Source organism: Methylobacterium litchii, from assembly GCF_038442315.1.
In the GTDB taxonomy this organism is placed as follows: Bacteria; Pseudomonadota; Alphaproteobacteria; order Rhizobiales; family Beijerinckiaceae; genus Methylobacterium; species Methylobacterium litchii.
The window spans coordinates 170,039-252,643 of sequence record NZ_JBBXMY010000008.1; the positions used below are offsets into that span (position 1 = coordinate 170,039).

At 69.5% G+C, this 82,605-nt stretch carries 76 protein-coding genes, 3 tRNA genes and 2 pseudogenes (1 of these 81 running past the window's edge); 45 read left to right on the plus strand and 36 right to left on the minus strand.

What is annotated here, in order from left to right; translation table 11 throughout:
• The 3 genes from AAHF99_RS16075 to AAHF99_RS16085 form a co-directional block, all read right to left on the minus strand.
• On the minus strand, positions 1-477 hold the start of the coding sequence (locus AAHF99_RS16075; RefSeq protein WP_342165467.1) for a chemotaxis protein CheB. 546 nt of this gene lie to the left of the window's left edge; the window shows 477 of its 1,023 coding nt (coding positions 1-477); its start codon is at positions 475-477; its stop codon lies beyond the left edge, outside the window.
• Positions 478-579: 102 nt separating this feature from the next.
• Entirely contained in the window at positions 580-1,317 is a 738-nt protein-coding gene (locus AAHF99_RS16080) for an HWE histidine kinase domain-containing protein (protein ID WP_342165468.1), read from the minus strand.
• Positions 1,314-2,048, minus strand: a complete 735-nt coding sequence (locus AAHF99_RS16085) for a Crp/Fnr family transcriptional regulator (RefSeq protein ID WP_342165469.1) — start codon at positions 2,046-2,048, stop codon at positions 1,314-1,316. The genes AAHF99_RS16080 and AAHF99_RS16085 overlap by 4 nt, the downstream gene beginning before the upstream one ends.
• Before the next feature lie 346 nt (positions 2,049-2,394).
• Between AAHF99_RS16085 and AAHF99_RS16090 the strand changes: the two genes are divergently transcribed.
• From AAHF99_RS16090 to AAHF99_RS16105, 4 genes are all read left to right on the plus strand, one after another.
• A complete protein-coding gene (locus AAHF99_RS16090) occupies positions 2,395-2,625 on the plus strand; it encodes a hypothetical protein (RefSeq protein ID WP_342165470.1) in 231 nt (76 codons plus the stop codon).
• 795 nt (positions 2,626-3,420) lie between these two features.
• A complete protein-coding gene (locus AAHF99_RS16095) occupies positions 3,421-4,905 on the plus strand; it encodes a methyl-accepting chemotaxis protein (protein ID WP_342165471.1) in 1,485 nt (494 codons plus the stop codon).
• Entirely contained in the window at positions 4,902-5,996 is a 1,095-nt protein-coding gene (locus AAHF99_RS16100; RefSeq protein ID WP_342165473.1) for an HD-GYP domain-containing protein, read from the plus strand. The genes AAHF99_RS16095 and AAHF99_RS16100 overlap by 4 nt, the downstream gene beginning before the upstream one ends.
• 148 nt (positions 5,997-6,144) lie before the next feature.
• Positions 6,145-6,396 (plus strand): hypothetical protein, encoded by a 252-nt coding sequence (locus AAHF99_RS16105; protein WP_342165474.1) that lies wholly within the window; start codon positions 6,145-6,147, stop codon positions 6,394-6,396.
• 690 nt (positions 6,397-7,086) lie between these two features.
• Here AAHF99_RS16105 and AAHF99_RS16110 read toward each other — a convergent pair.
• The 4 genes and pseudogenes from AAHF99_RS16110 to AAHF99_RS16120 all read right to left on the minus strand — a co-directional run bounded on the left by AAHF99_RS16110 (position 7,087) and on the right by AAHF99_RS16120 (position 10,058).
• Positions 7,087-8,931, minus strand: coding sequence for a tyrosine-type recombinase/integrase (locus AAHF99_RS16110; RefSeq protein WP_342165475.1), 1,845 nt, complete (start codon positions 8,929-8,931; stop codon positions 7,087-7,089).
• 12 nt (positions 8,932-8,943) lie between these two features.
• Positions 8,944-9,141 (minus strand): annotated as a pseudogene (locus AAHF99_RS27210) (DUF6538 domain-containing protein); the annotation flags it as partial.
• 79 nt (positions 9,142-9,220) lie between these two features.
• A tRNA-Gln gene (locus tag AAHF99_RS16115) sits at positions 9,221-9,295 on the minus strand.
• A gap of 49 nt (positions 9,296-9,344) precedes the next feature.
• Positions 9,345-10,058: an SDR family NAD(P)-dependent oxidoreductase gene (locus AAHF99_RS16120; RefSeq protein WP_342165477.1), complete on the minus strand. Its 714-nt coding sequence runs from the start codon at positions 10,056-10,058 to the stop codon at positions 9,345-9,347.
• Positions 10,059-10,133: 75 nt separating this feature from the next.
• Here AAHF99_RS16120 and AAHF99_RS16125 point away from each other — a divergent pair, with 75 nt between their 5' ends.
• Entirely contained in the window at positions 10,134-10,355 is a 222-nt protein-coding gene (locus AAHF99_RS16125) for a hypothetical protein (protein WP_342165478.1), read from the plus strand.
• A gap of 10 nt (positions 10,356-10,365) precedes the next feature.
• Here the strand turns inward: AAHF99_RS16125 and AAHF99_RS16130 are convergent, their stop codons facing one another.
• From AAHF99_RS16130 to AAHF99_RS16140, 3 genes are all read right to left on the minus strand, one after another.
• Positions 10,366-10,755 (minus strand): phage holin family protein, encoded by a 390-nt coding sequence (locus AAHF99_RS16130; RefSeq protein WP_342165479.1) that lies wholly within the window; start codon positions 10,753-10,755, stop codon positions 10,366-10,368.
• A gap of 91 nt (positions 10,756-10,846) precedes the next feature.
• Complete coding sequence (locus AAHF99_RS16135) at positions 10,847-11,650, minus strand: ABC transporter permease (protein WP_342165481.1); 804 nt, start codon at positions 11,648-11,650, stop codon at positions 10,847-10,849.
• Positions 11,651-11,769: 119 nt separating this feature from the next.
• A complete protein-coding gene (locus AAHF99_RS16140; RefSeq protein WP_342165482.1) occupies positions 11,770-11,904 on the minus strand; it encodes a hypothetical protein in 135 nt (44 codons plus the stop codon).
• Between the two features lie 396 nt (positions 11,905-12,300).
• On the opposite strand from AAHF99_RS16140, the gene AAHF99_RS16145 reads away from it, so the two are divergent.
• On the plus strand, positions 12,301-13,761 hold the full coding sequence (locus AAHF99_RS16145) for a methyl-accepting chemotaxis protein (RefSeq protein ID WP_342165561.1): 1,461 nt from the start codon (positions 12,301-12,303) through the stop codon (positions 13,759-13,761).
• A 6-nt stretch (positions 13,762-13,767) separates the two neighbouring features.
• Here the strand turns inward: AAHF99_RS16145 and thpR are convergent, their stop codons facing one another.
• Both thpR and AAHF99_RS16155 read right to left on the minus strand, forming a co-directional pair.
• A complete protein-coding gene (thpR, locus tag AAHF99_RS16150) occupies positions 13,768-14,307 on the minus strand; it encodes an RNA 2',3'-cyclic phosphodiesterase (protein ID WP_342165483.1) in 540 nt (179 codons plus the stop codon).
• On the minus strand, positions 14,307-14,933 hold the full coding sequence (locus tag AAHF99_RS16155) for an arylesterase (protein WP_342165484.1): 627 nt from the start codon (positions 14,931-14,933) through the stop codon (positions 14,307-14,309). The genes thpR and AAHF99_RS16155 overlap by 1 nt, the downstream gene beginning before the upstream one ends.
• A 144-nt stretch (positions 14,934-15,077) precedes the next feature.
• Here AAHF99_RS16155 and AAHF99_RS16160 point away from each other — a divergent pair, with 144 nt between their 5' ends.
• The 4 genes from AAHF99_RS16160 (at position 15,078) to AAHF99_RS16175 (ending at position 20,570) form a co-directional block, all read left to right on the plus strand.
• The gene (locus tag AAHF99_RS16160; protein ID WP_342165485.1) at positions 15,078-15,779 is read left to right on the plus strand and encodes an ABC transporter ATP-binding protein; all 702 of its coding nucleotides are present in this window, start codon (positions 15,078-15,080) and stop codon (positions 15,777-15,779) included.
• Between the two features lie 215 nt (positions 15,780-15,994).
• Positions 15,995-18,562, plus strand: a complete 2,568-nt coding sequence (locus tag AAHF99_RS16165; RefSeq protein WP_342165486.1) for an ABC transporter permease — start codon at positions 15,995-15,997, stop codon at positions 18,560-18,562.
• A 247-nt stretch (positions 18,563-18,809) separates the two neighbouring features.
• A complete protein-coding gene (locus tag AAHF99_RS16170) occupies positions 18,810-19,586 on the plus strand; it encodes a Bax inhibitor-1/YccA family protein (RefSeq protein ID WP_342165487.1) in 777 nt (258 codons plus the stop codon).
• Between the two features lie 93 nt (positions 19,587-19,679).
• Positions 19,680-20,570 carry a dihydrodipicolinate synthase family protein gene (locus AAHF99_RS16175; RefSeq protein ID WP_342165489.1) on the plus strand — a complete coding sequence of 297 codons (891 nt, stop codon included), beginning with the start codon at positions 19,680-19,682 and terminating at the stop codon, positions 20,568-20,570.
• On the opposite strand, the gene AAHF99_RS16180 is transcribed toward AAHF99_RS16175, so the two are convergent.
• A complete protein-coding gene (locus AAHF99_RS16180) occupies positions 20,533-20,907 on the minus strand; it encodes a DUF2794 domain-containing protein (RefSeq protein ID WP_342165490.1) in 375 nt (124 codons plus the stop codon). The two genes, AAHF99_RS16175 and AAHF99_RS16180, sit on opposite strands and share 38 nt — an antisense overlap.
• Positions 20,908-21,265: 358 nt before the next feature.
• Here AAHF99_RS16180 and bluB point away from each other — a divergent pair, with 358 nt between their 5' ends.
• From bluB to AAHF99_RS16200, 4 genes are all read left to right on the plus strand, one after another.
• Positions 21,266-21,910: a 5,6-dimethylbenzimidazole synthase gene (bluB, locus tag AAHF99_RS16185; RefSeq protein ID WP_342165491.1), complete on the plus strand. Its 645-nt coding sequence runs from the start codon at positions 21,266-21,268 to the stop codon at positions 21,908-21,910.
• 177 nt (positions 21,911-22,087) lie between these two features.
• Positions 22,088-22,585: a L,D-transpeptidase gene (locus AAHF99_RS16190; protein WP_342165492.1), complete on the plus strand. Its 498-nt coding sequence runs from the start codon at positions 22,088-22,090 to the stop codon at positions 22,583-22,585.
• A gap of 113 nt (positions 22,586-22,698) precedes the next feature.
• A complete protein-coding gene (locus AAHF99_RS16195) occupies positions 22,699-23,556 on the plus strand; it encodes a DMT family transporter (RefSeq protein ID WP_342165493.1) in 858 nt (285 codons plus the stop codon).
• 220 nt (positions 23,557-23,776) lie between these two features.
• Positions 23,777-24,205 (plus strand): DUF2442 domain-containing protein, encoded by a 429-nt coding sequence (locus tag AAHF99_RS16200; RefSeq protein ID WP_342165494.1) that lies wholly within the window; start codon positions 23,777-23,779, stop codon positions 24,203-24,205.
• 37 nt (positions 24,206-24,242) lie between these two features.
• Here the strand turns inward: AAHF99_RS16200 and AAHF99_RS16205 are convergent, their stop codons facing one another.
• Together AAHF99_RS16205 and AAHF99_RS16210 are read right to left on the minus strand one after the other, a co-directional pair.
• Complete coding sequence (locus tag AAHF99_RS16205) at positions 24,243-24,551, minus strand: cupin domain-containing protein (RefSeq protein ID WP_342165496.1); 309 nt, start codon at positions 24,549-24,551, stop codon at positions 24,243-24,245.
• A gap of 67 nt (positions 24,552-24,618) precedes the next feature.
• Positions 24,619-24,837, minus strand: coding sequence for a DUF1674 domain-containing protein (locus AAHF99_RS16210; protein ID WP_342165497.1), 219 nt, complete (start codon positions 24,835-24,837; stop codon positions 24,619-24,621).
• Between the two features lie 68 nt (positions 24,838-24,905).
• On the opposite strand from AAHF99_RS16210, the gene AAHF99_RS16215 reads away from it, so the two are divergent.
• The 6 genes from AAHF99_RS16215 to AAHF99_RS16240 all read left to right on the plus strand — a co-directional run bounded on the left by AAHF99_RS16215 (position 24,906) and on the right by AAHF99_RS16240 (position 30,536).
• On the plus strand, positions 24,906-26,249 hold the full coding sequence (locus tag AAHF99_RS16215) for an RsmB/NOP family class I SAM-dependent RNA methyltransferase (RefSeq protein WP_342165498.1): 1,344 nt from the start codon (positions 24,906-24,908) through the stop codon (positions 26,247-26,249).
• 119 nt (positions 26,250-26,368) lie between these two features.
• Entirely contained in the window at positions 26,369-28,396 is a 2,028-nt protein-coding gene (gene thrS, locus AAHF99_RS16220) for a threonine--tRNA ligase (protein ID WP_342165500.1), read from the plus strand.
• Between the two features lie 55 nt (positions 28,397-28,451).
• On the plus strand, positions 28,452-28,952 hold the full coding sequence (coaD, locus tag AAHF99_RS16225; RefSeq protein ID WP_243953237.1) for a pantetheine-phosphate adenylyltransferase: 501 nt from the start codon (positions 28,452-28,454) through the stop codon (positions 28,950-28,952).
• 33 nt (positions 28,953-28,985) lie between these two features.
• Positions 28,986-29,531 carry a peptidylprolyl isomerase gene (locus AAHF99_RS16230; protein ID WP_342165502.1) on the plus strand — a complete coding sequence of 182 codons (546 nt, stop codon included), beginning with the start codon at positions 28,986-28,988 and terminating at the stop codon, positions 29,529-29,531.
• Complete coding sequence (locus tag AAHF99_RS16235) at positions 29,528-30,028, plus strand: hypothetical protein (protein WP_342165503.1); 501 nt, start codon at positions 29,528-29,530, stop codon at positions 30,026-30,028. Before AAHF99_RS16230 ends, AAHF99_RS16235 begins: the two co-directional genes overlap by 4 nt.
• 46 nt (positions 30,029-30,074) lie before the next feature.
• A complete protein-coding gene (locus AAHF99_RS16240) occupies positions 30,075-30,536 on the plus strand; it encodes a peptidylprolyl isomerase (RefSeq protein WP_342165504.1) in 462 nt (153 codons plus the stop codon).
• A 42-nt stretch (positions 30,537-30,578) separates the two neighbouring features.
• Here the strand turns inward: AAHF99_RS16240 and mobA are convergent, their stop codons facing one another.
• Positions 30,579-31,184 carry a molybdenum cofactor guanylyltransferase MobA gene (mobA, locus tag AAHF99_RS16245; protein ID WP_342165506.1) on the minus strand — a complete coding sequence of 202 codons (606 nt, stop codon included), beginning with the start codon at positions 31,182-31,184 and terminating at the stop codon, positions 30,579-30,581.
• 7 nt (positions 31,185-31,191) lie between these two features.
• Complete coding sequence (apbC, locus tag AAHF99_RS16250) at positions 31,192-32,340, minus strand: iron-sulfur cluster carrier protein ApbC (RefSeq protein WP_342165507.1); 1,149 nt, start codon at positions 32,338-32,340, stop codon at positions 31,192-31,194.
• A 156-nt stretch (positions 32,341-32,496) separates the two neighbouring features.
• On the opposite strand from apbC, the gene AAHF99_RS16255 reads away from it, so the two are divergent.
• The 10 genes from AAHF99_RS16255 to AAHF99_RS16300 all read left to right on the plus strand — a co-directional run bounded on the left by AAHF99_RS16255 (position 32,497) and on the right by AAHF99_RS16300 (position 43,457).
• Positions 32,497-32,997 (plus strand): pyridoxamine 5'-phosphate oxidase family protein, encoded by a 501-nt coding sequence (locus tag AAHF99_RS16255; protein WP_342165508.1) that lies wholly within the window; start codon positions 32,497-32,499, stop codon positions 32,995-32,997.
• A 116-nt stretch (positions 32,998-33,113) separates the two neighbouring features.
• Positions 33,114-34,409 carry a nicotinate phosphoribosyltransferase gene (locus AAHF99_RS16260; protein ID WP_342165509.1) on the plus strand — a complete coding sequence of 432 codons (1,296 nt, stop codon included), beginning with the start codon at positions 33,114-33,116 and terminating at the stop codon, positions 34,407-34,409.
• A 66-nt stretch (positions 34,410-34,475) separates the two neighbouring features.
• On the plus strand, positions 34,476-35,933 hold the full coding sequence (locus tag AAHF99_RS16265) for an MmgE/PrpD family protein (RefSeq protein WP_342165511.1): 1,458 nt from the start codon (positions 34,476-34,478) through the stop codon (positions 35,931-35,933).
• A gap of 56 nt (positions 35,934-35,989) precedes the next feature.
• On the plus strand, positions 35,990-36,289 hold the full coding sequence (locus tag AAHF99_RS16270; protein ID WP_342165512.1) for a hypothetical protein: 300 nt from the start codon (positions 35,990-35,992) through the stop codon (positions 36,287-36,289).
• Positions 36,273-36,770, plus strand: a complete 498-nt coding sequence (locus tag AAHF99_RS16275; protein ID WP_342165514.1) for a hypothetical protein — start codon at positions 36,273-36,275, stop codon at positions 36,768-36,770. The genes AAHF99_RS16270 and AAHF99_RS16275 overlap by 17 nt, the downstream gene beginning before the upstream one ends.
• 112 nt (positions 36,771-36,882) lie before the next feature.
• Complete coding sequence (locus tag AAHF99_RS16280; protein WP_342165516.1) at positions 36,883-38,907, plus strand: AI-2E family transporter; 2,025 nt, start codon at positions 36,883-36,885, stop codon at positions 38,905-38,907.
• A gap of 68 nt (positions 38,908-38,975) precedes the next feature.
• Entirely contained in the window at positions 38,976-39,764 is a 789-nt protein-coding gene (gene hisN, locus AAHF99_RS16285; protein ID WP_342165517.1) for a histidinol-phosphatase, read from the plus strand.
• A 19-nt stretch (positions 39,765-39,783) separates the two neighbouring features.
• Entirely contained in the window at positions 39,784-40,884 is a 1,101-nt protein-coding gene (locus AAHF99_RS16290) for a hypothetical protein (protein ID WP_412759900.1), read from the plus strand.
• Between the two features lie 76 nt (positions 40,885-40,960).
• Complete coding sequence (locus AAHF99_RS16295; protein WP_342165518.1) at positions 40,961-42,412, plus strand: YcjX family GTP-binding protein; 1,452 nt, start codon at positions 40,961-40,963, stop codon at positions 42,410-42,412.
• A 19-nt stretch (positions 42,413-42,431) separates the two neighbouring features.
• Positions 42,432-43,457, plus strand: coding sequence for a YcjF family protein (locus AAHF99_RS16300; protein WP_342165519.1), 1,026 nt, complete (start codon positions 42,432-42,434; stop codon positions 43,455-43,457).
• 36 nt (positions 43,458-43,493) lie between these two features.
• Here AAHF99_RS16300 and AAHF99_RS16305 read toward each other — a convergent pair whose 3' ends face one another.
• Both AAHF99_RS16305 and AAHF99_RS16310 read right to left on the minus strand, forming a co-directional pair.
• A complete protein-coding gene (locus AAHF99_RS16305) occupies positions 43,494-43,898 on the minus strand; it encodes a PRC-barrel domain-containing protein (protein WP_342165521.1) in 405 nt (134 codons plus the stop codon).
• 132 nt (positions 43,899-44,030) lie between these two features.
• The gene (locus AAHF99_RS16310; RefSeq protein WP_342165523.1) at positions 44,031-44,987 is read right to left on the minus strand and encodes a hypothetical protein; all 957 of its coding nucleotides are present in this window, start codon (positions 44,985-44,987) and stop codon (positions 44,031-44,033) included.
• Between the two features lie 131 nt (positions 44,988-45,118).
• On the opposite strand from AAHF99_RS16310, the gene AAHF99_RS16315 reads away from it, so the two are divergent.
• The 4 genes from AAHF99_RS16315 to AAHF99_RS16330 all read left to right on the plus strand — a co-directional run bounded on the left by AAHF99_RS16315 (position 45,119) and on the right by AAHF99_RS16330 (position 48,985).
• Positions 45,119-45,682 (plus strand): nitroreductase family protein, encoded by a 564-nt coding sequence (locus AAHF99_RS16315; protein ID WP_342165524.1) that lies wholly within the window; start codon positions 45,119-45,121, stop codon positions 45,680-45,682.
• A 7-nt stretch (positions 45,683-45,689) separates the two neighbouring features.
• Positions 45,690-46,319: a flavin reductase family protein gene (locus AAHF99_RS16320; RefSeq protein WP_342165525.1), complete on the plus strand. Its 630-nt coding sequence runs from the start codon at positions 45,690-45,692 to the stop codon at positions 46,317-46,319.
• Between the two features lie 96 nt (positions 46,320-46,415).
• Positions 46,416-47,510, plus strand: coding sequence for a lytic transglycosylase domain-containing protein (locus tag AAHF99_RS16325; RefSeq protein WP_342165526.1), 1,095 nt, complete (start codon positions 46,416-46,418; stop codon positions 47,508-47,510).
• The gene (locus tag AAHF99_RS16330; protein WP_342165527.1) at positions 47,507-48,985 is read left to right on the plus strand and encodes a DUF2336 domain-containing protein; all 1,479 of its coding nucleotides are present in this window, start codon (positions 47,507-47,509) and stop codon (positions 48,983-48,985) included. The genes AAHF99_RS16325 and AAHF99_RS16330 overlap by 4 nt, the downstream gene beginning before the upstream one ends.
• A gap of 66 nt (positions 48,986-49,051) precedes the next feature.
• On the opposite strand, the gene AAHF99_RS16335 is transcribed toward AAHF99_RS16330, so the two are convergent.
• From AAHF99_RS16335 to AAHF99_RS16345, 3 genes are all read right to left on the minus strand, one after another.
• Positions 49,052-50,743, minus strand: coding sequence for a methyl-accepting chemotaxis protein (locus AAHF99_RS16335; RefSeq protein WP_342165528.1), 1,692 nt, complete (start codon positions 50,741-50,743; stop codon positions 49,052-49,054).
• A 134-nt stretch (positions 50,744-50,877) separates the two neighbouring features.
• Complete coding sequence (locus AAHF99_RS16340) at positions 50,878-52,746, minus strand: glycoside hydrolase family 15 protein (protein ID WP_342165530.1); 1,869 nt, start codon at positions 52,744-52,746, stop codon at positions 50,878-50,880.
• Positions 52,747-52,854: 108 nt separating this feature from the next.
• Positions 52,855-54,081, minus strand: a complete 1,227-nt coding sequence (locus tag AAHF99_RS16345) for an acyl-CoA dehydrogenase family protein (RefSeq protein ID WP_342165531.1) — start codon at positions 54,079-54,081, stop codon at positions 52,855-52,857.
• 137 nt (positions 54,082-54,218) lie between these two features.
• Here AAHF99_RS16345 and AAHF99_RS16350 point away from each other — a divergent pair, with 137 nt between their 5' ends.
• Positions 54,219-54,938 carry a response regulator gene (locus tag AAHF99_RS16350; protein ID WP_243952482.1) on the plus strand — a complete coding sequence of 240 codons (720 nt, stop codon included), beginning with the start codon at positions 54,219-54,221 and terminating at the stop codon, positions 54,936-54,938.
• Positions 54,935-56,335 carry an ATP-binding protein gene (locus AAHF99_RS16355; protein WP_342165533.1) on the plus strand — a complete coding sequence of 467 codons (1,401 nt, stop codon included), beginning with the start codon at positions 54,935-54,937 and terminating at the stop codon, positions 56,333-56,335. The genes AAHF99_RS16350 and AAHF99_RS16355 overlap by 4 nt, the downstream gene beginning before the upstream one ends.
• A 6-nt stretch (positions 56,336-56,341) precedes the next feature.
• Here AAHF99_RS16355 and AAHF99_RS16360 read toward each other — a convergent pair whose 3' ends face one another.
• From AAHF99_RS16360 to urtA, 6 genes are all read right to left on the minus strand, one after another.
• Positions 56,342-58,498, minus strand: coding sequence for a methyl-accepting chemotaxis protein (locus AAHF99_RS16360; protein WP_342165534.1), 2,157 nt, complete (start codon positions 58,496-58,498; stop codon positions 56,342-56,344).
• Positions 58,499-58,600: 102 nt separating this feature from the next.
• Positions 58,601-59,296: an urea ABC transporter ATP-binding subunit UrtE gene (gene urtE / locus AAHF99_RS16365; protein WP_243957054.1), complete on the minus strand. Its 696-nt coding sequence runs from the start codon at positions 59,294-59,296 to the stop codon at positions 58,601-58,603.
• Positions 59,297-59,298: 2 nt separating this feature from the next.
• Entirely contained in the window at positions 59,299-60,102 is an 804-nt protein-coding gene (gene urtD / locus AAHF99_RS16370) for an urea ABC transporter ATP-binding protein UrtD (protein ID WP_342165535.1), read from the minus strand.
• Entirely contained in the window at positions 60,099-61,253 is a 1,155-nt protein-coding gene (gene urtC / locus AAHF99_RS16375) for an urea ABC transporter permease subunit UrtC (RefSeq protein WP_342165565.1), read from the minus strand. Before urtC ends, urtD begins: the two co-directional genes overlap by 4 nt.
• Before the next feature lie 5 nt (positions 61,254-61,258).
• A complete protein-coding gene (gene urtB / locus AAHF99_RS16380; protein ID WP_342165536.1) occupies positions 61,259-62,833 on the minus strand; it encodes an urea ABC transporter permease subunit UrtB in 1,575 nt (524 codons plus the stop codon).
• Between the two features lie 68 nt (positions 62,834-62,901).
• Positions 62,902-64,197 carry an urea ABC transporter substrate-binding protein gene (urtA, locus tag AAHF99_RS16385; RefSeq protein WP_243957036.1) on the minus strand — a complete coding sequence of 432 codons (1,296 nt, stop codon included), beginning with the start codon at positions 64,195-64,197 and terminating at the stop codon, positions 62,902-62,904.
• A 170-nt stretch (positions 64,198-64,367) separates the two neighbouring features.
• On the opposite strand from urtA, the gene rocF reads away from it, so the two are divergent.
• The 4 genes from rocF to AAHF99_RS16405 all read left to right on the plus strand — a co-directional run bounded on the left by rocF (position 64,368) and on the right by AAHF99_RS16405 (position 66,613).
• Positions 64,368-65,330 (plus strand): arginase, encoded by a 963-nt coding sequence (gene rocF / locus AAHF99_RS16390; protein ID WP_342165537.1) that lies wholly within the window; start codon positions 64,368-64,370, stop codon positions 65,328-65,330.
• Between the two features lie 35 nt (positions 65,331-65,365).
• The gene (locus AAHF99_RS16395) at positions 65,366-66,184 is read left to right on the plus strand and encodes an urease accessory protein UreD (RefSeq protein ID WP_342165538.1); all 819 of its coding nucleotides are present in this window, start codon (positions 65,366-65,368) and stop codon (positions 66,182-66,184) included.
• A 104-nt stretch (positions 66,185-66,288) separates the two neighbouring features.
• A tRNA-Cys gene (locus AAHF99_RS16400) sits at positions 66,289-66,362 on the plus strand.
• Between the two features lie 175 nt (positions 66,363-66,537).
• Positions 66,538-66,613: transfer RNA gene (locus AAHF99_RS16405), tRNA-Asn, on the plus strand.
• A gap of 98 nt (positions 66,614-66,711) precedes the next feature.
• Here the strand turns inward: AAHF99_RS16405 and AAHF99_RS16410 are convergent.
• The 3 genes from AAHF99_RS16410 to AAHF99_RS16420 all read right to left on the minus strand — a co-directional run bounded on the left by AAHF99_RS16410 (position 66,712) and on the right by AAHF99_RS16420 (position 68,619).
• A complete protein-coding gene (locus tag AAHF99_RS16410; protein WP_342165539.1) occupies positions 66,712-66,975 on the minus strand; it encodes a hypothetical protein in 264 nt (87 codons plus the stop codon).
• A gap of 183 nt (positions 66,976-67,158) precedes the next feature.
• Positions 67,159-67,905, minus strand: coding sequence for an FkbM family methyltransferase (locus AAHF99_RS16415; RefSeq protein ID WP_342165540.1), 747 nt, complete (start codon positions 67,903-67,905; stop codon positions 67,159-67,161).
• 432 nt (positions 67,906-68,337) lie between these two features.
• Positions 68,338-68,619, minus strand: a complete 282-nt coding sequence (locus AAHF99_RS16420; RefSeq protein WP_342165541.1) for a hypothetical protein — start codon at positions 68,617-68,619, stop codon at positions 68,338-68,340.
• Between the two features lie 177 nt (positions 68,620-68,796).
• Here AAHF99_RS16420 and AAHF99_RS16425 point away from each other — a divergent pair, with 177 nt between their 5' ends.
• The 5 genes from AAHF99_RS16425 to dnaE all read left to right on the plus strand — a co-directional run bounded on the left by AAHF99_RS16425 (position 68,797) and on the right by dnaE (position 76,787).
• On the plus strand, positions 68,797-68,994 hold the full coding sequence (locus AAHF99_RS16425) for a hypothetical protein (RefSeq protein WP_342165543.1): 198 nt from the start codon (positions 68,797-68,799) through the stop codon (positions 68,992-68,994).
• 479 nt (positions 68,995-69,473) lie between these two features.
• Positions 69,474-70,799, plus strand: a complete 1,326-nt coding sequence (gene proS, locus AAHF99_RS16430; RefSeq protein WP_243957001.1) for a proline--tRNA ligase — start codon at positions 69,474-69,476, stop codon at positions 70,797-70,799.
• 84 nt (positions 70,800-70,883) lie between these two features.
• Positions 70,884-72,134: a lipoprotein-releasing ABC transporter permease subunit gene (locus tag AAHF99_RS16435; protein ID WP_342165566.1), complete on the plus strand. Its 1,251-nt coding sequence runs from the start codon at positions 70,884-70,886 to the stop codon at positions 72,132-72,134.
• Positions 72,135-72,144: 10 nt separating this feature from the next.
• Positions 72,145-72,858 carry an ABC transporter ATP-binding protein gene (locus tag AAHF99_RS16440; RefSeq protein WP_342165544.1) on the plus strand — a complete coding sequence of 238 codons (714 nt, stop codon included), beginning with the start codon at positions 72,145-72,147 and terminating at the stop codon, positions 72,856-72,858.
• A 425-nt stretch (positions 72,859-73,283) separates the two neighbouring features.
• On the plus strand, positions 73,284-76,787 hold the full coding sequence (gene dnaE / locus AAHF99_RS16445; protein ID WP_342165545.1) for a DNA polymerase III subunit alpha: 3,504 nt from the start codon (positions 73,284-73,286) through the stop codon (positions 76,785-76,787).
• Positions 76,788-76,919: 132 nt separating this feature from the next.
• Here dnaE and AAHF99_RS16450 read toward each other — a convergent pair whose 3' ends face one another.
• The 5 genes and pseudogenes from AAHF99_RS16450 to AAHF99_RS16470 form a co-directional block, all read right to left on the minus strand.
• Positions 76,920-80,006, minus strand: a complete 3,087-nt coding sequence (locus tag AAHF99_RS16450) for an efflux RND transporter permease subunit (protein WP_342165546.1) — start codon at positions 80,004-80,006, stop codon at positions 76,920-76,922.
• Between the two features lie 50 nt (positions 80,007-80,056).
• Positions 80,057-81,286 (minus strand): efflux RND transporter periplasmic adaptor subunit, encoded by a 1,230-nt coding sequence (locus AAHF99_RS16455; RefSeq protein ID WP_342165547.1) that lies wholly within the window; start codon positions 81,284-81,286, stop codon positions 80,057-80,059.
• Positions 81,283-81,921: a TetR/AcrR family transcriptional regulator gene (locus tag AAHF99_RS16460; protein ID WP_342165548.1), complete on the minus strand. Its 639-nt coding sequence runs from the start codon at positions 81,919-81,921 to the stop codon at positions 81,283-81,285. The genes AAHF99_RS16455 and AAHF99_RS16460 overlap by 4 nt, the downstream gene beginning before the upstream one ends.
• On the minus strand, positions 81,918-82,181 hold the full coding sequence (locus tag AAHF99_RS16465; protein ID WP_342165549.1) for a hypothetical protein: 264 nt from the start codon (positions 82,179-82,181) through the stop codon (positions 81,918-81,920). The genes AAHF99_RS16460 and AAHF99_RS16465 overlap by 4 nt, the downstream gene beginning before the upstream one ends.
• 308 nt (positions 82,182-82,489) lie before the next feature.
• A pseudogene (locus AAHF99_RS16470) lies at positions 82,490-82,605 on the minus strand (IS5/IS1182 family transposase); the annotation flags it as partial.

Sequence of the window (82,605 nt, forward strand, 5' to 3'; positions counted from 1 at the left end):
CATCTCGTCGGCGATCGCGTCCGCCGGATCCTGCACGAGTACCACGCCGCCGCAGCGCTTGATCGCCTCCAACCCGGCGGCACCGTCGTTGAGCAGACCGCTGAGCAACACGCCGATGACCCGTGGGCCGTAGGCCGTTGCGGCCGAGCGAAACAGCGGGTCAATCGACGGGCGGGCCATGTTCTCGCGAGGACCGCGGCCGAGCATCATCTGTCCGTCGCGGATGATCAGGTGGTGATCGGGCACGCCGAGATAGATGTTGCCGGGCGCGATCGCCATGCCGTCTTGCGCGGCGCAGACTGGTAGGTGCGCGGCGGCGGCCGTGACGGTCGCGAGCAAGCCCAGGCTACGAGCCGGGATATGCACGACGACGAAGACCGCCGCCGCCAAGTCCTTTGGCAGCGCACCGAGGATTGCTTTGAGCGGTGCGGTCGCCCCAGACGATCCGCCGATGACGATGATGTCGCGCTTCGTCATGGTCGATCTTCTCAGGCCTACGGATGTCGCGTCGGCCACGGTGCAGCCGGGCACCTATGCCACGGTGCTGCGATTGCATGGGCTGAATTCGCTGGGGTAGCTCTAGCGGCGTTCATTGTCCGCACCGCGTGCCGGCTGCGCGTCGACTACGCGACCGATCCAGTGCGTGAGCGGAAGGCACACGTTGCATTGCAGCCCGTCCGGCTCGTAGGTGAGGGTGACCTGTGCCCCAAGATTGTGGGGCAGCATCTCCTTCAGCACCGTCGTCCCGAAGCCCTGACGGCGCTCGATGGGCGGCTCGCCCGCTCCGGTCTCCTTCCACACGAGGCGGAGCGTCGGCGCGGCCTCACCCGACACGATCTCCCAGGATACGCTGACGTGCCCAGCCACCTCGCCGAGGATGCCGTGCTCGACCGCGTTGGTTGCGAGTTCGTATATGGCCAGGGCGAACACCTCCGCCGCCTTCGGCCGCAGCCTCACATCGGGACCGTCGAGGGCCGCCCGCTCGCCCTCCAGTACGAGGTACACGCCCAAGGCGTCCGAGATCAGCCGGCGTAGCTCAGCCTCGCCGAAGGCATCGGTGAGGAGGCGGGCGCGGACGATGGCGTCGAGACGACCCCCGAGATGGGCGTGATAGTCCTCGACATCGGCCGCGCTGTCGGCGGTACGGCGCATGATGGTGTGCAACATCGCCACGGTATCGCGCAGGGCGTGGCGCAGGCTATCCGGCATACCCTGTTCGTTGAGCAGCCGACGCAGGCGTGCATTGTCAGTCCGGAGCGCCGCAATCTCGTCCCCCAGGATAGCGATCTGATCGGTCCGTTCACCGGGGTCCGTCATCGGGCGTCTTCCCTCCGAGCCGTGTCCAGAGCATGCAGGTAAGTCGGGTTGAAGCTGGCGAGTTCGGCCAGGCCATCCGCATCGTGGATGGTCAGCCGGCGCTGGCGCAGGCTGATCAACCCCAGGCGGCGCAGCTCCTGCAGCATGCGGTTGATGTGCACCGGCGTCTGCCCGAGTGCGTCAGCCAGATCGCCTTGGTTCAACGGCATCGGGCAGTCCCGACCTTCGGCGAGGGCGACCGCAGTCTGGCGGGCGTGCAGTTCACACAAGAGGTGGGCCAGACGCTCTAGCCCCGAGCGCCGCCCGAGGCAGACGGCGACCTCGCGCTGGATCGAGCCGGCGATCATCGTCTCGAAGAAGAACGCCAGCTCCAGTGCCGGGCTGCGGGCCACCAACTCCTGGAAGACGGGCCCGGGGATGCTCGCGATGACCACCGGCGTTAGGGCGGTGATGGTGTGATCGCGCCGACGGAACAGGAAGACGTGCGGGTCGCAGCAATCGCCGGGCAGAAGCAGGGAGGTGATCTGTCGGCGTCCGTCGGGGAGGTAGCGGCAGCGACCGGCCCAACCGTGGAGGATGACGTACACAGTCCGCGGGTCGTCCCCCTCGACGGCGATATCGATGCGGGCGTTCACCTGCCGGGTTTGCCGCAGAGCGTCCGAGAGCTTGCCGAGGTCGGCCCCTGAGAGGGAGGCATAGAGCTGCAGCTTGCGGTGGAGGGCGCTGGACATCCGGCCTGCATCACGATGATGGGTCCCATCAAGCTAACGATTGCCGAAGCAGCGGCCTTAACAAACATTAGATTTACCGCGTAGTAGCGCTAGCCAACAACGCTTCAGCTTCGCGCGTCGTTGAGGATTTGGCGGAATGATTTCGCTGCGACGCTTCAATTGATACAGTTTAGAGAAGCGGCTTATCGCCCGTGCAACTAACGGACGTCGCAGCTGGAATGATCTGGCAGCGGCAACGCCCGCGCTGACCTAGAAGCCCCCGATCGGTCGGCGCGGGCACCAGACGGTGCGATAGCCTGCCTCCCCCGCAGGTCTGCTCGCTCGTCCTCGCCAGTGGGAGGACGCGATGGCCTACACGATCAAAATTCAACAGATCGGCAGAGGCGGGACCGCCAGCGGTGACGCTGTCCTGTACGAGGCCAAGACGGAGAGAGAAGCCATCGCCCTGGCTACCTACGAAGTGGACATAGGGCGTTCCGGCCCGCAGCGGGTCGCGACCGTGTCGACGGCCACGGGTCAGCTCGTCCTAGCCTATGTCGGACGCACGCGGGCGTTGGTCGGCGATGAGGGACGATGAGGCGACCGACTGGGGGCTAAACGATCAAGCCGCCACAACCCTTATCGGCACGATGCTGGTGATGCAGGTCGCGATCCTGGCATTCCTGTTATGCCTGTAAGGCAGCCTCGTGCCGCATGAAACGTGCCCTCCGCACACCAGAGCGGTGGCGGAGTGAAGTTGGTCCGGACGAAAGAGCTTACGGGGCCGGCCGGAAGAGCCGGAACTCGCGAACGATCAAGCGGCTCGGGCAGATCGCCTCGACAGCGATTATGTGGCCGCCTTCACACATTCCCAGCTACCCAAATCGAAGATGACTGGCATCCGCGCGCGACCTGAGACTGAGGGCTGGTAGGCCCTAGTCGCGAAATGCGCGGCGACTTCATCCCGAAACGCTGGTATCACCACAGCAATGTGCAGCATAATCCGTTGCCAATTAATCGAGAAAATTGATCTTTAGCATCGCCAGCCATTTCCTCGCCCCTCGTATCCTGAATGGCCGGCTCACTTCGTCGCAGTCGACAGAAAGCACGACCATTCTGACGCGGCCATTCGTCTAAGTCAGTGTATCTTTGATTGCATGCTAATTGATATATGCAAACTACGGTTTATTATTTCTATATTGCATTATATTTTGCAATTTATCTTTGATATATGTTAATCGATAGCGTTTCTTTATTTGATATATATTGTATTTTTGTCGTGTTGCCGACCTGGATGTTGTAAAAGTTCGGCAAGATTTACGCGCAACAATCCCCGGAAGACGTGGCCCGACGCACCCTATTGCGACGTACTCGATGGGCCGAGGGAGGCGATATGTTCGGCAAATCGACGACGCATGTGGACAGTACCCACACTCTGGCGGCCCTTGATCGTTCGCAAGCGATGATCGAATTCGCCCCGGACGGCACGATCTTGACCGCCAACGCCAACTTTCTCGTTGCGATGGGCTATGCCCTGGAGGAGGTGCGCGGGCGGCATCACGCGATGTTCGTCGACGCCACCGAACGCGATGGACACGAGTATCGAACTTTCTGGACCGATCTGCGTACCGGCACCTATCGATCCGCGGAGTTCCGTCGGCTCGCCAAAGGGGGGCGGGAGGTCTGGATCCAGGCCAGCTACAACCCGGTGCTCGACCGGCATGGTCGGGTGGTCAAGATCGTCAAGTTCGCCACGGACATCACCGCACAGAAAGCCCTCGCGCTCGACCTCAGCGGCCAAGTCGCCGCCCTGCATCGCTCGCAGGCGGTGATCGCATTCACCCCGGACGGCACGATCCTCGACGCCAACGCCAATTTCCTTGACGCGATGGGTTACCGGCTCGACGAGATCCGCGGGCAGCACCACGGCCTGTTCGTGGACGCCATGGAGCGAACGGGTGAAGCCTACCGCGCTTTCTGGGACAAGCTCGGACGCAGTGAGTTCGCCACGGGCGAGTTCCGGCGTATCGCCCGGGGCGGTCGAGAGGTCTGGATCCAGGCCACCTACAACCCGATCACGACCTCCGACGGGCGCGTGGTGAAGGTGGTGAAGTTTGCCACGGACATCACGGCGCTAGTCCAGGAGCGGCATCGACGGGCCGACGCACAGCGGGCAATCGGTGTCGATCTCGATGTGATCGGCGCTGAGGTCGAGGATGTGACCCGGCGGACGGCCGATGCCACCGGTACGATTGGGCGGGTGTCTAACGATATCCAAGCGGTGGCGGCCGGAGCGGAGGAACTCTCGGCCTCGGTGATGGAGATCAGCCAACAAGTCAGCCGCGCTGCCAGGATGGCGGGCGAGGCGGTCGAGCAGGCCTCTCACACCAGCGGGATCGTGGCCGGTTTGAGCGGACAGGCGGCGCAGATCGGCGATGTTGTCGCGTTGATCCAGGGCATCGCGAGCCAGACCAACCTGCTCGCCCTGAACGCGACGATCGAGGCGGCGCGTGCCGGAGCGGCGGGCAAAGGGTTCGCGGTCGTGGCGGCCGAGGTCAAAGCGCTGGCCGAACAGACCGGTAAGGCGACGGACCAAATCCGTGGGCAGATCGGCGCGACCCAGGCGGCGACGCGGGAGGCGGTGGACGCGATCGGCACGATCCAGGGCACGATCAGAGCGCTCGACGAGGTCTCGGGGGCGATCGCGGCGGCGGTGGAGGAACAGTCGGCGGTGACGCGGGAGATGTCGGGCAGCATGCATACGGCCGCCCAAGGGGCGGTGGGGATCGCCGCGGAGGTCGAGGCGATCGCGCGGGCTGGCGAGCGGGTCGATGCCACCACTCGGCAAGTGCGCGAGGTGGCTCGCGCCGTCGCATGAGTGAGCTTCTACTGATCACCGATGATCCTCGCCGCGGCGAGCGGTTGGCGCGTCAGCTCAGCGCCTTCCGTGCCTGCCGTGTGCACGACCTGTACGAGGGAACACCGGCAGTCGATGCCCCCTCGCTGATCATCAGCGACGTGAGCACGTTGACCTCGAACGCGCTCGTGCGGTTGCGGCGGATCCTGGGGCGGGTTCGCGGCACAGGGGTGCCGTACCTGTTCCTCACCCATGGCAACAGCGCCCGTGCTGCAGCACAAGCTCAGGCGCTCGGCGCGACCGGCACGCTCAGCGCTGCCCTCGCCACCCGGGCGCTCCTCGCGGCCCTGGAAGGGCTGCACCGTGGCGAGGATCCTTCCGCCCCGGCGGTGGAACGTCATGCCGGCGCGGCACGACGGTTTCTGGCCGACGTGTTCGTACCGGGGGGGGCGGTGACACCGGCGGCGATCGAGACGGGAACTGGTCTCATCAGTTGCGCCGTTCGAGATGCAGGCGTGTGGGCTTGGATCCAGGCCGTGCGCCGGTTCGACGACGCCACGCACCAACACTGCCTCTTGGTGGCCGGCCTGGCCGCCGCCCTAGGCGGTAGCCTCGGGCTGGCAGCCGCCGATCGCCACCGCCTGACCAGGGGGGCATTGCTGCACGACGTCGGTAAGATCGAGATCCCACCCGCGATCCTGAACAAGCCCGGCAAACTCGACGCGGAGGAAGCGACGCTGATGCGCACGCATGCCGCATTGGGGCATGCGATGCTAGGGAAGAGCGGGTTCGACGACGAGATCCTGGCGGTGGTTCGCTCCCACCACGAGATGCTTGATGGTTCGGGCTACCCGGACGGACTGATCGGCCGCGAGATCCCAGACCTCGTGCGTCTGGTAACGGTCTGCGACGTGTACGGTGCCCTGATCGAGCGGCGACCCTACCGGGCGCCGGTGCCGGCGGAAGACGCCTACCGAATTCTGCAGGGCATGACCGGTCGCCTCGACACCCATCTCGTAAGCGCGTTCAGACCCGTGACTGATGCGTTGCTGTCGACCACTATTCCCGGCCGCAACGTGGGAACTCACCGAGCACTCGATAGCGTTGAGTAGATCAATGTAAATTCATCCGATCACCCTCTAAATCGCATCGTATGTTACAAATTCTAGTGCCTCGACTAAGCTAGTCCGCAGCTAGTAGGGCTTCTCTGAGCTCCCCAATATGGTAGCCTCATTGATCCATGTGAGTGCGAAGGGCGGCGTGATGTTGCCGTTCAAATCCATGATTGAGAACCAAATTCTCGATGCACGCTCCCGTAGTCTTCTGATGCGGGTGTCCGAGGCCCTGGGGCTACCCCTTGAGGCGTTCTACAGCGACGCTCCTGGCGAGGCTGGTGAGCTGTTGACGCTGATGCGGCTGTGGTCTGCTATCGAAGATAAGCAGGCACGGCAGCGCATTTTGACGATCGCCAAACAGGAGTTCGAGCGGTCGGCAAGCACCTACAAAACATAAATGCCCTCGTCGGGTTGTGTTTTAAGTTTTACATATTTGTATACACAACACCATTTAATATTATAATTAACTATTATTCAAAAAGATGCTCCGTTCTGCCAGTACCATCCGGCTGAATTGGCTTCACCCGAACGGTTAAGTTTAAGCCTGGCAGTTCCATTCACCAAGCCCTACCGGAACTCGACGGTAATTAGCGCAGCGCGTCATGTCCAGAAAACGAACGTTTTTCTGACAGTCTTCGCCCATGCGCGATGGGGCCACCAAAGCGGCAGCAAACCTGTCAGTAAACCGTGTCAGTTATTTAAATGTCGGCAAAACGTATCCCTCCGAGGCGGGGGAGAGAATGTTATGGTGACCGGTATACAGCATCGCGCGATCGAAAGCAGACCAGCCGCTTCCGGCCAGACCCAGTCATTCCACCGCTCGATCGCAGTCCAGAGAGCGGACCTTCGAACGGATGCGTGAGCACGCGGTCGTTCAATTCCAACTGGAGTGGCGCGAGCGCGCGGCCAGCTGAACCAAGGAGTTTGGATGGAGGACCTGCCGGGCTGCAGTCACCCTTGAACGTGATTGCCGGCGCCCCGTTTTGCAGCCCCTGCACAGAGCGCATAACCTGTGCGCGTCGACGTTCGTTTAACCGTTGGCGAAAATAGGTTTATTGGTCGAAGGCTCGAGTCCTGCCGGGCCCACCTATCCACTAGAGATGGAGCGTCTGCGGGCTCTTGCGAAGGGCGGCCGCTCTTTTGCGGAGACCCACGGGAGCAGCTGTATCGGCTTTTGCGCTAGATGGTTTGTGACCGCTGGAACCTTTTTCAGTTCTTCTAGCATCAATGCCAGAGCTGTCGGATCGCAATAACGTTCGTCAGTTTCGCCGGCCCCCGCGTGTCCAAGGATATCGGCTCTGATTTCCGTGTGAACGCGGGCTTGCTTAAGATTGTTGCCAAGCGAATGTCTGAAGGAGTGGATAACCTTTTTACGTTCGGCTTCGTTTGAGATTGCTTTTCGAAGTCCGCTGCTAAATTCATCGTAGAGGCGATCGCCGAGCGGCGAGCTTGAATTTGGCGATTTTAGATCCGGAAACACGAGGCCGTATCCAAGTCCGCGAACAGCTTTGACATATTCTAAAAATCCGAGGCGAAGCACCTCTGGATGCAAAGCCACAAATCGAATAGATTGAACGTTTTTAAGACGACGCGTTTCGTTGAACCGAAAAGCAAGGTATGCAATCCCGCTTGCCTCCTCTACGTCGCCAACGTGAAGTCCCGCAATTTCCTCTCGTCGCGCCCCTGTATAATAGAGCAAAATAATTGCGAAGTACAAAGCACGATGGAATATCTGATCGCCGGCGGTAAACGGATCGCGCCACGAACGACAGCCTGTGAAGCAGGGCAATCGAAAGATTGCCGCAACGTCGTCATTGCTAAGAGATGGTCGCCGGTTACGTGCCCTGTCCCGCTTGCGGGCGCGAAGAAGCGCGAGATCGATGCTAGCATCAATCGCGAGGCCCTGGGCTTTGAGAAATGTCACAAGCTGTCCTAGAAAAGTCAGGTGACGGTTGATGGTATCCCCGACGATGCCTCGTTTGTTGGCTGGAAGCTTGGCGCCAATCTCACGCAGTTCGGCAGTGCTGCGTTCGGCATCACGAGGGCTCTTACCATACGACGGCGAGACGGAACGCAAAAGATCAACCAATTCGGCAAAATGGCTCTGCCGAAGATCATTCACACGGATGAGGCCGTTCTCGGCGAGTAGCTTTGCGAACAGGGCAAAAATCTGCCGCGCCTGATGCTGTGTTTTTGCGTCCCAGGTTTCGTCACGAGCGCGCCCGGCGATCATCGCCTCCCCAAACGCGATGATTGGATGCATTCCCTTCTGATGAGCCTCCTGGTCCGTCGTATCCAGCGCGAGGTCTGAGCTTGCTGACACGATTGCAACGCCTGTCGGCATTTCAGGGATGGCATCAGCGTTTGATTGCGAACGAGCTGTACTCGCGGTTGCCGTCGAGTCGGTGGCCCCCGGCGGCACCTGCGCTTCCCTCAGCAGGATCGCGTCGCGCAGTGTGACCTCTTCGATCCGAAGACCGTCGTAGCGGCGCTCAGTCGCAAAGGCCGCCGTGGACATACCGCGAAAGGCAATCTCCTGAGCTAAAGACAAGTTAGTCCTGGTCGGTGCGACCGCTTGGTTTGCGAGCAGTCCTTCCAGTCGAGCGCGAGGGATCAGGTGGCCGTTCTGGCGCACCATCGCGGCCAGCGTCGCCCGTGCTTCCTCAATGTCGAGGTCATTCAGCCCGTCGCGACGCATCTCATCAGCCAACGGAGAATCAATGGTGGCTGCCGCGCCGCGCGCCCCAAGGATACGCAGGATCCATCCCATACGCCGATCGGCACGCCGGCTCGCCTCAGGATCGAAGGCCGGTTCTGCACGTTCTGCCGCAGCAATCCGGTCGAGTTTTTCGAGGTGGGCCAATAGGCTTTCGCGAAAGATGCCGTCGAGCTGGCGCCGGCTCATGATGAGATCGGGTTCGGGCTCGCTCATGGCACGATGAAAAAGCTGATCGGAATGAGCCGTGAGTTGGCTCGCGAGGAAACGGGCCCTTGCCGGGTCACGCGTGCCCAAGCTTACCACGAGCTGCCTGGAACGGCAGAATCGGATCAGCGTCAGCGGGATCCGGCGGCGCCAGGAGTAGCTCCCACCGCGTCTGTAAGCATGAGCGATAGCCGGCACGGGGCACCTCGTGTGAGACACGCATGTGCAACACCGATGTGTGCCGACGCCTCCCGCCTCGGCGGGAAAGCGTTTTATAACAGCGACTTACGCGAAATTTTGGCTGGGGCGCCAGGATTCGAACCTGGGAATGGCGGTACCAAAAACCGCTGCCTTACCACTTGGCGACGCCCCAAGGACCGGCGATCCTCTAGACGGCCATTCCCGCTCTGGCAAGCCTTCTCTCAAGGCGGGACCAGCTGGCCGTCCCAAGCAAAGACTCTCCCGCTCTCGGCCGGCGTCAGACCGTCGAGGACGGCGAGAAGACGAGCCGCTGCGGCCTCCGGCGTCACCGTGTCGGGGCTGTCGGCATCGGGGCGGAACGGATGTGACAGCGCCGTGCGCACCGTGCCCGGATGCAGGCCTGCCACGATCGCCTCCGGGTGAGTGCGGGCCAATTCGATCGCGAGCGTGCGCAGGATCTGATTGAGCGCCGCCTTTGAGGCGCGGTAGCCGTACCAGCCACCCAGCCGGTTGTCGCCAATGGAGCCGACCCGCGCCGAGAGTGCCGCGAAGACGCTGCGGCCCGTGCGCGGCATCAGCGGCACAATGTGCTTGGCTACCAGGGCCGGACCGGTCGTGTTCACCGCGAAAAGTCGGGCCAGCGCTGCCGGGTCGAGGGCTTTCAGCGCCTTTTCCGGCGCGACGCCGGGGCCGTGCAGGAGGCCGGTCGCGACAAGGGTAAGACCCACTGGGCCGTTCTCGGCCACACGGCCCGCCGCCGCCTGGATGCTCTCCTCGTCGGTCACATCGATTAGGCCCGCAACCGCCCCGGCTCCGAGGTCCGCTCCCGATCGTGACAGGGCGAAAACCGGCGCATGGGCGCCGTTCGCAACGACCCGCTCGACCAGCGCACGGCCGATGCCGCCGGAGGCCCCTACGATGACAGCGCTCGTCATGCCGTCCTCTCCGGACGGCACATTAACCTTTCGTCAACCATCGTGGACCCAGGCTCCCTGTGGAGGTTCGAGAGCATGGTCAAACATCGGAACTTCGACGCGCTGAGCGAGGCGCAATTGGCCGTCGGGCGCATCGCGCCGCGGCGCGTTGCGGGGCTCGCCTGCTTCCGGCCCATGGAGGCTCGCCCCGTCGCGGAACTACTTGATGCGATCCAGCACGTCGCTGAGGCGGCGACTGGAGAGCGGAGCTTTCTCCACTTTGCGAAATCCCACGCCAAGGACGACCCGTCGCACTGATCCGGGCCGTTCATGCGGCTGGGCGGGGGCGCGCCGGAGATGAGGGGCGGTCCGTTTGACGCCACGTGCGCCAGGGTTCGAGGTTCGACAACGCCATCCGTCGTGCCCCGAGGCGCACAAGCACGAGGGCGACGCCGATGAAGGGCGACGCCACGATCAGAGCGGAGATCAACGGCGCGCCGCTCAAGGCGGCGATGATCTTCACCAGCGCGTCGAGCCCCAGGAAGAAGATCGCGATCGCGAGGATTGGGATCGTCCCGACGATCCCCGCCAGCCGGAGCCAGGTCCGCAGGGTCGCGTCGGTCTCGATGCGCGCAAGCCGAAGCAACTGACCGACATGGTCCGCGCTGTCGCGCAGGGCCGCGGCCAGGAGGTGCTGCAACGGGACGGTCTGACGCATCGGGGCCCTCGGCCGGCCCGACAGGATGCCGCCGGGCACGGCGCCAACGGCATCCGCGCCCAGTGGTTCCGCACGCGCCGAGGGGCGCGCCTCAACTCCGCTTGCTGACGACGTGCTTCAGGAGCAGCAGGCCCATCACCATGCAAGTGAGGGCGAACATGACCACGTAGAGATGATCGACCTGCAGGCCCGCTGAGGGATAATAGGCGGACCTCATCCATTCGGCGAGCTGAAGCGCTGGATTGTATTTCATCCAGTAATAGATCTTCTCGGGCAAGAAGCTCGGCATGAACATCACCCCACTGGCGACGTACATGAGGATATTGAAGAGCGCGTAGCCGACGAGCCACCCGGGGAAGAATCCCACGATTGCGACATTGACCACGCCGACACCGATGCCCAGCAGGATAGATGCGAGGTAGGCAAAGACTGCAATGGAACTGTTTACCGGGCGGGGGTCGGTGCCCAAGGCGGTCAATACGGCGACGATGACGAGAAGGCCGAGGAAGCCGGTGACGATCTCTACGAGCACGCGTGCCAGGATCAGATCGAACAGCTTCACCTGCGGGTAATAGGTGAGAGGCTTGTTGACCATCGTCGCCTTCATTACCTCGCGGGAGATGTACTGAAAGATCAGGACCGGCACCGCGCCCGTGGCGAAGAAGAGCGGCGCACTACTACCGACGGGCGCCGGCAGATGCTGGAACGTGTAGATCGCGATCAGCATGAAGACGTGGACGCAGGGCCACATCACCACGATGCCGTAGCCCCACAGGGTGCCCCCGAAGCGGGTGCGCATGTCGCGCAGCATCAGCGCGTGGAGGACGTGCAAGTAGGATTCGAGCGGACTGAGCCGGTCTCCCTCGCGCACGCTCGTCGTCAGGCCTATCGCCATCGCCCTCACGATCCCATCTTTCGGCCGCTGACGCAGCGCGGCCGGCGCGGGAGGATATGCTGGGGGAAAGCGACGAAACTACGTCGCCGCCGCGCTCCGGGCCCGAGGGGGGAGGGGGCTCAGAGCATCCCGCCGAAGCCGGTGCGCTCGACCTGGAGGCGCTGCTCGGCGTAGCGGTGGGCGACCGAGCGGGTGAGGGCGCGGCCGAGGCGGCTCGCGAGGCCGCGGGCGACAGTCTTGGCGATCTGGGTCATGGAAACCTCCGGCGGCGGAGCTAGTCGGCGTGATGGTGCGATGCAGCATCATGGCGGAACCGGGCCTCGGACAGGAGCGCAAATTCAATCTATCCGCCCCGCGCTGGCCGCATTGACCGGGGCTTGAACATGGGTGCGGCGCAGCGGCACCGGCCGATGGCGCCGTCTATCACTTGGAATGACTGGGTCGTATTAGCCATGCGGGTGGATCAATCTGGATAATATTGGGACGCAAATTTTGTAATCGCCCTAGCCAATTGTCGAAATTAATTCTTTTCTGAACGGTTTCGAGGCATGAATAACGGGAAATCGCCCTGGGACTCGACGAGTCGGAATCGTGATTTTTAAGAGTTTGCCGCCACTCTAGTCCCCACAAGAGTGAGGGTCGGTCCGGTGATATTCAGACGCGCAAAGCCCAACGATTCACAATCGGTGATGGAGGCCCTCGATCGCTCGATGGCCGTCATCGAATTCGGGATGGACGGCACGATCCTGACGGCGAATGCCAACTTCCTGCGCGTGGTCGGCTACGACCTCACCGAGCTCAAGGGCCGCCATCATCGCGTCTTCATGGAAGAGAGCGTGGCCGGCTCGCCCGATTACGAGGCGTTCTGGAGGACGCTCCGCGCGGGCGAGTTCGTCTCCGGCGAGTTCATGCGCCTCGACAAGACGAAGCGCCGGGTCTGGCTCGAGGCGAGCTACAACCCCGTCCTCGATCAGGACGGCAAACCGTTCAAGGTCATCAAGGTCGCGGCCGACATCACGGCCAAGAAGAACGAGGTCAGCCGCCTGCTGACGATGATCGACGACATGCCGGTGGCGGTGATGACCGCCGACATCAACGACGAGTTCAAGATCAACTACCTCAACCGGACGTCCACCAAGACGCTGAGCACCATCGAGCAGCATCTGCCGGTGAAGGTCGCCGACATGGTCGGCCGCTCCTTCGACATCTTCCACAAGAACCCGCACCACCAGCGCAACATGCTGGCCGATGCGAGCCGCCTGCCGCACCGGACGCGGATCCGGGTCGGGCCGGAAACCCTCGATCTGCAGGTCTCGGCGATCAAGGACCCCGAGGGCAACTACCTCGGCCCGATGCTGACCTGGGCGGTCGTGACGGCGCAGGTCGCCATGGCGGCCGAGGTGACGCGGGTGGTCGAGGCCCTGGGCCGCGCCATCGACGAGATGCGCCAGTCGGCCGAGGGGCTGAACCATTCCGCCGACGAGGCGAGCGGGCTCGCCGCCACGGTGGCCGCCGGCTCGGAGGAGATGGCCAGCACCGTCAAGGAGATCTCCGGCCAGGTCGGGCGGGTCTCGGAGCGGGCGAACCAGATCGCCGATCAGGCGGGCGCCACCGACATGACGGTGCGGGCGCTGGCGGAGAAGACCGGCAAGGTCGATTCCGTGGTGGCGATGATCAAGTCGATCGCCGACCAGACCAACCTGCTGGCCCTCAACGCGACCATCGAGGCGGCGCGGGCGGGGGAGGCCGGGCGCGGCTTCGCCGTGGTGGCCGCCGAGGTGAAGGAGCTCGCGGGCCAGACGGCGCGGGCCACCGACGACATCACCCAGCAGATCCACGCCATCCAGTCGGCCACCGGCGAGGCGGTCTCGGCCATCGGCACGATCACCGGCGCGGTGGAGGAACTGTCGCGGCTCACCCTCGCCATCGCGGGCGCGGTGGAGCAGCAGGCGGCCTCGACCCAGGAGATGACCGTGAACATCTCCGGCGTCTCGACGGCGGCCGGGGCGACGGGCTCGCTGGCCGAGAAGGTCCGGGAGATCTCCGAACGCCTCGCCGAGCATTCGAGCAGCCTCGGCGGCAGCATGCAGACCTTCCTGAAGGCGAGCTGACGCCCCTCAGGCGAAGGGGAACGCGGCCTCCGCGAGATACGGCCCGCCGCCGGTCGATTCGCGGGCCGAATAGACCGTCACCCGGTCGGCGGTGAAGGTCAGGGGCGTGAAGACCGGGGCTTGCGACAGGTACATCGCCACGGCCTCGGGGCTCGCCTCCCGCCGCAGCCGGGCGAGGGTGACGTGCGGGGTGAACTTGCGCGTCTCCGGCGCGAGGCCCGCCCGGCGGGCGAAGCGCTCCTGCTCCGCCTGCAGGTCGGCGAGGTCGGCACTCGGGTGGATCGAGGCGTAGAGCGCGCGGGGCTTCCCCCCGCCGAAGGTCCCGAGCCCGTCGAGGGTCACGGTGAGCGGACCGCGCAGCCGTGCCTCGGCGAGAGAGTCTAGAAAGTCCTCCGCGACCGGGCGCTCGACATCGCCGAGGAAGCGCAACGTCACGTGGAAGTCGGCGGGCTCGACCCAGCGAGCGCCCTGGAGCCCGCCCCGGTAGACGGCCAGCGCGTCGGCGATCTCGGGCGGGACGGCCAGCGCGGTGAACAGGCGCGGCATCAGCGGGTCGCCTGGGCCGGCAGGCTGTCGAGGAAGCGCTCGACGGTCGGCAGCATCCGCGCGGCGATGGTCTCGACGCCCTTCACGTTCGGGTGCAGCCCGTCGTCGAGGTGCAGACCGGCCTCGCCGATGATCCCATCGAGGAAGAACGGGTAGAGCATCACGCCGTATTGCCGGGCGAGATCGGGGAAGATCGCGTCGAATTTCGTCCGGTAATCGGGGCCGAGATTGGGCGCCGCCTGCATCCCGGCCAGCAGCACGGGGATGTGGCGGGCCTTCAGGGTGTCGAGCATCGCCGTCAGGTTGCGCTTGGCGACGGCAGGGTCGGTGCCGCGCAGCATGTCGTTGGCGCCGAGTTCGAGGATCACCCCGTCCGTGCCGTCCGGCACCGACCAGTCGAGCCGGTCGAGCCCGCCCGTCGTGGTGTCGCCGGAGACGCCCGCGTTGGCGATCTGCACGTTCCGGCCCTGGGCCTTCAGCATCCGTTCCAGCACGGCGGGGAAGGCGGCGTCGGCCGGCAGCCGGTAGCCGGCGGTGAGGCTGTCGCCGAAGGCCACCAGCTTGATCGGGCGGGGGGCGGCTTGGGCGGCCGAGGGGGCCGGGGCGGCGGCGAAGATCAGGCTCATCAGTGCGGCAATCGCGGCGAAGACGGGGAATCGGCGTCGCCTGTCATGGCGGAGCCGCAATGCATCACCCATATCGCGCCGCAACCCAATCCGGCGCGGAGCCGTGCGTGTCATGCTCGTCATCGCCCACAGATCGGACACACCATGAGCGACGGCAAGGCACCCGCCCCTCCGGCGATCAGCCTCGACGGCATCGATCTCAGTCTCGGGCGGGGGCCTGCCCGCGTCCATGTGCTGCGGGGCATCTCCCTGTCGGTGGGGCGGGGCGAGGCGGTGGGTCTCGTCGGGCCGTCGGGCTCGGGCAAGTCGACGCTGCTCATGGTGATGGCCGGGCTGGAACGGCCGGATTCCGGCCGGGTGCTGGTGGAGGACACCGATCTCGTGCGCCTGGATGAGGACGCGCTCGCCCGCTTCCGGGGGCGGCGGATCGGCATCGTGTTCCAGTCCTTCCACCTCGTGCCGACCATGACGGCGCTGGAGAACGTGGCTCTCCCGCTGGAACTCGCCGACCGGCCCGGCGCCCACGAGCGCGCCCGCGCCGAACTGGAGGCGGTCGGCCTCGGGCACCGGCTGCACCATTACCCGGCGCAGCTCTCCGGCGGCGAGCAGCAGCGGGTGGCCATCGCCCGCGCGGTGGCGCCCGATCCGGCGATCCTCGTCGCCGACGAGCCCACCGGCAACCTCGACGAGACGACCGGCCGGCAGATCGTGGACCTGCTGTTCCGCCTCAAGCGCGACCGGGGGGCGACCCTGGTCCTCGTGACCCACGACACCGGCCTCGCCCGCCTCTGCGACCGCACGGTGCGCCTGCGCTCCGGGGTGGTCGAGGAGGCGGTGGCGGCGTGAGCGGGCGGACAGTACTTCCCTCCCCCCTTTGCGGGGGAGGGTACCCTGCGGAGCAGGGGGGGAGAGGGGAGCGACGGTGCCGAATGGGCCGCCGTCCTCACCGCGCGCTCCGCATTTTCCGGAAGCCGGGTTCCCCTCTCCCGACCCCCTCCGGGGGCCACCCTCCCCCGCAGAGGGGGGAGGGGACTGTGCGCGTGTAGGAATCGGTGAACACCATGCACGGTTCGCTTCCCCCCACGGCCAGCGCCCCCCGCCGCAGCCCCCTCATCCTGCGCCTCGCCCTGCGCGAATTGCGCGGCGGGCTGTCCGGCTTCGGCGTGTTCCTCGCCTGCATCGCGCTGGGCGTCGCGGCCATCGCGGGGATCGCCTCGGTGTCGCGCTCCCTGTCGGACGGGCTCGGCCGCGAGGGCCGGCGGATCATCGGCGGCGATCTCAGCTACAGCCTCATCAACCGCGAGGCGACGGAGGCGGAGCGCGCTACCCTCGCCCGCGAGGGCCAACTCGACATCGTGGCGGCGCTGCGCGCCATGGCGGTGGCGCCCGGCGGCGACGCGACGCTGGTGGAACTCAAGGCCGTGGACCCCGCGACCTACCCGGCCGCCGGAGAGCTCGTCACCGAACCTTCGGGCAAGCTGGCGAACCTCCTCGCGGACAGGGACGGCACGCCCGGCGCCCTGGCCGACCCCGCGCTCCTCACCCGCCTCGATCTCAAGCTCGGGGACCGGATCACCCTAGCCGGGCACCCGCTGGTGCTCCGGGGAACGATCCTCTCCGAGCCCGACAAGATCGCGGGCGGCATCGGCTTCGGCCCCCGGCTGATCGTCTCGCAGGCGGCTTTGCGCGGCTCCGGCCTCGTCCAGCCCGGCAGCCTCAGCCGGTGGAGCTACCGGGTGCAATTGCCGCCGGGTACCGCCCTCGATCCCGTGGAGGCGCGGGTAAGGCAGGCGGCGCCGGAGGCCGGCTGGCAGGTCCGCAGCCGCGCCAACGCCGACCCGCGCTTCGCCCAGAGCATCGAGCGCTTCACGCAGTTCCTGACGCTCGTCGGCCTCACCGCGCTGATCGTCGGCGGGGTCGGGGTGGCGAACGCCGTCCACGCCTTCGTGGAGCGCAAGAGCGGTTCCATCGCCACGCTGAAGAGCATCGGCGCGCCGGGCTCCACCGTGGTCGGCCTGTACCTGACGCAGGTCATGCTCATCGCCGGCCTCGGCACGCTGATCGGCCTCGCCGCCGGGGCGAGCCTGCCCTTCCTCGTGGACGCGCTGTTCGCCGACAGCCTGCCCCTGCCGCTGAACCCGTCGCTCGCTCCCGGCGAGTTGGCGCTCGCCGCCGCCTACGGCCTCCTGACCGCCTTCGCCTTCGCGATCACGCCGCTCGGCCGCGCCCACGACGTGCCGGTCTCGGGCCTGTTCCGCGACACGGTGGATCGCGCCCGCGTCGCCCCCCGGCGGCGCTACCGGATCTGGCTCGGGGCGACGCTGGCGCTCCTCGTCGGCCTGTCGGTGGCGAGCGCCTTCGACCGGCGGGTGGCGCTGATCTTCATCGTTGCCGCCGGCATCGCCTTCGGGCTGCTGCACCTCGTCGCCCTCGGGGTGATGGCCGGCGCCAAGCGCCTGCCGCATCCGAAGCGGGCCGCGCCCCGGATGGCGTTGGCGAACCTCCACCGGCCGGGCGCCCTGACGCCGACCATCGTGCTGTCGCTGGGGCTCGGCGTGACGCTCCTCGTGGCGCTGAGCCTCATCGACGCCAATGTCAGCCGCACGATCAGCGCGACGCTGCCCGCCAAGGCGCCGAACCTGTTCTTCCTCGACATCCCCTCCCGCGACTCGGCCCGGTTCCGGGACTACCTCCACGCGGAGGCCCCCGCCGCGAAGATCGAGGACGTGCCGATGATGCGTGGGCGCATCGTCGCCCTGAATGGCGTGCCGGTGCGCCAGATCCGGCCGCCGGAGGACGCCGCCTGGGTGCTCGACGGGGATCGCGGCCTCACCTACGCCGATGCGGTGCCGGAGGGCACGAAGGTGGAGGAGGGGCGCTGGTGGGACGCGGGGGAGGGCGCCGGCCACCTCGTCTCCTTCGAGGGCGACCTCGCCCGGCTGCTCGGCCTCAAGGTCGGCGATTCCGTCACCGTCAACGTGCTCGGCCGCGACGTCACCGCCACGATCTTCAACCTGCGCAAGGTCGAGTGGCGCAACCTCGGCATCAACTTCGTGATGGTCTTCTCGCCCGGCACCTTCAAGGGCGCGCCGCATTCGGACCTCGCCACCCTGAGCCTGCCCGGCGGCACCGATGCGGGACTCGAGAACCGCATCCTGCGCGGCGTCGCCAAAGAGTTCCCCTCCGTCACGTCGGTGCGGGTGAAGGACGCGCTCGACGCGGTGGGCGACCTCGTGGGGCGCCTCGTCCTGGCGATCCGGGGGGCGAGCGGCGTGGCGATCCTCGCGAGCCTCCTCGTCCTCGGCGGGGCGGTGGCGGCGGGCCACCGGGCGCGGCTCTACGACGCCGTGGTGCTGAAGGTGCTCGGCGCCAGCCGGACGCGGCTGCTCTCGGCCTACGCCCTGGAATACGCGGCGCTCGGCCTCGCCACGGCGGTGTTCGGGCTGATCGCGGGGAGCCTCGCCGGCTGGGTCATCGTCGCCAAGGTGATGCACCTCGACTTCCGGCTCGACCTCTCGGGGGCGCTGCTCGCGGCCGGGGCGGCGGTGCTGCTGGCGGTGCTGCTCGGGCTCGCGGGCACCGCGCGAATCCTCGGCCAGAAGCCGGCACCGTACCTGCGCGAGTTATAAGGATCGCAGGAATCGCTCTACCAGTCGTCTTGCGGTCGATCCGATCGGTCGCGTGTTTTAATCCCTGACGACATGGACAAATTTACATGCGTGCGGTGCCGAAAACCGCCCGCGGAACCTCGGCCGGGCCTTGTGCGCGGGGGCATCCCGCAACATATTCTGGGACGAGGCGCCATCCGGCGCCAGAGGTCCTGCGTGGGCCTCGCCCGAAACACCACGCTGAGAGAGCCTCCGCAAGGACACTCCCATGGCATTCGATAACAGCCCCTTCCGGTACGGCCAGCAGCAGCAGCCGGCCACCGGCTATGCCGGGACCCAGGTCGAAGTCGACCAGGGCCTGCGCTCCTTCATGCTCGGCGTCTACAACAACATGATCGTGGGGCTCGGGATTTCCGGCCTCGTGGCGCTGGGTCTCAACATGGCGTCTGTCGCGGCCTACCAGGGCACGCGGCCGGTGCTCACGCCCTTCGGCGCGATGCTCTACACCAGCCCCCTCAAGTGGCTGCTGATGCTGGCGCCACTGGCCTTCATCTTCGTCTTCTCGTTCCGCATGGACCGCATGTCGGCCTCCTCGGCGCGGACGATGTTCTTCGCCTTCGCGGCGGTGATGGGCGCTTCGATGTCCACCCTCCTCCTCGTCTTCACGGGGGCGAGCGTGGTGCAGGTGTTCTTCATCACGGCGGCGGCCTTCGGCGGCCTGAGCCTCTACGGCTACACGACCAGCCGTAGCCTGTCGGGTATGGGTTCGTTCCTGATGATGGGCCTCATCGGCATCGTCATCGCCTCGCTGGTGAACATCTTCCTCGCCTCGTCGGCGATGCAGTTCGCGATCTCGGTGCTCGGCGTGCTGATCTTCGCGGGTCTGACCGCCTACGACACCCAGAAGCTCAAGGAGATGTATCTCTACGGCGGCTTCGACGGTGAGATGGCGGCCAAGATGTCGGTGAACGGCGCCCTGACGCTCTACCTCGACTTCATCAACATGTTCCAGTTCCTGCTCTCGCTGGTCGGCGACCGCCGCTAAGCGACCGGACTGAACGCAGAAGCCCCGGCGGGAGACCGCCGGGGCTTTTTTCGTTTAAGCTCGGCGCCTGGGATTCTCCGACCGAGCGAGATCATGGGCGCGTATACCGGCCTCTCCGCCTTCCCGATCACCCCCTGCGATGCCGACGGGCGGCTCGACGCGGCGCACCTGCGCCGGCTCCTCGCCCCGCTGGTCGAGGCGGGGGTCGATTCGATCGGATTGCTCGGCAGCACCGGCACCTACGCCTACCTCACCCGCGAGGAGCGCCGCCGCGCCGTGGCCGTGGCCGCCGAGGCGGTGGATGGGCGCGTGCCGCTGCTGGTCGGAATCGGGGCGCTGCGCACCGACGAGGCGGTCCGCCTCGCCCGGGATGCGAAGGCGGCGGGCGCCACGGCGGGGCTGCTCGCGCCCGTCTCCTACACGCCGCTCACCGAGGAAGAGGTCTTCGCCCACTTCGCCGCCGTGGCGGAGGAGGGCGGGTTGCCGCTCGTCATCTACGACAACCCGGCCACCACCCATTTCCGTTTCACGCCGGCGCTGATCGGCCGCCTCGCCCGCCTGCCGGGGGTGGAGGCCGCCAAGTGCCCCGGCCCCGCGCCGGAGGAGGCCGCGCAGACCGTTGCGCACTTGCGCGAGGCCGTGCCGGAGGGCTTCCCCCTCGGCTTCAGCGGCGATTGGAACGCGACGGAGGCGCTGATCGCGGGCGGGGACGCATGGTACAGCGTCGCCGCCGGCCTGTTCCCTGAACTTTGCCTCGCCATCGTCCGCGCCGTTCAGGCCGGGGACGCGGCCCGCGCCCGTGCCCTCGATGCGGCGATGGCGCCCCTCTGGGACCTGTTCAAGGCGCACTCGTCCCTGCGGATCGTGCACGCGCTCGCCGGCGCTGTGCCGCCGCGCCCGATCCTGCCCCTGCCGGAGGAGGTGAGGGCGCGTGCGCTGGCGGCGGTCACACGGCTCGAGGGCCGGGCTCCAGCACCGCGATGACGCGGGCGAGGTCGGTGCCCCGCTTGAGCACCCGCCCGTCGGCGGCGATCACCGCGTAGGCGCCCTGGCGGCGGGCGAGCTTCGGATCCTTCTCGATCCGGTAGAGGGGCATCTCGGAGGCGCGGCGGTAGATCGAGAACACTGCCTTGTCCCGCCGGAAGTCGAGGGCGTAATCGCGCCACTCGCCCTGGGCGACCTGACGGCCGTACAGGTTGAAGATCACCCGCAATTCGTCGCGCTGGAAGGCAATCTGCGGGGGCTCCGCACGGGACGGGAAGGGGATGACATGCCCCGCCGACTCGTCGGGCCGCGACCCGCCACCTGTCCATTCGCTCATCGTCGCTCCTGGCGCGCTGTCCTAAGCCGGGGATGATGGTCCCCGCCGCCGCCCGCCGCAAGGGGCGGGAGCGCAGGCCCGGCGCGTGCCGCGCGAGACACATCCAAGCGACAAATTCCACGCTTTCGCCTCATTGGCGCCTTTTGCGAGCCGTGTTGCGGCCCGACAACACGGCTCGAACCTCGCCGGATCCTGTCCGGCCGTCTGCCGAACCCGTGCTCCCCAGCCTCGGCCGACGTCCATCACGGCTTGAGCCGGCACTCCGAGGTTTCGAGACCCAAGGGACTTGAGGCCGCCCCACCCGGGCGGCCTCTTTTTGCTTTTGCCGTCCGCGCCTCCGACAGGATATGCCCCTGGCGTGACCACGGACCCGCCCGCCTTCGACGATGCCTTCGCGCATCGCCTGGACACGCTCTTCGCGTGGCGCCGGGACGTGCGCCGCTTCCGCCCCGATCCGCTGGACGAGGCGGCCCTGCGCGCCTGCCTCGCGGCGGCCCACCGGGCGCCGTCGGTGGGCAACAGCCGGCCCTGGCGCTTCGTGCGCGTCTCGGACCCGGCCCGGCGGGCGGCGGTGGCGGAGAGCTTCGGGCATTGCAACGCGCAGGCCGCCGCCGCTTACGGCGACGCGCGCGCCGCCCGCTACCGGGCGCTCAAGCTCGCCGGGCTGAACGAGGCGCCGGTCCACCTCGCCGTCTTCTGCGACACCGGGACGGGCTCCGGGCTCGGCCTCGGGCGGGCGACGATGCCGGAGACCCTGACCTATTCGGTGGTCGGCGCGGTGCAATGCCTGTGGCTCGCCGCCCGCGCCCGGGGCATCGGCCTCGGCTGGGTCTCGATCCTCGATCCCTGCGCGGTGACGGACATCCTCGACGTGCCGCCTGGCTGGCATCTCATCGCCTATCTCTGCCTCGGCCTGCCGCAGGAGGAGCATCCCGACCCGGAGCTCGAACGCCACGGCTGGCAGGAGGAGGATCGCAGGGGCGCGGAACTCTACGAGCGGTGAACGTGACTCGTCCCTCTGCGTAATACTCCGCATTTACGATGCGTGTTCACCGATCCTCTTTACCGTCACCGCGCATTTCAGTGGTTCGCCACGGATCAACCATAGCTTTCACTGGAACGGCGCTGCGCAGCCGTGAATTGATCGCCCGCATACACTCACGCTTGAGGAGTCGCGGTGATGTCGGGTCGGGTGTCGGTTGTGTTGGGAGTGGCCGCCCTGCTCGCGGCCGGGTCGGCCTCGGCGCGGGAGGTGGTGCCCTTCGGGGAGGGCTCGGCGGGCACGATCGTGATCAGCGTGTCGCAGCGCAAGCTCTACCTCGTGAACGGCGACGGCACGGCGATCCGCTACCCCGTGGCGGTGGGCAAGCCGGGCAAGCAATGGTTCGGCACGGCGCAGATCGACGGCAAGTACGTCGCCCCCGCCTGGTCGCCCCCGTGGGAGGTGAAGCGCGACAACCCCCGCCTGCCGAAGGTCATCGCCGGGGGCTCGCCGCACAACCCGATGGGCGCCGCCGCGATGACCCTGGCCGGCGGCCAATACGCGATCCACGGCACGAACCGCCCGAGCTCCATCGGCACCTGGGCGTCCTATGGCTGCATCCGCATGTACAATCAGGACGTGGTCGACCTGTACCAACGGGTCGATGTCGGCACGCCGGTGCTGATGACGCATTGACGGGCCTCCGTCCCGGCCGGGCGAGCGGTACAGTTCGTCCCGACCGTCCGGTTCCGTCCGTGTCCCCCGGCGGTCCCGTCCCGTAAGCCATCCGCCGCGAAGGCAGGTGGATCATGCGGGCGAAGGCAGGGTTTGGCAGCGGGCTCCTCGGGGTCCTGATCTTCAGCGGGTCGCTGCCCGCGACGCGGCTGGCGGTATCGGGCTTCGCGCCGCTGTTCCTCACGGCCGCGCGGGCGGTGATCGCCGCCCTCCTCGGCGGCGCGCTGCTCTGGCTCCTGCGCCAGACGCGCCCGGCGCGGGGCGACCTCGCGGCCCTCGCCCTCGTCTCCCTCGGCGTCGTCGTGGGCTTCCCCCTGCTCACCGCCCTGGCGCTCCGGGGCATGACCTCGGCGCAGGCCATCGTCTTCGTGGGGATGCTGCCCCTCGCCACCGCCCTGTTCGGGGTGTTGCGAGGCGGCGAGCGCCCCCGCCCGGCCTTCTGGCTGTTCTCGGTGCTCGGCAGCGCCGCCGTGGCGGGCTTCGCCCTGTCGCAGGGCGGGGCGGCGGGCGCGGGTCCGAACCTTCTGATGCTCGCGGCGATCCTGCTCTGCGGCCTCGGCTACGCGGAGGGCGCGGCCCTGTCGCGGCGCCTCGGCGGCTGGCAGGTGATCTCCTGGGCGCTGCTGCTGGCGCTCCCCGCCATGGCAATCCTCGCCTGCATCACGTGGCCGGCGCGGTGGGACGGCATCGGCGCGCCGGCCTGGAGCGGCCTCGCCTACGTCTCGGTCTTCAGCATGCTGGTGGGGTTCGTGTTCTGGTACCGGGGCTTGGCCCTCGGCGGCATCGCGAGCGTCGGGCAGTTGCAGCTGCTCCAGCCCTTCCTCGGCCTCGCCCTGGCCGCGCTGATCGTCGGCGAGCCCGTCTCGGGGACGATGCTCGCCGTCAGCGCGGCGGTGGTGCTCTGCGTTGCCGGAGCGCGGCGCTTCGCGTGAGGCGATAGGAAAAACCCAACTGATGGGTTTCATCGTTTCGGCTTGACCGCGTGGGGCGATATCTCCCTGATCGTCATCACGAGCGAAGCGAAGTGATCCAGGGCAGCGGGACGTCGAGAGGCGTGGCGCTGCCCTGGATTGCTTCGCTGCGCTCGCAAAGACGGTGCAGCAGAAGTGGCGGCGCACCGGGCGCATTTCCTCGTGGAATGGGAGAGGATCCATGGCGCGAAAGACTGATCCGCGTGAGGACGATCTCGCGGCGGCCGAGGCGCGGGGCGAAGCCCTGCTGGAGGGCGCTCCTCGGGCGAGTGCCGTCCGCTACGACGCGCCGACCGGCCGGGTGACGATCGACCTCGCCAACGGCTGCGCCTATTCCTTCCCGGCCCGTCTGGTCGAGGACCTTCAGGGCGCGACGGATGCGCAGCTTGCGGCCATCATCATCGATGGGCTGGGGCTGAATCTGCACTGGCCGGCGCTGGACGTGGACCTCTTCGTCCCGGCCCTGATCGACGGCGTGTTCGGCACCAGCGCCTGGACGACCCGTGAACTCGCCCGCCGCGCCGGCATGGCGACATCGCCGGCCAAGTCCGCCGCCGCGCGGGCGAACGGCACGAAGGGCGGACGTCCGCGCAAGGTGGCGGGCGGCTGAAAGCCGCCGCCCGCGCCGGCGTCTGCCGCGTCGAGTCTTACTTCGCCGGGGGCGAGGTCGCCTCGACAGCGGTGAAGGTCTCGAGGATGCGGTAGGTGTGCTCCGCCCCGGCCGGGACGAGGTAGGAATCGCCGGGGGAAAGCGTCACCGTCTCGCCGCCGACGATCAATTCGGCGCGGCCGCTCACCACGTAGCCCACCGTCTCGTGCTCCGAGCAGGTCATGGGCTTGTCGGCGTTCGGCTCCTCGTTGCGCCACATCCGCATGCCGATGCGCTCGCCCTGGGCGAGGCCGATCTCCCCGTGCGGACCCGTCACCGCCTGCTTCGCCGAAACCGTCGTCACCATGGTTGCTCTCCCGTGAATGGCGGGGCAACCGGGGGTGACGCGGCCCTGTTCCGCGACGGGGCCCGCGTCAGAAATCCACCGCCAGACCCTTCACCTCCCAATCCTCGTAGCGCACCGGCTCCAGGCCGCCCCGGCCCTGGCGCTCGGGGCGAGCCTGGATCGCGGCGGCGCGGGCGTCGATGGCGGCGCGGCGCTCGGCCGCCTCCGCCAGAGCGCGCTCGGCGGCAGGCGTGAGGGCGCGCGGCGGGGCCGGCTCGGGGGCGGAATCGTCGCGATGGTCTTGCATGTGGTCTTGCATCGAACTCGCTCGGGTGTGAGGTCGTGTCGGGATCGACAGGGTTTTCAAGGTTAGACGTGGCATCTCGGGGCAAGGTCCGCAACGCGGCGGAGAGTGAAACGGGTCAGGACGCGGCGGGGCTCGGCGCAAGGCGGGCGGCGGCGCAGGCCGTGGCCGAGCTGATCGGGCAGGAGCGCCCCCCCGCCCTCGACGAGGCGCTGGCCACCGCCCTGCGCGCCGAACGCCTCGAATCCGGCGACGCCGCGCTCGCACGGGCCATCGCCCTCGCGACCTTCCGCCGCCTCGGCCAGATCCGCCGGGTGCTGGCCGACCGCCTCGACAAGGGCCTGCCGGAGGGCAAGCCCCGCCTGCTCTCGCTGCTGGCCACCGGCACGGCCCAGATCCTCGACCTCGCCGTGCCGGATCACGCCGCCGTCGATCTCGCGGTGCGCCTCGCCAAGGCCGACCACCGCACCGCCGGCTTCGCGGGCATGGTCAACGCGGTCCTGCGCCGGGTGGCGCGGGAGCGCGAGGCGATCCTCGCGGCGGCCGAACCGCTGCGGGACAACACCCCCGACTGGCTCGCCCGCCGCTGGGTCTCGGCCTACGGTGGGGACTTGGCCGCCGAGATCGCCCAGGCGCATCTCACCAGCGCCCCCATCGACCTCACGCTTCGGAACGAGGGCGAGGGACAGGCCTGGGCGGAACGCCTCGGCGCCACCCTCCTGCCGACCGGCTCCCTGCGGATGCCGCCGGACGGGGCGGCGATCCCCGACCTGCCGGGCTTCGGCGAGGCCGCATGGTGGGTGCAGGACGCCGCCGCCGCGATCCCCGCGCGGCTGCTCGGGGTCGGGGAGGGCGAGCGCGTGCTCGACCTCTGCGCCGCACCGGGCGGCAAGACGATGCAGCTCGCGAGCCGGGGCGCGACCGTGACGGCGCTGGACCGCTCGGCCCCCCGCCTGGAGCGCCTGCGCGAAAACCTCGCGCGCCTGGGCCTGAAGGCCGAGATCGCCGTGGGCGACGCGACCGTCTATCAGGCCGAGCCCTTCGACGCGGTGCTTCTCGATGCGCCCTGCTCGGCCACGGGCACGATCCGCCGCCACCCCGACGTCGCCTGGACCAAGGACGAGTCCGACATCGTCCGCCTCGCGCAGTTGCAGACCCGGCTCCTCGACCGGGCGGCGACGCTGGTGCGGCCGGGCGGGCGGCTCGTCTACTGCACCTGCTCCCTGGAGCGGGCCGAGGGCGAGGCGCAGATCGCCGCCTTCCTCGCGCGCAACACGCGATTCGCCCGCGTGCCGCTCCGGCCGGAGGAGGTCGGCGGCCGGGCCGACCTGATCGACGGGGCGGGCGACCTGCGCACCTTGCCGAGCCAGGGCCTCGACGGCTTCTTCGCGGGCCGGCTGGTGCACCAGGGCTGACCCGCATTCCCTCCCGCCGCGAAACGGTCTAAACGGCCGGCCTCGCCGCGACACCCGACCACCCGCTGACACGACCCGCTTACCTGCCCCGTTCGCAGGAGTGAGCCAGGAGCCAGACCATGCCCGTCCTGACCTTTCCCGATGGCAACACACGAGAGGTCGCCGCCGGCACCACCGGCCGCAGCGTGGTCGAGGGCATCGCGAAGTCGCTTGCCAAGCGCACCGTGGCCATGGCCCTCGACGGCACCGTCCGCGACCTCGATGACGGGATCGACCGGGACGCCCGGATCGAATTCCTCGACCGCGCCGACCCCCGCGCCCTTGAACTGATCCGGCACGATTGCGCCCACGTGCTCGCCGAGGCGGTGCAGTCGCTCTGGCCGGAGACGCAGGTGACCATCGGCCCGGTCATCGAGAACGGCTTCTATTACGACTTCCACCGCGAAGCCCCGTTCACGCCGGAGGACTTTCCGAAGATCGAGGCGCGTATGCGCGAGATCATCGCGAAGGACGCGCCCTTCACCCGGGAAGTCTGGAAGCGCGACGACGTGCGCAATCTGTTCGCGGAGAAGAAGGAAGGCTTCAAGGTCGAGTTGGTCGACGCCATCCCGCCGGGGGAGGATCTGAAGATCTACCGCCAGGGCGAGTGGTTCGACCTCTGCCGCGGCCCGCACATGACCTCGACCGGCAAGGTCGGCACCGCCTTCAAGCTGATGAAGGTCGCGGGCGCCTATTGGCGGGGCGATTCCAACAATCCGATGCTGACCCGCATCTACGGCACCGCCTGGGCCACGAAGGAAGATCTCGACGCCTACATTCACCGCCTGGAGGAGGCCGAGCGCCGCGACCACCGCCGGCTCGGCCGGGAGATGGACCTGTTCCACTTCCAGGAGGAAGGGCCGGGCGTCGTGTTCTGGCACGCCAAGGGCTGGACGATCTTCCAGGAGCTGATCGCCTACATGCGCCGCCGCCTGCGCGGCGACTATGCCGAGGTGAACGCGCCGCAGATCCTCGACAAGGCCCTGTGGGAGACCTCCGGCCACTGGGGCTGGTACCGCGAGAACATGTTCGCCGCGCAATCGGCCGGCGAGGAGGCCGAGGACAAGCGCTGGTTCGCCCTCAAGCCGATGAACTGCCCCGGCCACGTGCAGATCTTCAAGCATGGGTTGAAGAGCTACCGCGATCTGCCTCTACGGATGGCGGAATTTGGCGTGGTGCACCGCTACGAGCCGTCGGGCGCCATGCATGGGCTGATGCGCGTGCGCGGCTTCACCCAGGACGACGCGCACATCTTCTGCACCGAGGATCAGCTCGCCGACGAGTGCCTGAAGATCAACGACCTGATCCTCTCGACCTATGCCGATTTCGGCTTCGGGGAGATCGTCGTGAAGCTCTCGACCCGGCCGGAGAAGCGCGTCGGCTCGGACGCCCTGTGGGACCACGCCGAGAGCGTGATGACGCGGGTGCTGGCGCAGATCGAGGAGCAGTCGGGCGGGCGGATCAAGACCGCCGTGAACCCCGGCGAGGGCGCCTTCTACGGCCCGAAGTTCGAGTACGTCCTGCGCGACGCCATCGGCCGCGACTGGCAATGCGGGACGACGCAGGTGGACTTCAACCTGCCCGAGCGGTTCGGCGCGTTCTACGTCGATGCGGACGGGCAGAAGAAGCCGCCGGTCATGGTCCACCGGGCGATCTGCGGCTCGATGGAGCGATTCACCGGCATCCTGATCGAGCATTTCGCCGGGCATTTCCCGCTCTGGCTCGCCCCCGTGCAGGTGGTGGTCGCCACCATCACCGGCGAGGCCGACGCCTATGCCGCCAAGGTGGTGCGGGCGCTGGAGCGCGCCGGCCTCCGCGTGGAGGCGGACCTGCGCAACGAAAAGATCAACTACAAGGTCCGCGAGCATTCCCTCGCGAAGGTGCCGGTGCTGCTGGCGCTGGGCAAGCGCGAGGCGGAGGAGGGCACCGTCTCGATCCGCCGGCTCGGCAGCCAGCAGACGCGGACCCTGCCGCTGACCGAGGCCGTGGCGAGCTTCGTGGAGGAGGCCACCAGCCCCGACCGGCGCCGCGCCGACGCGGTCGCCGAGACCGTCCCGACCAGCGACACGGTGCTCGATTCGCACCACGGGGAGGCTCCGGTCCCTTGAGGCCGGGCCACCCGAAGGTTCCGTCCTGCCCCAAAACAGGCTAGGGCAACCGGCGATGACCCGTATAGCCCTCTATGCCGGCTCGTTCGATCCGGTCACGAACGGCCATCTCGACGTCGTGCGCCAGGCCTGCCGCCTGGTGGACCGGCTCGTGATCGCCATCGGCGTGCATCCCGGCAAGGCGCCGCTCTTCTCCGCCGAGGAGCGGGCCGAGTTGCTGCAGATCACCTGCGGGCCGGTGGCGGGCGCCGAGGGGGCGACCCTCGACGTCGTGACCTTCGACGACCTCGCCGTCTCGGCGGCGCGGCGCTGCGGCGCCACGGTGTTCATCCGGGGCCTGCGCGACGGCACCGATCTCGACTACGAGATGCAGCTCGCCGGCATGAACGGCGCCATGGCGCCGGAGGTCCAGACCGTGTTCCTCCCGGCCTCGACCAGCGCGCGGCCCATCACCGCGACGCTGGTGCGGCAGATCGCCGGGATGGGGGGCGACGTCTCGCCCTTCGTGCCCGCCGAGGTCGCCGCCCGGCTCAAGGCGCGTTTCGCGCCGGCCTGACATCCGACAGACCAGAAGGATCCGATACGAGCCATGAAACGCCGCACGCTCCTCGCGCTCGCCCTCTCCCTCGGGCTCACCGCGCCGGCCTTCGCCGCCGATTCGAACACCGTCTACCTGCAGACCAAGGACGGCCGCATCACCATCGAACTGCGCCCCGACCTCGCGCCCAAGCACGTCAAGCAGATCAAGACGCTGGTCTCGCGCGGCTTCTACGACGGCCTGAAGTTCCACCGGGTGATCGACGGCTTCATGGCCCAGACCGGCGACCCGAAGGGCAACGGCACCGGCGGCTCGGACCTGCCCGACATCCCGGCCGAGTTCTCGCAGAGCGCCCAGTTCAAGCGCGGCACGGTGGGCATGGCCCGCTCGTCGAGCCCGAACTCGGCGAACTCGCAGTTCTTCATCTGCCTCGGCGACGCGCCGTTCCTGAACGGCCAGTACACGGTCGTCGGTAACGTCACGGACGGGCTCGACGTCCTCGACAAGATCAAGAAGGCGGCCCCCGGCGCCTCCGGCGGCGCGGTGCAGGATCCCGACAAGATCGTGCGCATGACGCTCGCCGGGAAGGCTCAGTGAGGCGGGCCCTCCGGCCCGTCCTCTGGGGCGCCCTCGTCCTCGGCGCGGCGCTGCCGGCGCGCGCCTATGACGGCGGGCATCTCTTCTCGGGCTATGTCTACCAACCCGGCGGCGGCTATGCCCTGGCCCTGCCGGAGACCCTGGCGGCGACGATCGCCGTGCCGATGGCGGACCGGCCTCCGGGCGCGGCGGACACGCTGCGGCAGCTCTTCCCGGCGCTCGCCGCCTGCTGGAGCCCGCCCCACTTCGCCGCCACCCTACAGGGGCCGGACGTGCAGGTGACGGCCCGGTTCTCGCTTCGGCGGGACGGCAGCGTGATCGGCACCCCGCGCATCACCTACGCGGCGGGCGTCTCGGGCGGGGACCGCACCACGCTCACCCGCGCCACCCTCGCGGCGCTCGGGCGCTGCACCCCGGCGCATCTCACCCCCGGCCTCGGCCGGGCCATCGCCGGCCGCCCGCTGGCCCTGCGCTTCGTCTACCATCCCCCGGCCTGACCGGCCGGCGACCCCCATCCCCCACCCGACCAACGGAGAACCGATCATGGCGGACAACGAAACCATCGTCCTCGAGACCACCAAGGGCCGCGTCGTCATCGGGCTGCGCCCCGACCTCGCCCCGAACCATGTCGAGCGGATCAAGGCGCTCGCCTCCCAGGGCTTCTACGACGGCGTGCTGTTCCACCGCGTCATCGACGGCTTCATGGCCCAGACCGGCGATCCGACCGGCACCGGCTCGGGCGGCTCCGACCTCCCCGACCTGAAGGCCGAGTTCAACGCCGAGCCGCACGTGCGCGGCACCTGCTCCATGGCCCGCACGAACTTCCCGCACTCGGCGAACTCGCAGTTCTTCATCTGCTTCGAGGACGCCCGCTTCCTCGACAAGCAGTACACCGTGTGGGGCAAGGTCGTGGAAGGCATGGACGTCGTCGACACGATCAACAAGGGCGAGCCGCCGCGCTCCCCGGACAAGATCGTGAAGGCCACGGTGGGCGCCGCCGCGTAAGGCTTCCGGCTCCTCCCCCCGCCCGCCGGGGGGAGGGACCCTTCAGGCCCTGAGCCAGGCCTCCGCCCGGGACACATCCTCCAAGGCGTTGAGGTTGAGGAACGGATCGACCGGTTCCACCGGCCACTCCACCACCATACTCCCCTGGCGGGCGATGAAGCCGCCGACCCGGCGCTCGCCGGACGCGAGCCACGCCCGCAGGTCGTCCCGCAGGGCGATGGGCCAGAGCGCCGCCGTGTAATGCTCCCGCCCGCCTGAGGCCGCCACCGCGATGGGGCCCGCGCCGGGGGACGCGACGAGCCGCGCGACGAGATCCTCCGGCAGGAACGGGGCATCGCCCGGCACGCTCAGCACATGCGTCACGCCGGGCAGGCCCGCGCCGTGCTCCAGCCCGGCCAGGATGCCCGCGAGCGGCCCCACGCCGCCCGGCACGGGATCGGGCAGGACCGGCCCGTCGAACACCCCCGCAAACCGCGCCGGATCGCCGTTGGCACTGAGCGCCAGCCCGGCCGGGCATTGCGGCGCCACGCGCGCCGCGATCCGCGCCAGGAGGGGCCGTCCCCCGAGGGGCAGCAGGGTCTTGTCGACCCCGCCCATCCGCCGCCCGAGGCCGCCCGCGAGGATCAGGCCGAGAACGGACCCCGCCACCGCGCGCCTACTCGAAGACGATCTTCGGCGCCGAGCGGGCAGGGCCCGCGCCGGAGAGGTTCGCCCAGAGGGACGCGGCGATCTCGCGGTAGACCTTGGCCTGCGGCCCCTCGGGATCGGTCGCCACCACCGGGCGACCGGCATCCGAGGTCTCGCGGATCGTCATGTTGAGGGGCACCTCGCCGAGGAACGGCACGCCGAGGCGCTGCGCCTCGTTGCGCGCGCCGCCATGCCCGAAGATGTGCGAGGCGTGGCCGCAATTCGGGCAGATGAAGGTCGCCATGTTCTCGACGATGCCGAGGATCGGCACCGCAACCTTCTTGAACATCGTCACCCCGCGCCGGGCGTCGATGAGCGCGAGGTCCTGCGGCGTCGAGACGATCACGGCGCCCGAGAGCGGGGTCGCCTGCGCCATGGTGAGCTGCGCGTCGCCCGTACCGGGGGGCATGTCCACGAGAAGCACGTCGAGTTCGCCCCAGAGCACGTCGCGCAGCATCTGCGTGATCGCCGACTGGACCATCGGGCCGCGCCAGATCATCGCCGCCTCGGGCTCGATCAGGAAGCCGATCGACATGACCTTCAGGCCGTAGCCGACCATCGGCTCCATCGCCTTGTTGTCGACCACGGTGGGCTTGCCGGTGAGGCCGAACAGCTTCGGCACCGAGGGGCCGTAGATGTCGGCGTCGAGGAGGCCGACCTTCAGCCCCTGCGCCTGGAGGGCGAGGGCGAGGTTGCAGGCGGTGGTGGACTTGCCGACGCCGCCCTTGCCCGAGGCCACCGCCACGATGTGGCGCACGCCCGGCAGCTTCGGCCCCTGCTGCGGCGGGGCGCCGGGCCGGGGCGGGGCGACGGGGGGCGGGCTCACCGGGCGCGGGGCGGCGCTGCTCTGCGCCGGATGGCTCCCGTCGCGCTCGGAGGTGAGGCTCGCGAACACGCCGGAGACGCCCGGCATCTGCAGGACACGGCCCTCCGCCTGACGCCGCACCGGCTCGAACTTCTCGGCCTCGGAGGCGTCCACGAGGATCGAGAACATGACCCGGTTGGTCGGATCGACCACGACCTGGGAGAGGCGGCCGGAGCCGGGCAGGGTGGTGCCGGCGGCGTCGATCGTCACCGATTGCAGGGCGCGCAGCACGTCGTCGCGGGTGATGGCCAAGGTCAGGGGCTCCGAAACTCGTTTGTCTCCATCTATACGCGCCCGAGCGAAACACCACCCTGGCGCGCGGCCTGAACCAACCGGAGCCTCGCCCGTTGAAGACGCGAATCCGGGCCAGCCCCTCAGGCTGGTCCCCGTCGAGGCAGGAGTTACGCCGTGCACGAGAACCATCGCGACCACGAGGGCGCCAAGAAGCTGTTCGAACTCATCAAGGACGTGAAGGTCGCGATGATGACCACCGTCGACACCGACGGCACGCTGAACAGCCGGCCGATGTGGAACAACGACATCGATCCGAACGGCGACCTGTGGTTCTTCACCAAGCTCCACTCGCCGAAGACGGCCGAGATCAGCCGGGACAACCAGGTGAACCTCGCCTACTCGGACCCGTCGAGCCAGAACTACGTGTCGGTCGCCGGCAAGGCCGAGGTGATCCGCGACCAGGCGCTCATCGACGAGAAGTGGAATGCCAGCCTGAAGACGTGGTTTCCCAACGGCAAGGACGATCCCGAGGTCGCCCTGATCCGCGTCTGCCCCGAGAAGGGCGAGTACTGGGACAGCCCGAACGCCACGATGCTGCACCTCTACGGCACCGTGAAGGCCGCCCTCACCGGCGAGAGCCCGAAGACCGAGACCAAGAAGGTCGGCCTGTCGTAGTCACCACCGCCTCTCCCTCCCCCGCAAAGGGGGAGGGACAACGCGCCGGGCATTGACGCGGGGCGTGAATCCATGCGCCCTCCCTCTCCCCCGGCGCGACCCGAAGTCCCGAAAAAATGCTCGATCTGGCGAAGCGGGTGTACGACCACAGCTTCCGCATCGATCCGATCGTGCGGTCGCTCCTCGATACGGATTTCTACAAGCTCCTGATGGCGCAGACGATCCTGCGCCGGCACCCGCAGGTCGAGACGACCTTCGGCATCGCCAACCGCACCGCCCGGGTGCGCATCGCCGACGAGGTCGATGAGGGGCTGCTGCGGGAGCAACTGGACCATGCCCGCTCCCTGCGCCTCTCGAAGGGCGAGGTGACGTGGCTGCGGGGCAACGTGTTCCGGGGCCAGGGCCGCATCCTCGAACCCGACTTCGTGGCGTGGTTCGAGACGTTCCGCCTGCCGGAGTACGAGCTCGCCACCCGCGACGGGCAATACGAACTGACCTTCCACGGCCCCTGGGTCGAGACCACGATGTGGGAGGTGCCGGCGCTGGCCATCCTCAACGAGTTGCGGGCGCGCTCGGTGCTGCGCGGGCTCGGCAAGCTGACGCTGCAGGTGCTCTATGCCCGCGCCATGACCCGCGTGTGGGAGAAGATCGAGCGGCTGCAGCGCCTGCCCGACCTCTCCATCGCCGATTTCGGCACGCGGCGGCGCCACGGCTTCCTGTGGCAGGATTGGTGCGTGCAGGCGATGGCCGAGGGCTTGGGCGAGCCGCGCTTCCTCGGCACCTCGAACTGCCTGATCGCCGCCAAGCGCGAGGTCGAGCCGGTGGGCACCAACGCCCACGAATTGCCGATGGTCTACGCCGCGCTCGCCCCCGACGACGACGCCCTGGCGGCGGCGCCCTACGCGGTGCTGGCCGACTGGCAGAAGGATTACGCGGGCAACCTGCGCATCGTCCTGCCCGACACCTACGGCACCACCGGCTTCCTCGCCAACGCCCCCGACTGGGTGGCCGACTGGACCGGCATCCGCATCGACTCGAAGGACCCGATCGAGGGCGGGGAGGAGGCGATCCGCTTCTGGCAGGAGCACGGGCGCGACCCCCGCGACAAGCTCGCGATCTTCTCCGACGGGCTCGACATCGCCGAGATCGAGCGCATCCATGCCCGCTTCCACGGGCGGATGCGCATCGGCTACGGCTGGGGCACCCTGCTCACCAACGATTTCCGGGGCCTGATGCCGGACGGGCGGCTCGATCCGATCTCCGTCGTCTGCAAGGTCATCGACGCGAACGGCCACCCCACGGTGAAGCTCTCCGACAACCCGACCAAGGCGCAGGGCCCCGCCGACGAAATCGCCCGCTACCGCCGCGTGTTCGGGGTGGGCGAACAGGCCGCCCTTCCCGTTCTGGTCTGAGCGCGCGCAGCGGGTATAAGGTCGACCACGACGGGCCCGAGACGGCCCGCGCGGGAGGACAATCTGATGGGTATGAACCGCCGCTCGCTCCTCGGCGCCGCCGGCCTCGCGCTGGGCGCGCCGGCTTTGAACGCGGTGCAGGCGGCCGAGACGCCGGCCCCGGCGGTCAAGGCCCCGCCGCCTCCACCCGTGACGAAGATCCTCGCGGAGTTCATCCGCGGCTCCACCTATGATTCTCTGCCGGAGAACGTCCGCCGGGAGGGCGTGCGCAGCTTCCTGAACTGGGTGGGCGTCGCCATCGGCGGCTCGCACCACGAGACCCTGGATATCGCGGTCTCGGCGCTGCAGCCTTTCTCCGGGCCGCCGCAGGCAAGCCTGTTCGGCCGCACCGAGCGGTTCGACATCATGAACGCCGCCTTCCTCAACGGCGTGTCGAGCCACATCTTCGACTTCGACGACACCCACCTGAAGACGATCATCCATCCGGCCGGGCCGGTCGCCTCGGCGATCCTGGCCTATGCCGAGATGAAGCCCGTCTCCGGCAAGGACTTCCTCGACGCGCTGGTGGTGGGCATCGAGGTCGAGTGCCGCATCGGCAACATGGTCTATCCGAACCATTACGATGCCGGCTGGCACATCACCGGCACCTGCGGGCCGTTCGGCGCCGCCGCCGCCGCCTCGAAGCTGATGGGGCTCACCGAGGAGCAGACGATCTACGCGCTCGGCCTCGCCGCCTCGCAGCCGGTGGGCCTGCGCGAGTCGTTCGGCTCCATGAACAAGAGCTTCAACCCCGGCCGCGCCGCCGCCAACGGCTTGTTCGCGGCGATCCTGGCCGCGAAGGGCTTCACGTCCTCGGAGAAGATGATCGAGGTCCGCCGGGGCTGGGCGCAGACCATCTCCACCAAGCAGGACTGGTCGCAGATCACCGACGGGCTGGGGAGCCGCTACGAGAGCGCGCTCAACACCTACAAGCCCTTCGCCTGCGGCATCGTCATGCATCCGGCGATCGACGCGGCGATCCAGATCCGCGACGAGGACCACGTGAAGCCGGAGGACATCAAGTCCGTGGACCTCAAGGTCCATCCGCTGGTGCTGGAGCTGACGGGCAAGACCACGCCGAAGACCGGTCTGGAGGGCAAGTTCAGCATCTACCACGCGGTGGCGGTGGCCTTCGTGGAGGGCGCGGGCGGCGAGAAGCAGTTCAGCGACCGGGCGGTGAACGACCCCCGCGTCGTGGCGCTGCGGAGCAAGGTGAACCCGGTGGTCACGCCGGGCGTCGACCCGGCGCAGGTGGACATGATCGTGACGCTGAACGACGGCCGCACGATCCACCGCCACATCGACCACGCCATCGGCAGCGTCGAGAAGCCGATGACGGACGCCCAGCTCGAAGCGAAGTTCAAAGACCTCGCGGACGGCATCCTCCCCGCCACCCAGGCGAACCGCGTGCTCGCCCTGTGCCGCTCCCTGCCCGACCTGAAGGACGCGGGCGAGGTCGCGCGGGCGGGGGTGCAGGGGGCGTGAGCCCCACCCGTTAAACGTGTGTTGACCGGCCCCGGGCCGGTCGGCACTCTGCCGGCATGGGTGAATTCGATCCGGCGAAGGTTCGCGAGATCAGCCTCGATTCGGTCCACCGCGTCGCGGGCCGCTCGGCCAGCGACGCGAAGGCCGAACTCGGCCTGGATTGGATGCAGGATCTCGTCTGGCACATCACGATCGTGCAGGAGGACGAGGATCCGCCCCTCCATCCGGCCGCGAAGAGCCGGATCCGGCGGACCATTCGCGATGTCCTCGTGAATGGCGGGGACAAACATTACCCCTTCGTCCGCTTCCTCTCCCGAAGCGACGTGACCGCCGACCTCCGTGCTCGACCCCTCTGAGCTGCTGGCGCTCGCGCGCGATCTGGCCGGGCGTGGTTCGGCCCGGGACGGCGAATTGAGGCGGTCGATCTCGACCGCGTATTACGCCCTGTTCCATGCGACCCTGAAGGCGGCGGCGGAACGGTTTGTGGGGCGGGCCGGCCGTGCGAGCCCGGCCTACGGGCTGCTCTACCGGGGATTCTCCCACGGGCGGATGAGGGAGATCTGCATCGCCATCGAGCGGCCGACCCTCTCCCGCCGGTATCGGGAAATCCTCGGGCGCGACGTGGCATCCGAGGCGGCGAGGGAATTCGCGGAGAACTTCCACCGCCTCCAGGCTCTCAGGCACGCCGCCGATTACGATCCGCAGGCCGTCTTCAGGCCGGCGGACGCGCAGGATGTCTGCGACTCGGCGGATCGCGCGATGCAGGCGCTCGCCCGGATCGACGCCCCCGAAGCCACGGACCTGCTCGCCCTCCTGCTGGTCGATTCGCGCGCCTGACGGCTGAGCTTCATCCGGCTGGGATCGTTTTCGCCTCCCGGTCGGTTCCTCAGCCGGCGCCCCGGCCCCGGTCGGCGCCACGTGTGGCGTCGTGGGGGCTCGTGGGTCGTCGATGGTGAACAGGAGCAGTGCGGGGCTCGGCATGGATGGTCCGTCGATCCGGCCCCGTCCGACCCGCGTCGCCGCCGCCGAGCGGCCCAAGGCGGCGCTCGCCTCGCCCCTCGTGATCGGGGCCATTCTCGTGGCCGGGCTGTATTTCGGCCGCGAGATCTTCATCCCCATCGCCATCGCCCTGCTGCTGTCCTTCGTCCTCGGACCGCTGGTGAACTATCTGCGCCGCTGGCGCCTGCCGCGCCTCGTCGCCGTGGGGCTCACTGTCCTGATGACCCTCGGCATCGTCGGGGCGCTGGGGACGCTGATCGGCATCCAGGTCGCCGACCTCGCCGGAGACGTGCCCCGCTACCGCGCCACGATCGAGCGCAAGCTCGACAGCCTGCGCGACAGCCCCGCCGGGCGCATGACCGACTACGTCGCCAATATCGGCCGGGCGATCCACAACGCCGGCAACGCCGAGACGCAGCCGAAGCCCGCCGCCTCGCCCCCGCCCGCGAAGGGGGAGCCCCCGCAAGAGCGCAAGCCGATGCTGGTGGAGATGACGGCGACCCCGCCGAGCCCGCTGGAGACCGCGAGCACGCTGCTCTCGCCGATCATGCAGCCGCTCGCCACCCTCGGCATCGTCTTCGTGGTGCTGCTCTTCGTGCTGATGCAGCGCGAGGACCTGCGCGACCGGCTGATCCGGCTGGCGGGCTCGCGCGACCTCCACCGCACCACGGTGGCGATGGACGACGCCGCCAAGCGGCTCTCGCGCTACTTCGTGGCGCAGCTCGCTCTCAACACCGCCTTCGGCGTGGTGATCGGCGTCGGGCTGTACCTGATCGGGGTGCCGAACCCGGTCCTGTGCGGGATCGTCTCGGCGCTGATGCGCTTCGTGCCCTATCTCGGCGCCTTCCTCTCGGCCCTGCTGCCGATGCTGCTGGCCGCCGCGATCGAGCCGGGCTGGAACATGACCATCGCCACCGCGATCCTGTTCCTGATCCTCGAACCGATCACCGGGCAGGTGATCGAGCCGATGCTCTACGGCCAGTCGACCGGCCTCTCGCCCACCGCCGTGCTGGTCTCGGCGCTGTTCTGGACGTGGCTGTGGGGGCCGGTGGGCCTGCTGCTCTCGACGCCGCTCACCGCCTGCCTCGTGGTGCTCGGGCGCCATGCCGACCATCTCGAGTTCCTCGACGTGCTGTTCGGCGACAGGCCCGCGCTGACACCCGTGCAGAACTTCTATCAACGCATCCTCGCGGGCGACTCCGAGGAGGTTTTGGGCCATGCCGAGCTGATCCTGCAGCATTGCTCCCTCTCGTCGTATTACGAGGACGTGGTGCTGAAGGCGCTCGAGCTGGCGGCCGGGGACGCGGCGCGCGGCGTCCTCACCCCCGCCCAGAAGAGCGCCATGCGCGGCACGCTCTCCGAACTCATCGACGACCTCGCCGACCGGGCGGACGGCCCCGTCGAGGGCGGGCACAGGGACAAGCCGGCCGCCGACGCCTGCGAGGCCGAAGGCGCCTGCAGCCCCCTGCCGGTGCATCCGATTCCCGGCGACCTGCCGGAGGGCTGGACCCGCGAGGGCGCGGTGCTCTGCGTCTCCGGCCGGGGCTTCCTGGATGCCGCCGCCGTGGCGATCCTGGCGCAGATCCTCGCCAAGCGGGGCATCGGCGCGCGGACGGTGCCCTTCTCCGAGACCGCCTCGGCCCGGCTCTCCCGGCTCGATCCGGGGGCGGCGCGGATCGCCTGCGTCGTGTCCATCGCCCATGGCGGCGAGCCGCAGCACCTCAACCGGCTCATCGCCCGCCTGCGGCAGCGCATGCCCGCCGTGCCGGTGCTCGCCGGGCTGTGGCTCGCCGGGCAGGAGGAGCGGCGCCCGACCGTCACCCTCGACGCGGACATCACCGCCGGCTCCCTGCACGAGGCGGTGGAGGCGGTGCTCGCCGCCGCCGAGGCGGACGCGAAGGCCGCCCCGCGACCCCGGCAGGAGGCGCCCGCGCCGGCGGCTCTGGCCCCCTCAGTCGTAGGGCAGGGGGCTTGACGCCGGGGACCCGCGCCAGCCTTCGTCTGACCGCCGGCGGGCCGCCGGCCCGTCGGAGCACTCCCCGCATGAGCGTCGTCGAACTCGGCCGGTTCATGGAAGACCTCGCCCACGCCTCGGGCAAGGCGATCCTGCCGTTCTTCCGGGCGCAATTCGCCCTGGAGGACAAGGCGCGGGGCGGCGCGCCGTTCGATCCGGTAACGGAGGCCGACCGGGCGGCGGAGGTCGTCCTGCGGGCGATGATCGGCAAGGCCTTCCCCGGCCACGGCATCCTCGGCGAGGAGTTCGGCACCGAGCGGGAGGATGCGGAATGCGTCTGGGTGCTCGATCCCATCGACGGCACCCGCGCCTTCATCGCCGGCCTGCCGACCTGGGGCACGCTGATCGGCCTCACCCGCCACGGGGTGCCGGTGCGCGGGCTGATGCACCAGCCCTACCTGAACGAGATCTTCACAGGCGACGGGCGAACGGCGCGGCTGCGCGGCCCGGCCGGGGAGCGCACCCTGCGCACCCGCCGCTGCGGCGACCTCGCCCAGGCGCTCCTGGCCACCACCGACCCGCGCCTGTTCGCCGAGGGCGAGGAGGCCGACCGCTTCCGCTCCCTGGAGGGGCGGGTGCGCCTCTCCCGCTACGGCACCGATTGCTACGCCTATTGCATGCTCGCGGCGGGGCAGGTCGACCTCGTGGTCGAGGCCGGGCTGAAGCCCTACGACATCTGCGCGCTGATCCCGATCATCGAGGGCGCGGGCGGGCGCGTCACCGCCTGGGACGGCGGTTCCGCCGCCAAGGGGGGCAGGGTGGTCGCGGCGGGCGACCCTCGGCTGCACGAGGCGGCCCTCAAGGTGCTGAACCCGTGAGGGGCACGATGGGCGGTCCGTGCTGCTGAGCCTCCTCCTCGCCACCGCGAGCCTATGGGGCAGCCTGCACGCCGCCCTGCCGTCGCGCCCCTTCCTTCCGCCGGCGAGTCCGGCTCCGGCCGAGGCGCCGCGCTTCGACCCGGCGACGCGGGCGGTGTCGAACTGGCACGCGCAGACGGCCGAGTCGCTACGGCCCAGGGCGCTGGCCCTCACGGCGAGCCTCAGCAAGGACCCTCCCTACGTCGCCCGCTGCGTGCGGCTCAACAACGGCTGGTGCATCAAGTCGGCCCGCTGGACCGGCGAGATCGGCGCGGACGGGGAGGGGCACACGGCCTTCGCCACCCTGGACGACGGGGCGGACGCCGCCGCGCGGCTCCTGCGCCGATATTACCGCGACTACGACCGCCGCAGCGCGCTGGCCATCGTGCGCCGCTGGGCGCCCTCCGAATGCCGCAGCGCCGCCCCGAGCGCGGGCCGGGCATCCGTCGCGACGCCCGCCGTCTCGGCTTCGCTGGCGCCGCGCGGGCTCGGCAAGACCCTGCGCGCCCGCTTCCTCGCCCGCCACCGGCCGGGCGGCGCCCCCCGCGTCGCGGTGGCGCGGCGCGCGCCTGCGGGGGCCCTGCGGGTCCAGCCCTGGTCGCCCCTCGCCCGCCTCGGCGGCCGCCCCCGCGCCCGCATCGCCGCGCCCCGTCCGGTGGCCGACATCGCCTCCGGCATCGGGACGACGGCGACCCCCGCCCCGCGCCCGGTCGCGGACCCGTCCGCGCTGCTGTCGGGCGGGCGGGTGCCGAGCGCGGACAGGATGGTGGCGGAATCGGCGCTGCTGCCGGCCATCGCCGCCGGCCTGCCGGTCCTCGACCTGCGCCTGCCGGCCCCCCTGTGCTCCGGCGACGAGGTGCGCATCAATGCCTATGCCGCGCGGATCGCGGGCAGCGTCGGCGTGAAGCCGGGCGACGACCTGCACCTGTTCGCCCCAGACGGATCGCCCCTGCCGAACCTCGCCGCCGTCATGCTCGTCATGTCGGCGGTGGAACTCGGCACCCTCCGCGCCGGGCCGGACCTCGTGGCGGGCGCGATCGGCCGGCTCACGCAGGAACAATCGGCCTCGGCGCAGCAATAGGCGGGCGCGCCCTTGCGACGGCGCCCCGGCCGCGCCACCTCACGCCCGCGATCCCTCCCCCCGAGCTTGTCGGCCCTTGGCCCCTCCCGCACACACTCTCGCCTCCCGCGCCGGCTCGGCCCTGCGTGCCTTCGCCGAGGCGTCCCAGGACCTCCTCGTCCAGCCGACGCTCCGCCTCGGCGTCACTGGCCTCGCCCGCTCGGGCAAGACGGTGTTCACCACGGCGCTGATCCACCACCTCGTGGAGACCCACGCCCTGCCGGCCTTCGCCGTCGCGCAGGAGGGGCGCCTGCGCCGCGCCCGGCTCGTGCCCCAACCCGACGACGACGTGCCGCGCTTCCCCTTCGAGGAGCATTTCGCGACCCTCACCGAGGCCCGCGTGTGGCCGCGCTCCACCGACCGGATCAGCCAGTTCCGCCTGGAGATCGCCTACGAGCGCGCCGCCGGCTGGCGCTCCGGCCCGGCGACGCTGATGCTCGACGTGGTCGATTACCCCGGCGAATGGCTCCTCGACCTCGCCCTCATCGAGACCGATTACGTGGCGTGGTCGCGCTCGACCATCGCCGGCACGCGGCGGCCCGGCCGCGCTGCCATCGCCGCCCCGTGGCTCGCCGCCCTCCAGGGCTTCGATCCGGCCTCGCCCCTGGACGAGGTCGCCGCCGAGCGGGCGAGCGACGCGTTCAAGACCTACCTCTCGGCGCTGCGGGCCGGGCCGGAGGCGGTGGCCACCACCCCGCCGGGGCGGTTCCTGATGCCGGGCGACCTCGCCGGCTCCCCGGCGCTGACCTTCGCCCCCCTCGACCGCCTGCCCGACACCATCGACCCGGACAGCCTCGCCGGGCTGATGCAGCGCCGGTTCGAGGCCTACAAGTCCAAGGTCGTGACGCCCTTCTTCCGCGACCATTTCCAGCGGGTCGACCGGCAGATCGTGCTGGTCGACGTCCTCTCGGCGGTGGATGCCGGCCCGACCGCCCTCGCCGAGCTGGAAGAGGCCATCGACGCGGTTCTGCTCAGCCTCAACATCGGCCGCAACTCGATCCTGTCGCGCCTCTTCGCCCCCCGTGCCGACCGGGTGCTGTTCGCCGCCACCAAGGCCGACCACCTCCACCAGACCAGCCACGACCGGCTCGACGCGCTGCTGCGCCTCCTCGTCTCCCGCGCCATGCGCCGCACGGAAGCGGCAGGCGCCCGCGTCGGCACGGTGGCGCTGGCCTCCGTGCGGGCGACCCGCGAAACCACCGTCCACGACGACGGGGAGGTGCTGCGCGCGGTGGCGGGCACGCCCGAGGCCGGGGAGGTGGTCGGCGACGAGACCTTCGACGGCCAGAGCGAGGCGGCGGTCTTCCCCGGCGAGTTGCCCGCCCGGCCGGAGGCGGTGCTGGAGGGCGCCGTCGAGCCCGGCTCCCTGCGCTTCCCGCGCTTCCGCCCGCCGCTCGTCCGGCCGGATGCCCTCGGCCGCCCCGGCCACCTGCCGCAGATCCGCCTCGACCGGGCGATGCAGTTCCTGATCGGCGACCGGCTCGCCTGACCCTCTCGGATCCCTCGCGATGACCTCAGGCCAGAAACCCCGCGCCTTCCGCCTGTCCCCGGAGCCGCCGCCCGGCCCCGGCTTCGCGCCGCCGCCGGAGCGCGCCGCCCCCGCCCCGGTGATCGTGGAGGAGCCCTTCGAGATCGTGGACGCCGCCGACGGCGTGCCCGTGCCCGTGGCGCCGAAGAGCCGGTCCCCCTGGGGGGCGCTGTTCTGGTCGGCGGCGGGCGGCCTCGTCTCCCTCGGGATCGGCCTCTCCCTCGAGCGGATGATCGCCGACCTGTTCCAGGCCGCGCCCTGGCTCGGCTGGGTGGCGCTGGCCCTGCTCGGCCTCGCGCTGCTGGCGCTCGCGGTCATCCTCGGGCGGGAACTCGTGGGCCTGCGGCGGGAGAAGCGGATCGAGCGCCTGCGCCAATCGGCCATCGACGCCATCGCCACCCGCGACCATTCCGGGGCGCTGGCCGTGGTGAAGGAGGTCTCCGCCCTCTATGCCGGCCGCGACCGGCTGAGTGCCGCCCGCGCCCGCCTCGACGCCTCGGCGGATGCGATCCTCGACGTGGACGACCGGATCGGCCTCGCGGAGCGGGAATTGCTGACCGATCTCGACCGGCAGGCGCGCAACGCCATCGCGGCGACGGCCAAGCAGGTCTCGGCGGTGACGGCGTTGAGCCCCCGCGCCATCGTGGACGTCGCCTTCGTGCTGTTCGCGGGCGTGCGGCTGCTGCGCCGGATCGCGACGATCTACGGCGGACGGCCGGGCTTCCTCGGGTTCCTGCGGCTCGCGCGCTCGGCGCTGGCGCATCTCACCGTGACCGGCGGCATGGCGGTCGGCGAGAGCATGATGCAGCAGGTGCTGGGGCTCGGCCTCGCGGCCCGCGTCTCGGCCAAGCTCGGGGAGGGGGTGATGAACGGGCTGATGACCGCCCGGTTCGGCCTCGCGGCTTTAGCCGTGTGCCGCCCGCTGCCCTTCGTGCGCATCGAGCCGCCGCGCCTCACCGACGTCGCCGGGGAATTGCTGCGTCCGGGCGAGGAGAAGGACGCGTGAGGGGGCCCCTCCCGAGGGGGGAGGGGCCGGCGCCGCTCAGCGCTTGAACTTGCCGTCGTACTTGAACTCCGGCGCGGACTTCAGCTGGTCCTTGCTGGCGCCGATGATCGCCTTCCACTTCTTGGCGTCGGCATCGTAGCCCAGCGCCACGGAATCGGGGGCCACGACCACGTAGCGCTCGCCCATGCCGAGGAAGCCGCCGACGGACAGGATGTAGCCCGCCAGCTTCTGGCTCTCGATCACGAGGTCCTTGATCTCGCCGACGGTGTTGTTCTGCGCGTCCGTGACGTTCAGGCCGATCAGATTGTAGCTGAGCACCGCGTCCTGCGGGACGTTGACGAACTTCGGCGCCACGGTCGGCGGGGTGGCATTGTGTTCGGCGGCCAGGGCGGGACCGGCGAGCAGCACGGCGGCGAGCGAGGCAAGGACGAGACGGCGCATGGAATTCTCCAACCACCCGGAACGGGCGGCATAGAATGGCCCGTTCGCGCCGATCGTTCCGCCGCCTGACGGAAATGTTAATGGCCGGAACATGGAACCGAACCGAGCTTCGCCGAGGGCCGGCGAGGACGCCTAGTTCGCCGGGGCGGGCTCCGGCTTCGGCTCGGACTTCGCCTGCACCTCGATGTCCCGGTCGAGGCCGCTCTCCACCTTGAACTCGCGGGTGAAGACCTGCCCGTCGTGGCGGGCGATGAGGACGTAGTCGCCCTCGGCCAGCGTCACCTGCGGGAAGGCGCCGATCGCCTCGCGGATCGTGTCGCCGCCCGGCGTCAGCACGGAGAAGGCGGTGCCCGCGAAGGCCTCGGCGCCGGGGGTGGCCACCAGCTTCAGGGTGACGGTCGCTGCCCGGTGGTTGAGGGTCGCCTCCGTGACCTTGCCGTTCTCGACCTTGAGGTCGGCGCGCTGGATGGCGTTCGATTCCCCGTAGGTCGAGACCACGTGGTAGGTGCCCTCGGGCAGGCGCAGCAACTCGCCCGTGTGGATGCCCGAGCGCACGAGGCGCCCTTCCGAGTTCGTCCCCACCGGCACGAAGACCGAGAAGCTCAGCTGGTCCGGCGGGATCTTGGTGTCGCCCACCGCGCCGGAGAGCTTCAGCGCCCCGGCCGCGATCCGCAGCGTGTCGCTGGCGGCCTGCCCGCCGAGGACGATGCGCTTCGAGGCGCTGGCGAATCCGTAGGTCACGGTGGCGACGTAGGCCCCCGGCGGCAGGGTGAAGTGCGGCTCGGCCTCGGTGGAGCGGGCGACGATCGCCGGCCGCGCGCCCTCGCCCCGGTCATCGAAGATCCGCCATGCGAGGCCATCGCGCAGGGGCGTGCCGCTGCCGGTGAAGATCGCCGACAGGGTGAGTTGCGCGTCGGGCTCGGCCGGGGGGAGGGAGGGCGGCAGCGCGGGGCTGGTGATGGAGGGCGTCAGCAGCGGCGTGCCCGTGCCGGGCACGAGGCTCTGCTGCGCGGGGGCCGGGGCGGGCACGAGCGCCATCGCCAGAGCCGCCGGCAGAATGCCCCGCCTCGTCCGCCGTCCCGTGCCCATGCCGTCCGTCCTCTCGCCCGCCGCCGCCCCTGTGCCGCGCGACCATGGCGGCGGCAAGGCCGCACCTTTCGCCCGGCGGCGCCCCGTGCGACACCCGCCGGAGACGCCGCGACCTCCTTCGGACGGGAGCCATGACCGCAACGCTCGACCTCCTGCGCACCCGCCGCTCGGTGCCGCCGCCCCTCCTCGACGGGCCGGGCCCCACCGTGGACGAGATGCAGACCCTGCTCACCCTCGCCGCGCGGGTGCCGGACCACGGCAAGCTCGCCCCCTGGCGGTTCATCGTCATCGCGGGCGAGGCGCGGGCGCGGGTCGGCGAGATCATCGCCGCCGCCTTCGCCGCCGACAACCCCGAGGCCGGGCCGGACCGGCTCGACCAGGAGCGCCGCCGCCTGCAGCACGCGCCGGTCGTCGTCGCCATCGTGTCGCGGGCGGGGCCGCACGTGAAGATCCCGGAATGGGAGCAGGTGCTCTCGGCCGGGGCGGTCTCGATGAACCTCGTCGTCGCCGCCAACGCCATGGGCTACGCCACCTCCTGGCTCACCGAGTGGCACGCCTACGACCGGCGGGTGCTCGACGCGCTGGGCCTCGCGCCGCAGGAACGTCTCGCGGGCTACGTGCATATCGGGAAGGGGCGGGAGATCCCCTCGGACCGGCCCCGGCCGGCGCTCGCCGACATCGTCACCACCCTGTGAGGCCTTCGTGCATTACGATCTCGACCTGCCCCGCGACGCTCGCAGCCTGCCTCACAACCCGCTGAAGGCCATCGTCGCGCCCCGGCCCATCGGCTGGATCAGCGCCATGGACAAGCAGGGCCGCCTGAACCTCGCGCCCTACTCGTTCTTCAACGCGGTGGGCGATGCCATGGTGGCCTTCTCGTCCTCCGGGCGGAAGGACGCCATGACCTTCGCGGAGGAGGGGGGCGAGTTCGTGTGCAGCCTCGCCACCTGGGACCTGCGCGACGGCATGAACGATTCCTCCGCGCCCCTGCCCCGCGGGGAGAGCGAGTTCGCCTTCGCCAAGCTGGAGACGGCGCCCTCGCAGAAGGTCCGCCCCCCGCGCGTGGCCGCCTCGCCCGCCGCCCTCGAATGCCGCTGGCTGCAGACGGTGCCGCTGGTGCCCCTCGGCGGCGGCGAGGCCGAGAACTTCCTCGTGATCGGGCAGGTGGTCTCGATCTACGTCGAGGACCGCTTCGTCGCGGACGGCATGGTCGATACCGGCGCGATGCATCCGATCATGCGCGGCGGCTATTTCGACTACTTCCACGTCACGGCCGAAAGCCGCTTCACCATGCGGCGCCCGAAGGGGGCGGCGGAGTTCACCGAACGTTAGCGGCGTAAGCCCCCGTTAAGTCCCCGTCATCCTTGAGGCTTTGTTTACCATAGCGGGAGCAGGGTCGGCCGGTCCCACCTGACTGGCCGACGCCGGATGTTCCTGTTCACCACCACGGCCAGCCCCCCGGAGATTCCGACGCCCCCGGCCCTCGTGCGCCCGGCGCCGGCGCCGGTCGTGCAGGCGATCCGCGACGGGGCGAGCGCCACGGGGGTCGGATTCGACTACCTCCTCGCCACCGCCCGCCGCGAATCGGCCCTCGACCCCTCCGCCAAGGCGCCGACCTCCTCGGCCACGGGGCTGTTCCAGTTCATCGAGCAGACCTGGCTCGGGACGATGAAGAACGCCGGCCCGCAGCTCGGCCTGCAGGCCGAGGCGGATGCCATCTCCCGGCAATCCGACGGCACCTACGCCGTGGCCGACCCCGGCCAGAAGCAGGCGATCCTCGACCTGCGGCGCGACCCGAAGGTCGCCGCCGTCCTCGCCGGGGCGCTGACCCAGAAGAACGCGCAGGCGCTCCAGGCGGCCCTGGGCCACGAGCCGACGCCGGGGGACCTCTACGCCGCCCACGTCCTCGGGGCGAAGGGCGCGGCGAGCCTCATCGGCACCGCCAAGACCTTCCCGGAGCGCGCCGCCGCCCTCGACCTGCCCGAGGCGGCGGCCGCCAACCGCGCCCTGTTCTACGACCGCACCGGCCGCCCGCGCACGGCCGCCGAGCTCTACGCCAGCCTCGCGGCGGCGGCGCAGGGCGCGGCGCAGGGCGCGAATCCCGTCGTGGTGCTGTCCCGTCCCGAGGGGGGCGAGGTGCCCGCCTCCGCCACCGCCTACGCCATGACGGCGACGGCCTTCGGCGGCGGATCGGACCTGCGCAGCCTGTTCCAGACCGACCGCCGCGTCACCGCCACCGACGCCGCCGCCAAGCTCTGGCAGGGGCGCAGTGCCGGCACCGCCACGGCCCGGCCGGCGCCCTCCTACTTCCCGCGCTCCGACGAAGGCCCGAGCGCCGCCCCGGCGGCGATGCTGGCCTCGGCCGATCCCGAGGATGTCCCGGCGACGACGGGCAGCCTCGCGGACAGGCCGGTGCCGCCCGGCCCGGCCCTCGTCCACGCGCCCCTGCCGCCCCGCCGCCCGGCGGAGTTCGGCGCGGCCCCCCTTCCAAATTCCCTGTTCGCGCCCCGGAGAGGCCCATGATCAAGAAGTCCATGATCATCCGCCAATTCCTGGCCCTGACCCTGAACGCCCCGGCCGACCGCCGGGCGCAGGGCGGGGCGGCGCTGGCGCGGGCCTATCTCTACGGCGACCTCGACGCCGACGCCCTCTGGGAGGCCAAGACGGCGCTGCTCAGCCTCCTCGACGACCCGGCCCCCTCGGTGCGCCGGGCGCTCGCGGAGGTCTGCGCCGATTCCGCCCGCAGCCCGCGCCCCATCGTGGTCGCCCTGTCCTGCGATGCGTTCGCGGTGGCCGAGCCGATTCTCTCACGCTCCCCCGTCCTCACCGAGGCCGACCTCGTGGAGGCGGCGGCCCTCGGCGACGAGGACGCGCGGGCGGCCATCGCCCGGCGCCATCACCTCACCCCCGCCGTCTCGGGGGCGCTCGCCGAGATCGCCGACCTGCCGACCCTCGTGGCGCTGGCGGGCAACCCGACCGCGCGGATCACCGGGGGGCGGCTCCTGCGGATGATCGAGCGCTTCGGCCACGAGGCCGACCTGCGCGAGGCGCTGCTCGCCCGCCACGACCTGCCGCCGGAGGTGCGCCACGCCGTGGCGGTCGCCCTGGCCCGCAGCCTGTCGGCCTTCGCCACCGAGCGCGGCTGGCTCGGGGAGGCGCGCTGCGAGCGCATGAACCGCGAGGTCGCGGAGCGGACGGCCCTCGATCTTAGCGCCGGGGCCGGCGCGGCGGCGACGTCCCGCCTCGTGAGCTACCTGCGCGCGAGCCACCAGCTCAATGCCGGGCTGATCCTGCGGGCGATCCTGTCCGGCCGGATCGAGTTCGCCCAGACCGCCTTCGCCGACCTGTCGGGCCTCGACCATGCGAGCGTCGCCCGCGCCATGCGCGATCCCCGCGCCGTCGCGGACCTGCACGAGAAGGCGGGCCTGCCCGCGCCGCTCCTGCCGGCGATGCACGCGGTGCTCGCCGCGTGGCGGGACACCGCCCCCACGGCGGCGGGCGGCGCGAAAGGCGCGGGCCTGTCCCGGCGGATGATCGAGCACGCCATCGCGGCCTGCGAGGGCTGGGAGAGCCCGGAGATCCGCAGCGTCGTCGCCCTGCTCACCCGCTTCGAGGCCGAGGCCGCCCGCGACGAGGCGCGTGAGACGACCCGCGCGATCCTCGCCCAGGCGACGGCCCGCGAGGCCGCCGAGCGCCGCCGGATCGCCGCCGACGCCGCGTGGCGCGAGGCGCTGGAGGCTCATCGCCGGGCCGAATCCGGCACCGAGGCCCCGGCGGTGGAGCCGCCCGCCGCAGGGGAGGGCCGCACCGACCCGGTCGGCGCGATCCTCGAATCCCTGCCCGAACAGATCCTGGAATGGTTCCGCAGCGGCCGGGACCGGACGGCCGCCCAGGCGGTGCCGGACGCGGTCCTCGCCGACCTCGATGCCGCGCTCATCGCGGAGTTCCGCGCGAGCCGCATCGCCCCGGTGAAGGATGGGATCGCCATCGCCGCCTGAAGCAGCGTCCCCGGAACGACGAAAGCCCCCCGCCCGGTCAGGGCGGGGGGCTTTCTCGTCTCCCGATCACGCCGCGCGGACGGTGTTGAGGAAGCGCGTCACCTCGGCATTCAGGTGCTCGGACTGGCGGGACAACTCGCCGGAGGCCGACAGGACCTGCTGTGCCGCCGCGCCGGTATCCTCCGAGGCTCGCGCCACGCCCACGATGTTGCTCGTCACCTCCGAGGTGCCGGCCGAGGCCTGGGCCACGTTGCGCACGATCTCCTGAGTCGCCGCCCCCTGCTGCTCCACGGCCGCCGCGATGGACGTCGCCACGCTGTTGATCTCGCGGATCCGCCCCGTGATCGCGCCGATCGCCGAGACCGCCTGATCCGTCACGCCCTGGATTTCGCCGATCTGCCCGGCGATCTCGTCGGTCGCCTTGGCGGTCTGGTTGGCCAGCTCCTTCACCTCGGCGGCCACCACGGCGAAGCCGCGCCCGGCCTCGCCCGCGCGGGCGGCCTCGATGGTCGCGTTCAGCGCCAGCAGGTTGGTCTGCGACGCGATGTTCGAGATCAACCCGACCATGTCCCCGATCCGCGCCGAGGTCTGGCGCAGGGCCTGGACCAGGGCGGCGGTCTGGTCGGCCTCGCCCACGGCGGCCTGGGCCAGCGTCGCGGAGCCGTGCACCTGCCGGCCGATCTCCTGCACCGAGGTGCCGAGTTCTTCCGCCGCCGCCGCGACGGTGCCGACGTTCGAGGCGGCCTCCTCGGCGGCGGCCGCGACGGTGGTCGATTGCGCGGCGGTCTCGCCGGCGGCCGAACTCATCTGCTGGGCGGTGGCCTGCAACTCGGTGGCCGAGGAGGAGACCATGCCGACGATGCCGCCGACCGCCGCCTCGAAGCCGTCCGCCAACTCGACCATGGTGCGCTTGCGCTCGCGGGCGGCGGCCTCGTCGGCGATGCGCTTGATCTCGGCCTGCTCGGCGGCCTTCTGGGCGACCATCGCCTTGATGCCCTCAACCGCCTTGCCGACGGCGCCGATCTCGTCGCCGCGCCGCGCCTCGGGGATCTGCGCGTCGATCTCGCCCTTCGCCATCCGCTGCAGCACCGTGACGAGGCTGCCGAGGGGGCGGGTGATGCCGTAGGAGGCCACGAGGAACGCGACGAGGAACCCGGCCAGGATGCCGAGGCCGCTGAAGGCCATCAGCGTGTGGCGGGTGGCGTTGGTCTGGGTGGAGAGCTCGGCCGACCCTTGGCGCATGCTGTCGCGGATGGCGTCGCCGAGTTTGTTGCCCTCCTCGACCATGGCGGTGAAGTTCGGGTCGATGGCACGGTGGACGAGGGCGATGGCGTCGGCGTTCTGGTTCGACATGCCGAGGCGGCGGACCTCGCCGGTATCCTGGATGAAGCGCTCGATGCGCGCGGCCTGGGCCTCGATCCGGTCCGCGAAGGCCGGCGCCTTCTGCCGGAACTCGGCGAGCGCCTGCTTCATCGCCGGCACGGCCGCGTCGAAGCCCCGGCTGGCGGCCTGCATCTGGCCGTCCTCGGTCTCCGCGATGACCCGGAAGACCCAGAAGTTCAATTCGAAGATCAGCCGGTTGGTGCGGCGCGCCAGCATGGCGGCTTCCGCCTCCTGGTCGATGAAGGCGCTGTAGGCATCGTCGATCTGGGTCATGCGCCCCTGCGCGTACCAGATGCATCCCCCGACGATCACCGCGATCAACCCGATCACGCCCGTGAGCTTCGTCAGAACCTTGAGGTCCGCCAACCGTAACATTGCCTGTCTCCAACCGATGCCGCCAAGCTGGTCGGCAAAAATTAAAGACAGGATGCTGGCGAATTCAGAAGATCGACTCCGGTGAACGGAAAGACATCATTCGGGTAGCGGATCACAACCAGTTGATAGTGGGCCTATTCGGCTGCGCGCCGCTCCGGTTCGGCCGCGCCGTCGCCGGGCAGGCCGAACTTCGCGATGGACGCGTCGAGCCGCAGGGCGGCGTTGATGAGCGCCATGTGGGAGAAGCCCTGTGGGGTGTTGCCCCGCTGCTCGCCGGTGGCGGGGTCGATCTCCTCCGCGAACAGGCCGACATCGTTGCCGCGCGCGACCAGCCGCTCGAAGGCGGCCTTGGCCTCCCCCGTCCGGCCGTCGAGGGCGAGGCAGCCGACCCGCCAGAAGGCGCAAGCCGTGAAGGCGCCCTCGTCGCCCTCGAACCCGTCCTCCATCCGGTAGCGGTAGATCAGGTCGCCGACGCCGAGTTCCCGCTCGACCGCCGCCAGGGTGGAGCGCAGGCGCGGATCGGAGGGGTCGATGGCCCCGAACAGGGCGACGCGCAGCACGGCGGCGTCGAGATGGTGCGAGCCGTAGGCGCCGGTGAAGGCGCCGCGCCCCTCGCTCCAGCCCTTCTCCAGATACTCGGCGCGGATCTCGGCGGCGACCCGCTCCCATTCGGCGATTCTGTCCTCCGGCACGCCCCGGATGTGGCGGCCGATCCGGGCGGCGTCGGTGAGCGCCACCCAGAGCATCGCCTTGGTGTGGAACTGCTGGCGCGGCCCGGTGCGCAATTCCCAGATGCCGTTGTCGGCGTCGTGCCGGTGGCGGATCGCCCGGTCGGTGAGGTTGTCGAGCACCTCCGGCAGGCGGTCGTGGACCTTCTCGGGCGGGTTGTAATCGACCGCTTCGAGGAAGACGCAGAGGGCGCGCAGCAACTCCCCGTAGATGTCGTGCTGGTCCTGGTCCTCGGCGGCGTTGCCGATGAGGACCGGCCCGATGCCGTTCCAGCCGGAGAGATGGGTCAGCGCCTCCTCGGGCGGGATCGTGTCGCAGACGCCGTACATGAGCCGCGTGTCGCGGCCGTAGGTGGGGTCGCGCTCGCGCAGGAAGCGCAGGAATTCGGAGGCCTCGCGGACGTAGCCGAGCATCACGAAGGCCGTCACCGTGAAGGCGGCGTCGCGCATCCACGTGAACCGGTAGTCGAAGTTGCGGTTGCCGGGCACCGCCTCGGGCAGGCCGGCGGTCGCCGCCGCGACGATGCCGCCGGAGGGCGAATAGGTGAGGAGCTTCAGGCAGAGCGCCGAGCGCAGCACCATGTCCCGGTAGGGGCCGCGATAGGTGCAGCGGGCGCTCCAGCGGTGCCAGTATTCCTCGGTGGTGGCGATCCGCCGGTCGGCGCCGGCCAGATCCTCGATCGCGGCGTCCTCGTTGTCCTCGCCATGGGTGAGGACGAGGTAGGCGGTCTCGCCCGCCTTGAGGCGGAACGTCACGATGGCGGTCTCGTCCGCGATGCGCGGGGCCGGGGAGGCGTTGACCCGCAGGCGCCAATCGCCCGCCTCGAACAGCACCGAGCCGCGGTCGTCCATCGGCTCGCAGGGGCGGCGGGCGTAGTCGAAGGTCGGGCGCACGGTGAAGCGGCCTTCGATCGTGCCCTCCTCGCAGGTGAGGCGGCGGATCAGCCGGCTCTCGCCCTCGCCGTCCGGGCCCTCCTCGGGCTCGGGGGCGGGCGGGTTCACGGGCATCGCGTCGGTGAGGACCGCGCGGCCGGTGCGCGTCTCGAAGGTCGTCTCGAGGATGTTGGTTTCGGGCCGGTAGCGCCGATGGGTCCGGTCGAGCCCGTCGAGGGCGATGGCGCAGGAGCCGCCCTTCTCGTCGTCGAGGAGCTTGAGGAACAGGGCGGGGGAATCGTGGCGCGGCCAGCATAGCCAGTCGACCGAGCCGTCGCGGGCGATCAGCGCGCAGGAATGGGTGTCGCCGACGAGGGCGTAATCGCTGATAGGCTTGGACACTGGCATACCGGTTGGGCCGCCGCACGGGCGGCGGATGACATCCCTCGCTGCTCAGGTAGCCGGCAGCGGGGTGGTGAGGAGTCCGGTTCGACGATTCGCCGCACGGGCTCAGGGGCGCGGGAGCATCCTGTCGCTGACGATCCGGCGCTGGATCTCACTGGTGCCCTCGAAGATCGTGGTGAGGCGGGCATCGCGCCAATAGCGCTCCACCCGGCGCTCGGTGGTGTAGCCGTTGCCGCCGTGCAGCTGCATCGCTTGGTTCGTCACCTTCACCGCCATCTCCGTGCAGGTGAGCTTCACCATCGCGGATTCGGATTCGGCCGGCTCGCCCTCATCGAGGAGGTGGGCCACCTGCTGCCAGAAGGCGCGGGCCTGCGTGACCTCGGCGGCCATGTCGGCCAAGGCGAAGCGCAGCGCCTGGAAGTCGCCGATCGGGTGGCCGAACTGCTCCCGCTCCTGCAGGTAGAGCTGGCAATCCTCCACCGCCGCCCGCGCCACGCCCACCGCCCGCGCGGCGGTGTGGACCCGGGCGATGTTGAGGCCCCGCTGCACGGCGGCGAACCCGCCGGAATCCGCATCCGCCCCCTGGTCGCCGTAGAGGCCGGTGAGGCGGTCGCTCTCCGGCACCCGCACGCCGTCGAGATCGAGTTCGAAGGTCTCGAAGCCGTGGTAGCCGATCTTGTCGATCACCCGGCCGGTCATGTTCGCGGGGAAGGTGCCGGGCTCCTTCACCACGAGGAAGGGCTCCAGCCCGGCCGAGCGCGATTCGCCGGGCCCCGGCTCATGGGTCCGGGCCAGGACCTCGATGAAATGCGCGCCCTTGGCGAAACCCGCCCAGCGCTTGCGGCCGGTGAGCACCCAGGTGTCGCCCTCGCGCACGGCCTTCGTCGTCACGCCCGCGAGGTCCGAGCCGGCATTGGGCTCGGACAGGGAGATCGAGCCGATCCACTCGCCCCGCGCCGAGCGGCGCATCAGGTCGGCGCGGCGCTCCGGGTCGAGGGTCTGGGTGCCGAGCCCCTGGCCGCGCGCCAGGATCGAGCCCACCGACAGCCAGGACCGGGCCAGTTCCTCGGAGACGAGGCAATACTCGAACACCCCGAGGCCCATCCCGCCGTGTTCCCTGGGGATGGTGATGCCGAACCAGCCCCGGTCGGCCATCGCGGCGATCAGGGACCGCGGCATCTCGGCCTTGTGCCGGTCGAGTTCGTCGGCCAGCGGCAGGACGGTGTCGCGGGCGAAGGCGCGGGCCTCGGCCTGGAGGGCGGCGCGGGCCTCCGTCCGCCACGGAGAGGCCAGTTCCGGCGGGCGCGGTTCGATGCGTGCGGTCCCTGTCATGGACGGTCCCCGATTGATCTCGCGGGGTCGGAAACACCGGTTTACAAAATGGTTCCCTCCGCGATCTTCGAATATCGGCGCGGCCGGTCCATAATCCGGGGATGACGCTCGCCGATCCACTCCTAGACTCCCGCGCGATGACCGCTCCCGCCACACCCCACATCCTTGTGGTGGAAGATGACCGCGAGATCTCGGCCCTCGTGGCGCGCTACCTGCGCGGCAACGACTGCCGCGTGACGCTGGCCGGCGACGGCCGCGAGATGGAGCGGGCGCTCGCCGAGGCGCGGATCGACCTCATCGTCCTCGACCTGATGCTGCCGGGCGAGGACGGGTTCAGCCTGTGCCGGCGCCTGCGCGAGACCTCGCAGATCCCGATCCTGATGCTCACCGCCAAGTCGGAGGAGGTCGACCGCATCCTCGGCCTCGAACTCGGGGCGGACGATTACCTCGCCAAGCCGTTCAACCCGCGCGAACTGCTCGCCCGCATCCGCGCGATCCTGCGCCGGGTCTCGGCCGAGGCGCCGGAGCCGGACGAGCGCAAGCGCCTCCATTTCGCCGGCTGGACGCTGGACGTCTCTCTGCGCCAACTCCTCAGCCCCGAGGGGGCGCGGGTGTCGATCACCGGCGCCGAGTTCGACCTGCTCCACGCCCTCTGCCTGCGGCCGGGGCGGGTGCTCTCCCGCGACCAGCTCCTCGACCTGACGCAGGGGCGGGCGGCGGGGCCGTTCGAGCGCAGCATCGACGTGCTGGTCTCGCGCATCCGCCAGAAGATCGAGATCGATACGCGCAACCCCGAATACATCCGCACCATCCGCTCCGGCGGCTACCTGTTCACGCCCGAGGTCACGCGGTCATGACCCTGGCCGGTCTGCGGGCCCGCCTGCGCCCGCGCAGTATCGCGGGGCAGATCGCCCTCCTCGTGGTGGCCGGCATCGCGGTGGCGCATGTGGTGGCCACCGCTTCGTTCTTCCTGCTCCACGAGCCGCAGAACCCCGACGCCCTGCCCGGCGTCGCGGCGGCGCGGGTCGGCGTCCTGGCCCGCCTCCTCGACGTGGCCGAACCCTCCGTCCGCCCCGCGCTGATCGCGGCGGGGGCGCGCTCCCTGCCCCTCGTCGAGGTCGAGCCCTGGGACGGGGTGGCGCCGCAGGGGGCCGAGCCGGCGCCCGACCGGGCGGTGATCCGCCGCCTGCGCGCCGCCGCCGGGCGCCCGGTAACGGTGACGAGCCTCCGGCCCACCGGGGACGGCGAGTACCTGCATGTCGGCATCGCCACCGGCAACGGCGCGATGTTCCGCGCGACGCTCGCCGACGATCCCCTGCGCCCGCCCCGCCAGGGCGCGCTGATCTTCACGGGCGTGTTCCTGGCCCTGACGCTCGCCCTGCTCTGCGTCTGGGCCACGCGGGCGCTCACGGCGCCGCTCGCCCGGCTCGCCAGCGCGGCGGAGGGCTTCGGCGCGCGGGACGACCACGTCGCCCTGCCGCAGGCCGGGCCGCAGGAGGTGCTGGCGGTGTCGAGCGCGCTCGACCGGATGCGCTCCCGCGTGCGCCGCCTCATCGACGACCGCACGCAGATGCTCGCCGCCATCAGCCACGACCTGCGCACGCCGATCACCCGGCTGCGCCTGCGCGCCGAGTTCATCGAGGACGAGGGGGCGCGGGCCGCGACCCTGCGCGACCTCGACCAGATGAACGGCCTCGTGGAGGCGGCCCTGTCCTTCGTCCGCGACGGGCAGCAGCGGGACGCGGGAAGCCACAGCCTCGTGGATCTCGCCTCGGTGGTGCAGACCGTCTGCGACGGCTTCGCGGATATCGGCGCCCCGGTCGCCGTGGAGCGGAGCCGCCACGTCCTCGTGCGCGGCCAGCCCGACGAGCTGGAGCGGGCGATCACTAACCTCGTGGACAACGCCGTGAAGTACGGCGGGCAGGCCCGCCTCGTGATGGAGGGCTCGGATCGCGGGGTGCGGGTCTGCGTCCTCGATACGGGGCCGGGCATCCCCGACGCGGAGCGCGAGACGATGCTCCAGCCCTTCGTGCGCGGCGACCGGGCGCGCAACCTCAACGCGGCGAGCGGCTTCGGCCTCGGCCTGTCCATCGTCCAGGCCATCGTGGAGGCCCATGACGGGCGGCTGATCCTGGAGAACCGCCCCGAGGGCGGCCTCTGCGCGGCCCTCGAACTGCCCCTGGCGGCGCGGGACTTCTCCGGCGGCAGGCCGGCGGAGCCGGCGCCGGAAGCGCCGGCCGCGCGGGCGGCGTAAGCGCCCTCAGGCCGCCCGGACGTTCTGCAGGAACTGCGCGACCTCGGCCCGCAGCCGCTCCGATTGCGCGGAGAGCTGCCCCGTCGCGGCGGCCACCGAGGAGGCCGCGCGGCCCGCCTCGTCGGCGACGCGGGCGACCTCGGCGATGTCGGAGGTCATGGCGCTGGTGCCCTCCGACGCCTGGCCCATGCTGCGCACGATCTCCTGCGTCGTCGCCCCCTGCTGCTCCACCGCCGCGGCGATGCCGGTGGTGGTGCGGTTCATGGCCTCGATCTGCGCGGCGATGGAGTGGATCGCCTCCGAGGCGCCGCCGGTCGCGGTCTGGATCGAGGCGACCTGCTGGCCGATCTCGTCCGTGGCGCGGGAGGTCTGCGCGGCGAGTTCCTTCACCTCGTTCGCCACCACGGCGAAGCCGCGCCCGGCCTCGCCCGCGCGGGCGGCCTCGATGGTGGCGTTCAGGGCCAGGAGGTTGGTCTGCCCGGCGATGGCCGAGACGATCCGCACCACGTCGCCGATGCGGGTGGCGGCGGCGGAGAGGTCCGCCACCGTCTGCCCGGCGCGCTGCGCCTCCTGCACCGCCGCGTCCGACATGCCGGCCGCCTGCTCGACCTGACGGCTGATCTCGGCGACCGTGGCGCCAAGCTCTTCCGCCGCTGCCGCCACGGTGTTGACGCTGGCGGCGGTCTGGTGGGCGGCGCTCGCCACGTTGGCCGACCGGCTCGACGTCTCGCCGACCGCGTGGCGCATGGTGCCCGACGTGCCCTCCAGGCTCGACACCGCCCCCGTCACCTCGCCGACGATGCCCACCACCGAGTGCTCGAACCGGTCCGCGAGGTCCGTCAGCATCGCCCGGCGGGCCTGCTCCTCCCGCAGGCGCGCGGCCTCGGTGGTCTTCAGTTGCTGCGCGGCCTCCTCCAGCGTCATGTCGCGGATGGTCACGACGGCGCGGGCGATGTCGCCGATCTCGTCGGCCCGGCGGCTGCCCGGCACTTCGGCCAGATCCTCGCGGGCGGCGAGCGCCTTCAGGGCGCGGGTGAGGGCGCCGAGCGGGCGCACGATGGAGCGGGCGAGCCACAGGCCGAGCGCGGCCGTCGCGGCGAGGACGATCAGGCCGATCATCACCAGGGTGCGCGAGAGCGCCTGCGCGTCCTCAAGAGCCTCCGCCTGCGATTGCTCCGCGATCACGGTCCAGGGCGCGCCGAGGACCGAGACCGTCGCGGCGGCGCCCATCTGCGGGCCGTCGGCGGCCTCGAAGGTGAAGCCCTCGCGGCCGGTGATGTCGGCGACCTTGAGGCCGAGCCCCGAGACCGGCGAGCCGGCCTTCGCCTGCGGGGCGAGGGGCGGGTTGCTGCGCAGGGCATCGTCCGGCCCGGCGGCGAGCACCTGCCCGGTCTCACCGAGCCCGGTGCGCTTGGCGAGCACCTGATCGAACAGGCCGGGGGTCACGCGCATCACGACGAAGCCGATCCGCTCCACCGCCTGCGAGGTGCCCATGGCGACGTTGGCGCGCTTCGACATCGCCCGGCCGACGAAGGCCGAGGGGCCGGAGCCCACGGGGTAGGGGGCGAAATCCTCGTACAGGACCGCGTTCGGCTCGGCCGCCTTCAGGCGCTCCACGAGGCGGGCGAGGCCGGTGGCCTTCAGCGGGCCGTCCGCGACGGTGGCGGCAAAATCCTCGCCCTTCGTGGTCGTGTAGACGACGCGGCCCGCCTCATCGAGGAACATCAGGTCGGCATAGCCCGGCTGGGCCACGAGCTTGCGGGCGATCTCCTGCACCTTGCCGTGCCGGCGCCCGTACATGCCCGCCGCCGGGCCGCCGTCGAGGGCGATCCGGTCCGCGACGGCCTTGGGCGCACGGAAGGCGTCCACGATGCCGGCCGTCTCGGGCTTGGCGGGATCGAGGGTCTCGATCAGGTCGGGGAAGTTCGAGACGATCTGCGGATGCGCCGCCACCGCGACGAAATCCGCCTGCATCCGGTCGGCGGTGAGTTCGATGCTGTCCTGCCGGGCCGAGGCGGCGAGGTGAAGCCGCTCGCTCGCCGCCTTCAGCAGGCTCGTCCGCGCCGAGTACCAGCTGATACCCCCCATGGTCGCAGCGCTCATGAGGGCCAAGCCGATCGTCATCGCCGGAAGGCGCGCACTCAGCCGCGAAGAAAGACGCATAACAGATCCCTGCAAATTCGGATTGCAGGGGACGCTAGGCGCTTTGCCTTGAGGGAGATTTAAGGACCCTGCGGTCCCGCGCCGGATATGCGTGGTTTCCGCTCACACCGACATCCAGCGCAGCACCTCGGCCTCGTTCATTCCGGCGCGAGGCCCCGCCAGCACGACCTGCCCGCGATCCATCACGGCGTAGCTGTCGCAGAGGTCGCGCGCCCATTCGAAGTACTGCTCGACCAGCACGATCGCCATTTCGCCCTTGCCGCGCAGGTAGGTGATGGCCCGGCCGATGTCCTTGATGATCGAGGGCTGGATGCCCTCCGTCGGCTCGTCGAGGACGAGGAGCTTCGGGCGGGTGACGAGGGCGCGGCCGATGGCGAGCTGCTGCTGCTGCCCGCCGGAGAGGTCGCCGCCGCGCCGGTGCAGCATGTCCTTCAGGACGGGGAACAGGTCGTAGATCTCGGCGGGCACGTGGCGGTCGCGCCGCTTCAGGGGCGCGAAGCCGGTCTCCAGGTTCTCCTTCACGGTGAGCAGGGGGAAGATCTCCCGGCCCTGGGGCACGAAGGCGATGCCCGCCCGCGCCCGGTCGTAGGGGGCAAGCCCCTGGATCTCCCGACCGTCGAGGCGGATCGCCCCGCCCTTGACCGGCTGCTGCCCGACGATGGCCCGGAGCAGGGACGTCTTGCCGACGCCGTTGCGCCCGAGCACGGTCGTGACCCGCCCGGCCTCGGCGGTCAGCGAGACGCCGCGCAGGGCCTGCGCCGCGCCGTAATACAGGTCGATGCCTTCGACGCTCAGCATGGTCACCGCCCCAGATACACTTCGACCACCTTCGGGTCGGCCGAGACCGCGTCGATGGAGCCCTCCGCCAGCACCGCGCCCTCGTGCAGGCAGGTGACGCGGCATTGGAGCGCCCGCACGAAATGCATGTCGTGCTCCACCACCACCACCGCGTGGTCCCCCGCGATCCGCCGCAGCAGCTCGGCGGTCTGGGCGGTCTCGGCGTCGGTCATGCCCGCCACCGGTTCGTCCACGAGGAGGAGCTTCGGGTCCTGCGCCAGCAGCATCCCGATCTCCAGCCATTGCTTCTGGCCGTGGCTGAGGTCCGCCGCCGGGCGGGCGCGGTGGGCGATGAGGCCGACCGTCGTGAGGATCGCGTCGATGCGCTCGGCCGCCACCCGGTTGCGCCAGCCGAACAGGGAGGCCGCCGCCGCGCGGGGGCCCTTCAGTGCCAGCAGGACGTTGTCGGCCACCGTGTGGCTCTCGAACACGGTCGGCTTCTGGAACTTACGGCCGATGCCGAGGTCGGCGATGGCCGGCTCGTCCAGGGCGAGGAGGTCGTGCGCGCCGTCGAACAGGGCGATGCCGCTGTCGGGCTTCGTCTTGCCGGTGATGCAATCCATCATCGTGGTCTTGCCGGCGCCGTTCGGGCCGATGATCGCCCGCATCTCCCCCGGCAGCAACGTCAGCGACAGGCCGCGCAGGGCCTTGTAGCCGTCGAAGGTCACACGCAGATCGTCGACGTAGAGCAGCGCCCCCGTCACCTTGGTCTTGTTGGCCGGGCCGGCGGCGGTCGCCGGGCGGTCGATCACGGCGGTGGCGCTCACGAGCCTCGTCCCTCTTCCGCGAGCTTCGGAGCGATCTCGGGCTCCGGCGGGAGCTTCGCCGCCGCCCGGCGGCTGCCAAACTTCTCCATGAGCGTCCCGACGATGCCGCGCGGCATGAACAGCGTCACCACCACGAACAGGGCGCCGAGTGCGAAGAGCCACGCATCGGGCATCGCCCCGGTCAGGATGGTCTTGGCGTAGTTGACGATCACGGCGCCGAGCGCCGCGCCCACCAGCGTCCCGCGTCCGCCGACGGCGACCCAGATCACCGCCTCGATGGAGTTGCCGGGCGCGAACTCGCCGGGGTTGATGATGCCGACCTGCGGCACGTAGAGGGCGCCGGCCACGCCCGCCATCATCGCCGAGACGGTGAAGGCCAGCGTCTTGAAGTGCTCCGGCCGGTAGCCGAGGAAGCGGGTGCGGCTCTCGGCATCGCGCACGGCGATCAGGATTTTTCCATACGCCGACACCGTCATCACCCGGGCGATGAGATAGCCGAGTGCCAAGGCGACACCGGTCGCCACGAAGATGCCGACCCGGAAGCTCTGGGCCTGGACGTTGAAGCCGAGTAGGTCTTTGAAGTCGGTGAGGCCGTTGTTGCCCCCGAGGCCCATGTCGTTGCGGAAGAAGGCGAGCATCAGGGCGTAGGTCATCGCCTGCGTGATGATCGAGAGGTAGACCCCCGTCACCCGCGAGCGGAAGGCGAGCCAGCCGAACACGAAGGCGAGCAGCCCCGGCACGAGGAGTACCATCAGCGCCGCGAAGGCGAAGTGGTCGAAGCCGAGCCAGTACCAGGGCAGTTCCTTGTAGTTCAGGAACACCATGAAGTCGGGCAGGACCGGATTGCCGTAGACGCCCCGCGAGCCGATCTGGCGCATCAGGTACATGCCCATCGCGTAGCCGCCCAGCGCGAAGAACGCCCCGTGACCGAGCGAGAGGATGCCGCAATAGCCCCAGACGAGATCGAGGCTGACGGCCAGCAGGGCGTAGGCGAGGTACTTGCCGAACAGCGAGACGAGATAGGTCGGCAGGTGGAGCCCGGAGCCCTCCGGCACGGCGAGGTTCAGCACCGGCACGGCGAGGCAGAAGAGCGCCAGCACGCCGAGGAAGATCCAGCCCTTCAGGTCGATGAGGCGGGTGCGGGGGGGCATGGCGCTCACGATTCCACCGCCCGGCCCTTGAGCGCGAACAGCCCGCGCGGGCGCTTCTGGATGAACAGGATGATGAAGATCAGGAGCCCGATCTTGGCGAGCACCGCGCCGACATACGGCTCGGCGAGCTTGTTCACGACGCCGAGCGTCAGGGCCGCGACCAGCGTGCCCCAGAGGTTCCCGACGCCGCCGAACACCACCACGAGGAACGAATCGATGATGTAGCCCTGGCCGAGATTCGGCGAGACGTTGTCGATCTGCGACAGGGCCACGCCGGCAATGCCCGCGATGCCGGAGCCGAGCCCGAAGGTGAGGGCATCGACGTAAGGGGTGCGGATGCCCATCGCGGCGGCCATCCGCCGGTTCTGGGTGACGGCGCGGGTCTTCAGCCCGAACGAGGTCTTGCGCAGCACGAACAGCAGGCCGATGAACACGGCCAGCGAGAACAGGATGATCCACATCCGGCCCCAGGTGATCGCGAGGCCGTAGAAGTCGAAGGCGCCGCTCATGAAGGCCGGGGCGCCGACCTCGCGGTTGGTCGGCCCGAAGAGCGAGCGCACCGCCTGCTGGAGCACGAGGCTGACGCCGAAGGTGGCGAGCAGGGTCTCCAGCGGCCGCCCGTAGAGGAAGCGGATGATGAACCGCTCGATCAGCACCCCGACGAGCCCCGCCACGAGGAAGGCGCAGGGGATGCTGATGGCCAGCGACCACGGGAACAAGGCGGGCGCCTTGGTGCGGATCGCCTCCTGCACGAGGTAGGTCGTGTAGGCCCCGAGCATCACCATCTCGCCGTGGGCCATGTTGATGATGCCCATCACGCCGAAGGTGATGGCGAGCCCGATCGCCGCCAGCAGCAGCACCGAGCCGAGCGAGATTCCGTACCAGACGTTCTGCAGCGCCCCAAGGATCGCGAGCCGCGTCTCGATGGCCGCGATGCCCCGGCCGGCGGCGGCGCGCACCGCCTCGCTCGGGTCGGCGCCGAGGCCGCGCAGGATGCCCATCGCGTCGCCGTCGCCCCGCGCCTGGATGGCGGGCAGGGCCGCAAGCTTGTCCGCCTCGGACGTGCCGGGCTTGGCGAGGAGGACGGCCGCGCGGGCCTCGCTCATCACCTGCTTGACGCCAGCGTCCTTCTCGCGGGCCAGCGCGGTGTCGAGGGCGGGGAGGGCGGCGGCGTCGCGGGCCTTGAACACGGCATCCGCCGCCTCCCGGCGCTTGGCCGGATCGGGGCTCACGAGGTTCAACTGGCCCTGCGCCGCCTCGATGCCCCGGCGGACGCGGTTGTTGGCGCGCACGGGCTTGAGGGCGGGATCGTCGGGCGCGGCGGCGCCGGTCTTCGCGTCGGTGAGCGCGTTGCCCTGGCGGATGAAGAGCGCCTTATCCGAGGGCCGCGCCAGGAGGCGCCCGTCCGATAGGGCGGACAGGACGGTCCCCGCCCGGGGATCGCCGCTCGCCGCGAGCCCCGCGACGCCGGCCTCGATCTCGGCATAGCCGTCGCCGGCAAGCTGCGCGTAGGGGTCGGGCGCCTGCGCGAGCGCCGGGGCGGCGAGGAGCAGGAACAGGAGGGTAAGGAGGCGGGTCATCGGGTCATTTCGGGTGGGCCGGGCCGGACGGTCCCTCCCCCCGGGCGGGGGGAGGGAGGTTCAGGCGGCTACGCCCCGCCGCACTTCTTGGTCTTGGTGTTGTAGTTGCCGCAATTGAGCTTCACCCAATCGGCCTCGAGGTCCTTCGAGCCGTCGAGCTGCTTCGACCACGCCTCGCCGGGGATCAGCTTGTCGGTCTTCCACACCACGTCGAACTGGCCGTTCGCCTCGATCTCGCCGATGAAGACCGGCTTGGTGATGTGGTGGTTGGGCAGCATCTGGGCGGTGCCGCCGGTGAGGTTCTTCTGCTCGATGCCCGGCAGGGCCGCGATGACCTTGTCCGGATCCGTCGTGCCGGCCTTCTCGACCGCCTTCACCCACATGTTGAAGCCGATGTAGCTCGCCTCCATCGGGTCGTTGGTGGTGGCCTTGGGGTTCTTCTTGAACGCCTGCCACTTCTTGATGAACTCCTCGTTCTCCGGCGTCTTGATCGACTCGAAGTAGTTCCAGGCCGCGAGGTGGCCGACCAGCGGCTTCGCGTCGATGCCCGCGAGTTCCTCCTCACCCACCGAGAAGGCGACGACCGGGATGTCGGTGGCCTTGATGCCCTGGTTGCCGAGTTCCTTGTAGAACGGCACGTTGGCGTCGCCGTTGATGGTCGAGACCACGGCGGTCTTCTTGCCGGCCGAGCCGAACGCCTTGATCTTCGAGACCTCGGTCTGCCAATCGGAGAAGCCGAACGGTGTGTAGTTGATCATGATGTCCTCGGCCGCGACCCCCTTGGACTTGAGGTAGGCTTCGAGGATCTTGTTGGTGGTGCGCGGGTAGACGTAATCCGTGCCCTCCAGCACCCAGCGCTTGGCGCCGCCGCCATCCTCGGACATCAGGTAATCCACCGCCGGGATCGCCTGCTGGTTGGGCGCGGCGCCGGTGTAGAACACGTTGCGCTCGCTCTCCTCGCCCTCATACTGGACGGGGTAGAACAGGATGTTGTCGAGTTCCTTGAACACCGGCAGCACCGACTTGCGCGAGACGCTGGTCCAGCAGCCGAACACGGCCGAGACCTTGTCCTTCGAGATCAGCTCGCGGGCCTTCTCGGCGAAGAGCGGCCAGTTCGAGGCCGGATCGACCACCACCGGCTCCAGCTTCTTGCCGAGGACGCCGCCCTTGGCGTTCTGCTCGGCAATGAGCATCAGCATGACGTCCTTGAGGGTCGTCTCCGAGATCGCCATCGTGCCGGACAGCGAGTGGAGGATGCCGACCTTGATGGTCTCTTCCGCCCGTGCGGCGCCCGTCGAGAGCGTACCGAGGGCGAGGCCGGCGGCCAGCGCGGCGGCCGAACTCCAGGTCTTCCAAGTCTTCACGGTCTTCCCCTTGTCGTCTGCACGAGACGTCGCAGGCTTAGGCAATGGCCGTGCCAGTTTTTTGGGCAAAACCGTGGATTGAAGCCCCGGAGCGATCACAAACCGGCGCCGTCATGCCGGCGCGGTCCGGTCTCTGCTAAAGCCGGGCCGTCAGTCCGGAGAGAGCGACGATGCATGAGTCCGACGCGGCCCCGCAGCGCATCGCCCTGATCGGCGCGCCGATCGAGGTCGGCACCCACGAGCCGGGCGCGCTCATGGGGCCGGCGGCCCTGCGCACCGCCGGGCTGGTGCGCACGCTGCGGGACCTCGGCCACGCGGTGGAAGACAGGGGCGACATCGCCCCCACCGGCCTCGCGCCCGGCGCCACGGGCCTGCCGGCGGTGGCCGCCTGGGCGCAGGCGCTCTCGGAGGCCGTCGAGGCGGCGCTCGACGCAGGGGCGGTGCCGCTGGCCGCCGGGGGCGACCACAGCCTCTCGCTCGGCTCCGTCGATGGGGCCATGCGCCATTGCGCCCGCACCGGGCGGCCGCTGATGGTGCTGTGGCTCGACGCCCATGCCGACTTCAACACCCTGGAGACCTCGCCTTCCGGCAACGTCCACGGGATGCCGCTGGCGGCGCTCTGCGGCGAGCCCGGCTTCGCGGCCCTGTTCCGCCAGCCGGCGCCGCCGCCGCTGGACCCGCGCCGGGTCCATCTCTTCGGCCTGCGCTCGGTGGATGCCGGGGAGCGCGCCCTCGTCCGTGCCCGGAAAGTGGGCGTCACCGACATGCGGGAGATCGACGAGTTCGGCGTCGTCGCGCCCCTGCGCCGGGTGCTGGAACGGGCGGCCGAGGCGGGCGCCCATCTCCATGTGAGCTTCGACATCGACTTCCTCGACCCGTCCATCGCGCCGGCCGTGGGGACGGCAGTGCCGGGCGGGGCCACCTTCCGCGAGGCGCATCTGATCATGGAGATGCTGCACGATTGCGGCCTCGTCGGCTCGCTGGACGTGGTCGAGCTGAACCCGTTCCTCGATGAGCGCGGGCGCTCGGCACGGGTGCTCGTCGAACTGGTGGCGAGCCTGTTCGGCCGCCGCATCCTCGACCGGCCGTCCTCGCCGGAGCCGTTGCCTGCGGAACAGGCAGCGCGCGGGTGAGGGCGATGCACACGGAAAAGGCAATCGGCGCTCCCATGCGGCAGCGCTCTATGGGCACGATCCGCCTCGCGGTGGGGCCAAGCGGGGAGGGTGGGCCGACGCGCCTGCGCGACCTCGCCGAATCCGGCCCCTCGCGCCTGCGCTTTCCCAGGGTCGGGGACGTGCCGGAGGCGGTGCTGGTCAACACGGCGGGCGGCATCGCCTGCGGCGACGTCTTCCACGTCGATCTCGACCTCGCGGGCGGCAGCGACCTCGTCTTCACCACCACGGCGGCGGAGAAGATCTACCGCTCGGACGGGCCGGAGAGCGTGATCGAGAACCGGGTGCGGATCGGGGAGGGCGCGCGGCTGGCGTGGCTGCCGCAGGAGACGATCCTGTTCGACCACGCGCGGCTGCGCCGCCGCTTCGAAGTGGACCTCGCGGCCGATGCGGGGCTGCTGGCGGTGGAGATTGTCGCCTTCGGCCGGGCGGCCCGGCGGGAGCGGATCGGGCAGGGGCTGTTCGTCGACGCGTGGCGGGTGCGGCGGGGCGGGCGCCTCGCCTATGCCGACACGGCCCTCCTCGAAGGCCCGGTCACGGACCTGCTGGCCCGCCCCGCCATCGGCGGCGGCGCCGGGGCGGCGGCCACCCTGCTCGACGCCTCCCCCGGCGCCGAGCCCCGGCTGGAGGAGGCCCGCGCGATCCTCGCCGGGCTGGAGCGGCCGGAGGAGGGGATCGAGGCGGCGGCAAGCGCCTGGAACGGGCATCTCGTCCTGCGGATGCTCGGGCCGATCGTGGGGCCGTTGCGCGAGCGCATGGCCCGGTTCACGGCGGCCTATCGCGGCCTGCCGATGCCGCGGGTGTGGCAGACCTGAATTGGGTGCGTCTCGCCCGTTGCCTGCCGGGGCCGACCTCTGCTAGAGACGCGGCCTCCGGGGCCATCCGCCAGGCCCCGCGCGGCCTTGCGCCGCGACCGGATGGCCTCGTGGCGGAGTGGTGACGCAGAGGACTGCAAATCCTTGTACGGGGGTTCGATTCCCTCCGAGGCCTCCATCCTTTCTTTCTCTCGATCGCTCGGTTCGACGCAGCCCCGCCCGCAAGGCCGGGGCTTTCGGCGTTTGGCGTCTGCCTCTGGCGTTGCCTTTCGGCCACGGGGGCATCGCCGGCATTTATCCCGGCAAACAGGGCTTGCGCCCTCCGCCAGCGCTGTGTAGAGACACCCCCGCGATCCCCGATAGCTCAGTTGGTAGAGCAGGCGACTGTTAATCGCCTTGTCGCAGGTTCGAGTCCTGCTCGGGGAGCCATCAACTCCCAAACATCGTCAGACGACTTGCTTGCCCGCTCTCGCGCCCGTAGCGGGTGCGGAGAGGCGGGCTCACGCCGCAGGGCGAGGCCTCTGCCCTCATCCGTTCTCGGCTGGGGTGTCCGGGGGCAGGTAGGGCTTCCAGAGCGCCACGATCGAGACGATCGACTCGATCTCCGCGATAATCTGCGGATCTCCGCTGTTGCGCTTGATGTCGTCCAACATGCGAGACAGCTCACTCGCGAGATCGGGGCCCGATATAATTTGTCGTTGTACCAACGTTTTGGCGATGGCCGCTATGAACATACGATTTGTGGTCGTGTGCAGAAGGGTTGCGGGATCGCTCATTTCTTTCATCGGCATCGTGACCTCTAAAGTATCCCTCAAGAATCGGCGCGCGTCTCAGCGCAGCACCACACGTTTGAAGCGTCTTGCTGTTATTGAGATTTTCTAAGGTGCCCAGATCGATCCCGGGATCGTTCGCCCGCCGAGTTGAGATCTGCTTGAGGCGACTTGATGTGACAAGTCGCTCACCAATCGACCGCTCTAAACCAGAACATCGATGTACGGCATGTGATCTTTGACGGCGGATTCTTTCGCCTTGACCATGATGCAATCGCACTCGATTGCCTGACCGTGCGACAACGAAACGGGATAAAGGCCGGACATGGTGAAATTCATTGCGGTGAAACAACTCATCATGTCCGTGTGACGAGGGGCCCCTTCGTAAATCTGCACAAACGATAGCTCTGCCACGATCGCTTGTACATCGTCCAAAATACCTTCGGCGCCCTTGATAACCTCCAGGTCGTAGCCCTGCGTATCGGTCTTTAATAGTATATTTCTGTATTTAACATTCAGGCTTTTCAGGTGCGCGTCCAGTCGGGCAACGGGAACCTCGACGGTCTCGACAACTTCATTCAGGTCCGAGAGCAATCCGTCCTTCGGTTGAAGGAACGAGCTGAAGACATTGGATCTCATGACGTTCAGCGTCAGCACTGAGGCTGACGATCCGATGCCGAGATTGAAAACTTTCCAATCTGGGTCTTTCCTGGCCTGCTCTTGTATTTGTGAAAACATGTGCGGCTGAGGCTCGAAGGAGAGAATCGGGCCTTTGTAGCCAGCCTTCGACCGAAGAAGACGTGCAAACTGCCCGCCGTTCGCGCCTACGTCGATAACAAGGTCAATGTCTCGGGATAGCAACACATGCCGGAGATGCTTTCCGACTATATAATTATCAATGTAGTTACGTTTAATAAACTTAATTCGATTCTCTCGAATTATTTTCTTCATGAATTTCGGAGATAGGCTCTTATACAACGATTTGATACTTGAATGGCCCATAGTCCCTCCAATTATCTAAACATGCATATCCAGTCCGATGACGAAAATCCCGGACCAAGATCCGCCTCCTAACAGCATACGGACACGCTAAGGCAATGTCGACCGCAATGAATACTCGCTAGCCGCAGGATCGTTTGGTGCAATCGAAGTGACCGACCCAGTCGGAAATGCCTTAGACTGTAGCGCGATTCGCCGGCGTGACGCGGGCGGCGCGGACCATCGCGGTTTGCCATCGGGCCTGGGAGCTATGCCCGGCGTGGAGGCTGGCGATCGCGGTCACGATTCAACGCCCGGTCCCGCGAGCGGTCCGGGCGTTGCAAGTGTGCTTGAGTTCGGCTGTGCGGACGCCCCACCCCGTAGGACGGTGCGCCCCGCCCCGCGCTACTCGCGGGAGGCCATCATGTCGTGGGTGAGGACGGTCAGCTTGCCGATCAGGCTGGTCAGGTCGCCCTTGCGGCAGGACCATTGCGTGCCGATCGCCTCGCCGTCCGCCGAGACCGACACCACCGCCACCGAGCGGAGCTTGCCCTCGCGCGCCAGGACGAGTTGCTCCTGCAACACCTCGATCACCGACGCGACGCCTTCGTCGGCGACCGTCGGGGCGAGCCTGGCCGGAAAGGCCACGACCGTCGCCTCGTCCGCCTGCTGGCTGCGCTTGTTCATCGGCTCCGCCGCTCCTGTTCCTCGAATGCGCAATCCTTGCGGGTCCGGTTCGGGCAGAGTGTGGCAGCTTATCCGTTCTGGGACAGATCAACCAGGCATTGTGGTATCCGCGCCACAGCCGGGGGCTCCGCAGAACACCGCGCGGAGCAATCTCGCGGTTGCGAACGTTAGTGCTGCATGAGCGTACAGATCGATCAGACCCACACCGTCGAGATCGTGCCCTGCACGGGCGCGTCGCCGAGCTTCCGCTGGATCATCCGCCGGCCGGACGGGTCCGCCTTGCGGCAGTCGCCCTATGCCTTCTCCACGGAGAAGGGCGCGCAGATCTCCGCCTCTTGCTGGCGCCGCGAACTCGCCGAGGCCGGCATCTGCTGAGGTCCGCGCCTCACGAATACAGCGTGGGGTTGAAGTAAGCGTGGCCGTGATGGGAGGGCTTCGGTGGCCGTTCCATGATCTCGGCGGCGTGCGCACAAACAAAAAAGCAAGGCCACGAGGCCTTGCTTTTAGAAATGGCAGTCTTTCGGCCTTGGTTTACCCGACGCATTGCCTGCGTGGTGGCCGGTTTTTCCTCCCGAGACTCGGACCCTGCGCCGGCCCTCTCGGGCGTCGCAAACATCGCGGCACGCTTATAGGAACAACAATGCGTGCTGTCACCGGGGTCGGAGAAAAAATCTGCGCTTTTTTGCCGACCACGGGGAACGGCGTGTTCGCGCCCCGGTTGCGCATCCTCGCGGTGAGAAACCGGAGCGATCTTTCGCCGGAACCATGATCCGCTTGTATTTTGCCACAGTGACGTGTTGTGTGCCCCGCGCCGGGTCCACCGAGCCCCGCAAGGCTCCCGTTCGAAGCGATCGATGCGTCTCTCCCGCTACTTCCTGCCGACCTTGCGCGAGACGCCCAAGGAAGCCGAGATCGTTTCTCACCGGCTGATGCTGCGCGCGGGTCTCGTGCGCCAGGAATCGGCGGGCATCTACGCGTGGCTGCCGCTCGGCCTGCGGGTGCTCAATAAGGTGTGCGACGTGATCCGCCGGGAGCAGGACCGCGCGGGCGCCGTCGAGATCCTGATGCCGACGGTGCAATCCGCCGAGCTGTGGCGGGAATCCGGCCGCTACGACGCCTACGGCAAGGAAATGCTGCGCCTGAAGGACCGGCACGAGCGCGAGATGCTCTACGGCCCCACCGCCGAGGAGATGGTCACCGAGATCTTCCGGGCGAGCGTGCGCTCCTACAAGGACCTGCCGAAGAACCTCTATCAGATCTCGTGGAAGTTCCGGGACGAGGTGCGGCCGCGCTTCGGCACGATGCGCTCCCGCGAGTTCCTAATGAAGGACGCCTATTCCTTCGATTTCGACCAGGCCGGCGCCCGGCACGCCTACAACCGCATGTTCGTCGCCTACCTGCGCACCTTCGCCGGCCTCGGCCTGAAGGCGATCCCGATGCGCGCCGACACCGGCCCGATCGGCGGCGACCTTTCGCACGAGTTCATCATCCTCGCCCAGACCGGCGAGAGCGCGGTGTTCTGCGATCACGCCTATCTCGACATGGAAACTCCGCCGGAGACGGTGGATTTCGACGACGTCGCCGGGCTGCAGGGCCTCGTGGACGCCTGGACCTCCCGCTACGCCGCGACGGAGGAGATGCACGAGGAGGCCGCCTTCGCCGAGGTCCCAGAGGAGAGCCGCCTCTCCGCACGGGGCATCGAGGTCGGGCACATCTTCTATTTCGGCACCAAGTATTCCGAGCCGATGGGCGCCAAGGTCGCCGGGCCGGACGGGATCGAGCGCCCGGTCCACATGGGCTCCTACGGCATCGGCCCGAGCCGGCTGGTCGCCGCGATCATCGAGGCGTCCCACGACGAAGCCGGGATCATCTGGCCGGACGCGGTGGCGCCGTTCGACGTGGCGCTCATCAACCTCAAGGTCGGCGATGCGGGCACCGATGCCGCCTGCGCGCAGATCCAGGGCGAGTTGGAGGCCGCCGGCCTCTCCGTCCTCTACGACGACCGCGACGAGCGGCCGGGCGCCAAGTTCGCCACCGCCGACCTGATCGGTCTGCCCTGGCAGGTGATCGTCGGGCCGAAGGGTCTCGCCGAGGGCAAGATCGAGCTGAAGCGGCGGGCCGGCGGCGAGCGGGAGAGCCTCGCTTCCATCGACCTCCTGGCCCGCATCAAGCGCGTCTAAGGCGGCCCGATGGCGGGGCTCGCACCGATGGTTGGCCGGCTAAGGGGCCGCGCGGCGGACTGGGCCTCCGGCTTCGCCGCGAACATGAAGGCGGGCACGCCGCCCTTCGCGCCCTTCGAGTGGCTGCTCGCCGGCCGTTACCTCCGCGCCCGGCGCCGGGGCGGCGGCGTGTCGGTGGTCGCCTTCTTCTCGGTGCTCGGCATCGCGCTCGGCGTCGCCACCCTCATCATCGTGCTCTCGGTGATGAACGGCTTCCGCGCCGAACTGCTCTCGAAGATCGTCGGCATCAACGGCCATCTCTTCGCCACGCCCATCGACCGCTCCTTCACCGATTGGCAGGACCTGTCCGACCGGTTGTCGAAGGTCGCGGGGGTGAAGGCGGCGGTGCCGCTGGTAGAGGGGCAGGCCTTCGCCTCCTCGCAATATGGCGGCTCGGGCGTGCTGGTGCGGGGCATCCGCGCCCAGGATCTCGATTCGCTGGCCGCCGTCACCACCTCCGTCCGGGGCGGCACGCTGGAAGGCTTCGATGACGGCAGCGGCGTGCTGATCGGCAAGCGGCTGGCTGATTCCCTCGGCCTGCAGGCGGGGGACACGATCACCCTCTCGACGCCCAAGGGCGCCTCGACGCCTTTCGGCACGGCGCCGCGCACCAAGAGCTACGCGGTGAAGGCGGTGTTCGAGGTCGGCATGACCGAGTTCGACCAGACCTTCGTGTTCATGCCGCTTGCGGAGGCGCAGACCTTCTTCAACCGCGAGGGCGACGTCTCGCTGATCGAGATCTACGTCGATGACCCCGACCATGTCGGCGACATGCGCGAGCCCCTGGAGATGGCGGCCGAGCGGCCCCTGCTCCTGACGGATTGGCGCCAGCGCAACCGGACGTTCTTCGGGGCCCTCGAAGTCGAGCGGAACGTGATGTTCCTGATCCTCAGCCTGATCGTGGTGGTGGCGACGCTCAACATCGTCTCCGGCCTGATCCTGCTGGTGCGCGACAAGTCGAGCGACATCGCGATCCTGCGGACCATGGGCGCGACGCCGGGCACGGTGATGCGGGTCTTCCTCATCAACGGCGCGCTGATCGGGGTGGTGGGCACGCTCTCGGGGCTGGTGCTCGGCATCCTCATCACCGTGAACATCAAGCCGATCCAGCGCTTCCTCTTCCCCGGCGCCTGGGATCCGACGGTGCGCTTCCTCGCCGAGATCCCCGCCGAGATGAACCCGCGCGAGATCACGGCGGTGGTCGTGACCACGCTGCTCCTGTCGCTCGCCGCCACCCTGTATCCCTCGTGGCGCGCCGCCCGGCTCGATCCGGTGCAGGCCCTGCGCTACGGCTGAGGCCATCACCATGAGCTCTGGCTCCCCGCCAGCCGATGCCCCGCCGGTGCCGGCCCTGTTCTTCGCGCAGGTCGAGCGGCGCTACGCCCAGGCCGAGGGCGCCCTCGACATCCTGCGCGGGACCGATCTCGCGATCTGGCCGGGGGAACTCGTCGCCCTGGTCGCCCCCTCGGGGGCCGGCAAGTCGACGCTCCTCCACCTCGCCGGCCTTCTGGAGCGGCCGGATGGGGGCGAGGTCTATATCGGCGGCCGCCCGACCTCCGCGATGGCCGATGCCGAGCGCACCCGCCTGCGCCGGGAGGAGATGGGCTTCGTCTACCAGTTCCATCACCTCCTGCCGGAATTCTCCGCGTTGGAGAACGTGATGATGCCCCAGCTCATCCGGGGCCTGAAGCGCGGCGAGGCGAAGGCGCGGGCCTCCGAACTCCTGACCTTCCTCGGCCTGCAGGCCCGGCTCTCCCACCGACCGGCGGAACTGTCGGGCGGCGAGCAGCAGCGGGTGGCCATCGCCCGCGCGGTCGCCAACGGCCCGCGCCTGCTCCTGGCCGACGAGCCCACCGGAAACCTCGATCCCGGCACCGCCGGCCATGTCTTCTCGGTGCTGATGTCGCTGGTGCGGGCCTCCGGCCTCGCCGCCCTGGTCGCGACCCACAACCTCGACCTCGCCGCGCGCATGGACCGGCGGGTGACGATCCGCGACGGGCAGATCACGCCGCTCGATTAGACGGCCGGGCGTCCTCGCAACCCTTCATTGACCATCTTCAAAAGCCACCCGCCTACCGTGCAAAACTCCGCTTCCAAAAGAACAAAACAAGAACATACTGCCTCAACGAATGCGGGAGGCGGCGATGATGCTCAAGCGGGCGATCCTGACCGGAATGGTCGAGTTCATGGCCTTCGGGATTCTGTTCGGGGCGTTCGGCGCCTGGGCGGTAGCCCTCGCACCGATCCGTTGAGGGCGTCCTTCCAACGGGGCGAAGGTTCCCGCGAAAACGGAGTTGTCCACAGGCCGTCCCCGCTTTTCACAGGGCGGCCACAGGGGCGCGAAATCGTCTCGCGGGCAGTGGATAAGTGCCCGATGCGACCCTCCGGTGGTCGACTCTCGGGCACACAGGGCCGATCCTCCACGGCCCCCGAACAAGGCCGGACATGACACGTCACTTGAAGGAAGTGGGCTTCGTCCACCTCCACGTCCACTCGTCCTATTCCCTGCTCGAAGGCGCCGTGAAGGTCGGCGACCTCGTGAAGGCCGCCGTGTCCGACCGGCAGCCCGCCCTGGCGCTGACGGACACCAACAACCTGTTCGGCGCCCTGGAATTCTCCGAGAAGGCGGCCAAGGACGGATTGCAGCCCATCGCGGGCGTGCAACTCTCCGTGGCCTTCGAGGGGGCGGATCCCCATGCCCGCACCCTGCCGACCTATCACGGCGTGGTGCTGCTGGCGCAGGACGAGGAGGGCTATGCCAACCTGCTGCGGCTGGCGAGCCGGGCCTATTTCGACTCGCCGCTGGGCGAGGCGCCCCGCGTCGCCGCCGCCGTGCTGGCGGATTACGCCGGCGGGCTCATCGCCCTGACCGGCGGGGCGGGCGGCCCCCTCGACGCGGCGCTGCGCGCCGGTCGCCCGGAACTCGCCGCGAGCCGGCTGGAAAGCCTGAAGCGGGCCTTCGGCGAGGACAACCTCTACGTCGAGATCCAGCGCCACGGCCTGCCCGAGGAGGGGCGGATCGAGACGGCGCTCCTGCATCTCGCGGATCGGAACGGCCTCGGCGTCGCGGCGGCGAACGAGACGTTCTTCTCGAAGGCCGACGATTACGACGCCCACGACGCGCTGCTCGCCATCGCGGACGGCCGGATCGTCTCGGACGACCGGCGCCGCAAGCTGACGCCGCGCCACAACTTCAAGACCCGGGCCGAGATGGCGGCCCTGTTCCACGACCTGCCCGACGCCCTGACTTCGACCGTCGAGATCGCCATGCGCTGCGCCGTCCGCGCGCGGACCCGCAAGCCGATCCTGCCGAACTTCTCCCGCGTGGCCGGCAGCGAGGCCGCGACGCTCGCCGAGGCGTCCGGCGCAGTGGCCCAGGCCATCGCCGCCGACGAGCCGACCGAGTTGCGCCGTCAGGCGGAAGCCGGCCTCGAACTGCGCCTGCAGCAGCACGGCACCGCGCCGGGCTTCACGGAGGACGATTACCGCAAGCGGCTCGCCTTCGAGCTCGACGTCATCGTCTCGATGAAGTTTCCCGGCTACTTCCTGATCGTGTCGGACTTCATCAAGTGGGCGAAGGAGCACGACATCCCGGTGGGGCCGGGGCGCGGCTCCGGCGCCGGCTCGCTGGTGGCGTGGTCGCTCCTCATCACCGATCTCGACCCGCTGCGGTTCGGCCTGCTGTTCGAGCGGTTCCTGAACCCCGAGCGCGTCTCGATGCCGGATTTCGACATCGACTTCTGCGTCGAGGGCCGCGAGCGGGTGATCCGCTACGTGCAGGAGCGCTACGGCGAGCGGCAGGTCGGGCAGATCATCACCTTCGGCACGCTGCTGGCGCGCGGCGTGCTGCGCGATGTCGGCCGCGTGCTGGAGATGCCCTACGGGCAGGTGGACAAGCTCACCAAGCTCGTGCCGCAGAACCCGGCCAACCCCGTCACCCTGGCCCAGGCCATCGAGGGCGAGCCCAAGTTGCAGCAGGCGATGGAGGAGGAGCCCATCGTCGGCCGCCTCATCGACATCGCCAAGAAGCTCGAAGGGCTCCACCGCCACGCCTCGACCCACGCGGCCGGCGTGGTGATCGGCGACCGGCCGCTGGAAGAGCTGGTCCCCCTCTACCGCGACCCGAAGACGGGGATGCGCGTCACCCAGTTCAACATGAAGTGGGTGGAGCAGGCCGGGCTGGTGAAGTTCGACTTCCTGGGCCTCAAGACCCTCACGATGCTGCGGTGCTGCACCGATCTGCTGAAGCTGCGCGGCATCGAGATCGATCTTGCCGGCCTGCCGCTCGACGACAGGGCGACCTACGAGCCGATGGGCCGGGGCGAGACGGTCGGCGTGTTCCAGGTGGAATCGGCCGGCATGCGCAAGGCGCTCTGCGAGATGCAGGCCGACCGGTTCGAGGACATCATCGCCCTCGTGGCCCTCTACCGGCCGGGCCCGATGGCCAACATCCCCGTCTATTGCGAGCGCAAGCTCGGCCGCGACGCAGGCAACGAGGCCAACTGGTACCCGCACCCGAGCCTGGAGCCGATGCTGAAGGAGACCTTCGGCATCATCGTCTACCAGGAGCAGGTGATGGAGATCGCCAAGGTGCTCGCCGGGTACACCCTCGGCGAGGCCGACATGCTCCGCCGCGCCATGGGCAAGAAGATCCGCGCGGAGATGGACGCCCAGCGCGAGCGCTTCGTGAAGGGCTGCGAGGCGGGGGGGCTCACCAAGGCCAAGGCGAACGAGATCTTCGATCTGCTCGCCAAGTTCGCCGATTACGGCTTCAACAAGAGCCACGCGGCGGCCTACGCCCTGCTGACCTACCAGACCGCCTACCTGAAGGCGAATTATCCGGTCGAGTTCCTGGCCGCGGCCATGACGCTCGACATCGACAACACCGACAAGATCGCCGAATTTCGGCAGGACGCGCAGCGCCTGAAGATCACCGTCGAGCCGCCCTCGATCAACGCCTCGGGCGAGGTGTTCGAGGTGCGCGATGGCAAGATCTTCTACGCGCTCGCCGCCATCAAGGGCGTGGGCCGCGAGGCGGTGCGGGCGCTGGTCGAGGCGCGGGGCGACAAGCCCTTCACCGACCTCTCCGATCTCGCGCGGCGCCTCAACCCGCGCCTCGTGAACAAGCGGACGATGGAAAGCCTCGTCCAGGCCGGCGCGCTCGATGGCATCGAGCCCGACCGGGCACGGGCCTTCGCGGCGGTCGAGCCGATGATGAAGTTGGCTCAGGAAGGAGCGACATCGACGTCGGACATGAAAGACATGTTCGGCGGTGTGGTCTCTGCCGATGTCGGCTTGCGCATCCCGCCCCACGAATTGTGGCCGATGGCCGACACGCTAAAGCGCGAATACGCGGCGATCGGCTTCTTCATCTCGGGCCATCCGCTGGACGAGTACGGCGACCTTCTCGACAAGCTGCGGGTGCAGAGCTGGACGGATTTCTGCCGGGCGGTGCGGGCGGGCACGACGAGCGTCGGCCGGGTCGCGGCCTCGGTGCTGGACCGGGCCGAGCGGCGCACCAAGACCGGCAACAAGATGGGCATCGTCACGCTGTCGGACCGGACGGCGCATTTCGAGGCGATCATCTTCTCCGAAGGGCTGGGCCAGTACCGGGACATCCTGGAGCCCGGCCGCCCGCTGGTGCTCCAGTTGCAGGCGAATCTGGAGGGCGAGGACGTCCGCGCCCGCATCATGACCGCCGAGCCCCTGGATGCAGCCGTCGCCCGGTTCCAGAAGGGCATGCGCATCCACCTGGAAGACCCGCGCGGCATCCAGGCGGTGCAGAGCCGCCTGACCATGCGCGGGGAGGGGGAGGTGTCCCTGGTGCTGCGCCTCGACGGCGGCGGGCGCGAGGTGGAGATCCGCCTGCCGGGCCGCTACCAGGCGACGCCGCAACTGGCGGGCATGCTCCGCGCCATGCCGGGGGTGGCGCAGGTGGAGGTGAGTTAGGGACCGACCGTGCGAAGGGCGGCTTGGGGTGGATTGCCGTAGTTCCGCTTCCGAGCTCAGTGTCGGACTAGCGGACGCTTAACAGTAGACCAATCCTGGACTCAATCTTGATAACGTCGTCGGGAGGTTTCGCTACGGCATCGTCGCTGCGTGTCTAGTCGCGTCGTCCCGGGGCCCCACGAAGCGGCCGAGCAGACGCCCGAGGAGGCCACTCAGGCTGTCCATCAGCAGGAACACGGCCGGGACGAAGACCAGGGAGAGCAGGGTTGAGACGATGAGGCCGGCGATGACCGCCACCGCCATCGGCGCGCGGAACTCACCGCCGACCCCAAACGCCATCGCGGACGGCACCATGCCGGCGGCCATCGCAAGGGTCGTCATCACGATAGGCCGCGCCCTCTTGCGGCCGGCATCGACGATGGCCGTGACCCGGTCGACGCCGCGCCCCATCTCCTCGACAGCGAAGTCGACCAGCATGATCGCGTTCTTCGTCACCAGCCCCATCAGCATCAGGATGCCGATGACGACCGGCATCGAGATCGGCATCTGGCAAATCAGCAGGCCGAGGATGGCGCCGCCGATGGAGAGCGGCAGAGAGAACAGGATGGTCAGCGGCTGCAGGAACGAGCCGAACAGCAGGACGAGGACCGCGTAGACCATCATGATGCCGGCGCCCATCGCCATCAGGAAGCCCGAGAACACCTCGCCCATGATCTCGGCGTCGCCGGTCTGCTTGATGGTCACCCCCGGCGGGAGGTTCTTCGCCGTCGGCGTCTGAAGGGCCTCGGCGATGAGGGAGCCCAGCGCCTCCGAGCCCTGCATGTTGGCCTCGACGGCCACGCGCACGGCCCGGTCGTAGCGGTCGATGGCGCCCGGGCCTTGGTCGAGCTCGATGTCGGCCACGACTGCCAGCGGCACGGCGGCCCCGTTCTTGGCCGGCACCTTCAGGTTCTTTAGCCGCGAGACCGCGCCGCGGGCGCTCTCGGGCAGTTGCACCCGGATCGGCACCTGCCGGTCCGCGGCGTTGAACTTGGCGAGGTTCAGGCCGATGTCGCCGATGGTCCCGACGCGGACGGTCTCGGCGATGGCGTCGGTCGAGACGCCGAGGTCGGCGGCCACGCCGGGCTTCGGCCGGATGCGGACCTCCGTCCGGTTCAGCGGCGCCGTCGACATCACCGCCACAAGGTGCGGGATGGCGGCCATGTCGCGCTGTAGCCGGGCGGCGACGTCGGTGACGACGTCGGCGTCGGGACCGCTCACCACCAGGGCGAGGTCGCGCTGGCCGCTGTCGCGAAGGGTCCAGGAGCGGATATCCGGCTCCTCGGCGAGCAGGGCCGCGATCTCGGCCTCGACCGTCCACTGCCGCTTGGCGCGCGCATTCTTCGGCGTCAGGTTCACGGTCAGGGTCGCGAGCCGGGTCTCCTTCTTGCCGCCGACCTGCCGTCCGCCGTCGACGAAGACCGAGGTCACCTCGGGCAGCGCCCGGATGCGAGAGACCACGCGGTCGGACATCGCCACCGTGTCGGCGAGCTTCGCCCCCGGCGCGAGTTCGAGCATGAACAGGGTGCGGGCGTTGTCCTGCTTCGGGATGAAGCCCGAGGGCAGCAGGCCGGTCGACACGATGGAGGCGGCAAACAGTGCGAGGCCGGCGAACAGCGTGATCACCCGGTGGCGCACCGACCAGCCGACCAGGCGGCCGTAGGCGCGCATCACCGGACCCTCGCGCTCCTCGGCGTGACCGTGGTCGCGCAGGAAGTAGGCGGCCAGCATCGGGGTAATCAGGCGCGCCACGAGCAGCGACATGAACACCGAGACCGCGATGGTCAGGCCGAACTGGATGAAGTAGCGCCCGGCGATGCCCGGCATGAACGACACCGGGGCGAACACCGCGATCAGGGTCGCGGTGATGGCGATGACCGCGAGCCCGATCTCGTCGGCGCCCTCGATGGCCGCCTGGTAGGGCGACTTGCCCAGCCGCATGTGTCGGACGACGTTCTCGATCTCGACGATGGCGTCGTCGACGAGGATGCCGGTCACCAGCGTGATCGCGAGCAGGCTGATGCCGTTGAGTGTGAAGCCCAGGGCGTCCATCGCCCAAAAGGTCGGGAACACCGAGAGCGGCAGCGCCACCGCCGCGATGAGCGTGGCGCGCCAGTCGCGCAGGAACAGGAACACCACGATGACCGCGAGGAGCGCCCCCTCGATCAGCGTGTGCATGGCGGAATCGTACGAGCCGATGGTCGAGGAGACCGAGGAGTCGATCAGCTCGAACTGCAGGTCGGGGTAGCTCGCCTGGAACTCGGCGATCTTCCTCTGCACCCCTGCCGCGACCTCGGCGTCGCTCGCACCCGAGCCGCGCGAGACCGCGAAGGCGACGACCGGCTTGCCGTTGAAGCGGGCGAAGGTGCGGGGTTCTTCGATGCCGTCCTCGACCCTGGCGAGGTCGTCGAGGCGGACCTTGCGACCGCCCGGCAGGACGATGGAGGTCGCCTTCAGGTCGCGCAGGGTGCGGGAGGCGGCGAGCGTGCGGATTGACTGCTCACGCCCGCCGACCTCGCCGCGCCCGCCCGCCATGTCGGCCGACGTCAGGCGCAGCTGCCGGTTCACGTCCGCGGCGGTGATGCCCAGCGACAGCAGCCGGTCGGGCTGCAGCACGACCCGGACCTCGCGCGCGACGCCGCCGACCCGCTCGACGCCGCCCACGCCCTTCACGCCCTGGAGCGTGCGGGCGATCTTGTCCTCGACCAGCCAGGACAGGTCGGCGGGCGTCATCGCGGGCGCCTTCACGCCGTAGACGAGGATCGGCAGGCCGGCGACCTCGACGCGGCTGATCACCGGCTCGTCGATGGTGCGGGGCAGGTTGATGCGGATCTTCGAGACCGCATCCTTCACGTCGTTGACGGCGCGGTCGGTGTTCACCTCCAATCGGAACTCGACCGTGGTCACCGAGGCGCCCTCGGTGATGGCCGAGGTGATGTGCTTGACGCCCCGCACGCCGGCAATCGAGTCCTCGACCCACTTGGTGACCTGCGTCTGCAACTCGGACGGCGCCGCGCCGGACTGGGTGATGGCCACGGAGACGATGGGCACGTCGACGTTGGGCATCTTCGTCACCGCGAGCCCGCGGAAGCTGACGAGGCCGAGCACGACCAGCACCAGGAACAGGACGAGGGGCGCGATGGGGTTGCGGATCGCCCAGGCGGAGATGTTCAGGCGCATCGGGCGGCCCTGTCTTTCGGTGACGGTGATCGTGTGACGAACGCCGCAGCCTACGGCACGCCAGCTTCGGCGGTGTCCCGCGGGGCCGGTATCGCGGCGACCGCGTGCGTGGGGGCCGGAGCTTCGAGCACCGGCCGGACGCGGTCGCCATCGCGAAGGAACGAGCCGGCCCGGGCGACGACGCGCTCGCCCTCGTTCAGGCCGGCGCGGACCTCGACGGTGTCCTCGTCGGCGATGCCGGTGCGGATGGTGCGATCCTCGACCCGGTCACCGGACACGATCAACACGCTGCGACGCCCGCCGCTGTACAGCACCGACGCCTGGGGGATGCTCACGCCGCGGCTGCGGGCGAGCTCGACCTCGCCGCGCGCGAAGGTCCCGATGCGTAGGCGCGGGTCGGCGTCTAGGCGAACGCGGACCTTCCCGAGGCGGGTGGCCTTGTCGACCTCCGGGTAGACGGCGCGCACGCGACCGGCGACTCTGCCGCCTTCGCCGAGGTCGATCCAGGCTGAAGCGCCCTCGCGGAGAAGCGGCAGCTTGGTCTCCACGACCTCGCCCTCCAGCTCGATCTCCCCGCGGGCGATCAGGCGGAACAGCGGCTCCGAACTTGCCGAGGCGGCGAGGCCGACCCGGGCGGTGCGGCGGCTGACGATGCCGGCCTCGGGAGCGCGGATCTCGGTGCGGGCGAGCCGCAGGGACAGCTCGTCGCGCACGGCGCGAGCCTGGGCGAGGTCGGCCTTGGCCATGGCAAGTCCGTTACGGGCGAAGGTCAGTCGGCCCTCGGCCTGGCGCAGGGTGGAAGTCCGGGTCTCCATCACCACGGCGGTGGTGTTGCCCGTGGCGATGAGCGTCTTTGCCCGCTCCAGACTAAGCCGGGCCTCGGTCTCGGCAGCCTCGGCCTGCTCGATGTTGCTTTGGGACTGGGGCACGGCGGCCTCGGCCTTAGCCACAACTGCGTCCTGCTGTGCGATTTGGCGGTCGATCAGGTCGCGGGCGAGGCGCGCGAGCACCTGGCCTTTTGCGACCCGCGCACCCTCCTCAACCAACACCTCGGTGACCCGGTAGCCGTCGATCTCTGGCGTCACCAGGATCTCGTCGCGGGGCACCAGGGTGCCGGTCACCGTCACGGTCTCTACGGTCTCGCGCCGGGTTGCCTCGACGACGCTGACGGCAGGCGCCAGGATCGGCTTGGCCGTTATGGGCGACTCGTCGCGGGCGGAGGCGGCCGACAGGCCCAGCGCCAGCAGGGCGGGAGTAGCGAGCAAGGCGGCGCGGATCATCGGCCGGTCTCCGGAGTGGCGACGGTCGACCGCGCCAGTGCGCCGTTCAGGCCTGCCTCGATCAGGGTCTGAAGGTGGGCGACGGCAGGGGCTGGGTCGTAACCCGGCAGGATGGCTCGGCCGACGACGATGCCCTTCATCAGCGAGTTGACCGCTTCGAACATGGAGGCGGGCTCGCAAGCGGGCGAAGCGGCGAGTGCCGAGAACATCCCGCACAGCCATTCCCGAGCCTCGGCCTCGCTGCGGTCGACCAGAGCGGCGATGGCGGGGTTACGCGTGGTCTCCGCCCATAGGTCGAGACGCAGCACCGCGGCCTCCCGGGTGATGCCGGTAAAGAACCGTTCAAGGATGCCGTTCAGGGACGCGCGACGGTCACCGTCCCGCTCCATCTCGGCGACGAGGGCAGCCCCGCGGGCGCGGTCGCGTTCCGCCATTGCCAGGACGATGTCCTCCTTCGAGGCAAAGTAACGGTAGAAGTTGCCCTGGCTTATGGCGGCCTCGCGGGCGAGGTCCGACATCGTGGTGCGGTGGAAACCGTTGCGGACGAAGCAGGCCTCAGCCGCGTCGAGGATGCGCTCGCGCCGCGCAGCCTGGGCGTCGGTGACCTCAACGACGGTCGCGGTCCCGGCGCTCACGACGCGTAACCCGATCCGTGCGGGACGACCCTGGACTGGTCCTTGACCGGGGCGAGGTCGGCGCAGGCGCGGGGCGCGTGGTCGAGACCGGCGCAGGCTCGGGCCTGCCAGCCGCCCGGACCGGTGCCGGTCCAGGACAACAAGCATGCCCACCCCAACAGCACCGCGGCGCCGAGGATCTGGTTCGCCGGACGCACTAGGGCGCGCAACGCTGCCGCGCCGGCGGGGGCTTCGACGTGGTCAGCGGATGCGTAGGTCATGCTCGACACCATCATTTCTCCTCGGCTTGATAATGAACACTCATTCTCATGTCAATGAACGTTCATTCTCAACTGGGGGGGAGAAGTCATCGGCGAGCATCGCAGGACGCAAGGAGGTTCCGCTTAGGCTTGCAAATGCTAGCCTCCGAGAAACCTCCGGTCGCAGCTGAATGCCCAGCATGGGCCGTAAGCAGAGGACCGCTCAGGGTGGATCGCAGCTGGTTCGCTTACGGGGAGCTCGGGCATCACAGCGGACCTCGATATCGAACCGATGGGCTATCCACTGCAGAGCCTCGGTCTAAGAGCGCCTAACAAAACCATCGTTCGATGAAGCGCCAAACGATGAGGGCGGCCGCCAGGGTCGAGAAGGCCAGATGGATGTCGGCCCGTCGTTCGTAGCGGATGGCAAGGCGGCGGAACTGGG

Bases quoted from the DNA above. Each gene is read 5' to 3' on its own strand.
- AAHF99_RS16080 (WP_342165468.1), bottom strand. From the start codon at position 1,317: ATGACGGACCCCGGTGAACGGACCGATCAGATCGCTATCCTGGGGGAC.
- AAHF99_RS16085 (WP_342165469.1), bottom strand. From the start codon at position 2,048: ATGTCCAGCGCCCTCCACCGCAAGCTGCAGCTCTATGCCTCCCTCTCA.
- AAHF99_RS16090 (WP_342165470.1), top strand. From the start codon at position 2,395: ATGGCCTACACGATCAAAATTCAACAGATCGGCAGAGGCGGGACCGCC.
- AAHF99_RS16095 (WP_342165471.1), top strand. From the start codon at position 3,421: ATGTTCGGCAAATCGACGACGCATGTGGACAGTACCCACACTCTGGCG.
- AAHF99_RS16100 (WP_342165473.1), top strand. From the start codon at position 4,902: ATGAGTGAGCTTCTACTGATCACCGATGATCCTCGCCGCGGCGAGCGG.
- AAHF99_RS16110 (WP_342165475.1), bottom strand. From the start codon at position 8,931: ATGAGCGAGCCCGAACCCGATCTCATCATGAGCCGGCGCCAGCTCGAC.
- AAHF99_RS16120 (WP_342165477.1), bottom strand. From the start codon at position 10,058: ATGACGAGCGCTGTCATCGTAGGGGCCTCCGGCGGCATCGGCCGTGCG.
- AAHF99_RS16125 (WP_342165478.1), top strand. From the start codon at position 10,134: ATGGTCAAACATCGGAACTTCGACGCGCTGAGCGAGGCGCAATTGGCC.
- AAHF99_RS16130 (WP_342165479.1), bottom strand. From the start codon at position 10,755: ATGCGTCAGACCGTCCCGTTGCAGCACCTCCTGGCCGCGGCCCTGCGC.
- AAHF99_RS16135 (WP_342165481.1), bottom strand. From the start codon at position 11,650: ATGGCGATAGGCCTGACGACGAGCGTGCGCGAGGGAGACCGGCTCAGT.
- AAHF99_RS16140 (WP_342165482.1), bottom strand. From the start codon at position 11,904: ATGACCCAGATCGCCAAGACTGTCGCCCGCGGCCTCGCGAGCCGCCTC.
- thpR (WP_342165483.1), bottom strand. From the start codon at position 14,307: ATGCCGCGCCTGTTCACCGCGCTGGCCGTCCCGCCCGAGATCGCCGAC.
- AAHF99_RS16155 (WP_342165484.1), bottom strand. From the start codon at position 14,933: ATGAGCCTGATCTTCGCCGCCGCCCCGGCCCCCTCGGCCGCCCAAGCC.
- AAHF99_RS16160 (WP_342165485.1), top strand. From the start codon at position 15,078: ATGAGCGACGGCAAGGCACCCGCCCCTCCGGCGATCAGCCTCGACGGC.
- AAHF99_RS16165 (WP_342165486.1), top strand. From the start codon at position 15,995: ATGCACGGTTCGCTTCCCCCCACGGCCAGCGCCCCCCGCCGCAGCCCC.
- AAHF99_RS16170 (WP_342165487.1), top strand. From the start codon at position 18,810: ATGGCATTCGATAACAGCCCCTTCCGGTACGGCCAGCAGCAGCAGCCG.
- AAHF99_RS16175 (WP_342165489.1), top strand. From the start codon at position 19,680: ATGGGCGCGTATACCGGCCTCTCCGCCTTCCCGATCACCCCCTGCGAT.
- AAHF99_RS16180 (WP_342165490.1), bottom strand. From the start codon at position 20,907: ATGAGCGAATGGACAGGTGGCGGGTCGCGGCCCGACGAGTCGGCGGGG.
- AAHF99_RS16190 (WP_342165492.1), top strand. From the start codon at position 22,088: ATGTCGGGTCGGGTGTCGGTTGTGTTGGGAGTGGCCGCCCTGCTCGCG.
- AAHF99_RS16195 (WP_342165493.1), top strand. From the start codon at position 22,699: ATGCGGGCGAAGGCAGGGTTTGGCAGCGGGCTCCTCGGGGTCCTGATC.
- AAHF99_RS16200 (WP_342165494.1), top strand. From the start codon at position 23,777: ATGGCGCGAAAGACTGATCCGCGTGAGGACGATCTCGCGGCGGCCGAG.
- AAHF99_RS16205 (WP_342165496.1), bottom strand. From the start codon at position 24,551: ATGGTGACGACGGTTTCGGCGAAGCAGGCGGTGACGGGTCCGCACGGG.
- AAHF99_RS16210 (WP_342165497.1), bottom strand. From the start codon at position 24,837: ATGCAAGACCATCGCGACGATTCCGCCCCCGAGCCGGCCCCGCCGCGC.
- thrS (WP_342165500.1), top strand. From the start codon at position 26,369: ATGCCCGTCCTGACCTTTCCCGATGGCAACACACGAGAGGTCGCCGCC.
- coaD (WP_243953237.1), top strand. From the start codon at position 28,452: ATGACCCGTATAGCCCTCTATGCCGGCTCGTTCGATCCGGTCACGAAC.
- AAHF99_RS16230 (WP_342165502.1), top strand. From the start codon at position 28,986: ATGAAACGCCGCACGCTCCTCGCGCTCGCCCTCTCCCTCGGGCTCACC.
- AAHF99_RS16240 (WP_342165504.1), top strand. From the start codon at position 30,075: ATGGCGGACAACGAAACCATCGTCCTCGAGACCACCAAGGGCCGCGTC.
- AAHF99_RS16260 (WP_342165509.1), top strand. From the start codon at position 33,114: ATGCTCGATCTGGCGAAGCGGGTGTACGACCACAGCTTCCGCATCGAT.
- AAHF99_RS16265 (WP_342165511.1), top strand. From the start codon at position 34,476: ATGGGTATGAACCGCCGCTCGCTCCTCGGCGCCGCCGGCCTCGCGCTG.
- AAHF99_RS16270 (WP_342165512.1), top strand. From the start codon at position 35,990: ATGGGTGAATTCGATCCGGCGAAGGTTCGCGAGATCAGCCTCGATTCG.
- AAHF99_RS16280 (WP_342165516.1), top strand. From the start codon at position 36,883: ATGGTGAACAGGAGCAGTGCGGGGCTCGGCATGGATGGTCCGTCGATC.
- hisN (WP_342165517.1), top strand. From the start codon at position 38,976: ATGAGCGTCGTCGAACTCGGCCGGTTCATGGAAGACCTCGCCCACGCC.
- AAHF99_RS16300 (WP_342165519.1), top strand. From the start codon at position 42,432: ATGACCTCAGGCCAGAAACCCCGCGCCTTCCGCCTGTCCCCGGAGCCG.
- AAHF99_RS16305 (WP_342165521.1), bottom strand. From the start codon at position 43,898: ATGCGCCGTCTCGTCCTTGCCTCGCTCGCCGCCGTGCTGCTCGCCGGT.
- AAHF99_RS16310 (WP_342165523.1), bottom strand. From the start codon at position 44,987: ATGGGCACGGGACGGCGGACGAGGCGGGGCATTCTGCCGGCGGCTCTG.
- AAHF99_RS16315 (WP_342165524.1), top strand. From the start codon at position 45,119: ATGACCGCAACGCTCGACCTCCTGCGCACCCGCCGCTCGGTGCCGCCG.
- AAHF99_RS16325 (WP_342165526.1), top strand. From the start codon at position 46,416: ATGTTCCTGTTCACCACCACGGCCAGCCCCCCGGAGATTCCGACGCCC.
- AAHF99_RS16330 (WP_342165527.1), top strand. From the start codon at position 47,507: ATGATCAAGAAGTCCATGATCATCCGCCAATTCCTGGCCCTGACCCTG.
- AAHF99_RS16335 (WP_342165528.1), bottom strand. From the start codon at position 50,743: ATGTTACGGTTGGCGGACCTCAAGGTTCTGACGAAGCTCACGGGCGTG.
- AAHF99_RS16345 (WP_342165531.1), bottom strand. From the start codon at position 54,081: ATGACAGGGACCGCACGCATCGAACCGCGCCCGCCGGAACTGGCCTCT.
- AAHF99_RS16350 (WP_243952482.1), top strand. From the start codon at position 54,219: ATGACCGCTCCCGCCACACCCCACATCCTTGTGGTGGAAGATGACCGC.
- AAHF99_RS16355 (WP_342165533.1), top strand. From the start codon at position 54,935: ATGACCCTGGCCGGTCTGCGGGCCCGCCTGCGCCCGCGCAGTATCGCG.
- AAHF99_RS16360 (WP_342165534.1), bottom strand. From the start codon at position 58,498: ATGCGTCTTTCTTCGCGGCTGAGTGCGCGCCTTCCGGCGATGACGATC.
- urtE (WP_243957054.1), bottom strand. From the start codon at position 59,296: ATGCTGAGCGTCGAAGGCATCGACCTGTATTACGGCGCGGCGCAGGCC.
- urtC (WP_342165565.1), bottom strand. From the start codon at position 61,253: ATGCCCCCCCGCACCCGCCTCATCGACCTGAAGGGCTGGATCTTCCTC.
- urtB (WP_342165536.1), bottom strand. From the start codon at position 62,833: ATGACCCGCCTCCTTACCCTCCTGTTCCTGCTCCTCGCCGCCCCGGCG.
- rocF (WP_342165537.1), top strand. From the start codon at position 64,368: ATGCATGAGTCCGACGCGGCCCCGCAGCGCATCGCCCTGATCGGCGCG.
- AAHF99_RS16395 (WP_342165538.1), top strand. From the start codon at position 65,366: ATGCGGCAGCGCTCTATGGGCACGATCCGCCTCGCGGTGGGGCCAAGC.
- AAHF99_RS16410 (WP_342165539.1), bottom strand. From the start codon at position 66,975: ATGCCGATGAAAGAAATGAGCGATCCCGCAACCCTTCTGCACACGACC.
- AAHF99_RS16415 (WP_342165540.1), bottom strand. From the start codon at position 67,905: ATGAAGAAAATAATTCGAGAGAATCGAATTAAGTTTATTAAACGTAAC.
- AAHF99_RS16420 (WP_342165541.1), bottom strand. From the start codon at position 68,619: ATGAACAAGCGCAGCCAGCAGGCGGACGAGGCGACGGTCGTGGCCTTT.
- AAHF99_RS16425 (WP_342165543.1), top strand. From the start codon at position 68,797: ATGAGCGTACAGATCGATCAGACCCACACCGTCGAGATCGTGCCCTGC.
- proS (WP_243957001.1), top strand. From the start codon at position 69,474: ATGCGTCTCTCCCGCTACTTCCTGCCGACCTTGCGCGAGACGCCCAAG.
- AAHF99_RS16435 (WP_342165566.1), top strand. From the start codon at position 70,884: ATGAAGGCGGGCACGCCGCCCTTCGCGCCCTTCGAGTGGCTGCTCGCC.
- AAHF99_RS16440 (WP_342165544.1), top strand. From the start codon at position 72,145: ATGAGCTCTGGCTCCCCGCCAGCCGATGCCCCGCCGGTGCCGGCCCTG.
- dnaE (WP_342165545.1), top strand. From the start codon at position 73,284: ATGACACGTCACTTGAAGGAAGTGGGCTTCGTCCACCTCCACGTCCAC.
- AAHF99_RS16450 (WP_342165546.1), bottom strand. From the start codon at position 80,006: ATGCGCCTGAACATCTCCGCCTGGGCGATCCGCAACCCCATCGCGCCC.
- AAHF99_RS16455 (WP_342165547.1), bottom strand. From the start codon at position 81,286: ATGATCCGCGCCGCCTTGCTCGCTACTCCCGCCCTGCTGGCGCTGGGC.
- AAHF99_RS16465 (WP_342165549.1), bottom strand. From the start codon at position 82,181: ATGACCTACGCATCCGCTGACCACGTCGAAGCCCCCGCCGGCGCGGCA.